The sequence below is a fragment of the Nonomuraea insulae genome, from assembly GCF_042656245.1.
Genome location: NZ_JBHSPA010000006.1, coordinates 408518 through 508292, shown reverse-complemented (window position 1 = coordinate 508292; position 99775 = coordinate 408518). Strand labels below are relative to the sequence as shown.

The following is a 99775-nucleotide window of genomic DNA, read 5'->3' as shown; positions in this document are numbered from 1 at the left end:
TCAGCTTCCCGCAGGACATCCACCGCGACGGCCCCGGGCACCTGGCCATCATCGACCTGCCGTTCGGCGTGGAGGCCTCCGACGTCGTGGCCCGGCGTGGCCGGCTGGCCTCCGGCATGCGGCTCCCGCTGGACCAGGTGTGGCCCGAGCCCGGCGACGGTCACCCCGGGCGCCTGGCCCTGTGGGTCGGCTACGAGCCCGCCTCGCAGATGAAGCAGCCCTCCTGGCCGCTACTCAAGGACGGCAAGGTGGACGTGTTCAAGCCGTTCCCGTTCGCCACCACCCCGCGCATGGACACGGTCAACGCCGCCCTGATGTTCCGCAATTGGCTGGTGGGCGGCCAGCCCGGCTCCGGTAAGACTTTCGCCCTGCGCCTGGCCGTCCTGGCCGCCAGCCTGGACCCGCGCGCCGAGCTGCGCATCTACGAACTCAAGGGCGTCGGTGACTTCAAGGTCCTGGAGCCGGTCTGCACCGAGTACGGCAACGGCTTCGACGACGAGACCATCGCCCGCTGCGCTGGGATGATCCGCTGGCTGTACAAGGAGTGCGAGCGCCGTTCCAAGCGCATCGCGCACTTCGCCCAGCTCGGCAAGGCACCCGAGAACAAGGTCACCCCGGAACTGGCCTCGCTGAAGGACTCAGGGCTGCACCCGCTGATCGTCGCGATCGACGAGATCCAGGAGCTGTTCCTGCACGGCAAGTTCGGCAAGGAAGCCGGGGAGATCCTGGAGAAGGTCATCAAGCTGGGCCGCGCCCTGGGCGTGATCCTGCTGATTGGCACCCAGATCCCGGACAAGGACAGCCTCCCGACGGGCATCACTCGCAACGTCAACACCCGCTACTGCATGTCGGTGGCCGACCAGGTCGCCAACGACATGATCCTCGGCACCTCGATGTACAAGAACGGCTACCGCGCCACCATCTTCGAGCCGGTCAAGGAGGCCGGTTGGGGCATCCTGTCCGGCCTGGGCAAGCCCGCCGCCCGCCGCTCCTTCATGGTGGACACCGATGCTGCCAAGCAGGTCGTAGCCCGCGCCATGCAGCTACGCGGCCTGGCCGGCACCTTGCCCGAGGAGGGCACTCAGACCCGCCTGGACGCACCCACCTTCGACCTGCTGACCGACGTCGCCCAGATCTGGCCCGCAGGCGAGACCGCCGCGTGGAACGAGACCCTGTGCACCCGCCTGGCCGACCTGCGCCCCGACTTCTACACCGGCTGGGCCTCCGAGCAGCTCACTACCGCACTCAAGCCGCACGGCGTGGCCGTCCAGGCGATCGGCCGCCGCATCGACGGCAAGGCCGTGACCAGGCGCGGCATCCGCCTGGACGACCTCACCGATGCCATCGCGGAACGTAACCGCCGAACCGGCACCGAGTAGCCCCGCCGGCGGGTGCTAGCGCTAGCGGCTGACCCTGCTATCGCTAGCACCCCCGCTAGCACCAGAAATAAGCCCTGGCTAGGGCGTTAGCACGCTAGCGCCCTCGCTTGACGACACCCAACAACGGCCCAGGAGGCCACCCATGGACCCTGCCACGCTCATCGCTAGCGCAGTGATCATCTTCACCCTGTTCTTCACCTTCCGTTACGCCATCACTTGCTGGATTCGCCCGTTCGACACCTGCCGGAAGTGCCAGGGCAAGCGCCACCTGCCCAACCGCATCGGACGCGGCACCCACGACTGCCGCCGCTGCCACGCCACCGGCCTCCGCCTGCGAATCGGCCGCCACGTCTGGAACCACGTCCGCGCCCTGCACCGCGACACCACCCGCTGACTGGAGCACCCATGCCGATCATGAACTTGACCCGCTACGCCCTCGCAGCCGCCGCCCGAGGCTGGCACGTCTTCCCACTCGCCCCGAACGGCAAGACCCCGCCCCGCGGCTTCACCTCCTGGCAACACCGCACCACCACCGACCCGGCCACCATCCGCCGCATCTGGCACCGCCCGTACAACATCGGCATCGCCACCGGCCCGTCCGACCTGGTCGTGATCGACCTGGACCAGCCCAAGCCCAATGAGCAACCACCACCCGAGTGGACCCGCCCCGGCATCCGAGACGGCGCAGACGTCCTCGCCGCCATCTGCGAGCAAGCCGGACAACCGCTCCCACTGGAGACCTTCCAGGTCCGCACCCGGCGCGGCGGCCTGCACCTGTACTTCACCGCACCCAATGGAGTCACCCTGACGAACACCCAAGGCGGCAACGGCGGCCTCGGCTGGCTCATCGACACCCGCGCCAACGGCGGCTACGTCGTCGGCCCAGGCAGCCACGTCACCGACCACGAGGCCACCGGCACGTACCAAGTCCTGCACCCGAACCCACCCGCACCGCTCCCGGCCTGGCTGGTCGAACGACTACAACCAGCCCCGCTGCCACCACAGAAGCCCATCACCGTACCCCTGGCATCCGATCGTCACGGCTCCTACGTCCGCGCCGCCGTCCTCGGCGAGCTGCAACGCGTGGCCAGCTCACCACCTCACGGCCACAACAACGCGCTCTACCTCGCATCCGTCGCGCTCGGCCAGCTCGTCGCCGGAGGAGAACTGAACGCCGCTGCCGTCACTTCGTGGCTCACGGAGGCAGCCACGCAGATCGGCCAGCCCTACCGCGAGGCCCAGCGCACCATCGCCTCCGGCCTGCGCGCCGGAGCCCGCCGTCCCCGAACGGTGGCCGCATGACCGACCAGCCCACACACCTGCGCCTGGTCAACGGTGATGCCGTCCATGCACCCAGCCAGCCCGTACCGTTCCGCACCTCCTGGACCGCAGACGAACTGATGGCCATGACCTTCCCGGAGCCCCGCTGGGTGGTCCCCGGGATCATCGCCGAAGGACTCAGCCTGCTCGCGGGCCCGCCCAAGGTCGGCAAGTCCTGGCTCAGCCTCGGCCTCGGCATCGCCGTCGCCAGCGGTGCCAAGGCCCTGGAAGCCATCGAACTCGAACCCGGTCCGGTCCTCTACCTAGCCCTTGAGGACACCGCCCGACGTCTCCAGAACCGCATGGGCAAGATCCTCAGCGGCCAGCCCGCACCCAAGGACCTGACCCTGGCCACCACCTGCCCCACCCTCCCGCAGGGCGGGGAAGAGGCCATCGCCCGCTGGCTGGACCGCCACACCAACGCCCGCCTGGTCGTCATCGACGTCTTCGCCAAAATCCGAGGCAACACAGCACCCGGCCTATCCGCCTACGACGCCGACTACGCCGCCATGAGCCGCGCCAAACGCCTGGCCGACACCTACGGCGTCGCCGTCGTCCTGGTCCACCACGTCCGCAAGATGGCCTCCGAAGACTTCCTGAGCGAAGTCTCCGGCACCAACGGCATCGCCGGAGCCGCCGACGCCACCCTCGTCCTCAAACGCGCCAGAGGCACCGCCGACGGCGTCCTGCACGTCACCGGCCGCGACGTCGAAGAAGCCGAATACGCCATGGCCTTCCAACCCGCCGCCGGCACCTGGCAACTCCTGGACGGCCCACCCGAAGACCACACCCTGTCCGACACCCGCGCCGCCATCGCCCGCCACGTCCGCGCCAACCCGAACAGCACACCCAAAGCCATCGCCGACGCCACCGGCCTGTCCCACGAAAACGTCCGCAAGACCTGCCAGCGCATGAACGCCGACGGCCAACTCTGCGTCAACGCCACCGGCCACTACCGCCTGCCCGGAACAGAGACCACAGGAGCTGTCCCCGCAGTCCCAGCCGTCCCCGGCCACACCACCACCAGCACCAACACCCACCAACACGAGGGACAAGCAACCCTGCTGGCCGTCCCCGCTGTCCCCGCCGATGAGGAGACCCACCTTTGACCACCTCAACGCCGGACAGCGTCCGGCCCGCAGACACCCAGCTCTACCGCGTCACCGACGCCATGCACCTGCTCCGCATGAGCCGCACCGTCATCTACGACCAGATCCGCACCGGCCGCCTGCGCTCCGTCAAACAGGGCCGCGCCCGCCTCATCACCCCCGCCGCCATCCGCGCCTACATCGCCCTCCTGGAGAAGGAAGCAGAGGAAGCAGCCTGATGACCAAGCGACGCAGCAGAGGAGACGGCGGCCTCCACTGGGACGACAAACGCCAACGCTGGATCGCCACAGCCAGCCTCGGATTCGACCCGAGCGGCAAGCGGATCGTGAAACGTGGGAGCGGCAAAACCAAGACCGAAGCCAAGAACAAGCTCAAGGAAGTCCTACGCGACTACGAGGACGGTCTGACTATTGCTCCGGGGAACTACACCGTCGCACAGGCCACAACTGACTGGCTGACCTACGGACTCAGCGGGCTGGACCCGAACACAGTCACCACAACCACGATCCTGTGCAAGACCCACATCATCCCGGCACTCGGCAAGAGGAAGCTCCGCGAGCTAAGTGCACAGGATGTGGACAAGTGGCTGGCGGAAAGGGCCAAGTCGCTCAGCACCAGCACCCTGTCCCGACTCCACTCCTGCCTGAACCGGATCATCAAGCGGGCCATGGCACGGGATAAGGTACGGCGGAACGTTGTGGAGCTGTGCCGCGTCCCGCAAGGCCAGAAAGGCCGCCCGTCCAAGGCCCTGACGATGGCCCAGGCCGAGGAGGTCTTGAAGGCTTCCGAGGGCAAAAGCCTGCACGCATACATCGTGGTGTCTCTCCTTACGGGAGCACGCACTGAGGAGCTACGCGCGCTGCGCTGGGATCATGTTGACCTGGTCGGCAACCTCAACGCCGTCCCGTCCGTGCCCCCATACATCGCCGTGTGGCGTTCAGTACGGAACGGTGGAGACACCAAAACGCGTAAGTCCCGCCGCACGCTGGCACTGCCCAAGCGGTGTGTAGACGTGCTGATCCAGCAGCGGGCAGCTCAACAGGAGGAGCAAGGCGACGTCTGGTCTGAGCGCGGTCTGGCGTTCGCCTCCACTGCTGGGACCGAACTAGACGCGGCCAACGTAAGACGAGCATTCCGGCGGCTCATCAAGCACACCAGCTTGAATCCTGCTGAGTGGACGCCTCGAGAGTTGAGGCATAGCTTCGTCTCCCTGCTGTCCGACAACGGGACGCCGTTGGAAGAGATCTCCCGGCTCGTAGGTCACAGCAGCACCGCCGTCACAGAGCTGGTTTACCGAAAGCAGATCCGCCCAGTCCTGCAGCAGGGCGCGGTGGTCATGGACCGCATCTTCGACGAGTGATCACCGTTGGCAGGTCCGCCCCTGTCTGTATTGGGGGCGGACCTGTCAGTCTGTGTAGATCTTGCGGTCCCAGCAGTTCGTACACAGAGCAACCATGTCTGGCTTAGCTGAAACCCACTCTCCACATTCGGTGCATTCCTCAAGATCTTCAAGGTCGCCGGAGTAGCCGCATGCAAAGCACCCATGCGTCGCCTCAACTGCGCCAACCGTCACAATCCCTTCTACCAGAGCCTTAGTAGAACAGTTGTGACAGTAGGTGATGATCCATCGACCGCCGTGCTTTACGGTCCGGTACTCGCTCTCGCCTAGAACACCGGAGGCGTAGTCGTCCGCAGCAACATCGCCCGGCTTCTCGTAAGAGCAGAACAGACACGCCCCAGGCGATCCATCAGCGAACAAGTAGGCGTCCTGGAGGCACTGGGGACACTTAACGACAGGCAGATCCGTTTGGGCGATGGTAGATGTTAGGGCCTTCATCCGTTCGCGTACTAGCACCTTGATCTTGTGGATCTGCTCCATGACGTGGGTGTACGTCGCATCGATAATTTCCTGCTCTTCCGCGTCCGCTCCTGGAGCAAGTTCCTGCTCGATGAACCGGATGAGTGCTTCCATCGCCCTGGCGACCGTTGCCTGCGTCGCCAGGGGGTCGTCATCGATGAGAGCGAAATGAGCGATCTGGTTACGGACTCGGCCCAGCCCTTGAAACGAACTGAGGTCCTTAGCTGAGATGGCTACGTTGGCGATCTTCGTTAGACGATCCAACGCCTGGTCGATCGAGACGCTCTTGACGTCTCCAGTCTCGTACTTCGTTCGCTGAGCCTTAGCGGGGTCGGCCACGACGAGTGTCCAGTGTTCACGAGCCAATCGAACCTTGAGCAAGGTCTCGATACTGGCGCTCAAGTGCAGAGCAGCGTACTTCGTGTCGCGCTTGTCGCCAGTCCCAAGCAACTCAACAGCGCTCTCAAGGAAGTCTAAGCCGTTGTTGATCACATGCTTGTTGATCTCAACCATGGTGGTACCTCTCCACGCGGCTACTCAGCCGCCGCCAGATCGACCCCAGGATCAGGGAACCTTAGTCACGCAGATAGACACTCAGATAGCAAAAGAGCCACTCCCCGAAGATCGGAAAGTGGCTATTCCTGCTGGTCAACTGGGTGGGGCTACCAGGACTTGAACCTGGGACCTCTTCCTTATCAGGGAAGCGCTCTAACCGTCTGAGCTATAGCCCCGCTCGCACCCCGAACGCTATCGCATCCGCCCTACAGAGGCGAACCCGTTGTTCGGAACGAGGAAAAGCTTACCGCCTCCGGCAGCCTGCTCGCGCCGTACCCACAAGGAGCACAGCGCGAGCACCGGACCTTATTCGGCCTCGCTGAACGTCACCTCAACGCCGCCCACCAGGTCGGAGGCGATGTTGTAGATGACCGCCCCCAACGTGGAAAGAGCCGTGATCAGTACGACGTTCACAGCCCCGATCAGGGCCGTGTAGCCGAGGATCCGGACCGGCTCGAACCAGGAGGCGATGTCGATCGGGATCGAGCTCTGCCCCTGCTCGCCCTGGCCAAGCTGGTTGACCAGATCGACGAGCGAGTCGAACACGCCCAAGGCCGACAGCACGCCGTACAGGACGGCCACCGCCACGAACAGCACCACGAAGCAGACCAGGGAGACCACGAAGCTGAACTTCATGGCCGACCACGGCTCGACGCGGCGCAGGACGAGGTGGGCCTTGCGGGGGAGCCGGCCCCCACCGCCTTTCGACTTCTTCTTGCTGGAAAGCTCAAGGGCCGGCGGGGCCTCGGTGGCCAGCGACGGGCGCAGGCGTACCGTCTCATTCCCCTCAGGCTGAGGGGGCGGTCCACCAAGTCCACCAGGTCCACCAGGTCCGCCTGGTCCGCCAGGTCCCCCTGGTCCGCCTGGCCCATTCGGGCCGTTAGGACCGCCCGGGCCATGATGGGGACCACCGGGGCCCGGGCCACCTGGACCGGCGGGACCCACCTGTGGCGGTGGCGACGGCCGGTTGTCCTTCTGGTCAGGAACGGGCCTGCCCTGCGCGGGCGAGGTGTCCTGACCTTCGTCAACCGCGTCGAAGATCTCAGTTACTGCGGGCTTCTTCGGTTGTTGTCCATTACCCGAAGCCGCCTTTGTTCTGGCGGGGCCACCCTGGGCGCTCATGAATTATTCTCCTCCCCCGTCTTCCTCACTCTCCACCGAAGTCTCCAAGGACTCCGCGTTCCGGGCGAGGGCCACCACGCTGTCGCCTTCAGCGAGATTCATCAATCGCACTCCCATGGTCTGGCGGCCGGACTGCTTGATCTCACCGGCACTCGTCCGGATCACCCCGCCGGCGGACGTGATCGCGAAGACCTCGTCCTCTGGGTTGACCATGACGGCTCCGACCAGCTTGCCACGGGAAGATACGATTTTCGCAGTAAGCACGCCTCTACCGCCACGTCCTTGGACTGGATACTGCTCCACTGGCGTCCGTTTTGCGTACCCAGCCTTAGTGGCGATAAGCACATCTTGACCGTCCGCCATGCGATTCATGGCGAGAAGTTCGTCACCTTCGAGGAACCTCATGCCGATGACGCCGCTGGTCGCCCGTCCCATGGGACGAAGCGCCTCATCGGAGGCGGTGAACCTGATCGACTGCGCGCTCCTGGAGACGAGCAGCAGATCGTCGGACTCGGAGACCAGTCTGGCTCCGATGACCTCGTCGTCATCCCGCAGGTTGATGGCGATCAGACCGCCGGACCGGGGGGAGTCGTACTCGGACAGGCGTGTCTTCTTGACCAGCCCGCTACGGGTGGCGAGGACGAGATAAGGGGCGACGTTGTAGTCGCGTAGGTCGAGAACCTCCATGACTGTTTCGTCGGGCTGCATGGCGAGAAGGTTCGCGAGATGCATGCCCCGGGCGTCACGCGCGACCTCGGGCAGTTCGTACGCCTTGACCCGGTAGACCCGGCCCTTGTTCGTGAAGAACAACAACCAGTGGTGGGTCGTGGTGACGAAGAAGTGGTCGACGATGTCGTCCTGGCGCAGCTGAGCACCGCGTACGCCCTTACCGCCGCGCTTCTGCGCCCGGTAGGAGTCGGTACGGGTGCGCTTGGCGTAGCCGCCCCTGGTGATCGTGACGACGATCTCGTCCTCGGCGATGAGGTCCTCGATCGACATGTCACCGTCGTAGGCGATGATCTCGGTCTTCCGGTCGTCGCCGTAGCGGCCGACGACCTCCGCGAGCTCCTCGTTGATGATCTCGCGCTGGCGGCTCTCGCTGGCCAGGATCGCGTTGTACTCGGCGATCTGCGTCATCAGCGAGTCGTGCTCGTCCTGGATGGCCTGCCGCTCCAGGGCGGCCAGCTTGCGCAGCTGCATGTCGAGGATGGCCTGAGCCTGGATCTCGTCGATCTCCAGCAGGCTTATGAGGCCCTGCTGGGCGTGCGAGGCGGACTCCGAGGCCCGGATCAGCGCGATGACCTCGTCGAGCCGCTCCAGGGCCTTCAGCAGGCCACTCAGGATGTGCGCCCGCTCCTCGGCCTTGCGCAGCAGGTAGCGGGTCCTGCGGACGATGACCTCGACCTGGTGCGCCACGTAGTGCCGGATGAACTGGTCGAGCCGCAGCGTCCGCGGCACGCCGTCCACCAGCGCCAGCATGTTGGCGCCGAAGGTGTCCTGGAGCTGGGTGTGCTTGTACAGGTTGTTGAGCACGACCTTGGCGACCGCGTCGCGCTTGAGCACGATGACGAGGCGCTGCCCCACCCGCGAGGAGCTCTCGTCGCGTACGTCGGCGATGCCGGTCAGCTTGCCCTCACGGACCAGCTCGGCGATCTTGAGGGCGAGGTTGTCGGGATTGACCTGGTACGGGAGCTCGGTGACGACCAGGGCCTGCCGCCCCTTGTCCTCCTCGACCTCGACCACGGCCCGCATGGTGATCGAGCCGCGCCCGGTGCGGTAGGCGTCCTCGATGCCCCGCCGCCCGACGATCAGCCCCTTGGTCGGGAAGTCGGGCCCCTTGACGAGCCTGATCGAAGCCTCGAGCAGCTCCTCGTCGTCGGCCTCGGGGTTCTCCAGGTACCACTTGACCGCCGAGGCGACCTCGCGCAGGTTGTGCGAGGGGATGTTGGTGGCCATGCCGACCGCGATCCCGCCCGAGCCGTTGACCAGCAGTTGCGGGAAGCGCGCCGGCAGGACGTCGGGCTCCTGCGACTTGCCGTCGTAGTTGGGGCGGAAGTCGACGGTCTCCTTGTCGATGTCCCGCAGCATCTCCATGGCGATGGGCGCGAGCTTGCACTCGGTGTAGCGCATCGCCGCCGCCGGGTCGTTGCCGGGCGAACCGAAGTTGCCCTGCCCGTCGACCAGCGGGTATCGCAGCGACCATGGCTGCGCCAGGCGCACCAGAGCGTCGTAGATCGAGGTGTCGCCGTGCGGGTGGTAGGTGCCCATCACGTCGCCGACGACGCGGGCGCACTTGAAGTAGCCGCGGTCGGGACGGTAGCCACCGTCGTACATCGCGTAGAGCACCCGCCGGTGCACCGGCTTGAGACCGTCTCGCACGTCCGGCAGCGCTCTGGACACGATGACGGACATCGCGTAGTCCATGTAACTGCGCTGCATCTCGGACTGGATGTCCACAGGCTCGATGCGGTCAGCCGGGGGAGTGGTGTTCACGTCCGTCACAGGTAAAGGTCCTTTTACTGGCTAAACGTCGAGGAAGCGCACGTCGCGCGCATTGCGGATGATGAAGTCGCGCCGCGCCTCGACGTCCTCGCCCATCAGCACGCTGAACAGGTCGTCGGCCTGCGCCGCGTCGTCGAGTGTGACCTGGCGCAGCAGTCGGGTCTCCGGGTTCATCGTGGTCTCCCAGAGCTGGCCTGCGTTCATCTCGCCCAGCCCCTTGAAGCGCTGTACGTTGTCGCGCGGCCGAGGGTCGGGCTTGCCGTTGGCGATGCCGTCGGCGATGACCGCGTCACGCTCGGGGTCGGAGTAGGCGTAGGAGGCGTCCTCGCCCTTGCGGTCCCACTTGATCTTGTAGAGCGGCGGGCACGACAGGTAGACGTGACCGGCCTCGATCAGCGGCCGCATGAACCTGAACAGCAGCGTGAGCAGCAGCGTGTTGATGTGCTGACCGTCCACGTCGGCGTCGGCCATGAGGATGACCTTGTGGTAGCGCAGCTTGGCGATGTCGAACTCGTCGTGCACACCGGTGCCCAGCGCCGTGATCAGCGCCTGGACCTCGTTGTTCTTCAGAACCTTGTCGATCCGCGCCTTCTCGACGTTGAGGATCTTGCCGCGGATGGGCAGGATCGCCTGGAAGCGCGAGTCGCGGCCGCCCTTGGCCGAGCCGCCGGCCGAGTCGCCCTCGACGATGAACAGCTCGCACTTCTCCGGGTCGTTCCACTGGCAGTCGGCCAGCTTGCCCGGCAGTCCGCTGCCCGACTCAAGCAGCGACTTGCGCCTGGTCAGGTCGCGCGCCTGGCGGGCCGCGAGGCGGGCGCGGGAGGCCTGCAGGGACTTGTTGATGATGTCCTTGGCCTCGCCGGGGTTGCGCTCGAACCAGTCGCGCAGGTGGTCGTTGCAGGCCTTCTGCACGAACGACTTGGCCTCGGTGTTGCCGAGCTTGGTCTTCGTCTGACCCTCGAACTGCGGGTCGGACAGCTTGACCGAGATGATCGCGGTCAGCCCCTCGCGGACGTCCTCGCCTGAGAGGTTGTCGTCCTTGCCCTCCTTGAGGAACTTCTGCTCGCGCGCGTAGCGGTTGACGATCGTCGTCAGCGCCGCGCGGAAGCCCTCCTCGTGGGTGCCGCCCTCGGCTGTGTTGATGGTGTTGGCGAAGGTGTAGACCGATTCGGAGTAGGAGTTGTTCCACTGCATCGCGATCTCGACCGCGATGCCGTCGCCCTCCTCGTCGAAGGCGATGATCGACGCGTGCGCCGGCTCCTTCTTGGTGTTGAGGTGCTGGACGAAGTCGGCCAGGCCGCCCTGGTAGCAGTAGGTGACGGTGTGCACCTCACCGTTGACGTGGTCGGGACGCTCGTCGGTCAGCGTGATCGTCAGGCCCTTGTTGAGGAAGGCCATCTCCTGGAACCGCCGCGAGAGCATCTCGTAGTTCCACGTCGTGGTCTCGAAGACGTCGGGGTCGGGCCAGAACGTGATCGTGGTGCCGCTCTCGTCGGTCTCCTCGCCCTTGGCCAGCGGGGCCGTGGGCTTGGACATCTCGTAGCGCTGGCGCCAGTAGTAGCCGTTCTGCTTGACCTCGACGTCCATGGCGGTGGACAGCGCGTTGACGACGGCGGAGCCGACGCCATGCAGGCCGCCGGAGACCGCGTAGGACTGGCTGTCGAACTTGCCGCCCGCGTGCAGCGTGGTGAGCACGACCTCGACGGCGGAGCGCTTCTCCACCGGGTGGATGCCCGTGGGGATGCCCCGGCCGTTGTCGATGACGCGTACGCCGTTGTCGGCCAAGAGTGTGATGTCGATGAGGTCGGCGTAGCCGGCCAGGGCCTCGTCCACCGCGTTGTCCACGATCTCTGTGACGAGATGGTGCAGACCACGTTCGCCGGTGGAGCCGATATACATACCCGGGCGCTTGCGAACCGCCTCAAGCCCCTCGAGTACGGTGATTGAGCTAGCGTCGTAGGACAACTGCGTAATCCTCCTGCCGCGGACACGCGGCGGGGGAGGCGATCAACCGCGAAAGCTGCCCCTACCGTGCCCGTCACCGTCGTGAGTGCCCCGATGCGCGGTCACCCGGGGGAGTCGACTTGCTGCCGGGGTGACACGCAAGCGGACGTGTCCGGAATCCTTTTTCATTCTACCGCTTCCGGAGGGTCAAGGTGGCAATGAACGCGCCTGTGATGCCCTCTAGCTCGATTTGCCCCCTGTCAAGCATCCCCCCTCCGGAAAGGGGGCTTATCGCGTCTCCGGCTGTCTGATCGCCCTCGAAGCACAACCGGAGCGGTGCAAGCACGAGCCTTGGAGCCGCTGGACGCGGCTATCCGTAGGTGTCGCCGGGACCCCTACTTCCGGTCACCCGCAATCCCCCCGAAGGGCGCGGAGCGTTCTGCGGGCCTCTGACCTTGACCTTCGTCACCGTGCCGTCGCCGAGCTCCTCGTTCAGCCTGCGTACGAGGGTGCGCGCGAGCAGCCGCACCTGCGTCGCCCACGCGGTCGAATCGGCCACCACCAGCACCTCCCCCTCGTGGAAGGACTCGGGCTTGGTGTGCTGGGCGAGGTCGGGGCCCACGATGTCGATCCAGCGCCCGAACACCGCGCCGACCGCCGCGGAACGCTCCCAGCCGCGGTCGGCCAGCAGGTCGGCGATCGCGCGACCGAAAAGCTGGGGATCGCCGGCATCCCTGCGCGGCCCCGCGGCCTTGCGCCTGGGCTCGCGCCGGGGGAGCTGACCGCGTTTGGCGGCGTCGGCCTTGGCCTGGGCGAGCTTCTCCCTGGCCATGGCCACGCCCTTGGCGGTGGCGTTCTCGCCGCCGCCCTGTTGCTCACCGGACACGGGTCACACTCCCCTCCGCGACGTCGAACCTGCCTCCCGCCAGCTCCTGGGGCACGTCATCGGGCACGGCCGCGGTGATGAGCACCTGCTCGGCCGGCGCCACCATCTCGGCCAGCCGCCTGCGGCGCTGGCTGTCGAGCTCGGCGAACACGTCGTCGAGGATCAGCACGGGATCGCCGCCGTCGGCCCGGAGCAGGTCGTACGCCGCCAGCCGCAGCGCCAGCGCGAACGACCACGACTCGCCATGGCTGGCGTAACCCCGGGCAGGCAGATCGCCGAGCCCGAGTATCAGGTCGTCGCGGTGCGGACCGACGAGTGTGACCCCTCGTTCGAGCTCCGACGAGCGGACCTCCAATAGCCGCTCCCGCAGAGCTTCTTCAAGGGTTTTCCCCAAGTCTGTGGATAACGTCTGTGTATCGAAAGATCCCCGCTCACCGGGGACTTCGCCCTCCGAGACACCCTCACCTGGATCCCCACCTGTGGACAACGTGCTGCGGTAGGCGAGCGTCGCGGGAGCGCTCGACGGAGCCAGCGCGGCATAGGATCCGGCCACCAGCGGGCGCAGCGCCTCGATGAGCTCCAGCCGCCCCCGCAACAGCTCCGCGCCGTGCTTGGCGAGGTGGGCGTCCCACACCTCCAGGGTGCTCAGCACGTCGCCCGCGCCCGCCGCGTCGAACCCGCTTTCACGGTCCTGCCGTCTGGCGCTCCTGCCGCCTCTGCGGGCCTGCGCGGCCGTGCGCAGCAGCGCGCCGCGCTGCTTCAGCACCCGCTCGTAGTCGGCGCGGACGCCGGCGAACCTGGGCGCCCTGGCCACCAGCAGCTCGTCGAGGAAGCGGCGGCGCTCGGACGGGTCGCCCTTGGACAACGACAGGTCCTCGGGGGCGAACAACACCGTGCGCAGCAGGCCGATGACGTCGCGGGCCTTGGACGCGGGGGAGCGGTTGAGCCGGGCGCGGTTGGCCCGCCCCGGGTTGATCTCCAGCTCGACCAGCGCCCGCCGGTCGTCCCTGTGGACGGCGCAGCGCACGATCGCGCGCGTGGCGCCCTGCCGCACGAGCGGGGCGTCGTTGGCCACCCGGTGACTGGCGTGCGTCGCGACGTAGCCGAGAGCCTCGACCAGGTTGGTCTTGCCCTGGCCATTGGGCCCGACGAACGCCGTGACGCCCGGCTCCAGGCCGAGCTCCACGGAGGCGTAGGACCGGAAGTCGGTCAGCGAGAGGTGGGCGACATGCACCCCACGAAGGTTAGTCCGCCTCGCGGGTCACCGGGGTCACCGGCATGCGTTCCTGTGGAAAACCGTTAGCGATCGACTTCGCGGGGCGGGGTCACGTCGGCCCCGGGGGAGTCGGCGCCCTTGCCGGTGCTGCCCTCCGTCGAGGTGGTGGCATGGCCGCCGAACTGGTTGCGCAGCGCCGCCACGACCTTCATCGCGGGCGAGTCGTCCTGGCGCGAGGCGAACCTGGCGTAGAGCGCGGCGGTGATGACCGGCAGCGGGACCGCGTGGTCCACGGCGGCCTGGACCGTCCAGCGGCCCTCTCCGGAGTCCTGTGCGTAACCACGGAGCTGTTCGAGGTGCTCGTCGTCGTCCAGCGCCCGCACCATCAGGTCGAGCAGCCAGGAGCGGATCACGGTGCCGGTGCGCCAGCTGCTGAAGGAGCCCTTGACGTCCTTGACGACGTCGGAGGCCTCCAGCAGCTCCCAGCCCTCCGCGAACGCCTGCATCATGCCGTATTCGATGCCGTTGTGGACCATCTTCGCGAAGTGCCCGGCGCCGACGTCGCCCGCGTGGACGAAGCCGTCCTCGCCCTCGGGCTTGAGCGTCTCGAAGATCGGCATGACGCGCTCGACGTTGGCCTGGTCGCCGCCGCACATGAGCGCGTAGCCGTTCTGCAGGCCCCACACGCCGCCGCTCACGCCGCAGTCGACGAAGCCGATGCCCTTCTCGGACAGCTCGGCGGCGTGCTTCTGGTCATCCACATAGTGGGAGTTTCCACCGTCGATGACGATGTCGCCCTCACTGAGCAGTTCACCGAGATCGTCGATGGTGGTCTGAGTGGGTTTGCCGGCGGGGACCATGACCCAGACCGCGCGCGGCGTCTGCAGACGTTCGGCCAGCTCTTTCAGGCTGGTCACGTCGCTGACGGCCGGATCCCGGTCATAGCCGACGACGTCGTGGCCGCCGCGGCGCAGCCGCTCGGCCATGTTGCCGCCCATCTTGCCCAGCCCGATCATGCCGATCTGCATGATGTTCTACCCCCTTGTCAGACTTCCATCATCTCCGATGACAGGTTCAGCCTGACAGTCGGATAGGCATGATCAGGTATCGATAGTCCGTCACGACTTGGTCTTCCACAGGCTTGCCACCGGTGAGGATAGCGGGCTTCGTCGATGTGGTCATCTGCAGCCGCGCCACGTCGGAGTCGATGGCCCCCAGACCCTCCAGGAGGAACTGGTGGTTGAAGGCGATGTTCATCTCCTCGCCCTCGTAGTCGACCGGGAGCGCCTCGACGGCCTGCGCCTCGTCGCCGCTGCCGGCCTCCAGCACGACCTCGCCGCTCTTGAACGCCAGGCGTACCGGAGTGTTGCGCTCGGCGACCAGGGCCACACGCTTGACCGCCTCGACGAACGAGCTTGTGGACAAGTCGGCGCGGGCGGAGAACTCGGTGGGCAGCAGTGAGCGGTATTTGGGGAACTCGGGGTCGAGCAGGCGCGTCGTCGTGCGACGTCCGGCGCTGGAGAAGCCGATCATGCCCTCGCCGGTGCCGCCAGCGGAGCTGAGCGCGATCTCGACCTCGGCGCCGGTCGCGCCGAGCGCCTTGGCCGTGTCGGCGAGCGTCTTGCCCGGGATCATCGCGATGGCGGCGAAGTCGGGCTGACCCGGCTGCCACTTCAGCTCGCGTACGGCCAGCCGGTAGCGGTCGGTCGCGGCGAGGGTCACCGTGTCGCCCTCGATCTCCATGCGCACGCCCGTGAGCATCGGCAGCGTGTCGTCCCGGCCCGCGGCGACGGCGACCTGGCCGACGGCGGAGGCGAACACGTCGCTGCCCACCCGCCCGGCGGCCGGCGGCATGGCCGGGAGGGAGGGGTAGTCCTCCACAGGCATGGTCAGCAGTGTGAATCGGGCGCTGCCGCATGTGACGACGGCCTTGGATCCGTCCACCACGAAGTCCACAGGCTGTGCGGGAAGCGCGCGCGTGATCTCGGCGAGCAGCTTGCCCGAGACCAGGACGACTCCCGGCTCGCCCGTGTGGAGTTCGAGCGTGACCTCGGCGGAGACCTCGTAGTCGAAGCCGGAGAGCTTGAGCCGCTGCTCCTCCGTGACCTCCAGGCGCATCCCCGCCAGTACGGGCACCGACGGACGCGCCGGGAGGCTGCGTGCCGTCCATGCCACCGCCTCAGCGAGGACGTCTCGCTCGATTCGGAACATCACGGTCATCAGCCTCCTGGGTTCGTCGTTGACTCAAGGATCTCAAGGATCCTCCCTCCCAGCCTCGCGCTCCGGGAGAACCCCTCTATGGGTCTTTGAGTTTCTTAGTTAGAGAGATAAGAGGTCATCACACTAGGGGCTGTGGAAACTGTGGACAACCAGTGTCCTGGCTGGTCAACAGCCCTGTTTTCATCCACGGGGGCTGTGGGCGGAGCCTGGGGAGAACTCGCGAGCCTGGGGACAGAGATTTTTCACCCACAGGCTGTCCCCAGATCATGGTGCCTTCATCCACGGAGAACCGGGGGTTATCCACGAGGTTTCCACAGGTTATCCACGGGGTAAACGAGGCCCTTCTGGAGCCCCAGATCGACTGTGCACAGTCTGTCCACACGTTATCCACGGGTAGTCCCCAAGTTCTCCCCAGGATGTCCCCAGCGTTGTCCCCAACCAATGTGGACGGATTTTTCCCGGCATTGGGTGACGAAGCGCGAGCGCCTTTTCGTGTTTTCGCAGTCCACAGTGTTTTCCACAGGCTGTGCATGAACTTCAAGATCCACGCTGTGTCTGCTTGATCCGCATTGTTAGCTCGTTGACCTGGTTGTACATCGATCTGCGCTCCGCGATGAGCGACCGGATCTTGCGCTCGGCGTGCATCACGGTGGTGTGGTCGCGCCCGCCGAACTGCTGGCCGATCTTCGGCAGTGACAACTCGGTCAGCTCACGCGCCAGGTACATCGCGATCTGCCGGGCGTTGACGAGCGCCCGGCTGCGTGAGGTTCCGCACAGGTCGTCGATGCTGATCCCGAAGTACTGGGCGGTCTCGCTCATGATCGCCGCGATCGTGATCTCGGTGTCGGACTCCGAGGTGATCAGGTCCTTCAGCACCACCTCGGCGAGCTGCAGGTCCACGCCCTGCCGGTTGAGGCTGGCGAACGCGGTGACCCTGATCAGCGCGCCCTCGAGCTCGCGGATGTTGGTGGAGATCCGGCTGGCGATGTATTCGAGCACCTCGGGCGGCGCGGCCAGGCCCTCCTGGATGGCCTTCTTCCTGAGGATGGCGATCCGGGTCTCCAGCTCCGGCGGCTGGACGTCGGTGATCAGGCCCCACTCGAACCGGTTGCGGAGCCGGTCCTCCAGCGTGATGAGCTGCTTGGGCGCCCGGTCGCTGGAGATGACGATCTGCTTGTTGGCGTTGTGCAGCGTGTTGAAGGTGTGGAAGAACTCCTCCTGCGTCTGCTCCTTGCCCTCCAGGAACTGGATGTCGTCCACAAGCAGGATGTCGATCGCCCGGTAGCGGCCGCGGAACCCGTCGGCCTTGTGGTCGCGGATGCTGTTGATGAAGTCGTTGGTGAACTCCTCGGAGCTCACGTATCTGACCCGCGCGCCGTCGTACAGGCTCTGGGCGTAATGCCCGATCGCGTGCAGCAGGTGAGTCTTCCCCAGCCCCGAGTCCCCATAGATGAACAGCGGGTTGTATGCCTTCGCCGGCGATTCGGCCACCGCCACGGCCGCCGCATGGGCGAACCGATTGCTGGCGCCGATGACGAATGTCTCAAATGTGTACTTCTGATTGAGTCTGGCCGGTTCGCTGGGCTTGTTGCTCTTTGCCTCCCACCGGTTCGGTGCCGGTTCCGGCACCTTCTCCACAGGCGGTGGATACGACTGTGCCTGTTCAAAAGAGAAGCCGGCCTGTGGATATTCGGTGGATATCTGGGGTGGCTCCGGCTGCGGAGAATAGAACTGCGGAGGCTCCGAAGGCTGGTTGTACTGCGGTTGGGCAGGCTGTGCATAACGCAGCTGACTCTCCACACCCTGGGGATAACTCTGAGTCACAGGCTGTTGATGAGAGTCGATGGTCGGCTGCTCCGGCGCCGTGGTGTCGATCATCACGGCCAGTCGCATGGTCCGGCCGAGCTCCTGTGACAGAGCGTGCGCGACCAGCGGGCGCAGTTTGCCCTCGATGAGGTCTTTGAGGAAGTCGTTGGGGACGCCGAGCACGATCGTGTCGTCGGCCAGCGCGATCGGACGCACCATCGACAGCCAGGTGCGCTGCTGGACCGGCACGTTTTCGTTGAGGAAGTTGCCCAGGGCCCTTCCCCATACCGCGCCGAGGTCGACACCGTTCATGATGAGGTTCCCCCTCCTCTCTCTCGCGGCCCCCCGCGATCGTTATCCACATGGCGTGGTCGCCCAGAGTGCTCGGCGACCCGTTCGTCCACACGGGGCGGCCGGGCTGCTCGCCCTCGCCCTCCACAGGACATCCACAAGCTGTCCACAGCCATTGAGCGGGCCCGGGAAGGGCCGACAGTATCTATGTGCACAGCTGTGTTCAAGGCGTTGTCCACAGCCTAGTGGCACGGGAGTGCACCAACTGTGGACGTGGGGCCGGCGGTGGAAAAGTAGCCTGTGGATTAGTGGATAACCGGTCCGGTTTGACCTGGACGGCGGTTGGCCCGTAACGTACGACGGTCGGCTTGTCACGCGACGGCTATTTCGCGTGCCCTCGCTTCCCTGGCAGGCCATCCATGTGTTTTTCGGCGCCCTCGTGGCGCACCATCAAGCCTGGAGCCCACCCGTGAGCAAGCGTACTTTCCAGCCGAACAACCGTCGCCGCGCGAAGACCCACGGCTTCCGGCTGCGGATGCGCACCCGGGCCGGTCGCGCCATCCTCGCCGCTCGCCGCCGTAAGGGCCGCGAGAAGCTGTCGGCCTGATCGTCCTGCGCGACTACAGCCCGCCGGCGGATCACGCCGGCGGGCGTTAGACGTATACGGTGCTATCCCGTCACTCCCGCATGCGACGCGGGGAGGAATTCGAGGCGGCGGTCAGGCGCGGAAAGCGCGCGGGCCGCCCCACCCTGGTGGTGCATTTCATCGTTTCCGGGGAAGGATCGCCTCTGGTGGGTTTCGTGGTGAGCAAGGCTGTCGGTGACGCCGTGACCCGAAACAGGGTCAAACGACGGCTCCGACACCTGATGCGGGACCGTCTCGACCGGCTGCCGCGAGGTAGCCTGCTTGTGGTACGCGCCAACCCACCGGCCGCGTCCGCGCGATTCGAGCAACTGGCCGCCGAACTCGACGTCGCGCTGGATCGTTTGATCAGGCGGCGCGAGTCCTCGACGGGTGGACAAAGATGACGGAGCAACCGCAAGGGGTGGTGCCGAGCCTGGCCGCTCGGGCACTCATCATCCCCATTCGGTTCTATCGGGCGTTCATCGGCCCGATGCTCGGTCCTCGCTGCCGGTTCTATCCGTCATGCAGTGCATACGGGCTCGAGGCGATTGCCGTACATGGAGCATTGCGCGGCACATGGCTGACTGTCCGGCGCATCGGGCGGTGCCACCCATTCCATCCCGGAGGTATAGACCCGGTGCCCCCACGCCCGGTCCGGTCCCACGAAACGCAAGGGAGATAGCTCGGTGGAGCTGTCCTGGCTCAACTGGCTGTACACAGCCGTCGCCCAAGTCATCACCTGGATCCACCAGGCATACAGCACGGTCCTCGACCCGAACAGCGGCTTGGCCTGGGCGCTCACCATCATCACGCTGACCGTCTTCATGAGGATCCTGATCTTCCCGCTGTTCCTCAAGCAGATGCGATCGTCGCGAAAGATGCAGGAGCTGGCGCCGAAGGTCCAGGAGCTCCGCAAGCGGTACAAGAACGACAAGCAGCGCATGAACCAGGAGGTCATGGCGCTGTACCAAGGTGCAGGCGCCAACCCGCTCGGCGGCTGCCTCCCTGTCGTGGCTCAGTTCCCGATCTTCATCTCGATGTTCACCGTACTTCGGGCGATCGCGGCCGACCAGGCCAAGTTCGGCATGTCGCAGGAGCTGGTCGACAGCGCCAAGCAGGCTCTCATCCTGGGCGCTCCGCTGCCTGCCACGTTCTTCGAGGCGCCCAGCATCGGCGAGAAGATCGTCATCGGTTGTTTCGTCGCGGTCAGCTCGCTGACCACGTTCCTCACCGTCCGGCAGAGCGTCACCCGCTCCATGGCTCAGATGCCGGACAACCCCATGGCGCAGCAGCAGAAGATCCTGATGTACATCTCGCCGCTGTTCGCCTTCTTCAGCCTGAACTTCCCGCTCGGTCTGATCATGTACTGGGTCACCACCAACGTGTGGACGCTCGGTCAGCAGCACTGGTTCTACAGCCGGCACCCGATGCCGCAGTACGACGCGAAGGGTGACCCGATCCCGGTCCAGTCCAAGCCCGGTCTGATCGCCAAGCTGCGCAAGACGACACCGGAAGAACAGGCACCGCCGCCTCCTCCGGAGCCTAAGATCATTAGGCAGCAGCCGAGCAGGCAGTCCCGCAGCAAGCGCACCGGCAGCAAGAAGTCTTGAACACGAAGGAGAGGCCGGCCATGACCGAGGCCGAGCAGGAGAAGGCTCCTGATCTCACTGCGCTGGAGCAGGAAGGCGAGATCGCTGCCGACTACGTCGAGGGCCTTCTCGACATCGCCGACATCGACGGTGACATCGACATGGACGTCGAGGGCGACCGCGCCATGGTGTCCGTGGTGGGGCTCAAGGGCAATGAGCTGGTGGGGCCCGCGGGAGAGGTCCTGGAGGCTCTGCAGGAGCTGACCCGGCTCGCCGTGCACCGGCAGACCGGGGAGCGCTCGCGGCTGATGCTCGACGTGGCCGGCTACCGCGAGCGTCGCCGGGCCGAGCTGACCAAGCTGGGCACCGAGATCGCCAACCAGGTGAAGGAACGGGACGAGCCGAAGGCGCTGCAGCCGATGACCCCGTTCGAGCGCAAGATCGTCCATGACGCGGTGGCGGCCGCCGGGCTCCGTAGTGAGTCCGAGGGGGAGGAGCCGCAGCGGTACGTGGTGGTTCTGCCCGCCTGAGGCACGTCATCCGACATCCGATCCGGCCGTCCGCCCGCCCTCGTGCGTGGTGGACGGCCGCTTCGCGTTTACAGACCTTTATGTCTGTACGGGGGATTTCTGCGTACGTGTGCTGCCACGTACTGACATGTCGTTGTTAGCGCTCCCACGTAGGTACTTGGGGAACGGCGCGCTCACAGGTGGGCTTCACCGCGGCCCGCTAGTCTTCCCTTGTGATCTCACCCGTAGCCTTGGGTAGAGACCGGACTCCTAGACCTGTCGCCGGGCGACGAACCTGCGCCGGCACACCACCCGATCGCCGAGACAAGGGCCATCAGCCCCAGAAAGGGCCACCGACCAGTGAGCGATGAGCTTCCGGAGCCGCCGGACATAGCGCGGGACGTCTTCGCCGGGGAGGCTTGGGATCGTGCCAGTGCCTTCGCCGAGCTGCTGGCGGGTCCCGGTGTCGTCCGTGGGCTGCTGGGCCCGCGGGAGGTGCCCCGGATCTGGGACCGTCACCTGCTCAACTGCGCGGTCGTGGCCGAGGTCGTGCCACAGGACGTGCGCCTGGTGGACATCGGCTCCGGCGCGGGGCTGCCCGGGCTGGTCCTGGCGATCGTCCGGCAGGACATCACGGTAACGCTGCTTGAGCCGCTGCTACGACGTACGGTGTTCCTGGAGGAATGTGTCGAGGCTCTCAAGCTCGACAACGTCGAGGTGCTGCGCGGGCGGGCGGAAGAGCTGGTCGGCGAGCGGGAGTTCGACGTCGCCAGCGCCCGTGCGGTGGCGCCGCTCGACCGCCTCCTGACGTGGGCCATGCCGCTGCTCCGCGAGGGCGGCGAGCTGATCGCCATGAAGGGGGAGCGGGCGGCCGGCGAGCTGGCCGAGGCGGAGGCCCAATTGCGGGCCAGCGGGGCCCGAACGGCTGAGCTTGTGACCGTCGGGCGCGGTAAGGTCGAGCCGCCTGCAACATTGGTTCGGGTGGTAGCGGGTCGCGCGCCGGAGCGAGCCAGGCGGCGACGAAGGAGGTGACGGTTGTGCCAGTCGCGTCAAGTGGTCTTGGCTGGCCGGACAGCCGTCCGTCTGAGAGTCCAACCGGGGTTGGCTGGCCCGAAATGGGCGTGTCGCGACAGCAAATTCCCGGCACCGGCACACCACTGGTTGAAAGGATGGCCATCGTGACCCAGACCCCCCTGAACCCCGGTGATTCGCCGTTGGTACGAGAGGCGCTCAGCTCAGTGGTTTCACGTGAAACATCTGCAACCCCGACGGCCGCCCAGACCGGCGAGACCCCCGGCGATGGCGACGGCACCTGGCCGCGCCCGGCCAAGACCCGATTGATCGCGGTGGCCAACCAGAAGGGCGGGGTGGGCAAGACGACCACCTCGGTCAACATCGCCGCCGCCCTGTCGATGCACGGCCAGCGTGTCCTCGTCGTGGACCTCGACCCGCAGGGCAACGCCTCCACGGCTTTGGCCACTGAGCATCGTGGCGATGTGCCGGATGTGTACCAGGTCCTCGTTGACGATCTCCCTATGGCGAACATCGTCAAGCAGGTTCCGGAGATGCCGAACCTCTATTGCGCTCCGGCCACCATCGATCTGGCCGGCGCCGAGATCGAACTGGTCTCCTTGGTGGCGAGAGAGGCTCGCCTCCGGCGCGCGCTGGCGGCGTACGACGTGGTGGACTACGACTACATCGTGATCGACTGCCCGCCTTCGCTCGGCCTCCTGACCGTCAACGCGCTGGTGGCCGCGGAGGAGGTCATGATCCCGATCCAGTGCGAGTACTACGCCCTGGAGGGCCTCGGCCAGCTCCTGCGCAACGTCGACCTCATCAAGGCCCACCTGAACCCGACGCTGAGCCTGTCGACGATCGTGCTGACGATGTACGACGGCCGGACCCGGCTGGCCTCGCAGGTGGCGGATGAGGTACGCGCGCACTTCGGGGACACGGTTCTCAAGACGGTGATCCCGCGCAGTGTGCGGCTGTCGGAGGCGCCCAGTTATGGGCAGTCGGTGATGACCTACGATCCGGGATCGAGTGGGGCGATGGCCTACATGGACGCCGCCCGCGAAATAGCCCACCGCGCCACTGTCGCCTGACCACCCTCCAGCGCGTCCCTGGTTGGGGCGGTGAGATCGGTCCTGCCACCTTTGGTCGGCGACTTGAAGGCTGGGTTCGTCCGGTGGCCGCGAGCCCCGGAGGCCCGGCCTGGGGGGCTGGAGGCTAGGTCTGGTGGGTTCGGGTCCCCGTGTTTGTCCGCGAGCGCCCGATGCGTGCCGACGGGGCTGGCTTTTGTGGATCTGCCGGCCCGCTCGATCCTGCCCTTGTGCGCGGGAAGATGACGCGGCCTCTCGCCTTCAAGCCGCCGTGACCCAAGCAGGTACGCTCGCCGCGTGGCAGCCTGAAGCCGCCGAGGGCGCCGGCCTTTCGCCCGCCGGACGAGGCGGCGCTGAGCATCGTCGAATAAGCAACCTCTTGTCGTTCGGCGAGGTAGCCCAGAGGCACTGGGCGGGCGACCTCCAAACGCTGCGGAGGTGACCTCCAAACACTGGGGAGGCGACCTCCAAACGTTGGGGAGGCGACGCCCAAGCGGGGAGACGACTCCCAATCGCGGGGGAGACGACCTCCAGCCCGGGGGCGACACCCAAGCGCGGGGAGACGACACCCGGGCGCGGGGAAGACGACCTCCGGCCCGGGGGGCGACTCCCAAGCCGCTGGGTTGAGGGACCCGACAGCGCCCATCCCGAACGGGCCAGCGGGGTGGCCGCTCGGGATGGGTGGAACCGACGACGAGCCCCCATCCCTTCGTGTCGCTGAGAGCGCCAGCATCCGTTGCGGAGAGGGGCGCGGCGTGGAGACAAGGGGATGGTGGGAGTTCCATGGGCCGATGGGCCGATGGGCCGGACTCCAGGCGCATCTCGGTGCTCAGTCACGAGTTGGGCAGATTTGTGACCGTGTCGGTGTAAATCCAACGGCACCGTGTGTGGTGAGGGGGCACCCCGTCGGGTCCACGACGGTAACCTCTCCTGGAGTGACCGGAATCGACCGGCTGGATGAGGAGACGCAGTGAGTCAGCAGCGGCGGGGATTGGGCAAGGGGCTCGGGGCGCTCATCCCGACCGGTCCCATCGTTGACGGTACGGGGACGGCGCCGTCCCCGGCGAACGGTTCAACGGGGGACACAGGTCCAAAGCCGATTGCTGGGGCGTACTTCAAGGAGATCGCCCTGGCCGCGATCGTCCCCAATCCACGTCAGCCACGTGAGATCTTCGATGACGAGCGCCTGGACGAGTTGGCATCGTCGATCCGGGAGGTCGGCCTCCTGCAGCCGATCGTGGTCCGGTCGGTCGGTGGTGGTCAGTACGAGCTGATCATGGGGGAGCGGCGTTGGCGAGCGTGCAAGCAGGTCGGCTTGGATCCGGTGCCCGCGATCGTACGCAACACCCAGGACACCGATCTCCTGCGCGACGCGCTCATCGAGAACCTTCAGCGCGAGCAGCTGAACCCCCTCGAAGAGGCGGCGGCGTACCAGCAACTCCTTGACGACTTTCAGGCAACGCACGAACAGCTCGCAGAGAAGGTCGGTCGCTCCCGCTCCCACATCACCAACACCCTCCGCCTTCTGAACCTCCCACCCGAGGTCCAGCTCAAGGTCGCCGCCGGGTCCATCAGCGCCGGTCACGGCCGAGCCCTCCTCGGCCTCAACGGCCCCGAAGAGCAGATGCTGCTTGCCAAGCGCATCGTGGCAGAGCTCCTCTCGGTTCGGGCCGTGGAGGAGATCGTCGCCATGGGAAGCGCGAAGGCCGCCACGAAGGCGCCGCGCGAGCGCCAGCCGGCCAAGCCCACCGCCCCCGGCCTCACCCACCTCGCCGACCGCCTCTCGGATCACTTCGAGACGAAGGTCAAGGTGGACCTGGGACGCCGGAAGGGCCGCATCGTCGTGGAGTTCGCCACGATCGACGACCTTGAACGCATCATCGGCACCATGGCACCGGAAGCGGCCCGCACGATGCGCGAGGCCGAGGACTGACCAACCCCCCGCCCCGTTTCACGTGAAACACCCCTCCAGCCAGCTACCTCCCGGCCTCTGATAAGCCGCCGACGCCCTCTACTCCGACGTCTCGGCCCAACGCTGGTGGGACACGTTTCACGTGAAACAAGCAAGCACAGAGAAGCACGGTGCAGGCGCAGAGAAGCCAGGTGCAGGCGCAGCAACTCGAGGCGGCGCGGCAAGCCCAAGAACGCTTGGCCCGGCAGCGCTCCGAGCGCGCAGCGGTCGGTGGTGGCGACGGCCAAAAGGTAGGGAGGGCGAGGCCGTGCAGCGGATGGCCAGGCCGTGCAGCGCAGCGCTCAGGATAGCCGACGGGATCGGGACAGGCAGCGGACATGTGCGGCGGCACGCCAGCCCGGGGGAGTCGGGCGGGGACTCGGGTGGCAGGCGGCCAAGCGCGACGGCGGTCCGGTCGGGGAGTCACACGGCAAGCGGGCAGGGCGACGGCGGGCAGGGCGACGGCGGGCAGGGCGACGGCGAGGCCGTGCAGCGCGGTGCTCAGGAAAGCCGACGGGATCGGAGCAGGCAGCGGTCAGGCGCGGCGGCGCGCCAGCCCGGGGGAGTCGAGCAGGGGACTCGGCTGGGGGGGCTCGGGTGGCAGGCGGCCAAGCGCGACGTTAGTCCCGGTCGTGGAGTCACACGGCAAGCGAGCAGGCGCGGTAGCGGGCGGAGCGACGGCAGGGCAAAGCGACGGCGGGCAAGCAGTTGGCCTTACAGAAGCGGCGGGGCGAGGTTGGGTAGGGAGACGGCTTTGGGGTGCTCGGTTGGGGCGACGGCGCTTGGTGAGGCTGTCTGGAGGAACCGCCGACGAGCGGCGCCGTGCCACTGCCACGCCAATGCGCAAGCGCAGCCGGTCGAGCATGTCACCGCGGGTGCCGGTGGACGGCTCGGTGACCGTGCCGAAGTCGGCGACGCGCCAGCCGGTCGAGGTGAACATTGTGATGACCTCGTGTAGTGGCTGAAACAGGGAGGCGTCCGCCTCAAGGCCGCGGGGAAATGTTCCAGCCATCACGGCCTGGGATGGTGGTCGCTGAAAATTCGCGTGCAGTGGCAGCCGCTCGGTGGGCTTGAGCAACGGTGTCGGGCCTCGCAGCCAGAGCCCGGAAGGCGAGCGGCGCAAGGCCTATTACCACCGTCGGTCAGGACCTCTATCCGGCCTGGGCGGGAGCCGGGTGCGTCGAGATCGCGGAAGTGGACGGCTGGGATCATTCTTGGTGGCCGAGCGCCCACCACATGAGGCGCTTTCTCAAGGACCGTGCTGCCGTTGCAACCCGCATCGTATGAACAGGCAGGCGCGACGAGATGGCCGCTCGCCCCGTTACCAGGGGAGGCCGGCCATCGCCGCGATGCTGGTGACTGGCTCGGACCTTCTTGCGCACTGGATGAGGCGTCATCCGGACGGAATAGCCGAGCCTGACGCTGAGGCAGGGGAAGGTGGCGGTCGCACCGCTTCCTTGTGGCTGCCTGGCCTGGACGGCAAAGCCGCGCTGGGTGAGGCGGCCGGACATCGCCGATTCGGTGACAGGGCAATGCTCGAATTGGTCGATCGCCAGCGAAGCGCTGTGGGCTGGCGACTTCAGCTGGGCAATCCCGACGACGAACATCTGGCGACCACCAGTGGCCCAGCGGGTTTGATCCGCCTACCGCCAGTTCTAGGCGGCCGACTGTGGGCGGGAGGCGGCTGTTTCACGTGAAACAGGGTCGGGTACGGCACGCAGGCAGGCCAACGTGTTTCACGTGAAACAAGGTCGACGTAGGGAACGCACACAGGCGAGCACGCTCCACGTGAAACACAGGGTCGGCGTGGGATGCGCAGGGAGGCGAGCACGCTCCACGCTCCACGTGACCAGGGTCCGCGTGGGATGTGCAGGCAGGCCCACCGCGCTCCACGTAAACAAGGTCGGCGTGGGGAACACGCACAGGCGAGCACGCTCTACGTTCCATGTGAACAGGGTCGGCGCGGGATGTGCAGGCAGGCGAGCACGCTCCACGTGAACAGGGTCGGCGTTCTGCGCGCAGGCGAACGCGCTTTATGTGAAACGAGGCTGGCGTGAGGGTGCTCGGGGGAGTGTGTTTCACGTGAAACATGGATGGCGTGGAGCCGGGGACGGTCGCGTTTCACGTGAAACATGGGGAGTGGGCGGAACGAAGACGGACTGCTTGTGGCTAGACGGAGGCGGCGGTGGTTGCTTTGTGGATGTCGTCGAGGAAGTCGTCCACTTGCTCTGGCGTAGTGTCGAAGGCGGTCATCCAGCGGACGGTGCCGGCGGTCTCGTCCCAGTAGTGGAACAGGTAGCGCTGCCGGAGGGTCTCGGCGGCGGCGGGTGGGAGCTTGGCGAAGACCGCGTTGGATTCGACGGGGTAAGCCAGGGAGACGCCGGAGAGATCTGCCAGGCCGTTGGCGAGCCGGGTGGCCATCTGGTTGGCGTGTGCCGCGTTCTGGAGCCATAGGTCGTCCGTCAGGAGGGCCGATAGCTGCGCCGAGATGAAGCGCATCTTCGAGGCGAGTTGGAGAGACTGGCGGCGCAGGAACGGAACGGCGTGCGCCAGCGACGCATCCAGTACCACTACGGCCTCGGCGGCCAGGGCGCCGTTCTTGGTGCCGCCGAAGCTGAACACGTCCACGCCGGCGTCCGTTGTGATGGCCTTCAGATCGCAGTCGAGGTACGCGGCGGCGTTGGCCAGTCGGGCGCCGTCCACGTGGAGACGTAGCCCCGATTCGTGGGCCGCTTCGGCCAGGGCGGAGATCTCGGCGGGGGAGTAGCAGGTGCCGAGTTCCGTGACCTGAGAGATGGAGACGACCGTCGGTTGGGGTTCGTGGGGGTTGCCGATTCCGCCCAGGCGCGACGTGATGTCGACGGGGCGGAGCTTGCCGTCCTCGGTGGGGATCGTCATGAGCTTCACGCCGAGCAGGCGCTCCGACGCCCCTGCTTCGTGGGTGGCGATGTGGGCGCTGTCGGCACAGATGACGGCGTCGTAGCGGCCGAGCATCAGGGCCAGGCCGACCATGTTGGCACCCGCACCGTTCAGCACCGCGAAACCCTGCGCGCCTGGGCCGAACACTTCCCTGGCCTTGCCTTCGAACGCCGTCGTCCACCTGTCATCGCCGTAGGCCGGCGCGTCTCCTCGGTTCGCGGCGGCCATGGCTTCGAAGATCTTCGGGTGCACGCCTACGTGGTTGTCGCTGGCAAAACTCTTGGGGTACATCGCATCGTTCAGCACACAGTAAGGCTACTTACACCGCCCCAGCCGTCCGCTCCGCCCGCCCGCCCGCCCGCCCGCTCCGCCCGCCCGCCCGGCCGCCTGGTCGTCCCGCCTGGTCGTCTCGACTGTTTATCTGGGTCGTCCCTCTGGGTCGTCCCTCTGGGTCGTCCCTCTGGGTCGTCCCTCTGGGTCGTCCCTCTGGGTCGTCCCTCTGGGTCGTCCCTCTGGGTCGTCCCTCTGGGTCGTCCCTCTGGGCCGTTCGTCTGGGCCGTTCGTCTGGGCCGTTCGTCTGGGCCGTTCGTCTCGGCCGTTCGTCTCGGCCGTTCGCTACGCTCCGGCTGGCCATCTGGGCTGTCCGCCTGGGCTGTCCGCCTGGGCTGTCCGCCTGGGCTGTCCGCCTGGGCTGTCCGCCTGGGCTGTCCGCCTGGGCTGTCCGCCTGGGCTGTCCGCCTGGGCCGTTCGTCGGGGTCGTTCGTGTCGGCTGGTCGGTCCGGCCGTTCGTCTGGGGTGTTCGTCGGGGTCGTTCGTGTCGGCTGGTCGGTCCGGCCGTTCGTCTGGGGTGTCTGTCTGGGCCGTGCATGGTGGCCTCACTGCCCTTGCCGCCAACACGGCGGTTTGCCCTCGTAACTTGGCTCGCCTGACTCGGCTCAGGTTGTCGTCGGTCCGGCCGCTCGACTCAGATTGCCGAGGCGTCTGCTCCTATCCGACCCGATTGCGCTGGGCGCTCATTTCTTAGGCGTCAGTTCCGTTCACCCACGCGCCGTAGGCCACGTCGCAGGCGTCGGTTGTCCGTCAGAGCGGCTGCCCGCTTGGAGTGCACGACACTGTGAGCCGGCGGTCGTGGAGCGCTCGGTGCGTGCTGAGGGTCGCTGAGGTCTTTCCGCCGGAGTTCGGTAGGACATGGCTGCGGTGTGGCGACTGGCGCTGGGCACGACCCCGGCGCGCCCGGCACGACCCCCCGGTATGAGGGGTGCCGCGGGAAAGGCTGGAGCGTTGCAGTCGTACGAGGAACGGGGGCTGTCCAGCTCATGGATCCCATCCCCGCCCACGTGCCCTCGGGCGGTGGCGGATCCCGCCCACTTTCCCTCGGCTGGTCCCGGGCGCGTGCGGTGGGGAGGTTCGTGCACACGTCCTTGGAGGTGACGCGCCCCTCACCCAAGAAACTCACCGACCGGCAAGAGCCCCGCGCCAAAGCAAACGGCACCGACGAGGAGCAGAGGCTAGGAGGTGTGGAAGCGGTTGGCGGCGTTCTGGAGGAGGGTGCGGCAGAGGTCGCCCAGGTCCTGCCCGGCCGCCTCGGCCGCCATGGGCAGGAGGGAGGTCTCGGTCATGCCGGGCGCCACGTTGACCTCCAGGAAATGCGGCGCCCCCTCAGCATCGACGATCAGGTCGGTACGGGAGATGTCCCGCAACCCGAGCGCCGTGTGAGCCTTCACCGCGGTCTCAGCGCAGGCCGCGGCCGCATGGGCGGGAAGGCGGGCGGGGGCGAAGAACTCGGTGTGGCCGGCGGTGTAGCGGGCCGCGTAGTCGTAGACGCCCTCGTCGGGAACGATTTCGACGGCGGGCAGCGCTACGGGACCGCTGCCGAGGTCGACGACGGAGACCGCCACCTCGACGCCCTCCACGTACCGCTCGATGAGCGCCGTGTCGCCGTACGCGAAGCAGCCGACCATCGCGGCGGGCAGTTCCTCGGCGGTGCGGACGAACGAGGCGCCGAGCGCCGAGCCGCCGCGGGCGGGCTTGACGAACAGGGGGAGGCCGAGGCGTTCGATGATGCGCCCGAGCACCACCGTGGCGCCGAGGTCGTGGAACGTCTCCTTCGGCAGCGTGACGGACTCGGGGGTGCGCAGGCCGAACGAGCGGACGACGCCCTTGGCGGTGGGCTTGTCGAAGGCCACCCGGCAGACGTCGGGGTCGGCGCCGACGTAGGGGACGTTGAGGAGTTCGAGCACGGTACGGATCGCGCCGTCCTCACCCGCGCCGCCGTGCAGGGTCACGAACACCGCGTCCGGCGGGTCGGCCAGGATCGAGGGCACGAGGGAGGCGTCGGTGTCGCGGGCCTCCACGTCGACGCCCGCCGCGCGCAGCACCTCGCTGACTCTGCGACCCGAGCGCAAAGACACCTCTCGCTCATAGGAGAGGCCTCCGGCCAGCACGAGAACGTGGCCCAGATCGCTCATCACATCTCCTCCGCTGATGGCACGCTGTCCAACCGTACCGGCGACAATGGTGGGGGATGTACGGGAGGTGCTTTCCGCAGGCGATCCCACCCCAAAACGAAAGAATCGGTGGACCGGAGGCGCCGGCCCACCGATTCGTACGGTACGTCAGGCCAGGTCCGGACCTGGTGTGTCCACGCCCTGATGGTCACGGGCGGATGCCGTCCCGAACGTGTCCCTGAGCTGCATCTCCTGCTCGATCACCCCGGCCAGCCGGCGCACGCCTTCGCGGATGCGGTCGGGCTCGGGATAGCAGTACGACAGCCGCATGTGCCGGGCCCCGCTGCCGTCGGAGAAGAACCCGGTCCCTGGCACGAACGCCACCCGCTCGGCCACGGCCCGCGGCAGGATCGCCTTCGAGTCGAGCCCGTCGGGCAGGGTCGCCCACACGAAGAAGCCGCCTCCAGGTCGGGTCCATGTGACCTCGGGCGGCATCAGCGATTCGAGCGCGTCGAGCAGCGCGTCGCGGCGCTCCCTGTAGAGCTCCCTGAACGTTTTGATCTGCTCCCGCCACGGCTGCGTGGCCAGGTATTGGCCCACGGCGAGCTGCGTGAACGAGGAGTGCGACAGCACGGCCGACTCCATGGCCAGCACGAGCTTGTCGCGGATGGCGTGCGGGGCCAGCGCCCAGCCGACGCGGAAGCCGGGGGCGAGGGTCTTGGAGAACGACCCCAGGTAGACCACGCCGTCGGGGTTGTCGGCCCGCAGGGCGCGCATGGGCTCCCCGTCGAAGCCGAGCAGTCCGTACGGATTGTCCTCGATGATGAGGATCCCGGCCCGCTGGCAGATGTCGAGCACCTGTTGCCGGCGGGCGATGTTCAGCGTGACGCCGCCAGGGTTGTGGAAGGTCGGGATCGTGTAGAGGAACTTGATGGGCGCCCCTGCCGTCTCCAGCGCGTAAATGGTCTGCGCCAGCGATTCGGGCACGATGCCCTGATCGTCCATAGCGACATGGACCACTTTGGCCTGATAGGCGGAGAACGTACCCAGGGCTCCCACGTACGAGGGGCCTTCGGCCAGGACCACGTCGCCCGGGTCGATGAAGATCCGGGTCATCAGGTCGAGGGCCTGTTGCGATCCGACGGTGACGACCACGTCGTTCGCCCCGGCGTTGATCCCCTCCAGCCGCATGACCTCGCAGATCTGCTCACGCAGATGCGGGTCACCCTGGCCGGAACCGTACTGCAGCGCGACGGGGCCGCGCCGGGTGACGAGGTCGGAGACCAGCTCACCGACCATGTCGAGGGGAAGAGCCGTGACGTACGGCATGCCGCCGGCGAGCGAGACCACCTCGGGCCTCGACGCGACGGCGAAGAGAGCTCGAATCTCGGAGGCGACCATCCCGGTAGCTCGCGCGGCGTACCGATCGACGTATGCGTCGATGCGCGACCCTTGGGTCGCGGGTGTCTGACCGTGATCCAGCTCTTCCGTCACGGCCCACCTCCTAGGGGTGTCATATAGGGACTGAAATACCAGATTACGCTAGACGGACATGTCGCCCGTGACGGGGCTCGACCGTCGTGGTGTCCGCTCGCGACATCTTCACTGGGCTACCATGCCACCTGTAGACGCGGTTTTCGCGCGCTTTTCCGGGTCAACGATAGGGGCCGTAGTTGTCGCGCCGGCTGGTCAACATAACCCTGGACAATGTGGAAGATCTTCCGCACCGCTGCCGACGGTGTGTGTTCTGGGAGCTCGATCCCGTCAATGGCGAGCGTGCGCTGGACGCCGGCGACACGGGCCTGGAGAAGGAAGCCTGGATCTCCGGCACCCTGCTGGAGTGGGGAAGCTGCGGGAAGATCGCCTACGTCGACGGGGTGCCCGCTGGGTTCGTGATCTACAGCCCGCCGCTCTACAGCCCGCGTTCCGTCGCCTTTCCCACCTCGCCGGTCAGCGCCGACGCGGTGTTGCTGATGACGGCGCACATCATTCCCGAGTTCTCGGGTGGTGGGCTGGGGCGGATGCTGATCCAGGGGGTCGCCAAAGACCTGACGCGGCGCGGGGTGAAAGCCATTGAGGCTTTCGGGGATCTCAAGTGGGAAGAGCCCAGTTGCGTAGTACCGGCGGAATACTTGCTCTCTGTGGGGTTTAAGACTGTCCGTCCGCATTTGAGATTCCCGCGGCTGCGGCTGGAACTGAAGAGCGCCGTCTCGTGGCGTGAGGACGTCGAGGTGGCCTTGGAACGCCTCCTCGGGTCCATGAGCCCGGAACGCGCCCTACGTCCCGTCTGACGGCCACTCAGGGCCGCACATGCGAAAGCCCCCCGCGACCGCAGGGGGCTTTCGACGGGCCAGGCGCGCCACCGTTCGGGGGCGTGCTAGATGATGCCCTCGAGCTCGCGCAGCAGCATGGCCTTCGGCTTGGCGCCGATGATCTGCTTCACGACCTCGCCATCCTTGTAGACGTTCATCGTGGGAATCTGGAGCACACCGTACTGGCGCGGAACCTCGGGGTTCTCGTCGATGTTGAGCTTGACGATCTCCAGCTTGTCGCCGTGCTCATTGGCGATCTCCTGGAGGATGGGCGAGACCTGACGGCACGGGCCGCACCACTCTGCCCAGAAATCGACCAGTACGGGCTTGTCGCTCTTGAGGACCTCGGACTGGAAAGTGGCGTCGGTGACAGCCTTCACGGTGCGCTCCTTACTTCTCGTTGTCGGCGAGCCAGCGCTCGGAGTCGAGCGAGGCCGCACAGCCGGTGCCGGCCGCGGTGATGGCCTGGCGGTAGGTGTGGTCCACCACGTCACCGGCGGCGAACACGCCGTCGATGTTGGTCGCCGTGGTCGGGGCGGCCACCTTGATGTAGCCGTTCTCGTCGAGGTCGATCTGGCCCCTGACCAGCTCGGTGCGGGGATCGTGGCCGATGGCCAGGAACAGCGCGTCGGTCGCCAGCTCGCACTCCTCGCCGGTCTTGACGTTGCGCAGCTTCACGGCCTCGACCTTGGTGTCGCCGAGCACGTCGGCGACCTCGGAGTCCCACTCGAAGCGGATCTTCTCGTTCGCGAGCGCCCGATCCTGCATGATCTTGCTGGCCCGCAGCGAGTCGCGGCGGTGCACCACCGTCACCATGCGCCCGAACCTGGTCAGGAACGTGGCCTCCTCCATCGCGGTGTCGCCGCCGCCGACGACCACGATGTCCTTGTTGCGGAAGAAGAACCCGTCACAGGTCGCGCACCAGGACACGCCGTGACCCGACAACCGCTTCTCGTTGGTCAGGCCGAGCTCGCGGTAACCGGAGCCCATGGCCAGGATGACCGACTTGGCGTAGTAGGTCTCGGTGTGGGTCTTGACGACCTTGGGGTTGGCCCGCAGGTCCACCTCGACGACGTCGTCCGCCACCAGCTCCGCACCGAAGCGCTCGGCCTGCTTGCGCAGGTTGTCCATGAGGTCGGGGCCCATGATGCCGTCGGGGAACCCGGGGAAGTTCTCCACGTCCGTGGTGTTCATGAGGGCGCCACCCGCTGTGACGGAGCCTTCGAAGATCAGGGGCTTGAGTTCGGCGCGCGCGGAGTAGACGGCCGCTGTGTAGCCCGCTGGGCCGGATCCAATGATGATCACGTTACGAACGTCGCTCAACGCTCCACGCCTTCCTCGTCTGCTGTTGCCACCGGCGTCAACAGATCCTAGGCCGCCGTGATTCCCCGCCCTACCAAGCAACGCCCGTAGGACGTCACCGGCAAAACGAAAGAGCCCGCCGAAGCGGGCTCTGACGCGGGCTTTACTCCTACCAGCGGCCCAGGGCGGGCTTACGCAGGTTCCTGCAGTTGAACGGATCCACGACGTCGATCCGGACCCTCTTGGTGGCCTGCTGCTTCCAGGAGGCCACGATGAGCGCCTCCTGCCCGTTGTACTGCCCCTGGTCCACCGCGAACACGTCGAGCTTGGACCGGTTGGAGACCGTGTTGACGCACTTGGCGACCTTGTCGGCGTTGTTGGAGTCGCCGAGCATGATGGGAGCGGGCGCCAGGAAACTGCCCAACTCCGTCCGGAGCTCCGGATCGCTGTAGTTGTGGTTGCTGTCCGTCAGCGCGTACGCCCGTGGCTTGACCCTGCCCAAGGTCGCGCTCCGCGACGGCACCGATGTCTGTGCCGGCAGAGCCACCGATCCCGCGCCGCCGTCACCGCCACTGGCCAGCAGGTTGGTGGAGGCCACGGCCGTGCCGACCACGACGGCCGCCGCCGCGGCCGCGACCGCGGGCATCGCCCATCGGCGCCGCCGTACGGTACGGCTCCGCGCCGGGACGACTGTGCCGTCGTCGGAGACCACGCCGAGGCGCACCGGCTCGGGGACGTTGTCCGGACCAGAGGCTGCCTCCTGCCGCTCCCACGGGGAGTCCCGCATGAGCTCATCCCAGTCCGGTGTTTCCACGAGGCCGACACCCCCGCCACGCCGGGACTCCGCCTCGGCGGCCAGGGCCTTGTCGATGCGCAGTGCGACACCCATCGGCATAGCCGGTGTGGGGGTCGCCGCCAGCACCTCGCGAACCGCCGCCAGGTCAGCCAACCGCTCCCCACAGGGGTCGCAGACCGCGAGATGCTCGCGGACCTGGCGTGCCATGCCGACGTCCAGGAGACCCTCTGCCAACTCGGCGAGGATTTCCAGATCGTAGTGCGTATCACCCGTCACGAAGTTCTGTCTCCCTTCGCGGATGAGACGCGATTGAGGTCTGTTCGGTTCCGCAGATGCGAAAGAATTGGGGCAAGTTTCGCGCGTCCTCGGGCACAGCGGCTCTTCACCGTGCCGCTCGGCACTTGGAGCACCTGAGCTGCGTCTTCGACCGAATAGCCCATCATGTCCACCAGCACCAGCGCCGCACGCTGATCGGTGGGCAACATTTTGAGAGCAGCCGAAACCTCCATCGAGACCTCTCGCTCGACGGTCTGGTCGGGGAGCGGGGTCTCGCGCTCCGCGGCCTCTATGAGCTCGTCGTCGGCGACCGGACGTACGGATTTCCTGCGCATGCGGTCGAGGCAGGCGTTGACCACGATCCGATGCAGCCAGGTGGTCACGGCCGCCTCGCCGCGGAAGGTGGCGGCCTTGCGATATGCGGAGACGAAGGCATCCTGCACGGCGTCGGCGGCCTCGTCGGGGTCACCGAGCGTACGCAGGGCGACCGCCCACATGCGGTCGCGGTGCCTCTTGACGATTTCACTGAAGGCGTGTGGATCCCCGTTGATATGCGCGGTCAGCAGCTCGGCGTCTGTGACCGCCGGCCGCTCCGCTGCTGAAGGTGTCTCGGGTGGGGAGTTCACAAGAGAGTTTCCTGGTTATGCCGATCCGGGAGAGTGCACCACTACCTCATAGATGGTGCCATGAAAAGTGCCCTCATCCGTCGGAACGCGCGTAAACCAGATCAAAACGTACTGACCGGTGGCCGCCTGTTCAGGGGAGAGAGTGGTCTTACCTGCTGCGTTCTTCTCGGTGGCCACGGTTTTGAGCGAGTCGAGGTCGGGGGAGTCGCCCACCTTCAGCTCGACGGTCGCGCCCGGTGCGTTGGACAGCGTAGCCACCACGTCGCTGATCTGCATGGACTTGCCCATGTCGAGCAGCAGGCCCACCCCGTCCTTGAGGCGGCCCAGGTCGGCGCTGGTGTAGGTCTCGGTCTTCCACAACGTGCTCGGTTTGCCGTCGATGGCCAGCTTCGCCATGTCGGTCTTCTCGTCGCCGTCGCCCAGCGGGTCGAAGCCCTTGGCCTTCTCGGGCTTGACCGCCTGCGCCTCCGCTGAGGCCGAGGTGGAGGCCTTGGGGCTGGCACTGGTCGTCTGGGACGCGCCCGGGCTGCCCAGGCTGCGGCCGATCGTCCAGGCGCCGACACCCACGGCGGCGATGACGAGCAGCACCACCAGCGTCATCAGCACCCGGTTGACCGTGCTGCCGCCGCCACCGCCTGAGGTGCGGCGCGGCGGGGGAGGGGGCGGTAGCTGGGGAGCGGGGGACCTCTGCCGGTGGGCGACGTCCAGGCCCTCGGTGTGCGAGGCGGAGGCCACCGCGGGGGTCGAGGGGTAGGAGATCGGAATCGGCATCGGCCTGGCCACGTCGGCCAGCGCCTCGGCGACCTCGGACGGGGTGGACAGCGGGCTCTGGCCCCTGCGCGCCTCGGGCAGGCACGCCCGCACGGTGACCGTGTCGAGATAGCTGGGCACCCCGGCGGTGACCTGCCTGGGCGAGCAGAAGTGGCCGTCGATCATGGGGGCGGCCGGCAGGCCGCCCTCCTCCTCGTCGCCCGGCCAGTGGCCGGTGAGGCCCGCGTACAGCAGCCGGCCCAGGCCCTCGGCGTCGTCGAGGGCCGGTTGGTCGGTGGTGAGGCCCCACATCGTCGCGTCCACGGCCACGCCGAGCACCTTGACGGTGCTGCCGCTCGTCCACACCAGGTTCGAGGGGCGCAGGCACAGGTGATAGAGCTGCGCCTCGTGGGCGTGCGCCAGAGCCTCGGCGGCCTCGGCGACCAGCCCGGCCGCGCGCTCAGGCTCCAGCGGCCCGGAGGCCAGCAGGTCGGTCAGCGTCTCGCCGGTGACCCACTCGCTGACGACGTAGGCGTGCTGGTCGTCCTCGGCGGCGTCGAACACCTGCGTCAGGCGCGGGTCGGTCAGCCTGCTCGCGGCACGGGCGGCCGTGACGACCTCGTGGACGCGGGGGAAATCAGGGGAGAAGGTGTGCACGGCCACGGGCCGGGCGAGGATCTCGTCTATGGCCTTCCACAAAGTGGCGCCGTCGGACTCGCTGACGCGATCTTCGAGCCGGAAGCGCTCGGCTAGACGGGTGCCGGGTTCGACGGCCGACGTGCTGCTCACTGGCTCACTCCGCTTGGCCGATCGGACGTGCTCATGATTCGACTAACCTGCGCGGTCGTGTCCCACGAAGGCACGTTATGCCGGGTAAATCCGCCCACGCCCCTCCTGCTTCCATTTCGCGCGTGTCGGGCTCCATGCTAGTGCCGTGTGGATTCCGCCCGCGTTCTTTACCGACCTACCCGCCTCGCGACCATCCCAACGAGCGAGTTGACCTCCGGGATGCGCATTCTGTGGGCCACGCCGAGATAGAGCAGCAGTCCGAGTCCGCCGCCGACGGCCAGCACGATCACCGAGTTGAGGAAGTCGAGCCCGCCGAACACCGCCGTGAACACCCAGACCGCCGCCAGCGCCAGCACGGCCGTGGGCAGCGCGGCGAGGTACATCCTGGTCAGCGCCATGCCGATGGCCCAGCCGTCCAGCCCCTGGACCCGGCGGCCGGCCAGCCACCAGGCCAAGACCGCGCCGAGCCCGAACGCGATCGCGTACGCCAGAGCCAGCCCCATCACCGCGTAACGGGGCGGCAACATCGCGTAGAACAGCAACATCAGCAACGCGTTGACCGCCGTCGTGCCCGCCCCGACGAACACCGGCGTACGGGTGTCGCCGAAGCTGTAGAAGACCCGGAGCAGGAGCTGGAAGACCGCGAACGGCACCAGCGCCAGCCCGTAGACCTGCAGCACGTTGCCGATGTAGACGGCGTCGGCCACGCTGTTGGCGCCGTGGCCGTAGATGGGCACGGTGACCGCCGGCCCGAGCACCATGAGAAGCAGCGACACCGGCACCATGAGCGAGCAGACCAGCCGTACGCTCGACGCGAACTCGGCCCGCACGTCACCGAACCGCCCGTCGGACACCGCCCGGCTCATCCGCGGCAGCATGGCGGTGATCACCGAGACGCCGATGACGCCGTACGGGAGCTGGAAAAGCTGGAACGCCAGCGTGTACGGGCTGATGCCGTGCCCCCTCACGGCGTCGCCCGCCGAGCTGGCCAGGTTGGTCGTGAGCATGAAGCCGGCCTGGGTGACCACCGCGTAGCCGATCGTCCAGATGCCGGCCTTGCCCATCTCGCCCAGCCGGGCGTTGCGCAGGTCGAAGCGGGGCATGAAGACGAACCCGACCCGCCGCAGCGCCACGATCAGCACCGCCGCCTGGGCCACGATGCCGGCCGTGGTGCCCAGGCCGAGCAGCGCCAGGTCGCCGGTGGTGACCTGGGCGATGTCGTTGCCCGAGCCGACCACGGCGTAGAGCACGAACACGACGATGACGACCACGTTGTTGAGCACGGGGGCCCACATGGGCGCGCCGTAGCGGTCGCGGGTGTTGAGGATGGCGCCGGCCACCGCGCCGATGCCGAAGAAGGCGAGCTGCGGCAGGATGAAGCGGGCCAGCATGACCCCGACCTCGAACTGCCTGCTGCCCGGGGCCCAGGAGGTGTAGAGGTCGATCAGCAGCGGCGCCGCCAGCACGGCGATCACCGCGACCAGGCCCAGCGCGATCGTGGCGATGGTCAGCAGCCGCTGCTCGTAGGCCCGGCCGCCGTCCTCGTCGTGCTGCTGGGCCCGGATGATCATCGGCACGATGACACTGCTCAGCACGCCCAGGAGCAGCAGGTCGAGGATGCCGTAGGGAATCGCGTACGCGGCGTTGTAGGCGTCGCCCAGCAGCGCCGTGCCGATGGCGTAGGCCAGCACCATCGTCCGCACGAACCCCGTGACCCTGGAGACCATGGTGCCCGCCGCCATGATGGCGCTGGCCCGAAGCATGCGGCTCATACGGTCTCACTCTCTCGGGTCTTGGCCCGCGCGACTCTGCGCTGCGACCGGCGCCGCAGCAGCCGCGTCACCACGGCCGCGAGCATCACGGTCAGCGCCGCGCCCACGATCACCAGGGCGATCCCGGTGTAGCCGGTCGTGCGGATCGTCAGCCTCTGCGGCTCGCCGTACGGCTGCCCGTCGGAGGTCTTGAGCTGTACGGTCACCGTCGCGTCACCGCTGGTGTCGGGGGCGGCGATCATCGGCACCTGCACGGTGCCGATCTGCCCGCCGCCGATCGGCAGCGGATCCTCCTGCGGGAAGGTGACCGTCAACAGCTCGGGGTTGTTCGACTTGACGTCGATGAAGAGCTGGATGGGGGCGCTCAGTGAGTTCTTCACGCTGATGGGCACGACGCCGTTGCTGCCCGCGAGCGTACGCGGCCGGTCGGGCCCCGACCCCGTGATCTTGATCAGCTCGGTCCTGGCCTTGACGGCCGAACCGACCAGCTTGGTCACCGAACGGCCCACGCGCGTGTTGTTGCGCCAGGAGGAGGAGGTCAGCCGCAGCACCGCCGCGTCGAAGCTGGACCGCGTCTTCTGCGTCGTGACCAGCGCGGTGAGCTGCGACTTCGACCAGGCGTCCCGGACCGGCTTGAGGTATTTCTCCGTCAGCTCCTGTTTGCGGTCCTGCTCGGTGTAGGTCAGCCCGGCGCGCGGGACGGACGCCTTGCTCGGCTTGATCGACTCCAGTGTGGCGAGCTGCAACCACGGCAGCCGGCCGGCGGTCTTCATCAGGGCGGTGACGAGCGTCGGGTTGGGGTCCCAGCGCCGCGAGGGGGCGACGACCAGCGACCTCGGCGTGCTCTGGCCGGGCTCGGTGGAGATCATCGCGGTCTCGGCGATGAAGCGCTGCGTGCTGAGCACCACGGACGTGCTGGAGGCCGGCTCGAACAGGCTGGTCAGCTCGGCGTCCGCGACCAGCGCGGTGACGGGGCCGCCGACCGAGTCGAGCGTCGTGGCGGCGTCGGGCGTGGCGGTGACGGGCGTCTGCGGCGGCAGGTTGGTGGCGTTGAGCAGGACCGTGTTGACCTTGCTCACCGACAGCAGGTCGAGCGCGTCGTCGTCGAGCACGCCGGCCGCCGGCCAGTTGATGTTCGTCTTGGCGTTGCGGTTGATCAGCGCTCTGGCCGTCTGGCCGCCCAGCTCGATCGCCCGTCCGGTCTGCGGGTCCAGCCCCTGGTGGGCCAGCGCCGCGACGTCGGGATCCGCGTAGGGGACCGCGACCACGGGGGAGGAGGCCAGTGAGGTGCGCATGGTCGTCAGCCACTGGGAGGCAGCGGCGCTGGCCGGCTTGGTCTCCTGGCGGTCCTTGACCTTGACCTTGTAGCCCTTGGTCATCGTGTTGAGGTCGTCGAACAGCGCCGGATCGACCACCCAGGTGGTGGTGCTCGGCGCGGACTGCGCGATGCGGGCCAGGTCGGCCAGGCGGCCCCGGCCGGTGATCGCCTGGCTCAGCTTGTCGTCCACGAACACGGCGTCGTCGGTGGCCCGGCGCGGCTGGTCGATGACGGGCAGCGCGATGGCGAGCTTGTTGCGCGGCGTCTTGGGCACCGTCGGCGGCGCGTACGTCAGCAGGGTCCGCTGCGCCGTGATCGGCCCCCCGCCGTATTGGGAGATGTCGACGGCGATGGGATAGACGCCGAACTCGCGCAGCCCGAGCTGCACGGGCGTCGCGATCATCTCCCAGCGCGCCGTCCCGCCCACGTCGAGCGGCGGGATGTCCATGAACGAGTTGCGGGTGGAGACGTTGAACGGCAGCGTCGCGACGTTCTGGTCGGCCAGGTAGGTCGCCATGGTGGCGCGGTCGGTGAACTTCTGGGCGGTGTAGCGCAGGCGCACCCGCAGCCCGGCCATGGCGGCGCCGGTGTCGTTGCGGACCGTGCCGGAGATCTTGATCTCGTCGGACTGGCCTTTCGGCACCTCCGGCGTGATCGAGGTGATCGACACGGACAGGGTCTGCCTCTTCGCGGCGGCACTCGCCTCGGAGGCAGCCGCGCCCGGCGCCGCCGCCACCACCATGGGGGCGAGCAGCGCGGCGGACAGCGCGGCGAGCAGCGTGGCCTTACGGATCACGCGGATGCCCGGGCTTGACTACGACGACGCACGCCCGCAATGGTACGGGTTCAGTGCCGTCGCGCGACCGCCCCACGTGATCCTCTTGGACGTGAGCCTCGTAGGTCGACCATCTTGCCCGGCAGGACGGTCAGCAGGTCCAGCGCACGCATGGACAGCGCCGTGTGCCGCTCACCGGTGGGGGCGAAGATCGGTTCGTCGTTCACGAACAGCCGGTCGTCGATGAACATGGGCACCGAGTCCGGCAGCAGCAGCGGGCACACCAGCCCGTCGGCGTAGTCGGTGGCCGCGTTGACGACGTGGGCCGGTGCGGGAAGCACCTGGCGCGCGCCGAGCAGCGCTTCGACCGCTCCCTGCCTGGGGGGAGCGGAGACGGGGGAGGTGACCGCGATGACGACCTCGCGGCCGACCCTGGTGGTGACTTCGAGCACCGTCACCATCAGACACCTCTCCGGTGCCGCGGAGACCGTCTCCGGCAGCTCTTCCGCGCATGTCATGGGACGCGGAAGGCGTACGATCTCATGATGGACCTGGTGTGCGAGGAGCCAGCGATGGATCGCGAGGGCGTCCTTCATATAGTCCTCCTTGCCTCATTCCAGTGCCCCCCGACGGTCCCTTGACCGACGGTAACCCGGACCTGGTGTGGCTCGGGGGATATGTTCCGGAAGCGCACAAGAAGGCCGACTCAGTTTGTCCGACTCAACTCTGACCGAAAGCCAGCAGCAGGCCATGAACGACCTGTTCCGCAAGATCGCCCCGGTGGCCGACGAGCTCGGCCGTCTGTTCGCCGAGCAGGGCCATGAGCTGGCCCTTGTCGGCGGCCCCGTACGCGACTTCTTGCTCGGCCGCATCGGCAACGACCTCGACCTGACCACCGACGCCCACCCCGGGAGGGTGCTTGAGATCGTCAGGGACTGGGCCGATTCCGTATGGACGATAGGCATCGACTTCGGCACGGTGGGCCTGCGTAAGGGTAGCTGGCTGATCGAGATCACCACCTACCGGAGCGAGTCCTACGACCCCAAGTCGCGCAAGCCGGAGGTCATGTACGGCGAGACGCTGGAGGCCGACCTGGAGCGGCGCGACTTCGCGGTCAACGCGATGGCGGTCCGCCTGCCGGGCCACGAGTTCGTCGACCCCTACGGCGGCATGGACGACCTGCGCGCCAAGGTGCTGCGCACGCCGGGCACCCCCGAGCGCTCCTTCGACGACGACCCCCTGCGCATGCTCAGGGCCGCCAGGTTCGCCTCGCAGCTCGGCTTCGCCGTGGACGGGCACGCGGTGTCGGCGATGAGCGCGATGGCCGACCGCATCGAGATCGTCTCGGCCGAGCGCATCCGCGACGAGCTCGACAAGCTGATCTGCGGCCTCTACCCGCGCGAGGGCCTGCGGCTGCTGGTGGAGACCGGGCTGGCCGCGCACGTGCTGCCCGAGCTGCCCAAGCTGCGCCTGGAGATCGACGAGCACCACCGGCACAAGGACGTCTACGAGCACTCGCTGACCGTGCTCGACCAGGCCATCGCGCAGGAGGAGGACGGCAAGCCCGACCGGATCCTGCGCTGGGCGGCGATCATGCACGACATCGGCAAGCCCAAGACGCGCCGCCACGAGGCCGGGGGGCGGGTGTCGTTCCACCACCACGAGGTGGTGGGGGCCCAGATGACCAAGAAGCGCATGACCGAGCTGAAGTTCCCCAAGGACGTCGTGGCCGACGTCTCCCAGCTGGTCGAGCTGCACCTGCGCTTCCACGGCTACGGCACGGGCGAGTGGACCGACAGCGCCGTGCGCCGCTACGTCCGCGACGCCGGTCACCTGCTGGACCGGCTGCACAAGCTGACCAGGGCCGACTGCACCACGCGCAACAAGCGCAAGGCTTCGGCGCTGTCGCGTACCTACGACCAGCTCGAGGAGCGCATCGCCAAGCTCGCGGAGGAGGAGGAGCTGGCCAAGATCCGGCCCGAGCTCGACGGCAACGCGATCCAGCGCGTGCTCGGGGTCGGGCCGGGGCCGATCGTGGGGCAGGCCTACAAGTTCCTGCTCGAGCTCAGGCTGGACAAGGGCATGATCGGCGAGGAGGCCGCCACCGAGGCGCTGCTGGAATGGGCCCGGTCAAACGACCTGGGAACGTGAGGGCGCGGTGATCATCCGGTAGACGATCGCCGCGACGGGGTAGCCGACCGCGATGATCACCACGGCCGCGTAGGACTTGCCGTTCGCCGGCAGGATCATCGCCGACAGGCCCGCGGCGAGCACGTACATGCCGTTGAAGAGCATGTCGTAGATCGAGAAAGCGCGGCCCCGGTAGATGTCCTCGACGTCGCGCTGGACGGTCGTGTCGGCGCAGATCTTGACGCTCTGCCCGGCCAGCCCCAGCACGAACCCGGCCACCGGCAGCCCCCACTCCTGGAACGGCAGCACCAGCACCGCCGTCAGCACTCCGGCCGCGACCAGCGCGATCTGCACCCATCGCTCGATGCCGAACCGCTCGGTCGCGTACGGGGTGATGATCACGGCGAGGAAGGTGCCGACACCGGCGGCGGCCACCACCAGGCTGATCCCGCGCAGCGCCGCCTCGGCGTCACCGCCGGTGAAGTAGTAGCGGTAGAGGATGATGCCGAGCGCGGTGCACATGCCGAACAGGAAGCGGTGCGTGGCCATCGCGCCCATCGTCGCGGCGGCCACCCGATGCCCCAGCAGGTGCTTGGTGCCGTCGGTCAGGCCGGTGAGCACGTTGCGCAGCTCCTGGCGCGCCTGCGGCAGGTCGGGGTCGGACCACGGGCCGAGCAGCCGGCGGTCCATCGTCCGCGCCACCAGTGCGCTCAGCGTGAACATCACGCCGGAGATGACCAGCAGCAGCGCCACGCCCATGTCCTCGCCGCCGAGGACCTCGCGCAGCAGGAACCCCACGCCCGCGCCGATGAACGTGGCCACCGTCCCCGAGGTGGGGGTGACCGCGTTGGCCGCGATCAGCCGCTCGGGTGGCACCACGTGCGGCAGCGAGGCGCCCAGCGCGGCCAGGAAGAACCGGTTGACGCCGAGCACGGCCAGCGCCGCGGTGTAGAACACCGCGTCGGGCACGTCGGCCGCGACCAGCCCGGCGGCCAGCAGCAACAGCACGCCGCGGACCAGCGGCGCCACCATCAGGATCTGGCGGCGCGACCAGCGGTCGATGAAGACGCCGACGAAGGGGCCGAGCACGCTGTACGGCAGCAGCAGCACCGCCAGTCCGGTGGCCACCTGAAGCGCGGTCGTCTGGCTCTCGGGGCTGAAGAAGGCGAATCCGGTGACCCCGAACTGGAAGATCCCATCAGAGAACTGAGAGACCAGCCGGGTGCCGAACAGCCGCCTGAAGTCCCTGCCCCGCAGGACCACACGGAGATCGGCGACAAAAGACACGGGCACAGCCTAGCTCCGCGCCCGTCGTTCGGTATCCTCCGGAGGTTGGTGAAACAGGTTCCGAGCGGGCGCCATGATCTCGTACGCTTCATAGCGTGACGACTGAGGAACACGTTGTGCTGGTAGACCGTGACGGTCACGCACTCGGCACCGCGCCCAAGAGTTCGGTGCACGGCCGCGAGACCCCCCTCCATCTGGCGTTCTCCAGCTACGTCTTCGACCAGGAAGGCCGCGTGCTGCTCACCAGGAGGGCGGACCACAAGATCACCTGGCCGGGCGTCTGGACCAACAGTTGTTGTGGTCACCCCCTGCCGGGCGAGGCACTGGACCGCGCGGTCGTCCGCCGCCTGTCCTACGAGCTGGGGTTGAGCGTCGAGGGCGCCGACCTCATGCTGCCCTCCTTCTCCTACCGCGCCGCCATGGCCAACGGCATCGTCGAGCACGAGCTCTGCCCCGTCTACCGGGTCATGGTGGACTCTCCGGTCGCGCCCAACCCGGAGGAGGTGGGGGAGACGCGGTGGATGCCGTGGAAGGAGTTCGAGGAGGGGACGCGCAACGGGCTCCTGGCGATCTCGCCGTGGTGCAAGGAGCAGGTTCCGCTCCTGACGGACCTCGGCTCCGACCCCCTCACCTGGCAGCCGGCCTCCCCGGCGGCCCTCCCCGCGGCCGCCCGCCCCTGAAACGACAACGGCGCCGCACCCCCGGTCAGGGATGCGGCGCCGTAAGGGAGCGATCAGCGCTCGACCTCACCCCGGATGAACTTCTCGACGTAGTCCCGAGCGTCATCGTCGGAGAACTGCTTCGGCGGCGACTTCATGAAGTACGAGGAAGCCGACAGAATGGGCCCCCCGATCCCCCGGTCGAGCGCGATCTTGGCAGCCCGGACCGCGTCGATGATGATCCCCGCCGAGTTGGGCGAGTCCCACACCTCCAGCTTGTACTCCAGGCTCAGCGGCGTGTCACCGAACGACCGCCCTTCCAGGCGTACGAACGCCAGCTTCCTGTCGTCCAGCCACGGCACGTGGTCGGACGGCCCGATGTGCACGTCGGCCTTGCTCATCTCATGGGGGATCTGCGAGGTGACCGACTGCGTCTTGGAGATCTTCTTGGACTGGAGCCGGGTGCGCTCCAGCATGTTCATGAAGTCCATGTTGCCGCCGACGTTGAGCTGGTACGTGCGCAGCAGCTCCACCCCGCGGTCCTCGAACAGCTTGGCCATCACCCGGTGCGTGATCGTGGCCCCGACCTGCGACTTGATGTCGTCACCCACGATCGGCACGCCGGCCTCGGTGAACTTCTCCGCCCACACCGGGTCGGAGGCGATGAAGACCGGCAGCGCGTTCACGAACGCCACCTTCGCGTCAATGGCGCACTGCGCGTAGAAGCGGTCGGCCTCCTCCGAGCCCACCGGCAGGTACGACACCAGGACGTCGACCCGGTTCTCCCGCAACACCTCGACCACATCGACGGGAGCCTCGTCGGACTCCTCGATGATCTCCCGGTAGTACTCACCCAGGCCGTCGAAGGTGTGGCCACGCTTGACCGTCACTCCCGTGGGCGGCACATCCGTGATCTTTATGGTGTTGTTCTCGCTGGCGACGATCGCCTCGGAGAGGTCGCGGCCGACCTTCTTGGCGTCCACGTCGAAGGCGGCCACGAACTCGACGTCGCCGATGTGGTAGTCGCCGAACTTCACATGCATGAGGCCCGGGACCCGTGTGTCCGGGTCCGCGTCCTTGTAGTAGTGAACGCCCTGGACCAGCGACGACGCGCAATTGCCGACACCGACAATGGCCACGCGAACCGAACCCATCGCACTCGCTCCCTTACTCATCAGTTGACGTGGTATTTCTTTCGGGCCCGTCCTCTGACGAGGCCCGACGCTCTGTTGCGATCAGCTCGTTCAACCAGCGCACCTCGCGCTCGACGGACTCGAGCCCGTGACGTTGCAGCTCGAGCGTGTAGCTGTCGAGTCGCTCCCTGGTGCGGGCCAATGCGGTGCGCACCGCGTCGAGCCGCTCCTCCAACCGGCTGCGCCGGCCCTCGAGAATGCGCAGGCGCACCTCGGCCTCGGTGTGGCGGAAGAAGGCGAAGTGCACGCCGAAGCTCTCGTCCTCCCAGGCGGAGGGACCGGCCTGTGTCAGCATGTCCTGCAGCCGTTCCTTGCCCTCGGCGGTCAGCTTGTAGACGATCTTCGATCTGCCGCCGACGATCGCGGCGGGAGCGGGTTGCTCCTCCGCGATGAGGCCCTCGGCCAGAAGTGATCGCAGACAGGGGTACAGCGACCCGTAGGAGAACGCACGGAACATCCCCAGCAGGGCGTTGAGCCGTTTGCGCAGCTCATAGCCGTGGAGCGGCGTCTCGTGCAGTGACCCGAGCACGGCCAGCTCCAAGACCCTGCCTTGTCCGCTGACCATGGGAACCGCCCCCTCTCGCGTCGATGTATCGAGCCGATACATCCCGAGGATACGTCGAGCCGCTATATGCCTGCAATCTATGAATCTGCCAAGGCGTTGGGATGAACCCGCAAAACGCCGTAGTCTGGCGCTCATGTGGTCACAGAGAAGGGTGGTGGATTACGGCCTCGCGAAACGGGCGGTGGTCCGCTCCCTGCACACGGGGCGTGCCTCGCGTGGCGACATCTGTGACGCACAGCCCTACCTCCTTCGCGCGGCGCGCCATTTCGGCGAGCCGACCGAACGCCTCTGCCCGGTCTGCGAAAGGGAGAACGTCACCAACGTGACCTACGTCTACGGCGATGCGCTGGGACGGCATGCCGGTCAGGCGAAGGTCACATCGGAACTCGTCTCGATGGCTCATGATTACGATGAGTTCCGGGTGTACGTTGTCGAGGTCTGCCAAGGTTGTTCCTGGAATTACCTGACGGTTTCGTACGTCCTCGGGAACGGACCGCCTGACCTCGTCGGCCAAGCATGAAGACCGAGGGCGGCGAGAAACCTCACGCCCAACCGCCGTTATTGTTCCGACGACGTTGCGAGGACGTGTGAGTAACAGCATGAATGAGGGGACGGGTCGCCCGGGGAGGCGCCGTCGCTCCAGCTCATCCCGTTCTTTGCCCCAGGGTCCCGCGCCCCAAACCGGGGAGTCGGGCTGGGGCGCGGCGCAACCGCCGCCACGTCGTGCGGAGGCCGCGTACGAGCAGACCGGCGCCATGGCCGCGCAGCCGCACGACGAGTCCGGTCCCCGCCGCGCCGAGCCGCGGCGGAGCCGTGCGGAGCACGGGCAGGAGCCGCCGCCGCGCTCGCGGGCCCGGCAGGACCGGCAGGACACGCGCACGGTGGGTAACCAGGAGACCATGGTCAGCGACGCGCCGAGGCGCTCGCGCCGGCGCGGCTCGGGGCAGCCCCCCGAACCTCCCGGTCCGCCGACGAAGAAGGACGGCGACGGCCGGGGCGGCTGGCGCAGGTTCGTGCCGAGCTGGAAGATCGTCATGGTCAGCGCCGTGGTGCTCACGGCCGGCCTCTTCGGCATGATCATGGTCGCGTACGCCAACACCCCGGTCCCGACCACGGCCCAGGCCGACGCGACGGCCCAGCAGAGCACCATCTACTACCGCGACGGCAAGACCGTCATCGCCAAGCTCGGCTTCAAGCGCGACAACGTCGGCATCACCGAGATGGCCGAGAGCGTCAAGGACGGCGCGGTGGCGATCGAGAACGACACGTTCTACGAGGACTCCGGCATCTCCATCTCCGGCATGTTCCGCTCGGCGTGGATGACGGCGACCGGGCAGCAGCTCCAGGGCGCCTCGACGATCACCCAGCAGATGGCCCGCGGCTACTACGACGGCCTCAGCCAGGAAGTCTCCATCAAGCGGAAGATCATGGAGATCTTCGTCGCGGTCAAACTCGACGAGACGATGTCCAAGGAGGACATCCTCGCGACCTACCTCAACACCGTGAACTTCGGCCGGGCCTACGGCGTCGAGGCCGCCGCGAAGGCATACTTCGGCAAGAGGGCCACGGCCGCCAAGCTGACCCCCGAGCAGGGCGCCTACCTCGCCGCGCGCATCCAGCAGCCGAACTGGGCCCCCGACGACCCCGGGCTCAAATACCGCTTCAACCAGGTCATCAAGAACATGGCCGAGATGTGGCCGCAGAAGTACGGCCAGCTCCCGCAGACCGCCAAGTTCCCCAAGACGCTGAAGAAGGTCGAGGACGACAGCATGTCCGGCCTCAACGGCTACATGGTCGAGGAGGTGCTCAAGGAGCTGGAGACGCGCGGCCTGACCCGTGAGGCGGTCAAGAGCGGCGGCTACGACATCGTCTCGACCTTCGACAAGAAGCTCATGAAGGCCGCGCAGGTCGCGGTGAAGAGCACGATGCAGGCGAACAACCTGTCCACCGAGTACCACGGCGGACTGGCCGCGGTGGACCCCAAGAACGGTCGCGTGCTGGCCTTCTACGGCGGTGACGACGCTGTCACCGACCCGTGGAACGAGCCCTTCCAGTCGACGAAGCAGGCCGCGTCCGCGTTCAAGCCGTACGTGCTGGCGGCCTGGCTGCAGGCCGGTTACTCGCTCAAGAGCTTCGTGCCGGGCAACCAGACGGTCCCGAAGGAGCTGCCGGGCCAGCAGCAGGGCGGCTTCGGCAACAGCCACAACGTCGGCGCCGCCGTGGACGTGGTCAAGGCCACGGCCCAGTCGGTCAACACGGCGTACGTGTCGATGGCTTTCGCGCTGCCGAACAAGCTCGACGACGTCAAGAACCTGACCGAGGCCGCGGGCTTCAACCAGCAGCGCATGGAAGACGACGTCAAGGTGCACCACTACCAGTTCGCGATCGGCAGCGCGCTGGTGACACCGGTGGAACAGGCGGCCGGCTACAGCATCTTCGCCAACGGTGGCAAGTACACCCGCTACCACGTGGTGCGCCAGGTCAAGCAGAACGGCGAGGTCGCCTTCGGCGAGCAGACCACGTCCAAGTCGGTCATCGACGCGGGCGTCGCCGCCGACGCCACGATCGCCATGCAGGAGGTGCTCAAGACGGGCACCGCGGCGGGCAAGGGCCTGGGCACCAGGCCGGCCGCCGGCAAGACCGGCACGAACAACGACGAGAAGGAAGCCTGGTTCGTCGGCTACACACCGCAGATCTCCACCGCGGTCGGCTTCTACCGCGAGCAGTGCGTGACCAAGACCGGCAAGACCGTGGCGCCCAAGCACTCCAACTGCCCGTGGGCGCGCGGGACCAGCAAGAAGTACACCCCGCAGAAGCCGTACACGACCTCCAAGGAAGTGTCGCTCGGTTTCGAGGGCGCGGGTCCGCCCACGATCGCCTGGCAGAAGTTCATGCAGCTGGCGCACGAGGGGCTGCCCGTCGAGCAGTTCCCGGACCGGGCCGACGTCGGGTCGGCGGAGAACATCGTGCCGAGCCCGGCGCCCAAGCCGACCCCGACGCCGAGCGCGGACGACAACCCGTTCGACGCCGACAACCCGTTCGATGACGGGAGCGGCAACGAGGACTGCCTCATCGACTGTGACAACGACAACGGCTCCGTCCCCGACGGTGAGCCGAACATCGACGACGGCGGCGGCGTCCCCGACACCGGCGGCGACGTGGGGCTCGCGGGCCCTGGCTCCGTTCCAGAACCGAGATCCAGCGGGTCACGGCCGATGTCCACCAGGCCAGAGGACCAGTGACGAGCACGGAGGCACGCGTCCCCTGGGTGGCGCGTGCCGTTCCGTACCTGCCCCTGGGGTTGTTCGCGCTGCTGGGGGCGAGCCTGGCGTACGTGGTGCGCCTGCCGTGCCGTACCGGCGGCTGGAACGACCAGGTCACCACATACACGAACTTCTGCTACACCGACATCTACCCCCTCTACTTCGACCGGCAGCTGGCCACCCAGAACCCGTACTTCGCCAACGTGCCGTTCGACAAGCAGGTCGAGTACCCGGTGGTGCTGGGCGAGGTCATGCAGGTGATCGGCTGGCTCTCGCGGGCGCTGGAGCGCGACCAGGTCGCGCAGGGGGTGCGCTTCTACGACCTGACGGTGATCCTGCTCGGCCTCAGCCTCGTGGCCGGTGTCCTGCTGATGGCCGCGGTGGCCGGCCCGACGCGGCGCTGGGACCCGCTCTGGTACGCGATCTCGCCCGCGGTGGTGCTGGCCGCCTACATCAACTGGGACCTGGTCGCGGGCGCGCTGTCCATGGGCATGCTGCTGGCCTGGAAGCGACGTCTGCAGGTGCCGGCGGGAGTGCTGCTGGGGCTGGCGATCGCGACCAAGTTCTATCCGCTGATGTTCGTGGGCGCGTTGTTCCTGCTGACGTTGCGTACGGCGCGATGGCGGCCGTTCCTGATCACCATGGGGTCGGCCGCGGCGGCGTGGCTGGCGGTGAACCTGCCGTTCATGATCTTCGCATGGGACGGCTGGCGCAGGTTCTACGTCTTCTCCCAGGAACGCGGGGTGGACTGGGGCTCGGCGTGGCTGTTCTTCCAGAACAAGGGCTGGCCGATCCTGGGCGACGGCGACGTGAGCACCCTGGGCATGGCGGCGCTGGTGATCATGTGCGCGGGCATCGCCGCGCTCACGCTGGCCGCGCCGCGCCGGCCCAGGCTGGCGCAGATCTGTTTCCTGGCGCTGGCCGCGTTCATGATGACGAACAAGGTGTGGTCGCCGCAGTTCGTGTTGTGGCTGGTGCCGTTCGCGGTGCTGGCCAGGCCCAACTGGAAGTCGCTGGTCCTGTGGCAGCTCGCCGAGATCTGGTACTTCGTCGCGATCTGGCTCTACCTGCTCACCGAGCAGCTCGGGCGGGACGACCTGGGCATCGGGGACAACACATACTTCACCGCCGTCTGGGGGCGGATCATCACCATCGGGCTCATGATGGCGTTCGTGGTGCGTGACATCCTGCGTCCGGAGAAGGACGTGGTACGCCAGGCCGACATCGACGACCAGGCCGGAGGTGTCTTCGACAAGGCTCCCGACCGGTTCACCCTGGCCTCCCTCGTCAAATGATCACTCGCTCGACCGGGCGGGACGCGCTGCTGCTCTGGTTCGGCTCGCGCGCCGGGCTGCTGGTCGCGACGTTGCTCGGGGCGACGCTGGCCGAGTACGCCGACAGGTGGCGCAAGTGGGACGCCACGCTGTTCATCACGATCGCCCAGTACGGCTACGACGGCGAACCGGGCAGGCCGCCGGACGACGGGCTGCCCGCCTTCTTCCCCGGGCTGCCGGCGGCGCTGCGGCTCGTGCACCTCGTGGTGCCGGACTGGGCGGCGGCCGGGTTGCTGGTCTCGCTGGTCGCGGGGGCGGTGGCCATGATGGCGCTGGCCAGGCTGGCCGAGGTCGAGGGCGCCTCGGGCTGGATCGCCGTGCTGGCCGTGCTGTTCTTCCCGATGGCGGTGTTCCTGTCCGCGGGCTACAGCGAGTCGCTCTTCCTGGCCTTCGCGATCCCCGCCTGGCTGGCCGCCCGGCAGGGGCGCTGGTCGGCGGCCGGGTTCCTGGCGGCGGGGGCCTCGTGCGTGCGGATCACGGGGTTGTTCCTGGCGATCGCGCTCGTGGTCGAGTTCGTGACGCGCAAGGAGTCGCCGCGGCGGGCGGGGTGGCTGGTGGTGCCGTTCGTTCCGCTGGTGGCGTACTCGTACTACCACTACGGCAGGACCGGTGACTGGCTGGCCTGGAAGCACGCCCAGGAGGCCGGTTGGGGACGTGACTTCGCCTGGCCCTGGCAGGCGTGGCGGACGACCTGGAACTCGGCCATGGGCTCCGGCGACTTCGCCGTGGCCTTCCGGATGGAGATCGCCGGGGCCGTGGTGGTCGTGGCCGGGCTGGTCTGGTTGCTGGCGCTGCGCCGGTGGAGCGAGGCGGTGTACACAGGCACCCAGGCGGCGGCGCTGATGACGTCGGCGTATTACCTGTCGATCCCGCGTTCGCTGCTGTTGTGGTTTCCGCTGTGGGTGCTGATCGCCAAGGTCGCGACCAGGCGGACGTGGGTGATCGTGCTTTATGCCCTTATTTCCGGGCCGTTGATGCTGGTCAACGCCGGTCGGTTCCTCAGCGGCGCGTGGGCGGGCTGACGCCTTACCCACTTTTCCGTCTCGGTAATCCAGGGAAGTTATCCACAGGCTGTGTGTATTCGCTAGAGGTTCTTCCTCAGGAAGGCGATGTCGTCGGCCTGGCCCTCTGCTGGCGTCTCCACCACGATCGGCGCCCCGGCAGCGCGGCAGACCGCCAGGATCAGCTCGGAGTCGATCTTCCCCTGGCCCAGGTTGGCGTGCCGGTCGGCGCCCGAGTCGAAGTCGTCGCGCGAGTCGTTGCAGTGGACGAGGTCGATGCGGCCGGTGATGGCCTTGACCCGGTCGACCACGTCGACCAGCTCCTCGCCGCCCGCGTGGGCGTGGCAGGTGTCGAGGCAGAAGCCCACGTCGAACCCGTCGAGCGCCTCCCAGAGGCGGGCGATGCGCTCCAGCTTGCGCGCCATCGCGTTGCCGCCGCCCGCGGTGTTCTCGATGAGCACGGGTATGGGGCACTCCATGCGCTCGAACACCTTGCGCCAGTTGTCGAACCCGGTCTGCGGATCGTCGCTCTTGTTGACGTGGCCGCCATGCACGATCAGGCCCTTGGCGCCGAGCCCGGCGGCCGCCTTCAGATGCTGGTCGAGCAGCTTGCGGCTGGGGATCCTGATGCGGTTGTTGGTGGTCGCGACGTTGATCAGGTAGGGGGCGTGGATGTAGATGTCCACACCCTCGACCGGCTTGGCGGGCAGCACGGGCTTGTCGTAGCCCTGCGGGTCGCCGAGGAAGAACTGCACCACCTCGGCCCCCACCTCCGCGGCGTGAGCGGCGGGGTCGTCCTGGTCGACATGAGCTCCGATACGCACCATGTCAGCAAGGTTATCCGGAGTGGCGCATGACCAGCGGAGCGTTTCACGGGGGCGCTCCGGGGCAGTCGGCTGGCGCCCCCGATCTCGAGGAGAACCATATGAGCCGCTGGCGCTTACGAGCGCTGATCGTCCTGATCTATGTCATCGTGGGAATCTACATCGCGTGGGTGTACGACTACATCACGCCAGGACTGCTCAGGGACCTCGCTGAGGCGCTGCTCGCGGTGTTCCTCTGGTTCCTGGTCCTGCTCGGCATAGATCTGCACATCGGCGCTTGAGTCACATATCGAAGCGGCCCCGGGCGCGCCCACGCCGGGGCCGTTGCTCATGGATGGGGAAGGAAACCGCCGTGGGCGATGCCCAGCGCGGCTCCCACGAACGATCCGACGAGCCCGATGATGTTGAGCGAGCGCTGCGGCGTCGTCGCCGAGATGTACTGCGAATAGAGACCCATGCCGAAGCCCAGCGTGCCGGCCCACGACGCGATCATGTGCGCGGAGGTCCAGAATGTCGAGACGAAGGCGACCACGCCGCACGCGAGCGTGACGATGGCCAGAACGTTCTCGACCGGGTGCGAACGTCCGTCCGTGTTGAGCGTGAGCCTGAACCGCTCCCTGTCGGCGGGTTGAAGCACATGTGGCACAACCACCACCCCCTAGGTTTCCTACAGGCCTTCCCACCTACTCGCGGCTGGTAACCTGGTGCACGCTGCGTTGTGATGGGTGATCCATCCTCCCGGGGCGCCGAAAGGGGCGGCCTGGGCTGAGACGCAGCGTCCTCCTGTCACGGCAGAGTGTCGTGACCGCAAGAGTCCAGAGGAGGTTGGAGTTCCGCATGCGTCGTTACGAAGTAATGGTCATCCTGGACCCTTCGCTCGATGAGCGCACTGTGGCGCCGTCCCTCGACCAGTTCCTCACGGTGGTCCGCAATGACGGCGGCAACGTGGAGAAGGTCGACGTCTGGGGCCGTCGCCGTCTCGCCTACGACATCGACAAGAAGTCCGAAGGCATCTACGCCGTCATCGACCTGTCCGCGGAGCCCGCGACGGTCAAGGAGCTCGACCGGCAGATGAACCTCAACGAGGGCATCCTGCGTACCAAGGTCCTGCGTCCGGACGCGCACTGACCCTCCGGCTTTTGTCGGAGGAGCCCCGTACTCTGAGCCGTAACCCAAGCGAAGGCGTGCAGGAAGGCGAGCGCTAGCCATGGCAGCAGGCGACACCGTAATCACCATCGTCGGCAACCTGGTCGACGACCCGGAGCTGCGCTTCACCCCGACGGGGCAAGCGGTGGCTCGATTCCGCATCGCGTCCACTCCGCGGTTCATGGATCGACAGACCAACGAGTGGAAGGATGGCGAGAGCCTCTTTCTGACCTGCAACGTGTGGCGGCAGGCGGCGGAGAACGCCGCTGAGAGCCTCCAGCGCGGCATGCGGGTCATCGTTCAGGGGCGGCTCAAGCAGCGGTCTTACGAGACCAAGGAAGGCGAGAAGCGCACGGTCTACGAGGTCGAGGTCGACGAGGTCGGCCCGTCCCTGCGTAACGCCACCGCCAAGGTCAACCGCACCTCCCGTCAGGGTGGCGGCGGTGGCGGCGGCGGCTTCGGTGGCGGTCCCGCCGACGACCCGTGGGCCTCCGCGACGCCCGCCGCGCCTCAGGGTGGCGGCTTCCAGGGCGGTGGCGGTGGCGGCGGTTTCGGCGGCGGCGGCGGTCAGCAGCAGGGCGGCGGCGGCGGCTTCGGCGGCAGCGGCGGCGGCGGCAACGACTTCAGCGACGAACCGCCTTTCTAAATCCAGTTCACAAGCCCGAGTCCATTCCCGCCCTCAAGGCGGGGCTCTGAAAGGAGCACCACGATGGCCAAGCCGGCACTGCGCAAGCCCAAGAAGAAGGTTTGCCTGTTCTGTCACGACAAGATCTCCTACGTCGACTACAAGGACACGGCGCTGCTGCGGAAGTTCATCTCCGACCGCGGCAAGATCCGTGCGCGCCGGGTGACGGGCAACTGCACCCAGCACCAGCGTGACGTGGCGACCGCGATCAAGAACGCCCGTGAGGTGGCTCTGCTGCCTTACACGAGCACCGCGCGCTAGGGAGGACTGTCGATATGAAGCTCATCCTCACCAACGAGGTCTCCGGCCTCGGCACTCCTGGCGACATCGTCGAGGTCAAGGACGGCTACGGCCGTAACTACCTCATCCCGCGCGGCTACGCCATGCGTTGGACGCGGGGGGCCGAGAAGCAGATCGAGACGATCCGCAAGGCACGCGACGCCCGTGAGATCCGCGACCTCGGCACCGCCAAGGAGGTCGCCGGCCAGATCGGCGCGCTGCGCGTCCGCCTGACCACCCGCGCGGGCGACTCCGGCCGCCTGTTCGGCTCGATCACCACGGGCGACATCGCCGAGGCCGTCAAGGCCGCCGGTGGCCCGATCCTCGACCGCCGCCGCATCGAGATCGTCAACCCGATCAAGAGCGTCGGCTCCCACCGCATCACCGTCAAACTCCACCCGGAGGTCTCCGCTTCCGTGGATGTTGAGGTTGTTGCTGGTTGATCGTTTTTTGGAAAGGCCCCCGCTGCGCCGGGGGTCTTTTCCTTTGTTACGGCGAGCCGTGGCCGACCACCCGCCGCACTCCGGCTGATGACCTTCCAGGAAACGGCCTCTGACCCCTTCACCGGCTGACCGCCGTCACGCGAGCCCACGTGGGCCGATTGCCGTGGTGAGAGGCACCCTAGGACGTTATTTCCTATACGGGCGGCGTAGAATGCGTTCGTTCTTTCGCACATCCCCCTGGAGGCACGGCCATGGCCCGTCCCTTGATGCTGCTCGCGCTGGCCGTGGCGCTCGTCGGCTGCGCGCCGGTCGATGACACGGCCACCACAGCCGCCCCGACTACGTCCACCGCCTGTGCCAAGGAGCAGCTGGCGCTGATCACCCCAGGAAAGCTGACCATCGGGACCGACAAGCCCGCCTTCGAGCCCTGGTTCAAGGATGACGATCCGAGCAACGGGCAGGGGTTCGAGAGCGCGGTGGCGTTCGCCGTGGCGGGGGAGCTGGGGTTCGACCGTACTGAGGTGCAGTGGAACTCGGTGAAGTTCGACTCCGCGTTCGCGCCGGGGGAGAAGCAGTTCGACTTCGACGTCAACCAGGTCTCGATCACTCCTGACCGCTCCAAGGCGGTCGATTTCAGCAAGGGCTACTACACGGTCAAGCAGGCCGTCGTCGCCGCCGAGGGCAGCAAGTACGCCGAGGCCAAGAGCCTGGCCGAGCTGAAGGACGCGAAGATCGGCGTACAGGTGGGGACGACCTCCCTCGACGCGGTCAAGAACGTCATCGAGCCCGCCGACGACCCCAACGTCTACAACGACCAGATCGACGTCGTGAACGCGTTGAAGAACAAGCAGGTGGACGCGGTGGTCGTGGACCTGCCGACGGCGTTCTACGTGACGGCCGCCCAGGTCGAGAAGTCGAAGATCGTGGGCCAGTTCAGCTCGACGGGCGGCACGCCCGAGGAGTTCGGGCTGGTCATGGAGAAGGGCAGCGCGCTCAAGCCCTGTGTGGACAAGGCCGTCGACGCGCTGAAGTCCAAGGGCGAACTGGCCAAGATCGAGCAGCAGTGGCTCGGCTCGGCGGCCGGCGCGCCCGAGCTGCGATGAGCGAGTGGGTCAAGTCGGAGCGGCAGGTCGAGCGGGAGCGGACACGCAGGACGCACGCCCGCCGCTCGGCCTCGATCGCGACGGCCTCCACGATCGTCTTCCTCGTGCTGGTCGTGTGGGGGGTCACCAACTCGCCCGGCTGGCCGCGGGTGCGGGAGACGTTCTTCGACGGCGGCCAGTTCGCCCTGGCGCTGCCCGACGTGCTGCGCGGGTTCCTGCTCAACATCAAGATCTTCCTGATCGCCGAGGTGCTGATCCTGGTCGTCGGCCTGCTGGTGGCGCTGGCCAGGAGCATCAAGACGCCGGCGTTCTTCCCGATCAGGGCGCTGGCCACGCTCTACACCGACGTCTTCCGCGGCGTGCCGACGATTCTCGTGATCTATCTGGTCGGGTTCGGGCTGCCGGCGCTCAGGTTGCAGGGCATCCCCTCCGACCTGGCGACGCTGGGCATCATCGCGTTGACGCTGTCGTACGGCGCGTACGTGGCCGAGGTGTTCCGCGCGGGCATCGAGACCGTGCATCCGAGCCAGGTGGCGGCGGCCCGCTCGCTCGGGCTCGGCCACATCAAGACCATGCGGTTCGTGGTCCTGCCGCAGGCCACCCGCCGGGTCGTGCCGCCGCTGCTGAACGACTTCGTCTCCCTGCAGAAGGACACCGCGCTGGTGGCCACCATCGGGCCGATGGAGGCGCTCAGGCAGGCGCAGATCCACGCGGCCAGCACGTTCAACTACACCTCCTACCTGGCCTCGGCACTGCTGTTCATCCTGCTCACTATCCCCATGGCCCGGCTCACCGACCACCTGGCCGCCCGTACGCGGAGGAGGCGCGGCGCATGAGCGTTTTGACTATTGAGGGGGTGTGGAAGAACTTCCACGGTCACGACGTGCTGCGCGGCATCGACCTGGAGGTGGCCCCGCACGAGGTGGTGAGCCTCATCGGGGCGTCCGGCTCGGGCAAGTCCACGCTGCTGCGCTGCGTCAACCTGCTGGAGACGGTGGACGACGGCAGCATCCACCTCGACGGCGAGGAGATCACCGATCCCCGTGTGAACGTCGACCAGGTACGCAGGCGGCTCGGCATCGTGTTCCAAGCCTTCAACCTGTTCCCGCACATGAGCGTGCTGGACAACATCACGCTGGCGCCCCGGCAGGTGCACGGGAAGCCGAGGGTGGAGGCGGAGGAGCAGGCGCATGGGCTGCTGGCCAGGTTCGGGCTGGCGGAGAAGGCACGCGCCTACCCCGACCAGCTCTCCGGCGGGCAGCAGCAGCGGGTGGCCATCATCAGGGCGCTGGCCACGCGGCCCCGGCTGATGTTGCTCGACGAGGTCACCTCGGCGCTCGACCCCGAGCTGGTGGTCGAGGTGCTGGGGATCGTCAGGGAGCTCAAGGAGTCGGGCATGACGATGATCCTCACGACCCATGAGATGGGCTTCTGCCGGGACATCTCGGACACCGTGTGCTTCCTGGACGGCGGCGTGCTGCTGGAGAAGGGTCCGCCCGACAAGATCTTCACCTCGCCGGAGAACCCCCGTACCCAGGAGTTCCTGCGCAGCGTCCTGGAGTCCGGCCGCTTCTGACCTGCCTCCGGGCCTCCCCGAGGGCCTGAGCCGCCCCTGGGCGTCCCCGGCGGGAACAGGGCTAGCGGCGGTGCCGGCCGTGAGGTGTGGTCCTGGCCGGGGTCTGGGGGCTGGCCAGGAGGCTGTGGCGGCGGCCGTACAGGAGGTAGACGACGAGGCCGAAGGCCATCCACAGGGCGAACCAGGCCCAGGTCAGCACGCGCAGGTTGACCAGGAGCCAGAGCGTGGCCACCAGCGACAGCGCCGGCAGCAGCGGCGAGAGCGGCACCCGGAACCCCCGCTCCAGGTCCGGCATCCGCCGCCGCATCACGATCACCCCGGCCGCCACGAACGCGAACGCGAACAGCGTCCCGATCACCACGAGCTCCCGCATCTGGATCACCGGCACGAACTCCGCCAGCACGATCGCCACGAGCCCGATCACCAGCGTCACCCGCGTGGGCGTGTGGTAGCGGCGGCTCACGGAGGCCAGTCCGTGGGGGATGAGCCCGTCACGCGCCATCGAGAACAACACCCGCGTCTGCCCCACGATCAGCACCAGGATCACGGTGGTCAGCCCGAGCACCGCGCCCGCGTCGATGACGTGCGCCATCCAGCCCTCGCCCACGGCCCGGAACGCGCTGGCCAGCGGCCCCACCTCGGAGATCCTCGTGTACGACACCATGCCGATCATGACCAGCGCCACCGCGAGGTAGACGACGGTCGCGATCACCAGGCTGCGGATCATGCCCCTGGGCACGGCCCTGCGCGCGTTCACGGTCTCCTCGGCCGAGGTGGCCACGATGTCGAACCCGATGTAGGCGAACGCGATCGCCGAGGCCGCCGCGAACACCCCGAACCACCCGAACGCCTGGCTCTCCCCGTAGAAGATCTCCAGTACGGTCGCCGGCGCCGCGTCAAGAGTCTTGGGCGGCACGTAGAACTCGCCGAAGTTGGCCACGTCGATGTGCGGCAGGCCCACGACGATGACCGCGCCGATGGCCAGCAGCTTGGCCGACACCATGACCCACAGCGCCCGCAGCCCGATCCGCGCGCCCAGGGCCACGATGCCGGTCAGCAGCACCAGGATCACCACCACGAGCAGGTCCTGGACGAGGTCCGCGTTGGGGACGCGCAGGCCGAAGTTGGTGAGCGCCCCGACCGCGATCGCGCCCCAGGCCCTGGCCACCACCGCGGCGGCGAACTGCAACTCCAGGATCAGCGCCCAGCCGATGATCCACGCCCAGACCTCGCCGAAGATGACGTAGGTGAAGGTGTACGCGCTGCCGGAGGTCGGCATCGTGGAGGACAGCTCGGCGTAGCACAGGCACGCGAGCAGGCACGCGATGCCCGCGATCATGAAGGAGATGATCACCCCGGGCCCGGCCGTGGTGGCCGCCTGCTCGCCGGCGATGCTGAAGATGCCGGCTCCGATCATCACCCCGAGACCGAGCACGACCAGGTCGGCGGGCCGGTAGAGCTCGGCCAGGCTGTGCCGGGCGCCGGTGCGCAGCCCGGTGGCCTCCGTAGGCGGCAGTTTTCGCAGAATCGTGGACAAGGCACACCCCGCTCAGGGAACGCGCCCACTCTGTCTCACCCCTTGGACAACGGCAAGCACGAAACAATCACGCCCCGGTCACCAGCCATGCGGTGCCGGACGCCCGCCGTACGAGGGTGATCAAACGTGCCGCCATCCACACCCCGAGCGCGCACCAAAGAGCAACCACCCCGAAACCGGCGGCGAACAGCGCGGCGGGCAGGTACGCGAGAGTCGTCCACACCCCGGCCCACGCCAGGTACCGCTGATCCCCGGCCCCGATCAACACCCCGTCGAGGACGAACACCACCCCGCACACCGGCTGGAAGAGCGCCACGGGCCACAAAAGCCCCAGCAACAACGCCGTGACCTGCGGGTCGGCGTCGAACAACCCCGGCAACACCGGCCGGGCCGCCACCACGAGCAGCCCCAGCGCGATGCCCGACCAGACGCCCCACTGCACCATTCGCTTCGTCGCCGCCTTGGTCTCCTCCACATCTCCCGCCCCCAGCGAGCGCCCGGTGATGGCCTGGCCCGCGATGGCGATGGCGTCCAGGGCGAAGGCGAGCAGCGTCCACACCTGCGTGGCCAGCGCGTACGCGGCCAGCTCCGACTCGCCCATCCTGGTGGCGATCACGGTGGCGGCCAGCAACACGACCCGCATGCAGGCGGTACGGATGAACAGGGCGAACCCCGCCGTACCCGCCTGCTTGATCCCCGCCAGCCCCGGCGTCAGCGTCGTCCCCAGCCGCCGCGCCCCCCGCGCCACCACCACGAGGTACACCACGGCGCCCATGGTCTGCGCCAGCACCGTCCCCCAGGCCGATCCCGCGATGCCCCACCCCAGCCCCAGCACGAACCAGGCGTTCAGCCCCGCGTTCACCGCGAACGACCCCACGGCCACCACGAGTGGCGTCACCGTGTCCCGCAGCCCGCGCAGCACCCCGGTCCCGGCCAGCACGACCAGCATGCCGGGCGCGCCGAACAGGCTGATCCGCAGGTACGTCACGGCCTGCGCGGCCTGCGTGCCGCTCGCGCCGAACAACTCCACGATCGCCGGCGCCAGCGGCCAGCACACCACGATCAGGCCGGCTCCGATGGTCAGCGCCAGCCAGATGCCGTCCACACCGCTGCGCATGGCCCGCGCGTGGTTGCCCGCCCCCGACTGGCGCGCCACCGACGCGGTCGTACCGTAGGCGAGGAAGACGCACAGGCTCACGAACGTCGTCAGCACCGCGCCGGCGACCCCCAGGGCGCCCACCGCCGTGGTGCCGAGGCCGTGCCCCACGATGGCGTAGTCGGCCAGCAGGAAGAGCGGTTCGGCCACCAGCGCCCCGAATGCCGGGACAGCCAGCCGCATTATCTCCCGGTCTCTGGGGGTAATGAGCATTCGTCCATTATGGCCATTACACGGCGTGTCGGGCCAACTTTCTTTTCTCCACAGCCGGTGGACACAGTTCGCCCTGCTCAGCCGGGCTTCGGTGGATATCCGCAAGAGTTATCCCCAGCTCCGTCCACAGGCCGTTCACACCCTCAGCGGGACTGTGCACAGCTTGACCACAGGGTTGTCCACAGGCCACGTTGCCGACTGCCCGCGACTCCGCGAAACTGTCAGACCGGTCGACTACAAGTGGGGGTGGTGCGACCGCCTGCAAGATGTTCGAGGGGGCGCGGTGAGCATAGAAGAAGAGGCCGGCGGAGGCCCAGGTTTCGAACGCACCCCGCCCAGCAACATCGACGCGGAGCAGTCGGTCCTCGGCGGCATGCTGCTGTCCAAAGACGCCATCGCCGACGTCGTGGAGATCCTGCGCTCCGACGACTTCTACCGCCCGGCACACCAGATGGTCTACGACGTCATCACCGACCTCTACGGCCGGGGCGAGCCGGCCGACGCGGTCACCGTCTTCGACGAGCTGCAGAAGCGCGGCGAGATGGCCAGGGTGGGCGGCGCCGCCTATCTCCACACCCTCACCGCGGTCGTCCCCACGGCCGCCAACGCGGGCTACTACGCCAAGATCGTCCGAGAGCAGGCCATCCTGCGCCGCCTCATCGAGGCCGGCACCCGCATCGTCTCCTTCGGCTACGGCGGCCAGAACGAAGAGGTCGACGACCTCGTGGACCGCGCCCAGGCCGAGATCTACAAGGTCACGGAGCGGCGCACCTCGGAGGACTACGCGCCCCTGGCCGACATCATGCCCGGCGCCCTCGACGAGCTGGAGGCCATCGGCAGCCGCGGCGGCCAGATGGTCGGCGTGCCCACCGGCTTCGCAGACCTCGACCAGCTCACCAACGGCCTCCACCCGGGCCAGATGATCGTCGTCGCCGCCCGTCCCGCCATCGGCAAATCGACCCTTGGCCTTGACTTCGCCCGTTCCGCCGCGATCAAGCATGGGATGTCCACGGTCATCTTCTCCCTGGAGATGTCCCGCAACGAGATCACCATGCGTCTGCTCTCCGCCGAGGCCCGCGTGGCCCTGCACAACATGCGCTCCGGCATGATGACCGATGACGACTGGACCCGCCTGGCCCGCCGCATGAGCGAGGTGGCGGAGGCGCCGCTGTTCATCGACGACTCGCCCAACATGTCGATGATGGAGATCAGGGCCAAGTGCCGGCGGCTCAAGCAGCGCAACGACCTGAGATTCGTGGTCATCGACTACCTGCAGCTCATGAGCTCGCCGAAGAAGACCGAGAGCCGCCAGAACGAGGTCTCGGAGATCTCCCGTGCCATCAAGCTGCTGGCCAAGGAGCTTGAGGTCCCCGTCATCGCGATCTCCCAGCTCAACCGTGGCCCCGAGCAACGCACCGACAAGCGCCCCCAGGTCAGCGACCTGCGTGAGTCGGGGTGCCTGACAGCGGATACGCGAATCCTCAGGGCCGACACGGGGGCGGAGACGTCGCTGGGCGAGCTTCTGGAGTCCGGCGCACGCGACATCCCCGTCTGGTCTCTGGATGAGAACCTTCGGCTTGTGCGGCGCACCATGACGCATGTCTTCCCCAGCGGCACGAAGGAAGTCTTCAGGCTACGGCTGACGTCGGGCCGGGAGATCAAGGCGACGGCCAACCATCCCTTCATGACCTACGAGGGCTGGCGGCCGTTGGGGGAGATCGGCCCGGGCACGCGCCTCGCCGTCCCGCGTCACGTCCCGGCCCCTCGGGACCTTCAGGAGTGGCCTGACAGTGAGGTCATCCTGCTGGGACACATGATCGGAGACGGCTCGTTCGTCAGGAGGCAGCCGATCCGGTACGCAAGCAAGGATGAGGCTTGCCTGGAGGAGGTCACGAAAGCGGCCAAGCATTTCGGGGTCAACGTGGTGCGCGACGACTACGCCGCCGCGCGGGTCACCACGCTGCGGCTCCCCGCTCCGTACCGGCTCACGCACGGCAAACGCAACCCCATCGCTGCCTGGCTTGACGGTCTCGGGCTGTTCGGCCTCCGAAGCCACGAGAAGTTCATCCCGGAAGGGGTTTTCTCACTACCGAAGAGGCAGGTCGCGCTGTTCCTGAAACACCTGTGGGCAACCGACGGATGTGTGTGGTGGGACGAGAAGCGCGGCCAGTCGCGGATCTACTACAGCTCAACGAGCCGTCGCTTGATTGACGACGTTGCGCGACTGCTGCTTCGGTTCAACGTGATGACTCGCATCAAGACGACACAGAAGGATGACTACCGGCCCGGATACCAGCTCCACGTCTACGGCTCGGAGAATCAGCTCCGATTCCTGGAAGAGGTAGGCGTGCACGGCGAACGGGCGAAGCACGCCGCGCGCTGCATGCCGGCACTTCTGGCAGCCAAGAGCAACACGAACCTCGACACGGTCCCGCGCGAGGTGTGGAACGACGTACGCACCGTGCTCGCAGAGAAGAGCATGACCCATCGGGCGTTTTCCGTGGAACTGGGCACTCAGTTCTGCGGCAGCACCCTGTGGAAGCACGCACCCAGCCGGGAGCGCCTGGGCCGGGTGGCGGCGATTCTGGATGACGCTCAAATGGAGATGCTGGCGACGAACGACGTCTTCTGGGACGAGGTCGCCTCGATCGAAAGCCTGGGCGAGCAGCAGGTCTATGACGCCACAGTGCTGAACACCCACAACTTCGTGGCCAACGGCATATCGGTTCACAACAGCATCGAGCAGGACGCCGACATGGTCATCCTGCTGCACCGGGAGGACGCCTACGAGCGGGAGTCGCCGCGAGCGGGCGAGGCCGACCTGATCGTGGCCAAGCACCGTAACGGCCCCACCGCCACGGTGACGGTCGCCTTCCAGGGCCACTACAGCCGCTTCGTGGACATGGCCCAGCACTAGCGGGCGGCGGCGAGCCGGTCGAGCCATTCGCTGAGCAGGCGCCGCTCGGCCTCGCTCAACGTCGTCTGCTCGGGCAACGTGGCCCGCAGGGCCCTGGCCGCCCCCGCGGGCCCCGCGTCCTGTACGGCGGGCTCTTCGGTGGTGACGGCGGCGACCATCGACTCCCGCATGGTGGTCAGCAGGGCCTGGTCGCGTTGGTCGTCGGGCAGTGACAACCAGGTGAGCACGGCACCGCGCGCCGTCGCATGGATGATCTGGGCCGCGAGCCGCTCGTCGACGCGGAGCCAGCCACCGGCGGCCAGGCGGCGGATGCGTCCCAGCAGAATCCGCATGCCGGCCTGGAACGCGGCCGACGTGGTGCCACGCCGGGGCTCGCCGTACATCAGCGTGTACAGAGCGGGGTTGGTCAGCCCGAACTCGACGGCCAGGTCCCAGCCCGCACACAGGTCCTCGATCGGGTCCTCGACGACGGGGCCGACCTGTTTGCTCGCGAGGAACGTGGCGTAGCCGTGCTCGGCCACCGCTTCCAGCAGCCCGTCCATGTCGACGAAGTGACGGTAGATCGCCGGAGGTTGCACCCCGGCCGCCGCCGCGACGGCCCGGGTGGTGACCGCTTCGCGGCCCTCGCGCGCGAGCAGGTCGGCGGCGGCATCGATCACGCGCCGGCGGGTGAGCTCGCGCCCACCCGCGGGCTCGGCGGTGCCGGTGACGTCAGGCATGAATCAATGGTAATGCCAGCCTCGATATCAGTGATACAGGCGGTCAGTTCGGCGCGGCCGACCAGTCCTCGACGGTGGTCACCTCTGCCTGACGGACGAACACCTTGCCGACGAGGACCTCGTGGACCTCGGGGTCCGGGTCGTAGCAGCCGTCGGACAACACCGTGAGCTGATAGTCGAGGTCGGCCGCCTCGCGCAGCGTGGACAGCACGACCCCGCTCGTGGCGACCCCGGTCAGCACGAGGTGGTCGATGTCACCCGACCGCAACACCAGCGACAGGTCGCTGCCGGTGAACGCGCTCACCCGCTTCTTCGTCACGACGGTCTCCTCCTTCAGTGGCTCGACCCCGGGGTGGATGGCGGCGGAGGCGTCACCTTCGACGAACACCCCCGGCGGCAACGCGCCGAACGTCTTGTTGCGCGAAGCACTCTCGGGGTGGCCGGGGCGGAAGCCGAGCACCACGTGGATCACCGGGATCCCGGCCCCCCGCGCGGCCTCGACCGCCTTGGCCAGCCGCGGCACGTAGCCCTCGTCCTTGACCATGCTCACGATCCCCTGCTGAACATCCATGACAAGCAACGCAGTGTTGGACATGTTTGACGAACCTCTCTCAATGGTTGAATTCACGGCCGCGCCAACGCGGCCTAGTCTGCGGTCCGCCGCGGTCACCACGAGGAACACGATGGCGGTGCCGAGCATGAACCAGCTCAAATGGTGCAGCCCGGCGGTGTCGGCGCCCTGCGCGAGGAAGGCGCCGCCGGCGGCGGAGGCGGTGATCGCGCCAAGATAGCCGAAGGTGCGCAGCAGCCCGGAGGAGGAGCCGATGCGCTCCGGATCCGCCTGGTGATACACGGAGTTCTGCAGCGCGAGGTTGTTCAGCCCCTGCGGCACACCGAACACGGCGGCGACGACCAGCAGCAGCCAGAACGGGCTGCCGGGGCCCAGCGTGAGCAGCAGGACGCAGGCGGCGATCTGCCCCAAGGCCCCGGTCATCAGCTTGCCGCGCACCTCCTGGTGCCGCCCGGCGACGACCGAGACGACGATCGCGACCCCGAACAACGGCAGTTGCGCCATCCCGGCCTGCGCGGCGGAGAGCCCTCGTCCCTCCTCCATCCACTGCGTGTAGCCGAAGAGGACGGAGTAGGCGACGACGTAGGCGAGCAACGCCCGTACGTAGGTGAGGACCAGCGGCAGGTTGCCGCGCAACAGCCGCAGGTCGATGAACGGGGAGGCCGTCCGCAACTCCCATCCCGCGAAGGCGGCCCCGGCGACCACCACCACGGCCGGCAGGTACCAGCGGCCCGGGTTCATCAGGAACAACAGCAGCGTCACCAGGGTGACCCCGAACAGCCCCATACCCGGCAGGTCGAGCCCGCGCTCGCCACCGGATCCCGGCGTGGCGGTGCTCTTCGGCAGGCGCAGCGCGCCCAGGACCAGTCCGGCGGCCGCGAGCGGAAGGTTGACCGCGAACGTCGTGTGCCAGCCGCCCACGCCGATGAGCACCCCGCCGAGGCTGGGCCCGATGACGGCGATCGTCTGCGTGGCGACCGAGATCGCGGTGAGCACCCCGGCAGGGCTGTCGCGCCCGGTTCGCCTGGCCTCGCTGCGGATCAGGTACATCGCCGACGGGTATCCCGCGCACGTGCCGAGCCCCAGGATCACCCGCGCCGCGACGAGCACGGCGAGGTTCGGCGCGAACATGCCGATGACGCCGGCGAGCCCGGTCAGTGCCGTGCCGATGAGGTAGAGGCGGCGCGGGCCGTACAGGTCGATCAGCCGCCCCACGACCGGCTGGCCGATCGCGGTGGCCAGGTAGAGCCCCGAGATGAGCCAGGCCGTCTCGGACGGCGACGCGCCGAACGCGACCCCGATCGGTACGAGCGCCACGGAGATGATCGAGGAGTTGACCGGGTTCAGTATCGAGCCGATGATCATCGGAGCGAGCAGTCTGCGGTCGAAGCCTTCCCCGCGACGAGGGCGGATCATTCCTCGGTGAGCCTTTCCAGCAGCGCCAGCGCCGTCAGCAGGGCCTGCCGCTCAGGCTCGGTGTAGCGATCCTCCAGGGCGCGGGCCAGCCACTCCTCCCCGGCGCGGCGCTTGTCCTCCAGGAAGGCGTGCCCGCTCTCGCTCACCGACACCAACTGCCGGCGCCCGTCGGAGGGGTCCGCGTGCCGCTCTATCAGGCCGCGCTCGTCCAGCACCTGCAGGGTAGCGGCCATCGACTGGTGCCTGACCCTCTCCGCCGCGGCGAGATCGCTCGTGGACCGCGGGCCGAACTTGTCGAGCCTGCTGAGCACCGACGTCTGCGAGGGTGTCAGCCCCTCGGTGTCGTACGTCTGCTTGAGCCGCCTGCGCAGCCGGCCCACCACGGTGCGTACGTCCCGCGCGGCCCGTACCGACGACTCCGACACGTCCACATCCATATCCGCAGCCTAAACTGCGCAGTTTCAACTGCGCTAGTCGATGTGACAAAGCAGACATCAGCCCCAGGAATGGCGCGAGTCAGCTCCAGTGCTCTAGCGAATGACTGAGAGCGAAGGGAACAACGCCATGACCATCCTCATCGCCTACGACGGCTCGGCCGACTCGCGCGCCGCCATCGAGTTCGCCGCCAAGCACCTGTCAGCCGAGCCCGCGCTCCTCGTCACCGTGTGGGAGCCGCTGCTGGTCCAGCTCAAGAGGTACCCGCTGGCCGCGGGCGCGCTCGACTCGGACACCGAGGACGAGGCGCACGCGCAGGCCGATCATCATGCCAAGGAAGGGGCCGAGCTGGCGATCGCCTCCGGACTCGCGGACGTCACCTATCGGGCGGTGGCCGACAACGAGTCGATCTGGAAGACGATCGTGGACGTGGCGGACGAGGTCGACGCCTCGGTGATCGTGACGGGCTCGCGCGGCCTGGCCGGCGTCAGGTCGGTGCTGCTCGGCAGCGTCTCCAACCATGTGCTGCACCACGCCCACCGGCCGACCCTGATCGTCCCTCCGGTCAAGAAGCCCTGAGCGCGGCGTCAGGAGGCCGTGGCGCAGCAGTTCTGCGGCGGGCAGAGCCGGGTGTCGATGCGTCGCGCGCCCGGCCCCTCGTCGCCCAGCCGATCGTGCGGATTGGCCACCGGGCAGCGATCCAGCGACAGGCAACCGCACCCGATGCAGTCGGTGAGATCGTCACGCAGCCGCTGAAGCTGCTCGATCCGGTCGTCCAGCTCACCCCGCCAGGCCGCCGACAGCCTCGCCCAGTCGTCGCGGGTCGGCGTACGCTCGTCCGGCAGTTCGGCCAGGGCGTCCTTGATGACCTTCAGCGGGATGCCGATGCGCTGGGCCAACCTGATGAAGGCGACCCTGCGCAGGCTGTCACGGGGGTAGCGGCGCTGGTTGCCCGCCGTACGCCGGCTGCCGATGAGGCCCTTGGCCTCGTAGAAGTGGAGAGCCGAGACGGCCACGCCGCTGCGTTCCGCGAGCTGCCCGACCGTGAGCTCCTTGCTGTTCCAGGCGACCTTCGTCATACCTGGAGATTACTTGAGGGTTCGCTCGAAGAAGGTCTCCAGCACGATGACCGTCTGCGTACCGGTCACGCCGTCCACCTGGAAGACGCGGCGCAGCACGTCCTGGAGTTCGCGCGGGCCGGCCGTGCGGACCTTGAGCAACACCGACGCCGGCCCCGCGATGACGTGCGCCTCCTCCACCTCCGGGATCCCCGCCAGTCCCTCCGCGCTGTCACCCATCCACGACCCGCCGTCCACCAGCACGTACGCCGTCACCGCCCGCCCGAGCGCCGCCTGATCCACCTCGATCGTGGTGCGCCTGATGACCCCGCGCTCACGCAGCTTGCGCACCCGCTCGTGCGCCGCCCCGCTGGACAACCCCACCGCCTGGCCGAGCGCCGCGTACGACTGCGTCGCGTCCTCCTGCAACAGACCGATCAGCATCCTGTCGATGTCATCCACGGCAGAATGCTATCTCGCGATATGCCCGGCAAACCGAACCGCGTAGGGTGGAGACCATGACGATCCCCACTGAGTTCGAAGTCCTGGACGAGCGGTTCGCCGGGGTCGGCGGAGACGACAAGGTCGAGATCCTGCACACCGGCACCCGCTGGGCGGAAGGCCCCGTCTACTTCCCGGCCGGCCGCTTCCTGGTCTGGAGCGACATCCCCAACGAACGCATGTTGCGCTGGGACGAGATGACCGGCGCGGTGGGCCCGTACCGGCAGCCGTCCGGCTACACCAACGGCAACACGCTCGACCGCGAGGGCCGGCTGATCTCCTGCGAGCAGGGCAGCCGCCGCGTCACCCGCACCGAGCACGACGGCTCGATCACCGTGATCGCCGACCGGTGGCAGGGCAGGCGGCTCAACAGCCCCAACGACGTGATCGTCCGCTCCGACGGCTCCATCTGGTTCACCGACCCTCCCTACGGGATCATCAGCAACTACGAGGGCGTCGCCGCCGAGCAGGAGATCGACGGCTGCCACGTCTACCGGGTCGATCCGGCGACGGGCGAGGTGCGCATCGTGGCCGGCGACTTCGTCCGGCCCAACGGCCTGGCCTTCTCGCTGGACGAGCGGCGGCTCTACATCGCCGACACGAGGGCCAGGCATGTACGGGTGTTCGAGGTGGGCGACGACGGCACCCTCGGCGGCGGCAAGGTGTTCGCCGAGGGCGTCGAGGGCGACAACTACGACGGCCTGCGCCTCGACGACACCGGCCGCGTCTGGGCCGCGGCCGGCAAGGCGGTGCTCTGCTATGACCCCGACGGCACGCTGATCGGCCGGCTCAGGCTGCCCGAGTTCACGGCCAACCTGGTCTTCGGCGGGCTCAAGCGCAACCGCATGTTCATCACCGCGTCCTCCTCGCTCTACTCCCTGATGTCGAACGTCACCGGCGCGCGCCCGGTCTGGGCCGGGCGCTGACGCCTGCCGTGCCCCCGCGGCGACGGCAGGCGCCCTCATTCCCACCGGAAGAGGCGGATGGCCAGCCCGCCGAAGACCACCAGGCCCACGGCCACCACCACCAGGTGGAAGAGCTGCGGAGCGTGGCCCGCCCAGGTGTCCCTGAGCGCCTGGGCGAACGGCCCCGCCACGGAGTAGTCGCTGATCGTCCGCAGCGCGTCCGGCATGACGTCGCGCGGCACCCACATCCCCGCCAGGAGCATCAGCGGGAACATCACCGCCGACCCGATGCCGGGCGCGACCTTGCCGTTCGGCGCGACCGCGGCGATCACCAGCCCCAGGGCCATCAGCGCGGCGCTGCCGAGCAGGAAGACCAGGATGAAACCGGCCCACTGCCGGGGCGCCGACGAGCCGAAGACCACCGCGCCGGTAACGATGAGGATCACCGTGGACAAGGCTCCGACGCCCAGGTTGACCAGGAGCTGCACGCCCAGCAGCCGCCCGGGGTGCATGGGGGTGGTGGACATCCGCCGCAGCACCCCCTGCTCCCGGTAGGCGGTCAGCACCGCGGGCACCACATTGCAGGTCAGCACCAGCAGCGACAGCAGCGTCATCATGGTCGGCCACTGCGTGTCGACGAAGCGCTCCCCCTGCTTCACCGCGGTGAAGTCCGGGACGCTGAGCCCCAGCACGACCAGGAGCGCGACAGGCAGCGCGAGGGTGAACAACAACAGCGGCCATTCGCGCAGGTGCAGCTTGGTCTCCACGAGGAGCAGCTTCATGACAACTTCCTTCCGGTGAGGGCGAGGAACGCGTCGTCGAGCGTGGCCTGCTCGATGCGCAGATCCCCGGGAACGACCTGGTGGTGGGCCAGGGCGAGGGTGACGGCGGGGGCGAGGTTGCCCGTGCCGGCGACCACGACCTGACCGCCGCTCCTGGTGACCTCCCGCACCTCGGGCAGGGCCAGCAGCACGGCGTCATCGACGGGCGCCGAGGGCCTGAACCGCACCCGCTGCTCCCCGCCCACCTGACTGATGAGCCCGGCGGGCGTGTCGGTGGCGACCACCTTGCCCGCGTCGATGAGCGCGATCCGGTCGCAGAGCCGTTCTGCCTCCTCCATGAAGTGGGTGACGAGCACGATGGTCACACCCGAGTCGCGTACCTGCTCGATCAGCTCCCACGTGTCCCTGCGGGCCTGCGGGTCGAGGCCGGTCGTCAGCTCGTCCAGCACCGCCACGCGCGGCCGGCCCACCAGCGCCAGCGCCACGGACAACCGCTGGCGCTGGCCGCCGGACAACTTCTTGAACGCGGTGTTCCGCTTGCTCTCCAGGCCCACCCGCTCCATCAGCTCCCGCCAGTCAGCGGGGTCGGGGTAGAAGGAGGCGTACAGGTCCAGGGCCTCCCACACCTTGATCTTCTCCGGCAGCGCCGCGCTCTGCAGCTGCATGCCCAGGACCTGGCGCAGCTCGTCCCGGTCCGCCCGCGGGTCCAGCCCGGTCACCCGTACGGTGCCGCCGTCGGGCGCCCGCAGCCCCGCCACGCATTCCACGGTGGTGGTCTTGCCCGCGCCGTTCGGGCCGAGGATGCCGAAGATCTCCCCATCCGCCACCTCGAAGGACACATCGTCGACCGCCAGGTGCTTCGGATACTGCTTGCGCAGGTTCCTGACCTCGATGATTTTCATGCCTTCGACGCTAGGAACGCGGCGTCCATCGGAGAATCTGGCTAGATGCCCGGTAAGGGTGTACCTAGGTGCAGTGACCGCGGGCGTACGGGTGACGCAAACTGGTGACATGCTCAGGAGGCTCGGTCAGGTCACGACGTTGCTCGCGCTCATCGTCGTGCAACTCCCCATGATCGTCCTGATGGCCGTCATGATTCTCCTGTCGTTGGCGCTGGGCATGGTCTTCCTCTTCCCGCCACAGGTGAGAGTGGTCAGGCGGCTCGCCGAGCTGCACCGCAGGCTGGTACGCGACTGGACGGACATCAAGATCGAGCCCCCGTACCTGCCGGCGCCCCCGCCCCCGATCCCGCAGTCGGACGGGATGTACCGCTCGGAGCGCACGCTCTACAAGACCCCCCGCGTGCCGGCCTGGAACAACCGCTGGAAGTGGCTGGTCAGTGACCCGGCGACCTGGCGCGACACGGTCTGGCTGGTGTTCGACCCGCCGGTGAAGGTGGCTCTGCTGCCGTTGCTCCTCCTGATCCCCGAGCGCGGCCTGCGCGTCTACGGCCACTGGTGCGACATCCTGCTCGGCGCCACCGCCGCCAGCCGCCTGGCCGGCCAGGTGAGCCACCTCAGGCGCACCCGCCACCTGGCCGCGGACACGCAGGCGGCCGAGATGCGCAGGATCGAGCGCGACCTGCACGACGGCACGCAGGCCAGGCTCGTGGCGATCGGCATGACGCTCGGCGCGGTTGAGCAACTCGTCGACACCGACACGAACGCCGCCAAGGCGCTGCTGGCCAAGGCCAGGGACGCCTCCTCCGAGACGCTCACGGAGCTGCGCAGGGTCATCCGCGGCATCCACCCTCCCGTGCTGGCCGAGCGGGGGCTGGGCGACGCCGTACGCGCGCTGGCCATGGACAGCCCGCTGCAGGTCACCGTGGAGGTCGACCTGCGGCACCGGCCGGAGGCGCCGGTGGAGGCCGCCGTGTACTTCGCGGTCAGCGAACTGCTCTCCAACGCCGCACGGCACGGAGACGCCGGCACGGTGACCGTGGACCTCAGCTCCAACGGCCCCGACCTGCGCGTGACCGTCACCGACGACGGCATGGGCGGCGCCGATCCGGCCAAGGGCAGTGGCCTGGCCGGCATCGAGCGCAGGCTGGCCGCCTTCGACGGCGTGCTCGCTCTGAACAGCCCGCCGGGCGGCCCCACGACGGTGACCATGAACCTGCCCCGGGCCCTGCCTCAGTACTGGGGCGGCCAGTGGGCGGGCGAGCTGCCCAGGCTGCCGCGCTGGAAGGCGGTCACGGTCCTCATCCTCTGGGCCACTGCCTGGTGTCCGACGTTCCCGCAGGGGATCGTGGCCGGGGTGTTCAAGATTCTCGGGGTCGAGGACAAGACCTGGTTCCTGGCGCTGTACATGCCCGAGGCCTGGCAGTGGCCGGCGATCTTCGGCATGATCACCATCGGTGTCATCATGCATGTCATGGCCATCCGCATCCCAGCCGCCCACAACCGCGAACGCTTCATGGAGCAGGCCACGCCGTTCAAGCCCTGGTGCCCATGAACCGCGTACTGATCGCCGAAGACCTCTACCTGCTCAGAGACGGCCTCGTCCACCTGCTCCAGGCCCACGGCTTCACCGTCGTGGCGGCCGTGGAGAGCGGGCCCGAGCTGCTGAAAGGGCTGCTGGAGCTGCGCCCGGACGTGTCGATCGTGGACGTGCGGCTGCCGCCCACGTTCACCGACGAGGGCCTGCAGGCCTCGCTCGCGGCCAGGACGCAGGTGCCCGGCCTGCCCGTCCTCGTGCTGTCCCAGCACGTCGAACAGCTCTACGCCCGCGAACTCCTGGCCGACGGCTCGGGCGGGATCGGCTACCTGCTCAAGGACCGCGTCTTCAACGCGGAGCAGTTCATCGACGCCGTACGCAGGGTCGCCGCGGGCGGGACCGCCATGGACCCGGAGGTCATCGCCAAGCTGCTGGCCAGGAACGCCAGGCACGAGCCGCTGGCCGCGCTCACGCCGCGCGAGCGCGAGGTGCTGGAGGCGATGGCCGGGGGGCGCTCCAACGCGGCGATCTCGCAGCGGCTCTACCTGAGCGAGAGCGCTGTGGCCAAGCACACGGCCTCCATCTTCGCCAAGCTCGGCCTCGCGCCGTCGGACGACGACAATCGCCGCGTGCTGGCCGTACTCGCCTACCTCAACAGCCGTTGACCGCGCTCGCCGACGGGGCCTTGCCCGGAACCGCGCTGAGTTGTCGGTGGCACCGGCTATTTTCATAGAGGCACGGCGCGACGAAGAGGTGGTATCAGGTGAAAATCCGGGTAAACCGCGATGTTCTGGCAGATGCGGTGGCGTGGGCCGCCCGAATCCTGCCTTCCCGCCCCGTGGTGCCCGTCCTGTCCGGGCTGCTTCTGGAGGCGGGCGAGGAGCTCACGTTGTCCGCGTTCGACTACGACGTCTCCGCGCGGGCCATGATCGACGCCGAGGTGGTCGAGGAGGGGCGCGTGCTGATCCCGGGCCGCCTGCTGGCCGAGATCAGCCGGAGCCTGCCCGCCGACGACGTCGAGATCGTCACCGAGGGCCCAGAGGCGGTGCTGACCTGCGGAAGCGCCGAGTTCGGGCTGATCACGATGCCGGTCGAAGACTTCCCGACCCTGCCGGTCATGCCGCCGAGCATCGGCGCGATCGGCGGCGGTGTGTTCGCCTCCGCCGTCGGCCAGGTGGCGCCGGCGGCCAGCCGCGACGACACGCTGCCCATGCTCACCGGCATCAGGGTCGACATCGAGGGCGAGTCCGTGGCGATGGCGGCGACCGACCGCTACCGCATCGCCGCCCGCGACTTCGCCTGGCGTCCGGCCGGCCCCGACATCGCCGTCTCCGCCATGGTCCCGGCGCGGGTGCTGGTCGAGGTGGCCAAGTCGCTGCGCGGCGGCGAGGTCTCGGTCGCGATGGGCGACGGGGTGGCCGGGTTCGAGAGCGTCGGGCGCAGCACCACCGTGCGGCTGCTCGACGAGCAGTTCATCGACTATCGCGCCAGGCTGACCGCCGACTGGTCGATCAGGGCCGACGTGGCGGTGGCGCCGTTCGTCGGCGCGATCAAGCGCGTGGCGCTGGTGGCCGAGCGCAACACCGCGATCCGGCTGTCGTTCAGCCAGGGGCAGGTGCTGATCCAGGCCGGCGGCGGCGACATCGGGCGCGGCGCCGAGGTGGTCCCGTGCGAGCTGACCGGCGACGACATCCAGATCGCCTTCCAGTCGCAGTTCCTGCTCGACGGGCTGACGGGGATCGAGGGCGAGCTGGCCCGCATCAACATGGAGTCGCCCACCAGGCCCGCCCTCATCCAGGACGTGCCAGGCGACGCCCAGCCCGTCTTCCGCTACCTGGTCATGTCGCTGCGCCAGACCTAGTCGCCGCTCCGCTCGTCACTCCGGTCGGTGCTCTGCTGATCGTTCTGGCCGGTGCTCCGGTCGCCGTTCTGGTTGCTGCCCTGGTCGCCCGTCTGACGTTGGGTGACCAGCCGGAACACCCGCTTGAACTCCCGGTAGGCGTCCTCGCCCACGGCGCGCGCGTGGGCCGCCTCCATGTCGGCGAGGATGGCATCCGACTTGGCCATGAAATCGAGCCCCTTCTCTGTGGGCACGATCAGCTTGGCCCGCCGGTCGGCGGGATCGCGCTGCCGCTCCACATAGCCCAGCTCGACCAGCTCGTCCACGAGGGTGCCGATGACCTGCTTGTGCTGCCCCGAGCGCGCGGCCAGATCCGTGGCCCTGCTGCCTTCCTCATCCAGGTAGGCCAGCACCGCCCCATACCGGGGCCTCAGCCCGGGATGTCCCCGCTCGGCCAGCTCCGTGAACAGCTCCCGCTGCAGGCTGAACAGCGTCCGGCTGGACAGCACACCGAGATCGGGATCCTCCCGCCTACGCCGGCTCCTCCGCACCACGCGCCCCCACTTCGACCCTGGCCTCCACCATGGCCCACGAACACCATGGCCCACGAACCCCGGGACGCGGCGAGCCCACGCCGCCCGCGAGCCGACCGCCCGCGCCCGGAGGGGACCCAGCGCCACTTCCCAAGGACCTCAGCCCGTTACGGCCTTCCGCCCCCCGAGAGACCTCAGCCCGTTACGGACCTCGTGCCCCGCGAGGGACCTCAGCCCGTAATCGGCCTTCCGCTCATTACGGGCCTTCCGTCCCCCGAGGGACCTCAGCCCGCAATGAGCGGGCGAGGTCAGGATTCGGTGAGGGCGATGAGGATGTGTTCCATGCAGGCATGCCCAGCCCGCTCCGCCGCCGCCACGTCCCCGGCCGCGATGGCCCGGGCGATGGCGTCGTGCGGAATGTAGCTCTTGTTGAGCGACGTCCCGGCAGCCGTGATGCTGGCCCGCAACGCCGCCGAGAAGTCCTCATACAGGTCGATCAGCACCAGATTGTGTGTGGCGTGCGCGACTGCCATGTGGAAGGCGAGGTCGGCCTCGACGAAGAAGTCGGGGTCGTCGAGGTCCCAGGCACGTTCCCGCTCGGCCAGCGCGGCCTCGATGCGGACAATGTCCTCGTCGGTACGCCGGGTGGCGGCCAGGCGAGCGGACTCGACCTCGAGCGCACGGCGTACCTCAAGGATTTCGAGCTGCTCGGCCTGCCGCAACCGGCGCAACATCGCACCGGACAACTCGCTGGTCGCCCGGACGTAAGTGCCGTCCCCCTGACGGCACTCGAGCAGCCCGGCGTGCGTGAGCGCGCGTACGGCCTCTCGAACGGTGTTGCGACCCACCCCGAGTTGCTCGGCGAGCACGGTCTCGGTCGGAATCTTGCCGTTCATCGGCCACGACCCTGATGTGATCTGCTCCTTGAGCTGATCGATCACCTGGTCGACGAGCGAAGCCCGCTGCGCCGTACGCAGACTCACAGTCCGCCTCCTCCGGGGAAACCAATCATCCTATGAGTCAATGACTGGTCGACCCTAATTATTCCAGACTCAAAGACCAAATCTGGAGCTCCCGGAGGTTCAGCGAGAAACTGTGGTGTCCACCATCACCCCTGCCATTGCGGAGCGAACTCCGGCAGCTTCGAGGGCCTTACGATATGCGGCGGTCTGTTGTGCTCTGGACCCGACCCTGCCATAGAGGTCGCCCAGCTCACGCCAGCAACGGGCGGCCTGACGATCGGAGCCGAACACCGGCCGGTCGAAGGTGTCGAGCAGCTCATGCGCCTTACGCAGATGCGCGGAGGCGTCGACGCCCTGACCGAGCGAGACGGTCGCCAGCACGAGGTGAGCCTCGGCCGGCGTCGTGCCCGAGCGGTCGTGCGCGAGCCCCAGAGCCACCACGGCCAGCTCACCCGCGGCCACCGCGTCACCCGCACGCAGCTTGACCCGCGCGTGGACGATGAGGCTCTCACCATGCTCGCGCATGGTGGCGGGGAAGACGGCGAACGCCTGCACGGCGGCCGCGATGAAACGCTCGGCCTCCTCGATCGGCGCCGTGGCCATCCTGGACCAGTGCATGACGGTCCTGGCGAGCTGCAGCGAGAGCCTGGTCTGGCGGCCCGCCATGATCGCGTCGTCGGCCAGGCGCACGGCCAGAGCCGAGTCCTCGCCGGCCGCCGCGGCCGAACTCGCGTGCCACAAGGCCTGGATCTCTCCGGAACGGTCCACAACTTCAGGCATGCCAGCGGTGTCCAGCACGCGCTTGACGTAGGCCAGTCCGGGGGATTCGCTCTCACGCTCGCTGCGCGCCTCGACCAGCGCGGCGGCCAGGTCGGTGGCGAGCTCGCCCCGACTGATGGACAGCCGCTCGGCCTGCGCCAGCGCCGCCGCCGCGAGGTCGCGAGCCCGCAGGTGGTCGCCCGCCCGCTGGTAGCAACGGCTCAGTGCGATGGTCAGCGGAAGGTCGGCCAGCCGCTCGGGGTGAGCCGCGGCCTCTCTCCGCAGGCGCTCGAACGCCTCAACGGCCTGCCCCAGCCGGCCTTGGGCCTCCAGGGCGCGTGCCCTGCCGAACCGCGCCTGGGCGGTCAGCATGGCGTTCTCCTCGTCGGCCGCCTTCACGATCTCCGTGAAGCGGTCGGCTGCGATGGACGGGTCGCCGTGCTGCAACTCCAGCTCGGCGTGACGCAGCCCGAGCTCGGTGTCGATGCGCTGCCGAGGCTCGATCCCGTGAAGGAGGAACTCGGTCGTGCATCCAAGCCGCTCGGCCAGGAGCCGGGCCACCACAGGAGTCGGTGTGCGCTTACCCGACTCTATGAGCGAGACATAACTGTCAGACAGGTCGGGTCCGGCCAGCTGGGCCTGAGACATCCGCCTGTTCAGCCGCAATCCACGGACGCGGTCACCGATGGTTCCCTGACTCGGCATCTCATCTCTCAAGGCGGGGAAGGGTCAACAACACGCAATGATTGCATGAAGTAGCCGAATCTGGTATCCCCGCGTGAAGAATTTGCCACGCCGAGATTAATCGTCGCTGTCGTCCTTGCTGGGAAAAAGCATCTGGCAGACCTCTAGGTAGAGGGTCTCCGGATACGGAATGTACTCCACCGTTGACAGAGCTTGATCCTGCCCGGCTGACTCGAGGATGAACTCACCGTAACCGAGCATGCGCCCAAGCAGAGATCTTTGGAAGCTCATGTCGGTGACCTTGCCCAACGGCATCATCGCGACCTTGCGCGTGATGAGACCAGTGGTGAGCAACATTCGCTTCGAAGTCACCACAAAGTAATCGACTGACCACTCCGCGACTTTCCATACGAAACGGATCAGAAGGAGTAGCCACAACCACCAGACGACGACCAGCGCCGTGCCGCCCGCCTCGCCCCCGCCGAAGAACTTGCTGAGAAGCCCGGCGATGATCAGACCACCGAGCACCTCGGCGACGGGGCGGAGCAGAATGGCCGGGTGCCGTCGCACCATGATGACCTGTTGTTCGTGGGGGAGGAGGTAGCGGTTGACCGACGATGGAGCTGAGTCCCCGTGGGTCACAAGTCTCATGAGAGGCTGTTCACAAATTGAGCCAGAGAGTCGGCCGCGTTGAACACCGTGTCGAACGCTCCTCTCACCGCGTCCGCGGCGTCAGCTGGTCGCGCGAACAGGTAGTACGCAACAAATGCGATACCACCGTATGTGAGGACCTTTTTGACCTGCACCGTCGCCTCCGTGCCACTTACCCACTCCACCCGCCGTATACATTACCCACCCGGATGCCGGGGTAAAGGTAACTTGGCGGGTAAGTTCGGATCTTGCTTAGCCGCGTTCGCTGGCCACCAGAGCCAGGACGTGAAGATGCTTGCGCGCGATGCGCTCAACCAGGCTCGGATGGGCGTAGCCGGTGACCTCCAGCGCGCCGTAGTGCGCTGCCTCCACGCAGCGCGTTACGGTGGTCGTGGAGTGGACGCCGGCGAACTCGTCGCACAGCACCGCCTCCACGTCCGCGTACGGAGTCGGATCCGCCTCGGTGTGATCGCTCATCGTGCTCCCCCACGCGCATGCGGAAGTTGCCTTCCAATCTCTTCGTACCCACCCAACCACAGTATGTAACGAAGTGATGACCCGCTGTAATGGGAACGTGGCTTTTCAGGCGACGCAGAGGTCGATGCAGAGGTCGACGTGGAGGTCCAGGTGACGGCTCAGACGACGCCGTAGAGGCGGTCGCCGGCGTCGCCGAGGCCCGGCACGATGTAGCCGCTCTCGTTGAGCCGCTCGTCCAGCGCCGCCGTGACCACGCGGATCGGCTTGCCGGAGTTGGCGAACACCTTGTCCATGTGGGCCAGCCCCTCGGGCGCGGCCAGCAGGCACAGGGCCGTGACGTCCACCGCGCCCCTGTCGAACAGGAACTGCACAGCGGCCGACAGCGTGCCGCCGGTGGCCAGCATCGGGTCCACCACATAACACTGCCGCCCGGACAGATCGTCGGGCAGTCGCGTGGCGTATGTCTCCGCCTGCAGCGTGGACTCGTTGCGGATCATGCCGAGGAACCCGACCTCCGCCGTGGGCAGCAGCCTCGTCATGCCGTCGAGCATGCCGAGCCCGGCCCGCAGGATGGGCACGACCAGGGGGTACGGTTTCGCCATGCGAACACCCTGGGTCCGGGCGACCGGAGTCTCGACGGTGACCTCGGTGACCCGCACGTCGCGCGTGGCCTCGTACGCGAGCAGCGTCACCAGCTCATCCGCGAGCCTGCGGAAGGTCGGCGAGTCGGTGCGGACATCGCGCAGCGTGGTGAGCTTGTGAGCCACGAGCGGATGATCGACGACGAGGGTCTCCATGGGTCCACACGCTATCTCCTGGCGAACGCTGCTGGGAACCGCGCGACCTGCCGGTACACACGTGCGGCGGCGCGCTGTGGAGGCCGGGCGATGGAACGCGACACACGGTCCCCGGCACCGCACATCTTTGGTTTTGATCACAATTTGGTCCGAGAGGCACACGCCTAGTGGCCAGGTCTGGAACGATTAGGTGCTGGTGATATCTGCCGTGTCAGAACTCGGGTGGGGATGGCGATGACCGACGAAGACGCTCTCGACTTCGCCATCGTGGTTTATCGCGAGGACGGTTGCTGGGATGCCGGGCTACTGCCGGTCACCCTCACGTCCGACCTTCAGGGGCTGATCCACGCACTGAAACAACAGCCGAGCGAGAGCGGCACGATCGGGCTGGTCGCGGTCGGCGACGAGTTCTTCGTGGGGCTGCGGGTGCTGGGCGACCGGGTCGACGTCTTCCTGTCCGACATCGCCGCCTCCTGGGACTTCCCGCTGGCGCGCCAGGTGTTGCAGTACCTCGACGTCCCCGTGCCGGATGAGGAGGAGCTCGACGAGATCCTCCAGGACGAGGAGACCGTGCTCCCCGCCGGGGATCTGTCGATCTTCGCTGATCTCGGGTTGGACGAGATGGAGCTGGGCATCCTCTCCGGCGACATTGATCTGCTGCCCGAAGATGTGTTGTCCAGCATCGCCGCGCGGCTCGGCTTCTCCGAGCCGTTCGAGCGTGCCATCGAATCGGTCTTCGGCTGACCCCCCTGGAGCGCGGACATGGCGTCCAACACCTTTTCTGCGGCTTTTGTCAGGACTTCTGATGGTTGGAGCGGCGCCGAGGTCGATCTCAGGAGCGCCGAGATCGTGGACGATTTCGGCGACGCGGTCACGGAGGCGCTGGGGCTCGCGGGCGACGAACTGGCCCTGCTCTGCGTCGAGGTCGAGGACGAATGGTTCGCCCTCGCCCGATACCGGGGCGAGGAGGAGCCGCGGGTGTTCCTCTCCGATGCCCACGCGATCGTCTCCGACTCCCTGGGCGAGTTGTTCGCCGAGTTCGCCGGCGTGGCGCCCGACAAGGAGAACAACGGGCTCGGCGTGCGGCCCGCGGGCGACTTCGAGCTGCTCAGCGACCTGGGCGTGAGCTCAGAGGAGCTGCTTGAGCTCAGCATGGAGGAGGGCCTGCTGCCCGCCGACATCCTGTCCGTGATCGCCGAGCGGCTGTCGTTCGCCGACGAGCTCGACCGGCTGCGGTGACCCACGAGGAGGCCATGCGTCTCGCCCTGGCGGCGGCCGTCACGGCCGGGACCAGGGGGGAGATCCCCGTGGGGGCGGTGGTGCTCGACCCGCTCGGCGAGGTGCTGTCCGCCGCGGGCAACGACCGCGAGTCCGCCGCCGACCCCACCGCCCACGCCGAGGTGCTCGCGCTGCGGCGGGCCGCCGCGCTGCGCGGTCAGTGGCGGCTGAGCGGCTGCACGCTCGTGGTGACACTTGAGCCCTGCACGATGTGTGCGGGGGCCGCCGTGCTGGCCAGGGTGGAGCGGATCGTGTACGGCGCCACGGACGAGAAGGGCGGCGCCGTGGGGTCGTTGTGGGACGTCGTACGCGATCGCCGGCTCAACCATCGGCCCGAGGTCGTCATGGGCGTGCTGGGGGAGGAGTGCGGTGACGTACTAAAGCGGTTCTTCGCCACTCGCAGGATCCGGTAAGCTCGTGCGCGGTGGTGTCGCCTAGTGGCCGAGGGCGCACGCCTCGAAAGCGTGTGATGGGGCAACTCATCCGTGGGTTCAAATCCCACCACCACCGCCATCGCCCAAGGGCCCCCGAGATCTCGGGGGCCCTTTCGCATGTCCCCGGCCTGTTCGGCCGGCGGTGATAACCGTAACCGTATTCGCGGGGCATTCTCCGAAATGGTTCCGGGCATAAGAAAGGGAGCCGCGATTCGCGGCTCCCTCCTTTTCCTTTCTCAGTTGGGCAGCTCAAGGACCCTGGCGTGCAGGATCGATCGCTGGTGCAGTGCCGACCGCAAGGCGCGGTGCAGGCCGTCCTCCAGATAGAGCTCGCCCTGCCACTGCACCACGTGCGGGAAAAGATCCCCGTAGAAGGTGGAGTCGGCGGCTAGCAGCGAGTGCAGGTCCAGCATGGCCTTCGTGGTGATCAACGAGTCGAGCCGGACCTGCCGTGGAGGGATCTGCGCCCACTCTCGGTGCGTCAGACCGTGGTCGGGATAAGGGCGTCCGTCGCCGACTAGCTTGAAGATCACCCCCCCGATTTTAGGAGAGATTCCGATTCCTCGCGCTATCCGGCGGTGATCAGCGCAGCTCACCGAGATCGCAGTCGGCGGGCGATCCCTTTTCGTAACCGCGCTGGAACGCGTTGACGCGTTGCTTGGAGCTGCCGTGGGTGAACGATTCAGGATCGATTCTGCCGGTGGTGCGTTGCTGGATTCTGTCGTCGCCGACGGCGGCCGCCGCGTCGAGGGCTTCGGAGATTTCCTTCTGGGTGAAGGGCTCGTCGTAGAAACCGGTCTTGATCGCGTTGCGCGCCCAGACTCCGGCGTAGCAGTCGGCCTGCAGTTCGATGGTGACCGAACTGCCGCCTTCGAGGGCGCCGAGCAGGTTCTGTACGTGGTGGCCGTACTCGTGGGCGATCACGTACGCCTGGGCGAAGGGGCCGCCCTTGGCGCCGAACTCGGTGTGGAGCTGGTCGAAGAAGCCCAGGTCGAGGTAGACCCGTTGGTCGCCGGGGCAGTAGAAGGGGCCGGCGGCCGAGCTGGCGGAGCCGCAGCCGGTACGTAACCGGCCCGAGTACAGCACGGTCTTGGCTAGGCGATATTCGGAAATTTCCTGCTTCCAGTAGTCCTGGATGCTGTTGACCACGCCGACCACCCTGCACCGCTCCGACTGGTCGGCGTCCTTGCCCGTCCGGCACTGCGTGGACAGGTCGGAGGGGGGCTGCCGCTGGGCCGGCGTGGCGCCACCGCCGACGTTGTTCAGGACGAACACCGCCACCAGCACGATCAGGCCGATGATCCCGCCACCGCCGATGACCATGCCGCCGGGGAACCCCGAGAAGCCGCCGCCACCACCGCCCCCTCCGGCGTCCTCCACCTGCGAGGCGTCGAGATCGGCCTGATCCCTGAAATCCATGCTGACGTCCCTTCTGGGTGCTGCTGCCCGCAGGACAAGCTTCCCCGAGGACGCCGGCTATATCGCGCCGGAGAAGGTGTCGCACTTCTGGGGATCGCCGCTGTCGTAGCCGGTGCTGAACCACTTCTCCCGCTGTGCGGAGGTGCCGTGCGTGAACGCGTCGGGGGTCACGCGGCCCCGCGAGCGCCGCTGGATGCTGTCGTCCCCGACCGCCGCCGCCGCGCTGAGCGCCTGCTGGATGTCGCTCTGGGAGAACGGCTCCTGGAAGTAGCCGGTCTTGACGGCGTTCTGCGCCCACACCCCGGCGTAGCAGTCGGCCTGGAGTTCCAGGCGTACCGAGGGGCTGTCGGCGCCGGGGCGGCTGTCGCGGCCGACCTTGTTCATGGTGCCGAGCAGGTTCTGGACGTGGTGGCCGTACTCGTGGGCGATCACGTACGCCTGAGCGAACGGCCCGCCCTCGGCCCCGAAGTCGCGCTGGAGCGTGTCGAAGAACGTCAGGTCCAGGTAGACCTTGCGATCGGCCGGGCAGTAGAACGGTCCGACGGCGGAGTCGGCCGCGCCGCAGGCCGTGTTGACCGCCTGGGAGAACAGCACGGTCTTGGCCGGTTTGTACGTACGGCCCTGCTCCTCGAACTCCTTCCGCCAGTAGGACTGGATGCTGTTGACCGTGCCGACGACACGGCAGTCCTCCGACTGGTCGGCGTCGGCGCCGGTCTTGCAGCGTTCCGCCAGGTTGCCGCTGGGGGAGGCCCTGGGCGGCGCGCTCGGTTGCCGGCCGCCCTGCTGCCCGCCCTCGTCGCCGGAGAACGGCGTGGGCACGATCCCGAACAGGAACATCGCCCCCACGGCGAGGAGCAGGAGCAGGCAGCCGCCGCCGCCCCGGCCGCCAATGGGCAGCATGCAGCCGCCCGGCATCCCGCCGAACCCGCCACCGCCACCGCCGCCCCCGCCCGGCTGCGGACCCGAGGCGCGCACGTCCTCGACCTGCGATGGGTCGAGCGGCTTGTCGTCGTCGAACTGCATGTGTCCCCCCGAAGCAGTTCTCCCCCGTGACGAAGCGAATACGCAGCGCAATCAAGCCGGCGCCGTCCTCGGCGGCTTCGCCATCACCAGGGCGACCGCTCCAAGGCCCTGGTCAGCGCCTGACCGCTCACCGGTCGAACCACAGCGCCGAAGTGGACCTGCACAACTGCGCGAACACGAGCGCGGCCAGCAGCAGGCCGAGCACGTTGCCGAAGCTGACGCCGCTGCCGAGCTGCCACACGCCGCCCAGGACGAGCAGGGACTCCACGATCAGCCCGCAAACACGTACCCAGCGGCGGCGCGAGGAGACCCGCATCGCCAGGAACCCGATCAGCAGGATCGTCACCAGCGGGAGCACGAGCGAGGCCACCAAGGCTCCGCCGACCGCGCCGGCCGGCGCACCCCCCAGCAGGATGAGCAGCAGGAACAGCCCGGCCAGCCCCAGAACGGCCTGGACCCACATGCAGATCCTGGCGAAGGACACGGACTGGGGCATCACCTGGAGGCTGTAAGGCTCGGACATGCGAGCCCTCCGATTCAGGGGCGGCGATCGACGCGCCGAGCATAAGACCGCCCGCATGGTCATGTACGCGATAGGCCGGGAAAGAACCCCTTTCCCGCGTACGGTCCAGGCGGGATCAGCTACCAGGTGGCGGGGTGGCATCACCGATCTCGGTGGCGGAGGGATCGTCAACCACCTGGCAGGGCTCGACAGGCCCGCTGGTCAGCCGGCCGCTGAACTCCCAGGCGACCCCCGGGCGCTCCACGCTCGGCTCCACCGGATTCTCCATCACCTCGATCATCGCGATCTGCCCGGGCTCAATGAAGCGGGGATAGATGGTGATGCCGTTTTTCGGGCGAATCGCCCTGAAGGAAGGCGACTTCTCCAGCAGCTGGCGGGTTTTGGCCCGGACCGAAGGGTCCTTGCTCGACAGCTCTCCCTCGTCCACGTGGACCTGGTCGCCCTCGACGAAGGGCGCACGGGTGTTTCCGCACCGCTTGCCGAGCGGTAGGTAGGTGATGTCCGCCGGCACCCCCATGGTCGCCAGGTCCCCCTCAAGGCTCTCCGGATCCCGGAAATCGTGGATCTTCAGGTTGATCGAGCCATCGGGGTTCTTCGTCAGGGCGTAGGCGGGCTGCGCCGATCCGGTGAGCGCGGGCACGGCCACAGCCAGCACGCTCGCCGCGGCCGCCACCGCGCCGCCGAGCACGAGCCATCGCCGCCGCCGAGACGGTGCTTTCAGCAGACCACGCTCCTGCCTTCCGGGTGCCGCCGTCGCCTCCGCGGTGAGCCGGAGTCGTTGTCTGGCCAGAGACGACTGGGGAGGCTCATGCTCCAGCTCCTTGATGAGCGTCTTCAGGTCATCCATCGATGTGCTCCTTCAACGGGTTGACGCCGCCCAGGGCTTGGCGGACTTTGCGGCGGGCTCGGTTGAGCCGCGATTTGACCGTGCCGACCGGGATGCCGAGCGCTCGGGCCGCCTCCTCGTACGTCATGTCGCTCCAGGCGACCAGGAGCAGGACGTCCCGGTCGCCTCGCGGCAGCAGCGCGAGCGCGTGCAGCAGCGCCGGCCGTGACCCTTGAGCGGTCAGATCTCGCGTGATCGCCTCTTCCGGCCCGTCGACAGCAGGGGCCGGCCCCTGCCGCTCCGCGGCGCGGTAGCGGCTGATCTCGGCCCGGCGGTGCCCGGTGATGAGCTTGGTCGCGATTCCCAGCAGCCACGGCCGGGCGTCGCGGTAGGAGACGTCATAAGCCTCACGCCGGCGGAATGCGATCAGGAACGTCTCTCCGACCAGGTCCTCGGTGAGCGCTGGACCGAGCCGGAAGGAGATGTACCTGTAGAGCATCGCGGCGTAGCGGTCGAACAGAGCGGCGAACTTCTCCGGATCATCAAGCGAACCTGCGATGATCTCGGAGTCCACCACCACAGGCGACGCGTCCGTCCTCATAAATGATCTTTTCTCGTCATGGGAACCCTTCGAGATGTCATCTATGTCTTGTCGCAACCGCCCCAGGTGTTCACGGCAGGCTTCGCCCTAGGGGCGACCTGGGATCGTGGTCATGAGTTCCTCTTCGAGCAGCGACCCGACCCACAGATCCAATCGCGTACCCCGACGGACCAGGCGACGGCGCAAGGTCCCCTCAAAGACGAACCCCGCCTTCTCAGCCACCCTCCGTGAGGCCTCATTGCCGGCCTCCGCTCGCCACTGGATCAGCTCCAGATCGAGTGATCGGAACGCCCACCTGCACAGGGCTTTCACGGCATGAGTCGTAACCCCCTTGCCGCGTGCCTCAGGAGCGGCCCAATAGCCGATTTCTCCGGTGCCATCCCGGCCGAGCCCGAGGCCGACTCTGCCGAGCCGCTCACGGCTGAGCGCGTCGAGGATCACGTACTCGATCCGGTCAGCATTGGCCATCGCCACTTCCTGGACGAAAAACCTGGCATGTTCCATCTCGTACGGCTCTGGGAGGCCGTTGAAGTGCCGGATCAGGGCGTCTTGAGAGACCTCGTAGACCCATGGGACGTCATCCACATGGAAGGGCCGCAACGTCAGCCATCCGGCTTCGATCTCATCCGTCGTGTGATTCATCGAGGGATCATGCCAGCTTGCGAAGCGTCGTCCATACCGTCGCCGGGCGCTTCACCGACGGTTGCGCTCGCTGGGGTTGGACGGCGCTGCCCTGCCCACGGACACACCGATCAGGCACCAGTTGTGACCCGTACGTTAAAACCAGAAAGGGTGTGCCGTCACCATCGGCACACCTTCTGAGCTGGCGGAGGATGGGGGATTCGAACCCCAGAAAGATCTGGTCGTGCCATGCACGTGCGGTAGCTACGGCGGGGTCACCTGGCCGCCGGAGACCGGCGGCACCGTGGAATCACCTCTGAGGGTCGGTGGAGATTTCGCCGGATGGGGTGGTGTGCGAGATTCCCACGTCGGGGATGTCGGGGAAGGCGGCGGCGAAGGCGGAAGAGGCGGTCGCAGCGCCAAGGCCGAGAGCCAGAAGACCGGCTGCGGCCACAACGGCGAGCTTCTTGAGCAGTCTGACGTGTGTCACGAGACCTCCCGTGCGATTACGAAGATGCAGGGATGCATGGCATTGGACACGGAGATCGCGCCACAATCGTCCCCACAAGGCCTATGAGCCTATGTACGGCAGGAATGCGACGGTGTCAGGGAAACACCCGACAAGCATCGTCTGATCAGTAGCCTGGCGAGTCATTTGTAAGGCACCTGAAAGCCTGCACGTCTATACATGCACATATGCACCACAACGCCGGAAACCTGCATGAAGACGGCGTTCAATCCTCCATCGCCGTAAATAGGCTCGATCATCCCGTTCAACGCCGACCTCGTGAAAAGGAGGGCAGCGCCCCTCGTGACGCTGGAGATCAGATTCCTCGGCCCGTGGCAGGTCCTGGCCGCTGAAGAACCGGTCCGGCTCGCCGGGCAACGACGCATCGGCGTGCTGGCCAGACTCGCCCTGAACGCCGGGCAGGCCGTACACGCCGAGCGGATCCTCACAGACATCTGGGGAGACAGCTCCGCGGCGACCGTGGCCAAACAGCTCCACATCGTGATCTCCAAACTCCGCGAAACCCTCGCACCGCACACCACCAAAGAGATCATTCAGACCGTGCCCGGCGGCTACCGGCTCGCGCTCGAACCCGACCAGATCGACGCCCACCTGTTCACCCGCCTGACCAAACGCGCCCGCACCACCCAAGCGCAGGGGGACAGGGCCGCCGCCGACGCCCTGTTCCGCACGGCCCTGCAGCTGTGGCGAGGCGAACCCCTGGCCGGACTGACCGGCCCCTGGGCACGCATCGAGGCCACCCGCCTGGAAGAAGAACACCGCACCGTCCTGGAAGACCACGCCGATCTCCGCCTCGCCGTCGGCGACCATCACGCGGTGGCCGCTGACCTGGCCGTACACGTGCGGGCCCATCCACTGCGCGAACGTCCCGCCGCCCAGCTCATGCTCGCCCTGCACCGCGCCGGCCGCCCATCAGAAGCGCTCGCCGTCTACCAGAACACCCGCCGGATCATGGTCTCCGAACTCGGCATCGAACCCGGCGCCGAACTACGCCGCCTGCACCAGGCCATCCTGGTCAAGGACCCCGTCCTCGACCTGACCACCCCGGCCCAGCAGGTCACGATCGGCGAGCCGTACACCCCGGCCGAACTGCCCGCCGACACCCACACCTTCACCGCCCGCGCCACCGAGATCGACCGCCTGCGCACCATGCTCAGTCCTGCCGACAACCCCACCCACGGGGCGGCCATCACCGTGATCGACGGACCCGGGGGCATCGGCAAATCCGCCCTGACCGTTCACGTTGCCCACGCGATGGCCGCCCGGTTCGCCGACGGCGTCATCTACCTCAACCTGCACGGATCCACCCCCGGGCTCGACCCACTGGCCCCGGCCCAAGCCCTGCGCCACCTGCTGCGCTCCCTCGGCCTGGACGGCGCCGCCGTCCCCGCCGACCCGGGCGAGGCCGCCGCCCGCTACCGCTCCCTGACCGCGACCTGCGACCTGCTGGTCATCCTGGACAACGCCCGCGACGTCCGCCAGATCCGCCCGCTCATCCCCGCCGGCCCCGGCTGCCGGGTCCTGATCACCTGCCGGGACCCGCTGGCCACCCTGGACAACGCTCGCCACCTCCACCTGGGCGCCCTGAACGCCGCCGACGCCGCCGCGTTACTGTCCCGCCTGGCCGGACCTGACCGGGTGCGCGCAGAACCGCAGACGGCCGAACGCATCGTCCACTTGTGCGGCGGTTTCCCCCTCGCCCTGCGGATCGTCGGCGCCCGCCTGGCCGCCCGCCCCGACTGGAACCTGTCCGACCTGGAAGCACGGCTGGCCGACGCCACCCGCCGCCTGGACATGCTGGAGTACGCCGACCTGGCCATTCGCGCCAGCATCGCGGTCAGCCACCACCACCTGCGAGAAGAACCCGCCGGCCGCGACGCCGCCCACCTGCTGCCCCTGCTCGGCCTGCTCGACCTGCCCACGCACACCCCCGCCGCCACCGCCGCCCTGACCGGCTGGCCCCAGCACCGCGCGGAAGCCGCCCTGGAACGCCTCCAGGACGCCCGCCTCCTCGAGGCCGCAGGACCCGACCGCTACCAGTTCCACGACCTGGTCGGCCTTTACGCCCGCGAACGGGCACACCAGGACCTGCCGGAGGAGGAACGCGCCGCCGCCGTACGGCGCGCGCTCCACCACTACCTGACCACCCTCTGGATGGCGAGCACGCTCGCCGGCGATGCAGTACTGCGATGCCCTGTCGAGTTGCCCGACAGCATCTTCAAGGACCTGGCGGAGGCGGAACGATGGGTCCAGGGCGAGCGGGACAACCTGCTCGCCGCCGCGCAGCAGGCGTTGGCCGGCCCCGACCCGGCGACCGCCATCGGCCTGGCCATCGGACTCCACTGGCCCTTCTGCTACCAGGGCTGGCACACCCAACTGGCCGACATCTACGCGCACGCCATCGAGGTGGCCGATCGCATCGCGGCATGGGAGGACAAGGCCCAGCTCCGCAGCTTCCTCGGCTGGGTCTACCGAGACCAGGGCCGCTACGACGCCGCGATCGCGCAACTGAAGACGGCCCTCACCGACTGGGACCGCGCCGACCTGCCCCGGCGGAAGGTCGGAGTGCTCAACAACCTTGGTGTCATCAACACGATCGTGGGCCGTCTCGACGAGGCACTCGGCTACCTGGAATCCGCGTTGGAGCTCAACGACGACGCCGAACGCCCTGGGGCCACGGTCGTGCTCCGCAACAACCGGGTGCATGTCCACTTCCGGCAGGGGCGCTTCGACGAGGCGATCGCGGAAGCACGCCAGCTGGTGGAGTCAGGGCCGAAGGTGGGCCCGCTCGCCGATGCGGGCATCGCACACGGTTCGCTGGGCGACGCCTACCGCCACGCCGGCCGCCTGACCGAGGCGGTGGAAAGCTACACGGAGGCCGTACGACTGCTCCGCGAGTCGGGATACCGCCTGAAGGAAGCCGTGTCGCGCTGGTGGTTCGGCACCACCCTGCACGACCTCGAACGGCACGGCGAAGCACGGGAACAGTGGGAACACTCCGTCCGCCTCCTGCGTGACGCCCGCCTGCTCACACCACAGGAGGCGACCGAGATCCTCGCCCAGCCAGTGCCGGAAACACCCCAGCCGATCAAGAACATGCTCTGACCCTCAACCCAGCGCGTGTCACCCAAGGCCCGACATTCCGATCCGTGCGAATGCCCCCGTCACTGGTTCAAGCGACTGAGACGAAAACTGAGACCGGAAAGCAGGAAGGGGTGTGCCGTGATCACGGCACACCCCTTCTGGGCTGGCGGAGGATGGGGGATTTGAACCCCCGAAAGGTTGCCCTTTACACGCTTTCCAAGCGTGCGCCCTCGGCCACTAGGCGAATCCTCCGTCGACGAGCTTACCGGACATCGAGAGGTGTGGAGACCATGTTTTCGCGGGGTTCTGGGGGTGGAGCAAGCACTGCGACATCGGGCTACACTGTGTCGGGACCCCTCGCGCGGCGTCATCCTGTGAACCTCCCCAGGGCCGGAAGGCAGCAAGGATAAGCGGGCTCTGGCGGGTGTGCGGGGGGTCTCTTCGTTGGGAGCCCCCTCGCAGGCGGGATGGTCGTATGAGCCTTGCGCTTTACCGCAAGTACCGACCCGGGACCTTCGCCGAGGTCAAGGGTCAGGAGCATGTCACTGACCCGCTGCGGCAGGCGTTGCGCACACGCCGCATCAACCACGCCTACCTGTTCAGCGGCCCTCGTGGATGTGGCAAGACCTCCAGCGCGCGCATCCTGGCGCGCTCCCTCAACTGTGAGCAGGGCCCCACGCCCGACCCGTGCGGCGAGTGCGAGTCGTGTGTCGCGCTGGCCCCGACCGGTCCCGGCCACCTCGACGTCATCGAGATCGACGCGGCCTCGCACGGTGGCGTGGACGACGCCCGCGACCTGCGCGAACGGGCCTTCTTCGCCCCCGTCTCCGCGCGCTACAAGATCTACATCATCGACGAGGCGCACATGGTGACCCGCGAGGGTTTCAACGCGCTGCTCAAGCTCGTCGAGGAGCCCCCGTCGCACCTGAAGTTCATCTTCGCGACGACGGAGCCGGAAAAGGTCATCGGCACCATCAAGTCGCGTACGCACCACTACCCCTTCCGGCTGATGCCGCCCGCGACGTTGCGCGCGCTGCTGGAGGAGATCCTCAGCTCCGAGAGCGTGCCCTACGAGCCGAACGCGCTGCCCCTGGTCGTACGCGCCGGCGCCGGCTCCGCCCGTGACTCGCTGTCCATCCTCGACCAGCTCCTCGCCGGGGCGGAGGAGGACGGCATCACCTACGCCAAGGCCGTCTCCCTGCTCGGCTACACCGACGGCGACCTGCTCGACGAGGTCATCAACGCGTTCGCGGCCCGAGACGGCGGCCAGGTCTTCCACACGGTCAACCGGGTGATCGAGGGCGGCCACGACCCCCGCCGCTTCGCCTCCGACCTGCTCGAACGCTTCCGCGACCTGGTCATCCTGGCCAACGTTCCCGAGGCGGCCTCCAGCGGCCTGCTCGACCGCCCCGCCGACGAGCTGGAGCGCCTCGTCCAGCAGGCGGCCTCGATGGGCCCCGCCGACCTCACCCGCGCCGCCGAGGTCTTCAACAGCGGCCTCACCGAGATGCGCGGCGCCACCTCCCCGCGACTGCTGCTGGAGCTGATGTGCGCGCGCGTCCTGCTCCCGGGGGCCGGGCAGGGTGAGGGGGCGCTGCTGGCCCGCCTCGAACGCCTCGAACGCGGGGGCGCGGTCGCCCAGATGGCCGCCCGCGCGTCCGCTGCCGCTCCTTCCGTCAGTACGCCCTCACCTGCCGCCGCACCCTCAGCCCCCGCGCCGGTGACCATCCCGCGTCCCGGGGCCGCTTCGAGCAGGCAGCACACCACGGGCACCGCGTCGAGCGATGCGGCGGGCGTCTCTGCCGGGGCCGCGCAATCCCACGCCGCCCCCGGCGGGGACGACTGGCCCGAGGCCGCACGTCCCGGCGCGCCGGCGGCGTCCTCCCCAGCTCCTTCGTCGGGTCCCGCGGTCTCGTCCGCGAGCGGTCCCTCGGGTGGTTCCTCAGGCGGTTTCTCAGGCGGTTCCTCGGGTGGGGCGCATGCGTCCGGGGCCGATGGTGGTGCGCACCACGCTCCGAACGGCGAGAGCGCACCGACCCCTGGCGGAACGGGTGCCGTTCAGTCGCAGTGGGCCGCCGTGCTGGCCGCGCTCAAGCAGCGCAGCATCGTCGTGTGGGCCAACGTGAGCACCAACGCCCAGGTCGTGGGCGTGGAGGGCAACCTGGTCACGCTCGGCTTCACCCAGGTCGGCGCGATGAAGAACTTCACGGGTGGCGGCAAGGACGCCGTGGTGGCCAGTGCGCTGGGCGACGTGCTGGGCGGAACCTGGCGCGTCGAGGCGGTCGTCGGCGGGTCTCCGGCCCCGTCTCGCGGCCCCGCCCGTCCTTCGTCCCCTTCCCCGTCCCCAGCTCCGGCTCCGTCTCATGGCGCGGCTCCCGGGGGCCAGCCCACTACCGGTCCTCAGGGGGCGACCGGTTCTCACGGCCCTGCTGGTTCTCAGGGGCCGACCGGCGCTCACGGGCCCACTGATCCTCAGGGGCCGACCGGTCCTCAGGTGGCCGGGGGGCAGGCGGTGTCCGGATCTCAGGGGGGTTCGGGGGCTCAGGGGCGTACGGCGTCACACGGGACGTCCCAGGAGGACCAGGGCGGGCAGGACCCCGGCCAGCCTCCGGCCGCTTCCCCCGCCGCCTCTCCGGGACACCAGACCACAGACGAGTCCTGGCCCGACGCTCCCGACGACGTCAGCCCCGGCTCTCCGCCCAGCCCGGACCCCACGCGTACCGTCGTCGCCGCCCAGCACGTGGCGGGCGTCTCGGCAGGGGGCGTCTCGGCGGGGGGTGCTGTCGCCGCGGGTACGGGCATGGCAGCGGCGAAGTCGGCGGCGATGGCTGCCATGGCCGCCTCCCAGGCGGGCCCGCGCGGCCCCTCCGCCCGTGCCGGCGCCGGTCCTTCCACCCGCACCGCCACCGCCACCGCTGCCTGGCCGGACGCGGTGCCCGGACGTGACAAGGGCCCCGAATCCGACGACGTGGACCCGCTCAACGACGCGGACGCCGACGTGTCCGCCGTCTCGGGCATGGCCCTGCTGGAGCGCGAACTCGGCGCCCAGGTGATCGGGGAAATCGACCACGCCTGACGCCTTCTTCCGCGGGGGCGGCGTCCTGAGGGCGCAATGGGGTCCGACCACGCCCTGAGGGCGCAATGGGGCCCCGGCCATGTCCTGAGGGCGCAATGGGTCCCGGCCACGTCCTGAGGGCGCAATGGGGTCCCGACCACGTCCTGAGGACGCAAGTCGCCACCGCGTGCGCCGGTGCGCCCGGAGGGTTGTGATTCCCAAGGCGCCCGTTTTAAGGAGGGTGGGTCAGGAGAGGAGGCGGGAGCGGGCGACGGCGGAGCGGGGGTCGGTCGGGGGGAGGGCGGCGAGGCGTTCCAGGACCTCGTAGTCGTCCCGTCCGTTGCACGTCTGCGCGTACGCCCACAGATCTTCGGGTGACCCTTGCCGCAACAGGCACGCCCGTACCTGCGCCTCGAGCTCGTCCCGTTCCCGGCGGATCTCCGGCGACTCCGAGCGCGGCAGCAGCGGCCCCGGGTAGGCCCGGGCCAGCGAGGCCGCGTCGTGCGCCGCCAGGAGCCGGTGCAACGCCAGGAAGTCGGCCTCCACCGGGCAGGTCAGCCGGTACGGCTTGGCGGCGATGGCCTGCCCGAGCTGGGTGCGCAGCCGGTGGATCTCGGCCCTGATCGTCACCGGGTTGCCGACGTCCCCGTACAGGTGGAAGGAGAGTTGTTCGGCCGTCAGGCCGTGGGGGTGGAGGGCCAGGAGGGTGAGGATCTCGGCGTGCCGCAGGGACAGGGGGCGGTCGTGGTCGCCGTAGGTGGCGGAGGGGGCGCCTTCGCCGAGGAAGGACAGGGTCAGGACCGGTGGGGCGGTGGAGGGGGACGGGCGGAGGAGGAAGCCGTCGGAGAAGGGTTCGAGGAGGGCGACGGTGCCGTCTCTGAGGATCATGCGGCGGCCGGTGAAGTGCGCGGCGCGCGCGCCCAGGTGGACACGTTCGCCGAGGTCGCCGGCGGGGTCGCCGGAGATGACGCGGCCCGTGGCGGACAGGAGGATGCCGGGGCGGCCGCGGAGGGACTCGTAGCGGCGGCGCAGGCGTTCGTCGCGCTCGTGCATGCGCAGGGCGAGTTGCGTCTCGGCGAGCTTGGCCGTGGCGGCGACCAGGGCGACCGTGGCGGGGTGCAGGCTGCGGGCGGTGCCGCTGACATCGACGCAGCCGACGACCAGGCCCGAGTCGGGGTCGGTGACGGGGGCGGCGCTGCACGACCAGACGTGCAGGACGCGCATGAGGTGCTCTTCCGAGTAGACGTGTACGGGGCGGCCGGTGGCCAGGGCGGTGCCGATGCCGTTGGTGCCGACACTGTGCTCGGCCCACTGGTGGCCGTCGGCCAGGCCGACAGTGTCGGCGCGGCGCATCGTGGAGTGATTACCGTCGCGCCACAACACCCGGCCGTCACCATCCGTGACGATCATGATGTGGCCCGTCCCATCGGACAATCCCGACAGTGTCTGGGCGAGCAGCGGCAACAGGGTCTGCAGGGGATGGGTTGTGCGAATGTCCCGAATGCGGGCGGCGTCATAGACGAGTGGGGCACTCTTGCGTTCGGGGTCGATTCCGGCATCCAGCGAACGGCGCCAGGAGGCCTTGATCAGATGGCGAGGCGACTCCGGCCAGGGTCGACCTGTCGCTGCGGCTTCGTGCGCTCCGCGTAGAAGGCGGGAGTACGCGTCGAGATGGGCGTAACTCATCGGTCACTCCAAGTAGTCAATTAGAGCATCCGTCTTGCGTGCCGTCCGCGCAACCCGTTCAGGGGGATTGCAGAGGGTGATTGAATGAACGCAACGTGTGTGCAACGTTCGTCGGCGTAGCGTTTTTGACCAACGCGTTGGCGTAGTGCGGCCGCTCCGCTGACGTGATGGCCGGGTCTCGGACGCTGGAGGGGGGCCGAGATCCGGCCAGAACATCTTGATCCTGGACATAGGCAGGTCAGGACGGCGGTTCCGAACGGGCGAACGATGGGAAACGCCCGTCCCAGACGGCACATGAGAATGGGACAACCAGGTCTGGGTGCGAAAGAGGGGGAACCGTCAGTACATGACGCCGCCCAAACACCGTAGGCTCGTGGCAGTCAAGAACGCGGAGCCACGAGGAGCGCACGACGGTGAACCCAGGGGATGTCAACCTGCAGCAGCTGCTGGAGCAGGCCCAGCTCATGCAGCAGCAGCTTGTGAGCGCCCAGCAGGAGCTCAACGACGCGCAGATCGAGGGCTCATCAGGCGGCGGCCTGGTCACGGCCGTCGTCAACGGCTCAGGCGAGCTGCTCGAGCTCAAGATCAACCCGAGTGTGATCGAGGCGGGCGACGCGCAGGACACCGCGGACACGATCGCCGACCTGGTGATCGCGGCCGTCCGCGACGCCGTGCGCGCGGCGGCCGATCTCCAGCAGGAGAAGCTCGGCCCGCTGGCCCAGGGGCTGGGTGGCGGCGGCCTCGGACAGTTGCCAGGATTCTAGGCATGTACGAAGGGGTCGTCCAGAATCTGATCGACGAGCTGGGCCTGTTGCCCGGCGTCGGTCCCAAGAGCGCGCAGCGGATCGCGTTCCACCTGCTGGCGGCCGATCCAGCCGATGTCAAACGGCTGGCACACGCGTTGCTGGAGGTCAAGGAGAAGGTCCGCTTCTGCCGGGTCTGCGGCAACGTGGCCTCCGAGGAGCAGTGCCGCATCTGCCGCGACGCCCGCCGCGACACGCACGTCATCTGCGTGGTCGAGGAGCCGAAGGACGTCGTGGCGATCGAGAGGACGCGCGAGTTCCGCGGCACCTACCACGTGCTCGGGGGCGCGATCAGCCCGATCGACGGGGTCGGTCCCGATGACCTGCGCATCCGTGAGCTCATGACACGCCTGGCCGACGGCAGCGTCACCGAGCTCATCCTCGCCACCGACCCCAATCTGGAGGGCGAGGCGACGGCTACCTATCTGGCCCGTCTGGTCAAGCCGATGGGCATCAAAGTGACACGACTGGCCAGCGGTCTGCCTGTGGGCGGTGACCTCGAATACGCCGATGAGGTCACCTTGGGCCGCGCGTTCGAAGGACGGAGGCTGCTGGATGTCTGACCAGTGGAGCGCGCTGGCGGAAGAGATCGCCGGGCACGCGCAGAACTACGTGGACGGCCTGACCAGGGTCGCCGGCGGCGAGGGCGGCGACGCCATCTGGTCGATCCTGCTGGTGGAGGTCGCCCAGGTGAGCCTGGCCGGCGCCAAGCTGGGCGCGAACCAGGACGTCATCCTCGCCGGCAACTACGAGCCGCCGATGAGCGAGGACCCCGACATCGACGGGGTGCGCACGTCGCTGGCCGAGCGGCTGGAGGCGGTGGACGACTACGCCGAGGTGTTCGACCCGTACAAGGACACCATCGTCACCGCGTACCGGCTGTCCGACGATCTGACCGCGGTCGCGGCGGACATCATCCACGGGCTGCGCCACTATCACGCGGGCCGTCCGCACGAGGCGCTGTGGTGGTGGCAATACTCCTACTTCAACACCTGGGGCAACCACGCCGGCGCGGCGATGCGCGCGTTGCAGGCCCTGGCGGCGCACTCGCGTCTCGACGTGGCTGAGGAGACCACCGCGGTCTGATCATCCACATAGTGGTACGAACCATCGGGCGCATATGAGGCCCCCAGTAGACTGGCAGCTCACAGTCCAGACCGGGAGACTCTCGTGGCGCTCGTTGTGCAAAAGTACGGTGGTTCGTCCGTCGCCGACGCGTCCTGCATCAAGCGGGTCGCGCAGCGGATCGTCGCGACGAAAAAAGCCGGCAACAACGTGGTCGTGATCGTCTCCGCCATGGGAGACACGACGGACGAGCTGCTCGACCTGGCCGAGCAGGTGTCGCCGCTGCCTCCGGGCCGCGAGCTCGACATGCTGCTGACCTCAGGCGAGCGCATCTCGATGGCGCTGCTGGCGATGGCGATCGCCAACCTCGGCCACGAGGCCCGCTCGTTCACGGGCTCGCAGGCCGGCGTGATCACCGACTCCATCCACGGCAAGGCCCGCATCATCGACGTGACGCCCAGCCGCATCAAGGAGGCCGTCGACCAGGGCCACATCGCGATCGTGGCCGGTTTCCAGGGCGTCTCGCAGGACACCAAGGACATCACCACGCTCGGCCGCGGCGGCTCCGACACCACGGCCGTGGCGCTGGCGGCGGCGCTCAGCGCCGACGTGTGCGAGATCTACACCGACGTCGACGGCATCTTCACCGCCGACCCGCGGATCGTGCCCGCGGCGCGCCAGATCCCCAGGATCTCCTATGACGAGATGATGGAGATGGCGGCCTGCGGTTCGAAGATCCTGCACCTGCGCTGCGTCGAATATGCTCGCCGTTTCAATCTGCCGATTCACGTACGCAGCTCTTTCAGTACCAAGGAAGGCTCGTGGGTCGTCTCCGACCCTTACACCGAAGGAACCGAGATGGAGCAGCCGATCATCTCCGGCGTCGCGCACGACCGGAGCGAGGCCAAGATCACTGTTGTCGGAGTGCCCGACAAGGTCGGCGAGGCTGCCTCGATCTTCAAAACCCTGGCCGACGCCGAGATCAACATCGACATGATCGTGCAGAACGTCTCGGCCGCCGCCACCGGCCGCACGGACATCTCCTTCACGCTGCCCACGACCGACAGCCAGACGGCTCTGACGTGGTTGAAGAAGATCCAGCCCCGGATCGGTTTCGAGTCGTTGCTGTTCGACGACCAGATCGGGAAGGTGTCGCTGATCGGCGCGGGCATGCGCTCGCACCCCGGCGTCACGGCGACGTTCTTCGCGGCCCTCGCCGACGCGGGGGTCAACATCGAGATGATCTCCACCTCGGAGATCCGCATCTCAGTGGTCGTCGAGCAGGACGGTGTCGACGCGGCCGTGGCGGCCGCCCACCGTGCCTTCAACCTCGACGCCGACCAGGTCGAAGCCGTGGTGTACGGAGGTTCAGGACGATGAGCAGAAAGCCCAGCCTTGCTCTGATCGGGGCGACCGGTGCGGTGGGCACCGTGATGCGCGACATCGTGTCGACGCGTGCGGACATCTGGGGTGACATCCGTCTCGTCGCCTCGCCGCGTTCCGCGGGCAGGGTGCTCCGGGTGCGCGGCGAGGACGTCGTGGTCCAGGCCCTCGCGCCCGAGGTGTTCGACGGCGTCGACGTGGCCATCTTCGACGTGCCCGACGAGGTGTCGGCCGTCTGGGTGCCGATCGCGGCCGAGCGCGGCGCGATCGCCATCGACAAGTCGGGCACGTTCCGCATGGAGCCCGACGTGCCGCTGGTCGTGCCAGAGGTCAACCCGCTCGACGCGCGTGAGCGGCCGCGGGGCATCATCTCGACCCCCAACTGCACGACGTTGTCGATGATGGCCGCCATGGGGGCGCTGCACGCCGAGTTCACGCTCACCGAGCTGGTCGTCGCCTCCTACCAGGCGGTGTCCGGGGCCGGTGTGGCCGGTTCCGCGCGGCTCTACGACGAGGTCGAGGCGCTGGCCGGTGACCGTGCGATCGGTCAGGCCGTCGGCGACGTACGCAAGGTGCTGGCCGACAAGCTGCCCGAGGAGTCGCCGTTCCCGGCGCCCATCGCGTTCAACGTGGTGCCGTGGGCGGGCTCGCTGAAGGACGGCGGCTGGGCCTCGGAGGAGCTCAAGCTCCGCAACGAGTCCCGCAAGATCCTCGGCATCCCCGACCTGAAGGTCTCCGCGACCTGCGTGCGCGTCCCGGTGATCACGACGCACTCGCTGGCCGTGCACGCGCGGTTCGAGCGCGAGATCACGGTCGCCGACGCGCACCGCGTCCTGGAGGCGGCGCCGACGGTGGTCCTCATGGACGACCCGGCCAACGGCGTCTACCCGACGCCTGTCGACGTGGTGGGCACCGACCCGACCTACGTGGGCCGCATCCGCCAGGCGATCGACTTCCCGAACACGCTCGACCTGTTCGTGTGCGGTGACAACCTGCGCAAGGGCGCCGCGCTCAACGCGGCGGAGATCGCCGAGCTGGTCGCCGCCGAATTCTGACGGTGTTCTCCCGGTGGCAGGTGACATGCTCACCTGTCACCGGAAGAGGATGTCCCAGTGGTCGCTCTCGTCGGCGAACGTTGTGCCCGCGCCTGATTTGTAGAGCTTGGCCCCGTCGGCGCGTGTCCCGGCCTTGTGATGGTTCTTGGTGATGTGCCGGTCGATGCAGGCGTTGTGCGAGATGTCCAGCTTGTAGCCGTTGCCGTGGCTGAACTGGCCGGGTGCGTGGCCGCGTTCCGTGCCGCCCGTCACCATGATCGGGCAGCCGCTCTGCTGCTTCAGCTGGATCACCTTGGCGATCGTCCCGGTCCGTACCGAGTCGAGCGAGGTGCAGTGGAGCTGGTGCTTGCTCGCGCAGCCGCCGGTGGACTTCGTCCGCAGCCCGGCGCTCTTCAGCCAGCCGTTGGCGGTCGCGTGGGAGATCTGCACGGCGGCCTGCCTGGGCAGGACTCGCGTCAGATCGACCTGAGCGTGCCTGTGAGCGACG

The 99775-nt window shown here is 68.0% G+C and carries 94 protein-coding genes, 3 tRNA genes, 1 other RNA gene and 1 pseudogene (1 of these 99 only partly in view); 47 read left to right on the top strand and 52 right to left on the bottom strand.

Going from position 1 to position 99775, the window contains the following annotated elements; genetic code table 11:
* The 6 genes and pseudogenes from ACFPZ3_RS05140 to ACFPZ3_RS05115 all read left to right on the top strand — a co-directional run.
* Window positions 1-1379 (top strand): annotated as a pseudogene (locus ACFPZ3_RS05140) (cell division protein FtsK); the annotation flags it as partial.
* A 142-nt stretch (window positions 1380-1521) separates the two neighbouring features.
* Window positions 1522-1773: a hypothetical protein gene (locus ACFPZ3_RS05135; RefSeq protein ID WP_379512762.1), complete on the top strand. Its 252-nt coding sequence runs from the start codon at window positions 1522-1524 to the stop codon at window positions 1771-1773.
* A gap of 11 nt (window positions 1774-1784) precedes the next feature.
* Complete coding sequence (locus tag ACFPZ3_RS05130) at window positions 1785-2681, top strand: bifunctional DNA primase/polymerase (protein ID WP_379512761.1); 897 nt, start codon at window positions 1785-1787, stop codon at window positions 2679-2681.
* The gene (locus ACFPZ3_RS05125) at window positions 2678-3808 is read left to right on the top strand and encodes an AAA family ATPase (protein ID WP_379512760.1); all 1131 of its coding nucleotides are present in this window, start codon (window positions 2678-2680) and stop codon (window positions 3806-3808) included. The genes ACFPZ3_RS05130 and ACFPZ3_RS05125 overlap by 4 nt, the downstream gene beginning before the upstream one ends.
* Window positions 3805-4026, top strand: coding sequence for a helix-turn-helix domain-containing protein (locus tag ACFPZ3_RS05120; protein WP_379512759.1), 222 nt, complete (start codon window positions 3805-3807; stop codon window positions 4024-4026). Before ACFPZ3_RS05125 ends, ACFPZ3_RS05120 begins: the two co-directional genes overlap by 4 nt.
* Window positions 4026-5168, top strand: coding sequence for a site-specific integrase (locus ACFPZ3_RS05115; protein WP_379512758.1), 1143 nt, complete (start codon window positions 4026-4028; stop codon window positions 5166-5168). The genes ACFPZ3_RS05120 and ACFPZ3_RS05115 overlap by 1 nt, the downstream gene beginning before the upstream one ends.
* A 45-nt stretch (window positions 5169-5213) precedes the next feature.
* Here ACFPZ3_RS05115 and ACFPZ3_RS05110 read toward each other — a convergent pair whose 3' ends face one another.
* From ACFPZ3_RS05110 to dnaA, 10 genes are all read right to left on the bottom strand, one after another.
* Complete coding sequence (locus ACFPZ3_RS05110; protein WP_379512757.1) at window positions 5214-6179, bottom strand: hypothetical protein; 966 nt, start codon at window positions 6177-6179, stop codon at window positions 5214-5216.
* A 144-nt stretch (window positions 6180-6323) separates the two neighbouring features.
* Window positions 6324-6397, bottom strand: a tRNA-Ile gene (locus tag ACFPZ3_RS05105).
* A 130-nt stretch (window positions 6398-6527) separates the two neighbouring features.
* The gene (locus ACFPZ3_RS05100) at window positions 6528-6857 is read right to left on the bottom strand and encodes a DUF3566 domain-containing protein (RefSeq protein ID WP_379512756.1); all 330 of its coding nucleotides are present in this window, start codon (window positions 6855-6857) and stop codon (window positions 6528-6530) included.
* Window positions 6858-7346: 489 nt separating this feature from the next.
* Window positions 7347-9845 carry a DNA gyrase subunit A gene (gene gyrA / locus ACFPZ3_RS05095; protein WP_379512755.1) on the bottom strand — a complete coding sequence of 833 codons (2499 nt, stop codon included), beginning with the start codon at window positions 9843-9845 and terminating at the stop codon, window positions 7347-7349.
* A gap of 21 nt (window positions 9846-9866) precedes the next feature.
* Complete coding sequence (gene gyrB / locus ACFPZ3_RS05090) at window positions 9867-11810, bottom strand: DNA topoisomerase (ATP-hydrolyzing) subunit B (RefSeq protein ID WP_379512754.1); 1944 nt, start codon at window positions 11808-11810, stop codon at window positions 9867-9869.
* A gap of 349 nt (window positions 11811-12159) precedes the next feature.
* On the bottom strand, window positions 12160-12675 hold the full coding sequence (locus ACFPZ3_RS05085; RefSeq protein WP_379512753.1) for a DciA family protein: 516 nt from the start codon (window positions 12673-12675) through the stop codon (window positions 12160-12162).
* The gene (recF, locus tag ACFPZ3_RS05080) at window positions 12665-13909 is read right to left on the bottom strand and encodes a DNA replication/repair protein RecF (RefSeq protein ID WP_379512752.1); all 1245 of its coding nucleotides are present in this window, start codon (window positions 13907-13909) and stop codon (window positions 12665-12667) included. The genes ACFPZ3_RS05085 and recF overlap by 11 nt, the downstream gene beginning before the upstream one ends.
* A gap of 65 nt (window positions 13910-13974) precedes the next feature.
* Window positions 13975-14919 carry a phosphogluconate dehydrogenase (NAD(+)-dependent, decarboxylating) gene (gnd, locus tag ACFPZ3_RS05075; protein WP_379512751.1) on the bottom strand — a complete coding sequence of 315 codons (945 nt, stop codon included), beginning with the start codon at window positions 14917-14919 and terminating at the stop codon, window positions 13975-13977.
* Between the two features lie 46 nt (window positions 14920-14965).
* Entirely contained in the window at window positions 14966-16105 is a 1140-nt protein-coding gene (gene dnaN / locus ACFPZ3_RS05070; RefSeq protein WP_379512774.1) for a DNA polymerase III subunit beta, read from the bottom strand.
* A 543-nt stretch (window positions 16106-16648) separates the two neighbouring features.
* Window positions 16649-18229 (bottom strand): chromosomal replication initiator protein DnaA, encoded by a 1581-nt coding sequence (gene dnaA, locus ACFPZ3_RS05065; protein WP_379512750.1) that lies wholly within the window; start codon window positions 18227-18229, stop codon window positions 16649-16651.
* A 448-nt stretch (window positions 18230-18677) separates the two neighbouring features.
* Between dnaA and rpmH the strand changes: the two genes are divergently transcribed.
* The 8 genes from rpmH to ACFPZ3_RS05025 all read left to right on the top strand — a co-directional run bounded on the left by rpmH (window position 18678) and on the right by ACFPZ3_RS05025 (window position 24966).
* Window positions 18678-18815 carry a 50S ribosomal protein L34 gene (rpmH, locus tag ACFPZ3_RS05060; protein WP_043614899.1) on the top strand — a complete coding sequence of 46 codons (138 nt, stop codon included), beginning with the start codon at window positions 18678-18680 and terminating at the stop codon, window positions 18813-18815.
* A 59-nt stretch (window positions 18816-18874) separates the two neighbouring features.
* On the top strand, window positions 18875-19237 hold the full coding sequence (gene rnpA / locus ACFPZ3_RS05055; protein ID WP_379512749.1) for a ribonuclease P protein component: 363 nt from the start codon (window positions 18875-18877) through the stop codon (window positions 19235-19237).
* Window positions 19234-19515: a membrane protein insertion efficiency factor YidD gene (gene yidD, locus ACFPZ3_RS05050; protein ID WP_358114806.1), complete on the top strand. Its 282-nt coding sequence runs from the start codon at window positions 19234-19236 to the stop codon at window positions 19513-19515. Before rnpA ends, yidD begins: the two co-directional genes overlap by 4 nt.
* A 4-nt stretch (window positions 19516-19519) precedes the next feature.
* Window positions 19520-20443, top strand: a complete 924-nt coding sequence (gene yidC, locus ACFPZ3_RS05045) for a membrane protein insertase YidC (RefSeq protein ID WP_379512748.1) — start codon at window positions 19520-19522, stop codon at window positions 20441-20443.
* 20 nt (window positions 20444-20463) lie between these two features.
* Entirely contained in the window at window positions 20464-20952 is a 489-nt protein-coding gene (locus tag ACFPZ3_RS05040) for a Jag family protein (RefSeq protein WP_379512747.1), read from the top strand.
* Window positions 20953-21291: 339 nt separating this feature from the next.
* A complete protein-coding gene (gene rsmG / locus ACFPZ3_RS05035; protein ID WP_379512746.1) occupies window positions 21292-21963 on the top strand; it encodes a 16S rRNA (guanine(527)-N(7))-methyltransferase RsmG in 672 nt (223 codons plus the stop codon).
* A 137-nt stretch (window positions 21964-22100) separates the two neighbouring features.
* Window positions 22101-23036 carry a ParA family protein gene (locus ACFPZ3_RS05030; protein ID WP_379512773.1) on the top strand — a complete coding sequence of 312 codons (936 nt, stop codon included), beginning with the start codon at window positions 22101-22103 and terminating at the stop codon, window positions 23034-23036.
* Between the two features lie 967 nt (window positions 23037-24003).
* Window positions 24004-24966, top strand: coding sequence for a ParB/RepB/Spo0J family partition protein (locus ACFPZ3_RS05025; RefSeq protein ID WP_379512745.1), 963 nt, complete (start codon window positions 24004-24006; stop codon window positions 24964-24966).
* 1226 nt (window positions 24967-26192) lie between these two features.
* Here the strand turns inward: ACFPZ3_RS05025 and ACFPZ3_RS05020 are convergent.
* From ACFPZ3_RS05020 to ACFPZ3_RS05005, 4 genes are all read right to left on the bottom strand, one after another.
* Window positions 26193-26591 (bottom strand): hypothetical protein, encoded by a 399-nt coding sequence (locus ACFPZ3_RS05020; protein WP_379512744.1) that lies wholly within the window; start codon window positions 26589-26591, stop codon window positions 26193-26195.
* Window positions 26592-27153: 562 nt separating this feature from the next.
* The gene (locus ACFPZ3_RS05015; protein ID WP_379512743.1) at window positions 27154-28209 is read right to left on the bottom strand and encodes a threonine aldolase family protein; all 1056 of its coding nucleotides are present in this window, start codon (window positions 28207-28209) and stop codon (window positions 27154-27156) included.
* 1202 nt (window positions 28210-29411) lie between these two features.
* Window positions 29412-30371 carry a D-alanine--D-alanine ligase family protein gene (locus ACFPZ3_RS05010; RefSeq protein ID WP_379512742.1) on the bottom strand — a complete coding sequence of 320 codons (960 nt, stop codon included), beginning with the start codon at window positions 30369-30371 and terminating at the stop codon, window positions 29412-29414.
* 147 nt (window positions 30372-30518) lie between these two features.
* The gene (locus ACFPZ3_RS05005; RefSeq protein ID WP_379512741.1) at window positions 30519-31844 is read right to left on the bottom strand and encodes an aminotransferase-like domain-containing protein; all 1326 of its coding nucleotides are present in this window, start codon (window positions 31842-31844) and stop codon (window positions 30519-30521) included.
* A 179-nt stretch (window positions 31845-32023) separates the two neighbouring features.
* On the opposite strand from ACFPZ3_RS05005, the gene ACFPZ3_RS05000 reads away from it, so the two are divergent.
* On the top strand, window positions 32024-32641 hold the full coding sequence (locus ACFPZ3_RS05000) for a GNAT family N-acetyltransferase (RefSeq protein WP_379512740.1): 618 nt from the start codon (window positions 32024-32026) through the stop codon (window positions 32639-32641).
* 86 nt (window positions 32642-32727) lie between these two features.
* Here the strand turns inward: ACFPZ3_RS05000 and trxA are convergent, their stop codons facing one another.
* From trxA to ACFPZ3_RS04960, 8 genes are all read right to left on the bottom strand, one after another.
* Complete coding sequence (gene trxA / locus ACFPZ3_RS04995) at window positions 32728-33042, bottom strand: thioredoxin (protein WP_379512739.1); 315 nt, start codon at window positions 33040-33042, stop codon at window positions 32728-32730.
* Window positions 33043-33052: 10 nt separating this feature from the next.
* Window positions 33053-33985 carry a thioredoxin-disulfide reductase gene (trxB, locus tag ACFPZ3_RS04990; RefSeq protein WP_379512738.1) on the bottom strand — a complete coding sequence of 311 codons (933 nt, stop codon included), beginning with the start codon at window positions 33983-33985 and terminating at the stop codon, window positions 33053-33055.
* 148 nt (window positions 33986-34133) lie between these two features.
* Complete coding sequence (locus ACFPZ3_RS04985) at window positions 34134-35036, bottom strand: anti-sigma factor family protein (RefSeq protein ID WP_379512737.1); 903 nt, start codon at window positions 35034-35036, stop codon at window positions 34134-34136.
* Entirely contained in the window at window positions 35033-35662 is a 630-nt protein-coding gene (sigM, locus tag ACFPZ3_RS04980; RefSeq protein WP_379512736.1) for an RNA polymerase sigma factor SigM, read from the bottom strand. Before sigM ends, ACFPZ3_RS04985 begins: the two co-directional genes overlap by 4 nt.
* Window positions 35663-35677: 15 nt before the next feature.
* Window positions 35678-37201 carry a protein kinase family protein gene (locus ACFPZ3_RS04975; protein ID WP_379512735.1) on the bottom strand — a complete coding sequence of 508 codons (1524 nt, stop codon included), beginning with the start codon at window positions 37199-37201 and terminating at the stop codon, window positions 35678-35680.
* 167 nt (window positions 37202-37368) lie between these two features.
* Complete coding sequence (gene murJ, locus ACFPZ3_RS04970) at window positions 37369-38973, bottom strand: murein biosynthesis integral membrane protein MurJ (RefSeq protein WP_379512734.1); 1605 nt, start codon at window positions 38971-38973, stop codon at window positions 37369-37371.
* On the bottom strand, window positions 38970-41087 hold the full coding sequence (locus tag ACFPZ3_RS04965) for a DUF6049 family protein (RefSeq protein ID WP_379512733.1): 2118 nt from the start codon (window positions 41085-41087) through the stop codon (window positions 38970-38972). The genes murJ and ACFPZ3_RS04965 overlap by 4 nt, the downstream gene beginning before the upstream one ends.
* Before the next feature lie 50 nt (window positions 41088-41137).
* Window positions 41138-41662, bottom strand: a complete 525-nt coding sequence (locus ACFPZ3_RS04960; RefSeq protein ID WP_379512732.1) for an aminoacyl-tRNA deacylase — start codon at window positions 41660-41662, stop codon at window positions 41138-41140.
* A 154-nt stretch (window positions 41663-41816) separates the two neighbouring features.
* On the opposite strand from ACFPZ3_RS04960, the gene ACFPZ3_RS04955 reads away from it, so the two are divergent.
* Window positions 41817-43217: a CCA tRNA nucleotidyltransferase gene (locus ACFPZ3_RS04955; RefSeq protein WP_379512772.1), complete on the top strand. Its 1401-nt coding sequence runs from the start codon at window positions 41817-41819 to the stop codon at window positions 43215-43217.
* On the opposite strand, the gene ACFPZ3_RS04950 is transcribed toward ACFPZ3_RS04955, so the two are convergent.
* Complete coding sequence (locus ACFPZ3_RS04950) at window positions 43197-44483, bottom strand: MFS transporter (protein WP_379512731.1); 1287 nt, start codon at window positions 44481-44483, stop codon at window positions 43197-43199. The two genes, ACFPZ3_RS04955 and ACFPZ3_RS04950, sit on opposite strands and share 21 nt — an antisense overlap.
* 95 nt (window positions 44484-44578) lie before the next feature.
* Between ACFPZ3_RS04950 and idi the strand changes: the two genes are divergently transcribed.
* A complete protein-coding gene (gene idi, locus ACFPZ3_RS04945) occupies window positions 44579-45163 on the top strand; it encodes an isopentenyl-diphosphate Delta-isomerase (RefSeq protein WP_379512730.1) in 585 nt (194 codons plus the stop codon).
* A 53-nt stretch (window positions 45164-45216) separates the two neighbouring features.
* On the opposite strand, the gene ACFPZ3_RS04940 is transcribed toward idi, so the two are convergent.
* Together ACFPZ3_RS04940 and ACFPZ3_RS04935 are read right to left on the bottom strand one after the other, a co-directional pair.
* The gene (locus ACFPZ3_RS04940; protein WP_379512729.1) at window positions 45217-46296 is read right to left on the bottom strand and encodes an inositol-3-phosphate synthase; all 1080 of its coding nucleotides are present in this window, start codon (window positions 46294-46296) and stop codon (window positions 45217-45219) included.
* Between the two features lie 13 nt (window positions 46297-46309).
* Window positions 46310-46900 carry a PadR family transcriptional regulator gene (locus ACFPZ3_RS04935; protein ID WP_379512728.1) on the bottom strand — a complete coding sequence of 197 codons (591 nt, stop codon included), beginning with the start codon at window positions 46898-46900 and terminating at the stop codon, window positions 46310-46312.
* A gap of 79 nt (window positions 46901-46979) precedes the next feature.
* On the opposite strand from ACFPZ3_RS04935, the gene ACFPZ3_RS04930 reads away from it, so the two are divergent.
* The 4 genes from ACFPZ3_RS04930 (at window position 46980) to ACFPZ3_RS04915 (ending at window position 52519) form a co-directional block, all read left to right on the top strand.
* Window positions 46980-47420 (top strand): DUF5318 family protein, encoded by a 441-nt coding sequence (locus tag ACFPZ3_RS04930; RefSeq protein ID WP_379512727.1) that lies wholly within the window; start codon window positions 46980-46982, stop codon window positions 47418-47420.
* 136 nt (window positions 47421-47556) lie between these two features.
* The gene (locus ACFPZ3_RS04925) at window positions 47557-50142 is read left to right on the top strand and encodes a transglycosylase domain-containing protein (protein ID WP_379512726.1); all 2586 of its coding nucleotides are present in this window, start codon (window positions 47557-47559) and stop codon (window positions 50140-50142) included.
* The gene (locus tag ACFPZ3_RS04920) at window positions 50139-51458 is read left to right on the top strand and encodes a glycosyltransferase family 87 protein (protein ID WP_379512725.1); all 1320 of its coding nucleotides are present in this window, start codon (window positions 50139-50141) and stop codon (window positions 51456-51458) included. Before ACFPZ3_RS04925 ends, ACFPZ3_RS04920 begins: the two co-directional genes overlap by 4 nt.
* The gene (locus ACFPZ3_RS04915) at window positions 51455-52519 is read left to right on the top strand and encodes a mannosyltransferase family protein (RefSeq protein ID WP_379512724.1); all 1065 of its coding nucleotides are present in this window, start codon (window positions 51455-51457) and stop codon (window positions 52517-52519) included. Before ACFPZ3_RS04920 ends, ACFPZ3_RS04915 begins: the two co-directional genes overlap by 4 nt.
* Window positions 52520-52581: 62 nt before the next feature.
* On the opposite strand, the gene ACFPZ3_RS04910 is transcribed toward ACFPZ3_RS04915, so the two are convergent.
* Window positions 52582-53325, bottom strand: a complete 744-nt coding sequence (locus tag ACFPZ3_RS04910) for a deoxyribonuclease IV (protein WP_379512723.1) — start codon at window positions 53323-53325, stop codon at window positions 52582-52584.
* A 98-nt stretch (window positions 53326-53423) separates the two neighbouring features.
* Here ACFPZ3_RS04910 and ACFPZ3_RS04905 point away from each other — a divergent pair, with 98 nt between their 5' ends.
* Window positions 53424-53603, top strand: coding sequence for a hypothetical protein (locus ACFPZ3_RS04905; RefSeq protein ID WP_379512722.1), 180 nt, complete (start codon window positions 53424-53426; stop codon window positions 53601-53603).
* 47 nt (window positions 53604-53650) lie between these two features.
* Here the strand turns inward: ACFPZ3_RS04905 and ACFPZ3_RS04900 are convergent, their stop codons facing one another.
* Window positions 53651-53968 (bottom strand): hypothetical protein, encoded by a 318-nt coding sequence (locus ACFPZ3_RS04900; protein ID WP_379512721.1) that lies wholly within the window; start codon window positions 53966-53968, stop codon window positions 53651-53653.
* A gap of 191 nt (window positions 53969-54159) precedes the next feature.
* Between ACFPZ3_RS04900 and rpsF the strand changes: the two genes are divergently transcribed.
* The 7 genes from rpsF (at window position 54160) to ACFPZ3_RS04865 (ending at window position 58554) form a co-directional block, all read left to right on the top strand.
* Window positions 54160-54450: a 30S ribosomal protein S6 gene (rpsF, locus tag ACFPZ3_RS04895; RefSeq protein WP_379512720.1), complete on the top strand. Its 291-nt coding sequence runs from the start codon at window positions 54160-54162 to the stop codon at window positions 54448-54450.
* Between the two features lie 79 nt (window positions 54451-54529).
* Window positions 54530-55114 carry a single-stranded DNA-binding protein gene (locus ACFPZ3_RS04890; RefSeq protein WP_379512719.1) on the top strand — a complete coding sequence of 195 codons (585 nt, stop codon included), beginning with the start codon at window positions 54530-54532 and terminating at the stop codon, window positions 55112-55114.
* Between the two features lie 63 nt (window positions 55115-55177).
* Window positions 55178-55414, top strand: a complete 237-nt coding sequence (gene rpsR / locus ACFPZ3_RS04885) for a 30S ribosomal protein S18 (protein ID WP_020543048.1) — start codon at window positions 55178-55180, stop codon at window positions 55412-55414.
* A 14-nt stretch (window positions 55415-55428) separates the two neighbouring features.
* Window positions 55429-55875, top strand: coding sequence for a 50S ribosomal protein L9 (gene rplI / locus ACFPZ3_RS04880; RefSeq protein ID WP_379512718.1), 447 nt, complete (start codon window positions 55429-55431; stop codon window positions 55873-55875).
* A 251-nt stretch (window positions 55876-56126) separates the two neighbouring features.
* On the top strand, window positions 56127-56978 hold the full coding sequence (locus ACFPZ3_RS04875) for an ABC transporter substrate-binding protein (RefSeq protein ID WP_379512717.1): 852 nt from the start codon (window positions 56127-56129) through the stop codon (window positions 56976-56978).
* Window positions 56975-57814, top strand: coding sequence for an amino acid ABC transporter permease (locus tag ACFPZ3_RS04870; protein WP_379512716.1), 840 nt, complete (start codon window positions 56975-56977; stop codon window positions 57812-57814). The genes ACFPZ3_RS04875 and ACFPZ3_RS04870 overlap by 4 nt, the downstream gene beginning before the upstream one ends.
* Entirely contained in the window at window positions 57811-58554 is a 744-nt protein-coding gene (locus ACFPZ3_RS04865) for an amino acid ABC transporter ATP-binding protein (protein ID WP_379512715.1), read from the top strand. The genes ACFPZ3_RS04870 and ACFPZ3_RS04865 overlap by 4 nt, the downstream gene beginning before the upstream one ends.
* Window positions 58555-58615: 61 nt before the next feature.
* Here ACFPZ3_RS04865 and ACFPZ3_RS04860 read toward each other — a convergent pair whose 3' ends face one another.
* Both ACFPZ3_RS04860 and ACFPZ3_RS04855 read right to left on the bottom strand, forming a co-directional pair.
* The gene (locus tag ACFPZ3_RS04860; RefSeq protein WP_379512714.1) at window positions 58616-60091 is read right to left on the bottom strand and encodes an APC family permease; all 1476 of its coding nucleotides are present in this window, start codon (window positions 60089-60091) and stop codon (window positions 58616-58618) included.
* A 67-nt stretch (window positions 60092-60158) separates the two neighbouring features.
* A complete protein-coding gene (locus ACFPZ3_RS04855; protein ID WP_379512713.1) occupies window positions 60159-61460 on the bottom strand; it encodes an MATE family efflux transporter in 1302 nt (433 codons plus the stop codon).
* A gap of 283 nt (window positions 61461-61743) precedes the next feature.
* On the opposite strand from ACFPZ3_RS04855, the gene ACFPZ3_RS04850 reads away from it, so the two are divergent.
* The gene (locus ACFPZ3_RS04850) at window positions 61744-64377 is read left to right on the top strand and encodes a replicative DNA helicase (RefSeq protein ID WP_465263539.1); all 2634 of its coding nucleotides are present in this window, start codon (window positions 61744-61746) and stop codon (window positions 64375-64377) included.
* Here ACFPZ3_RS04850 and ACFPZ3_RS04845 read toward each other — a convergent pair.
* The 3 genes from ACFPZ3_RS04845 to ACFPZ3_RS04835 are packed head-to-tail and all read right to left on the bottom strand — an operon-like array spanning window position 64374 to window position 67520.
* Window positions 64374-65096, bottom strand: a complete 723-nt coding sequence (locus ACFPZ3_RS04845) for a TetR/AcrR family transcriptional regulator (protein WP_379512711.1) — start codon at window positions 65094-65096, stop codon at window positions 64374-64376. The genes ACFPZ3_RS04850 and ACFPZ3_RS04845 overlap by 4 nt on opposite strands.
* A 43-nt stretch (window positions 65097-65139) precedes the next feature.
* Window positions 65140-67083: an MFS transporter gene (locus tag ACFPZ3_RS04840; protein ID WP_379512710.1), complete on the bottom strand. Its 1944-nt coding sequence runs from the start codon at window positions 67081-67083 to the stop codon at window positions 65140-65142.
* A complete protein-coding gene (locus tag ACFPZ3_RS04835; protein WP_379512709.1) occupies window positions 67080-67520 on the bottom strand; it encodes a MarR family winged helix-turn-helix transcriptional regulator in 441 nt (146 codons plus the stop codon). The genes ACFPZ3_RS04840 and ACFPZ3_RS04835 overlap by 4 nt, the downstream gene beginning before the upstream one ends.
* Before the next feature lie 100 nt (window positions 67521-67620).
* Here ACFPZ3_RS04835 and ACFPZ3_RS04830 point away from each other — a divergent pair, with 100 nt between their 5' ends.
* Window positions 67621-68097 (top strand): universal stress protein, encoded by a 477-nt coding sequence (locus ACFPZ3_RS04830; protein ID WP_379512708.1) that lies wholly within the window; start codon window positions 67621-67623, stop codon window positions 68095-68097.
* An 8-nt stretch (window positions 68098-68105) separates the two neighbouring features.
* Here the strand turns inward: ACFPZ3_RS04830 and soxR are convergent, their stop codons facing one another.
* The gene (gene soxR / locus ACFPZ3_RS04825) at window positions 68106-68597 is read right to left on the bottom strand and encodes a redox-sensitive transcriptional activator SoxR (protein ID WP_379512707.1); all 492 of its coding nucleotides are present in this window, start codon (window positions 68595-68597) and stop codon (window positions 68106-68108) included.
* Window positions 68598-68606: 9 nt separating this feature from the next.
* A complete protein-coding gene (locus tag ACFPZ3_RS04820; protein WP_379512706.1) occupies window positions 68607-69038 on the bottom strand; it encodes an Lrp/AsnC family transcriptional regulator in 432 nt (143 codons plus the stop codon).
* Between the two features lie 56 nt (window positions 69039-69094).
* Between ACFPZ3_RS04820 and ACFPZ3_RS04815 the strand changes: the two genes are divergently transcribed.
* Entirely contained in the window at window positions 69095-70003 is a 909-nt protein-coding gene (locus tag ACFPZ3_RS04815; RefSeq protein WP_379512705.1) for an SMP-30/gluconolactonase/LRE family protein, read from the top strand.
* A gap of 35 nt (window positions 70004-70038) precedes the next feature.
* Here the strand turns inward: ACFPZ3_RS04815 and ACFPZ3_RS04810 are convergent, their stop codons facing one another.
* The gene (locus tag ACFPZ3_RS04810; protein WP_379512704.1) at window positions 70039-70764 is read right to left on the bottom strand and encodes an ABC transporter permease; all 726 of its coding nucleotides are present in this window, start codon (window positions 70762-70764) and stop codon (window positions 70039-70041) included.
* Window positions 70761-71666 carry an ABC transporter ATP-binding protein gene (locus ACFPZ3_RS04805; RefSeq protein ID WP_379512703.1) on the bottom strand — a complete coding sequence of 302 codons (906 nt, stop codon included), beginning with the start codon at window positions 71664-71666 and terminating at the stop codon, window positions 70761-70763. Before ACFPZ3_RS04805 ends, ACFPZ3_RS04810 begins: the two co-directional genes overlap by 4 nt.
* A 109-nt stretch (window positions 71667-71775) precedes the next feature.
* Here ACFPZ3_RS04805 and ACFPZ3_RS04800 point away from each other — a divergent pair, with 109 nt between their 5' ends.
* From ACFPZ3_RS04800 to dnaN (ACFPZ3_RS04790), 3 genes are all read left to right on the top strand, one after another.
* On the top strand, window positions 71776-73218 hold the full coding sequence (locus ACFPZ3_RS04800; RefSeq protein ID WP_379512702.1) for a sensor histidine kinase: 1443 nt from the start codon (window positions 71776-71778) through the stop codon (window positions 73216-73218).
* Window positions 73215-73865, top strand: coding sequence for a response regulator transcription factor (locus tag ACFPZ3_RS04795; RefSeq protein WP_379512701.1), 651 nt, complete (start codon window positions 73215-73217; stop codon window positions 73863-73865). Before ACFPZ3_RS04800 ends, ACFPZ3_RS04795 begins: the two co-directional genes overlap by 4 nt.
* 98 nt (window positions 73866-73963) lie before the next feature.
* Entirely contained in the window at window positions 73964-75061 is a 1098-nt protein-coding gene (gene dnaN, locus ACFPZ3_RS04790) for a DNA polymerase III subunit beta (RefSeq protein WP_379512700.1), read from the top strand.
* Here the strand turns inward: dnaN (ACFPZ3_RS04790) and ACFPZ3_RS04785 are convergent.
* The 6 genes from ACFPZ3_RS04785 to upp form a co-directional block, all read right to left on the bottom strand.
* Window positions 75058-75549: a MarR family winged helix-turn-helix transcriptional regulator gene (locus tag ACFPZ3_RS04785; protein ID WP_379512699.1), complete on the bottom strand. Its 492-nt coding sequence runs from the start codon at window positions 75547-75549 to the stop codon at window positions 75058-75060. The genes dnaN (ACFPZ3_RS04790) and ACFPZ3_RS04785 overlap by 4 nt on opposite strands.
* A gap of 332 nt (window positions 75550-75881) precedes the next feature.
* On the bottom strand, window positions 75882-76556 hold the full coding sequence (locus ACFPZ3_RS04780; protein ID WP_379512698.1) for a FadR/GntR family transcriptional regulator: 675 nt from the start codon (window positions 76554-76556) through the stop codon (window positions 75882-75884).
* Window positions 76557-76655: 99 nt separating this feature from the next.
* A complete protein-coding gene (locus ACFPZ3_RS04775) occupies window positions 76656-77999 on the bottom strand; it encodes a helix-turn-helix domain-containing protein (protein ID WP_379512697.1) in 1344 nt (447 codons plus the stop codon).
* Between the two features lie 96 nt (window positions 78000-78095).
* Window positions 78096-78629, bottom strand: coding sequence for a PH domain-containing protein (locus ACFPZ3_RS04770; protein WP_080044211.1), 534 nt, complete (start codon window positions 78627-78629; stop codon window positions 78096-78098).
* Window positions 78630-78881: 252 nt separating this feature from the next.
* Complete coding sequence (locus ACFPZ3_RS04765) at window positions 78882-79106, bottom strand: hypothetical protein (RefSeq protein ID WP_106242929.1); 225 nt, start codon at window positions 79104-79106, stop codon at window positions 78882-78884.
* A gap of 158 nt (window positions 79107-79264) precedes the next feature.
* The gene (upp, locus tag ACFPZ3_RS04760) at window positions 79265-79903 is read right to left on the bottom strand and encodes a uracil phosphoribosyltransferase (protein WP_379512696.1); all 639 of its coding nucleotides are present in this window, start codon (window positions 79901-79903) and stop codon (window positions 79265-79267) included.
* Window positions 79904-80131: 228 nt separating this feature from the next.
* Between upp and ACFPZ3_RS04755 the strand changes: the two genes are divergently transcribed.
* From ACFPZ3_RS04755 to ACFPZ3_RS04740, 4 genes are all read left to right on the top strand, one after another.
* A complete protein-coding gene (locus tag ACFPZ3_RS04755; protein WP_379512695.1) occupies window positions 80132-80647 on the top strand; it encodes a tRNA adenosine deaminase-associated protein in 516 nt (171 codons plus the stop codon).
* 18 nt (window positions 80648-80665) lie between these two features.
* Complete coding sequence (locus ACFPZ3_RS04750; protein WP_379512694.1) at window positions 80666-81142, top strand: tRNA adenosine deaminase-associated protein; 477 nt, start codon at window positions 80666-80668, stop codon at window positions 81140-81142.
* The gene (tadA, locus tag ACFPZ3_RS04745) at window positions 81139-81594 is read left to right on the top strand and encodes a tRNA adenosine(34) deaminase TadA (protein ID WP_379512693.1); all 456 of its coding nucleotides are present in this window, start codon (window positions 81139-81141) and stop codon (window positions 81592-81594) included. Before ACFPZ3_RS04750 ends, tadA begins: the two co-directional genes overlap by 4 nt.
* A 10-nt stretch (window positions 81595-81604) precedes the next feature.
* Window positions 81605-81694, top strand: a tRNA-Ser gene (locus ACFPZ3_RS04740).
* Window positions 81695-81851: 157 nt separating this feature from the next.
* Here the strand turns inward: ACFPZ3_RS04740 and ACFPZ3_RS04735 are convergent.
* The 7 genes from ACFPZ3_RS04735 to ACFPZ3_RS04705 form a co-directional block, all read right to left on the bottom strand.
* Entirely contained in the window at window positions 81852-82148 is a 297-nt protein-coding gene (locus ACFPZ3_RS04735; protein ID WP_379512692.1) for a type II toxin-antitoxin system VapB family antitoxin, read from the bottom strand.
* Window positions 82149-82197: 49 nt separating this feature from the next.
* A complete protein-coding gene (gene ypfJ, locus ACFPZ3_RS04730) occupies window positions 82198-83034 on the bottom strand; it encodes a KPN_02809 family neutral zinc metallopeptidase (RefSeq protein WP_379512691.1) in 837 nt (278 codons plus the stop codon).
* A 57-nt stretch (window positions 83035-83091) separates the two neighbouring features.
* Complete coding sequence (gene ypfJ, locus ACFPZ3_RS04725; RefSeq protein WP_379512690.1) at window positions 83092-84057, bottom strand: KPN_02809 family neutral zinc metallopeptidase; 966 nt, start codon at window positions 84055-84057, stop codon at window positions 83092-83094.
* A 127-nt stretch (window positions 84058-84184) separates the two neighbouring features.
* Window positions 84185-84580, bottom strand: coding sequence for a hypothetical protein (locus tag ACFPZ3_RS04720; protein WP_379512689.1), 396 nt, complete (start codon window positions 84578-84580; stop codon window positions 84185-84187).
* 115 nt (window positions 84581-84695) lie between these two features.
* A complete protein-coding gene (locus ACFPZ3_RS04715) occupies window positions 84696-85268 on the bottom strand; it encodes a hypothetical protein (protein ID WP_379512688.1) in 573 nt (190 codons plus the stop codon).
* Window positions 85269-85419: 151 nt separating this feature from the next.
* Window positions 85420-86007, bottom strand: a complete 588-nt coding sequence (locus ACFPZ3_RS04710; protein ID WP_379512687.1) for an RNA polymerase sigma factor — start codon at window positions 86005-86007, stop codon at window positions 85420-85422.
* Window positions 86008-86094: 87 nt separating this feature from the next.
* Window positions 86095-86649: a GNAT family N-acetyltransferase gene (locus ACFPZ3_RS04705; RefSeq protein ID WP_379512686.1), complete on the bottom strand. Its 555-nt coding sequence runs from the start codon at window positions 86647-86649 to the stop codon at window positions 86095-86097.
* Window positions 86650-87439: 790 nt separating this feature from the next.
* On the opposite strand from ACFPZ3_RS04705, the gene ACFPZ3_RS04700 reads away from it, so the two are divergent.
* On the top strand, window positions 87440-90262 hold the full coding sequence (locus ACFPZ3_RS04700; protein WP_379512685.1) for an AfsR/SARP family transcriptional regulator: 2823 nt from the start codon (window positions 87440-87442) through the stop codon (window positions 90260-90262).
* Window positions 90263-90405: 143 nt separating this feature from the next.
* Here ACFPZ3_RS04700 and ACFPZ3_RS04695 read toward each other — a convergent pair.
* Window positions 90406-90493: transfer RNA gene (locus ACFPZ3_RS04695), tRNA-Ser, on the bottom strand.
* Window positions 90494-90589: 96 nt separating this feature from the next.
* Between ACFPZ3_RS04695 and ffs the strand changes: the two genes are divergently transcribed.
* Both ffs and ACFPZ3_RS04685 read left to right on the top strand, forming a co-directional pair.
* Window positions 90590-90685, top strand: an RNA gene (ffs, locus tag ACFPZ3_RS04690) — signal recognition particle sRNA small type.
* Window positions 90686-90716: 31 nt separating this feature from the next.
* Window positions 90717-93317: a DNA polymerase III subunit gamma and tau gene (locus ACFPZ3_RS04685; protein ID WP_379512684.1), complete on the top strand. Its 2601-nt coding sequence runs from the start codon at window positions 90717-90719 to the stop codon at window positions 93315-93317.
* Window positions 93318-93542: 225 nt separating this feature from the next.
* Here the strand turns inward: ACFPZ3_RS04685 and ACFPZ3_RS04680 are convergent, their stop codons facing one another.
* Window positions 93543-94706, bottom strand: coding sequence for a helix-turn-helix domain-containing protein (locus ACFPZ3_RS04680; RefSeq protein ID WP_379512683.1), 1164 nt, complete (start codon window positions 94704-94706; stop codon window positions 93543-93545).
* A gap of 689 nt (window positions 94707-95395) precedes the next feature.
* Between ACFPZ3_RS04680 and ACFPZ3_RS04675 the strand changes: the two genes are divergently transcribed.
* The 5 genes from ACFPZ3_RS04675 to ACFPZ3_RS04655 all read left to right on the top strand — a co-directional run bounded on the left by ACFPZ3_RS04675 (window position 95396) and on the right by ACFPZ3_RS04655 (window position 99288).
* Window positions 95396-95746: a YbaB/EbfC family nucleoid-associated protein gene (locus tag ACFPZ3_RS04675; RefSeq protein WP_379512682.1), complete on the top strand. Its 351-nt coding sequence runs from the start codon at window positions 95396-95398 to the stop codon at window positions 95744-95746.
* Between the two features lie 2 nt (window positions 95747-95748).
* Window positions 95749-96348 (top strand): recombination mediator RecR, encoded by a 600-nt coding sequence (gene recR, locus ACFPZ3_RS04670; protein WP_379512681.1) that lies wholly within the window; start codon window positions 95749-95751, stop codon window positions 96346-96348.
* The gene (locus ACFPZ3_RS04665) at window positions 96341-96871 is read left to right on the top strand and encodes a DUF5063 domain-containing protein (RefSeq protein ID WP_379512680.1); all 531 of its coding nucleotides are present in this window, start codon (window positions 96341-96343) and stop codon (window positions 96869-96871) included. The genes recR and ACFPZ3_RS04665 overlap by 8 nt, the downstream gene beginning before the upstream one ends.
* Window positions 96872-96955: 84 nt before the next feature.
* Window positions 96956-98230, top strand: a complete 1275-nt coding sequence (locus ACFPZ3_RS04660) for an aspartate kinase (RefSeq protein WP_379512679.1) — start codon at window positions 96956-96958, stop codon at window positions 98228-98230.
* Complete coding sequence (locus ACFPZ3_RS04655; RefSeq protein WP_379512678.1) at window positions 98227-99288, top strand: aspartate-semialdehyde dehydrogenase; 1062 nt, start codon at window positions 98227-98229, stop codon at window positions 99286-99288. Before ACFPZ3_RS04660 ends, ACFPZ3_RS04655 begins: the two co-directional genes overlap by 4 nt.
* 36 nt (window positions 99289-99324) lie before the next feature.
* Here ACFPZ3_RS04655 and ACFPZ3_RS04650 read toward each other — a convergent pair whose 3' ends face one another.
* Window positions 99325-99775 carry the 3' portion of a hypothetical protein gene (locus tag ACFPZ3_RS04650; protein WP_379512677.1) on the bottom strand. 476 nt of this gene lie beyond the right edge of the window, so only the last 451 of its 927 coding nucleotides appear in the window; its start codon lies beyond the right edge, outside the window; the stop codon is at window positions 99325-99327.

Coding starts and splice junctions, on each gene's coding strand:
- ACFPZ3_RS05135 (WP_379512762.1), top strand. CDS start 1,522: ATGGACCCTGCCACGCTCATCGCTAGCGCAGTGATCATCTTCACCCTG.
- ACFPZ3_RS05130 (WP_379512761.1), top strand. CDS start 1,785: ATGCCGATCATGAACTTGACCCGCTACGCCCTCGCAGCCGCCGCCCGA.
- ACFPZ3_RS05125 (WP_379512760.1), top strand. CDS start 2,678: ATGACCGACCAGCCCACACACCTGCGCCTGGTCAACGGTGATGCCGTC.
- ACFPZ3_RS05115 (WP_379512758.1), top strand. CDS start 4,026: ATGACCAAGCGACGCAGCAGAGGAGACGGCGGCCTCCACTGGGACGAC.
- ACFPZ3_RS05110 (WP_379512757.1), bottom strand. CDS start 6,179: ATGGTTGAGATCAACAAGCATGTGATCAACAACGGCTTAGACTTCCTT.
- ACFPZ3_RS05100 (WP_379512756.1), bottom strand. CDS start 6,857: ATGAAGTTCAGCTTCGTGGTCTCCCTGGTCTGCTTCGTGGTGCTGTTC.
- gnd (WP_379512751.1), bottom strand. CDS start 14,919: ATGCAGATCGGCATGATCGGGCTGGGCAAGATGGGCGGCAACATGGCC.
- dnaA (WP_379512750.1), bottom strand. CDS start 18,229: ATGAACGGTGTCGACCTCGGCGCGGTATGGGGAAGGGCCCTGGGCAAC.
- yidD (WP_358114806.1), top strand. CDS start 19,234: ATGACGGAGCAACCGCAAGGGGTGGTGCCGAGCCTGGCCGCTCGGGCA.
- ACFPZ3_RS05040 (WP_379512747.1), top strand. CDS start 20,464: ATGACCGAGGCCGAGCAGGAGAAGGCTCCTGATCTCACTGCGCTGGAG.
- ACFPZ3_RS05030 (WP_379512773.1), top strand. CDS start 22,101: ATGGCCATCGTGACCCAGACCCCCCTGAACCCCGGTGATTCGCCGTTG.
- ACFPZ3_RS05020 (WP_379512744.1), bottom strand. CDS start 26,591: ATGTTCGTCGTCGGGATTGCCCAGCTGAAGTCGCCAGCCCACAGCGCT.
- ACFPZ3_RS05010 (WP_379512742.1), bottom strand. CDS start 30,371: ATGAGCGATCTGGGCCACGTTCTCGTGCTGGCCGGAGGCCTCTCCTAT.
- murJ (WP_379512734.1), bottom strand. CDS start 38,973: ATGAGCCGCATGCTTCGGGCCAGCGCCATCATGGCGGCGGGCACCATG.
- ACFPZ3_RS04960 (WP_379512732.1), bottom strand. CDS start 41,662: ATGAAGGACGCCCTCGCGATCCATCGCTGGCTCCTCGCACACCAGGTC.
- ACFPZ3_RS04955 (WP_379512772.1), top strand. CDS start 41,817: ATGAACGACCTGTTCCGCAAGATCGCCCCGGTGGCCGACGAGCTCGGC.
- ACFPZ3_RS04940 (WP_379512729.1), bottom strand. CDS start 46,296: ATGGGTTCGGTTCGCGTGGCCATTGTCGGTGTCGGCAATTGCGCGTCG.
- ACFPZ3_RS04935 (WP_379512728.1), bottom strand. CDS start 46,900: ATGGTCAGCGGACAAGGCAGGGTCTTGGAGCTGGCCGTGCTCGGGTCA.
- ACFPZ3_RS04930 (WP_379512727.1), top strand. CDS start 46,980: ATGAATCTGCCAAGGCGTTGGGATGAACCCGCAAAACGCCGTAGTCTG.
- ACFPZ3_RS04915 (WP_379512724.1), top strand. CDS start 51,455: ATGATCACTCGCTCGACCGGGCGGGACGCGCTGCTGCTCTGGTTCGGC.
- ACFPZ3_RS04910 (WP_379512723.1), bottom strand. CDS start 53,325: ATGGTGCGTATCGGAGCTCATGTCGACCAGGACGACCCCGCCGCTCAC.
- ACFPZ3_RS04905 (WP_379512722.1), top strand. CDS start 53,424: ATGAGCCGCTGGCGCTTACGAGCGCTGATCGTCCTGATCTATGTCATC.
- rpsF (WP_379512720.1), top strand. CDS start 54,160: ATGCGTCGTTACGAAGTAATGGTCATCCTGGACCCTTCGCTCGATGAG.
- ACFPZ3_RS04890 (WP_379512719.1), top strand. CDS start 54,530: ATGGCAGCAGGCGACACCGTAATCACCATCGTCGGCAACCTGGTCGAC.
- rpsR (WP_020543048.1), top strand. CDS start 55,178: ATGGCCAAGCCGGCACTGCGCAAGCCCAAGAAGAAGGTTTGCCTGTTC.
- rplI (WP_379512718.1), top strand. CDS start 55,429: ATGAAGCTCATCCTCACCAACGAGGTCTCCGGCCTCGGCACTCCTGGC.
- ACFPZ3_RS04875 (WP_379512717.1), top strand. CDS start 56,127: ATGGCCCGTCCCTTGATGCTGCTCGCGCTGGCCGTGGCGCTCGTCGGC.
- ACFPZ3_RS04870 (WP_379512716.1), top strand. CDS start 56,975: ATGAGCGAGTGGGTCAAGTCGGAGCGGCAGGTCGAGCGGGAGCGGACA.
- ACFPZ3_RS04865 (WP_379512715.1), top strand. CDS start 57,811: ATGAGCGTTTTGACTATTGAGGGGGTGTGGAAGAACTTCCACGGTCAC.
- ACFPZ3_RS04855 (WP_379512713.1), bottom strand. CDS start 61,460: ATGCTCATTACCCCCAGAGACCGGGAGATAATGCGGCTGGCTGTCCCG.
- ACFPZ3_RS04845 (WP_379512711.1), bottom strand. CDS start 65,096: ATGCCTGACGTCACCGGCACCGCCGAGCCCGCGGGTGGGCGCGAGCTC.
- ACFPZ3_RS04840 (WP_379512710.1), bottom strand. CDS start 67,083: ATGATCCGCCCTCGTCGCGGGGAAGGCTTCGACCGCAGACTGCTCGCT.
- ACFPZ3_RS04835 (WP_379512709.1), bottom strand. CDS start 67,520: ATGGATGTGGACGTGTCGGAGTCGTCGGTACGGGCCGCGCGGGACGTA.
- ACFPZ3_RS04830 (WP_379512708.1), top strand. CDS start 67,621: ATGACTGAGAGCGAAGGGAACAACGCCATGACCATCCTCATCGCCTAC.
- soxR (WP_379512707.1), bottom strand. CDS start 68,597: ATGACGAAGGTCGCCTGGAACAGCAAGGAGCTCACGGTCGGGCAGCTC.
- ACFPZ3_RS04815 (WP_379512705.1), top strand. CDS start 69,095: ATGACGATCCCCACTGAGTTCGAAGTCCTGGACGAGCGGTTCGCCGGG.
- ACFPZ3_RS04810 (WP_379512704.1), bottom strand. CDS start 70,764: ATGAAGCTGCTCCTCGTGGAGACCAAGCTGCACCTGCGCGAATGGCCG.
- ACFPZ3_RS04805 (WP_379512703.1), bottom strand. CDS start 71,666: ATGAAAATCATCGAGGTCAGGAACCTGCGCAAGCAGTATCCGAAGCAC.
- ACFPZ3_RS04800 (WP_379512702.1), top strand. CDS start 71,776: ATGCTCAGGAGGCTCGGTCAGGTCACGACGTTGCTCGCGCTCATCGTC.
- ACFPZ3_RS04795 (WP_379512701.1), top strand. CDS start 73,215: ATGAACCGCGTACTGATCGCCGAAGACCTCTACCTGCTCAGAGACGGC.
- ACFPZ3_RS04775 (WP_379512697.1), bottom strand. CDS start 77,999: ATGCCGAGTCAGGGAACCATCGGTGACCGCGTCCGTGGATTGCGGCTG.
- ACFPZ3_RS04770 (WP_080044211.1), bottom strand. CDS start 78,629: ATGAGACTTGTGACCCACGGGGACTCAGCTCCATCGTCGGTCAACCGC.
- ACFPZ3_RS04765 (WP_106242929.1), bottom strand. CDS start 79,106: ATGAGCGATCACACCGAGGCGGATCCGACTCCGTACGCGGACGTGGAG.
- upp (WP_379512696.1), bottom strand. CDS start 79,903: ATGGAGACCCTCGTCGTCGATCATCCGCTCGTGGCTCACAAGCTCACC.
- ACFPZ3_RS04755 (WP_379512695.1), top strand. CDS start 80,132: ATGGCGATGACCGACGAAGACGCTCTCGACTTCGCCATCGTGGTTTAT.
- ACFPZ3_RS04750 (WP_379512694.1), top strand. CDS start 80,666: ATGGCGTCCAACACCTTTTCTGCGGCTTTTGTCAGGACTTCTGATGGT.
- ypfJ (WP_379512691.1), bottom strand. CDS start 83,034: ATGGATTTCAGGGATCAGGCCGATCTCGACGCCTCGCAGGTGGAGGAC.
- ypfJ (WP_379512690.1), bottom strand. CDS start 84,057: ATGCAGTTCGACGACGACAAGCCGCTCGACCCATCGCAGGTCGAGGAC.
- ACFPZ3_RS04720 (WP_379512689.1), bottom strand. CDS start 84,580: ATGTCCGAGCCTTACAGCCTCCAGGTGATGCCCCAGTCCGTGTCCTTC.
- ACFPZ3_RS04710 (WP_379512687.1), bottom strand. CDS start 86,007: ATGAGGACGGACGCGTCGCCTGTGGTGGTGGACTCCGAGATCATCGCA.
- ACFPZ3_RS04705 (WP_379512686.1), bottom strand. CDS start 86,649: ATGAATCACACGACGGATGAGATCGAAGCCGGATGGCTGACGTTGCGG.
- ACFPZ3_RS04685 (WP_379512684.1), top strand. CDS start 90,717: ATGAGCCTTGCGCTTTACCGCAAGTACCGACCCGGGACCTTCGCCGAG.
- ACFPZ3_RS04680 (WP_379512683.1), bottom strand. CDS start 94,706: ATGATCGTCACGGATGGTGACGGCCGGGTGTTGTGGCGCGACGGTAAT.
- recR (WP_379512681.1), top strand. CDS start 95,749: ATGTACGAAGGGGTCGTCCAGAATCTGATCGACGAGCTGGGCCTGTTG.
- ACFPZ3_RS04665 (WP_379512680.1), top strand. CDS start 96,341: ATGTCTGACCAGTGGAGCGCGCTGGCGGAAGAGATCGCCGGGCACGCG.
- ACFPZ3_RS04655 (WP_379512678.1), top strand. CDS start 98,227: ATGAGCAGAAAGCCCAGCCTTGCTCTGATCGGGGCGACCGGTGCGGTG.